This is a genomic window from Knoellia sp. Soil729 (genome assembly GCF_001427985.1).
GTDB lineage: Bacteria > Actinomycetota > Actinomycetes > Actinomycetales > Dermatophilaceae > Knoellia.
Genome location: NZ_LMSA01000003.1, coordinates 1 through 114776, shown reverse-complemented (window position 1 = coordinate 114776; position 114776 = coordinate 1). Strand labels below are relative to the sequence as shown.

Sequence of the window (114776 nt, the reverse complement as noted above, 5' to 3'; positions counted from 1 at the left end):
CCTGCTGACGAAGAAGCCGTGTCCCGTCCCGGGCGTCCAGCAGGTCAGCCCCTGCTCCTCACTGAGGCACCGAACTCCACCCTTCAGCTGGTTCACGGTTCCGTACTCGAACGTCGGGGCATCGGGGTGCAGGGCGGCGGGTGGCGGGTCTCCCCGACATGAACCGAGCGTTGTCCTCGGCGGGGAGAACGAGATCTCGCCTTCGGCCCAGTCCTCGGCGCAGTCCCGGGGCCTTTCCGGGGTCGGGAAGTCGGTCTTGTCCACCAGGCAGGAGAGGAGGCCACCCACCTCATCGGTGCACCGGATGTTCCCGCTGGGGGTGACGAAGCTGTGCAGCGTGACCGTCTTCGCCTTCGAGGGCGGCTTCGGTGGGAACTGGTGTGTGGTCGGAGCGGCACTCGAGCTGGCGGTTGCGGTTGCGGTCACCGTCGTCGTCACCGTGGTGGGAGGTCGCGGTGGCGGGTCGGGACTACATCCTGTGAGCGCCGTCAGAGCACCCAGGACCAGGCATGTCGAGATGCTGGACCGGACCATCCTCGGAAACTACGCCTCTCCGGCGAGGCCGATGCCGGAATGGGAGTTCCGAGGAGGTCCTGAACGCAGTGGCGACCGGTATGCCGGGTGCGCCGGTCAACTGCTGAGCTCCGCCTTCGCGTCGCGACGCGACTTCCACAGGCTCGCCACCGTGGTGACGCCGAGGATGACGACGATCGCACCGAGGGAGACGGCGATCGGGATGTCCCAGACCTTGAAGTGCTCGCCACCGTTGATGAAGGGCAGCTCGTTCTCGTGGAGGGCGTGGAGGATGAGCTTGACGCCGATGAAGGCGAGCAGCACGGCCAGGCCCAGGCTGAGGTAGACGAGCTTCTGCAGCAGTCCGCCGAGCAGGAAGTAGAGCTGTCGCAGGCCCATGAGGGCGAACAGGTTGGCCGTGAGGACGAGGTAGGGCTCCTTGGTGAGCCCGTAGATCGCCGGGATGGAGTCCAGGGCGAAGAGCAGGTCGGTGGTGCCCAGGGCGAGGACCACGATGAACAACGGGGTGACGACCCGCTTGGCGTTCTCCTTGGCGAAGAGCCTGCCGCTCCACTCCGTGGTGGACGGCAGCGTCCGCTCGACCCACTTCATGAAGCGGTTTTCCTCGAACTCCTCGTCGTCGCTCTCACCCTCGGTCGCGAGCTTGACCGCGGTGTAGATGAGGAACGCGCCGAAGATGTAGAACACCCACGAGAAGTTGTTGATCGCGGCGGCGCCCAGCCAGATGAAGATGCCGCGCAGCACGATCGCGATGATGATGCCCCACATGAGGGCCACCTGCTGGAACTTCTCGGGCACGGCGAACTTCGCCATGATCAGCAGGAAGATGAAGAGGTTGTCGACCGAGAGTGAGTACTCGGTCAGCCAGCCGGCATAGAACTCACCCGCGAGCTGGCTCCCGTGGCTGAGCCACACCCAGATCCCGAAGAGGACTGCGGCACCGACATAGAAGGACAGCGTGACGCTGAGCTCCTTGGTCGAGGGCCGGTGTGGGTTCCGGGCGATCATCACGACGTCGAAAATGAGGACAGCGGCAGCGATGCCGAGGGTGAGGAACCACTGCCAGGTGGCGACGTTCATCGACTCGGTCGCAGTGGACAGGCTGGTCAGGGTGGAGGCGGAATGCACGCGGGCAACCTTCCGAGGTTGGGGACATGGCCCGGAGGTCTCTCCCGCCCGAGTGGGACGGACCGACTCCCCGGGCGATGTGCCGCCGTGATGACGAGGTAGCCGCGCTGGGGATACTCCCCTCCGCTGGTCCGAATTCTCTCACGGCTTCGCACGTGAGGTGAATTCTGACCATCGGAGTGGGCCCGCCCTCCGCCCCGGAGTCGCTCACGGCTTCGCACGTGAGGTGAATTCTGACCATCGCAGTGGGCCCGCCCTCCGCCCCSGAGTCGCTCACGGCTTCGCACGTGAGGTGAATTCTGACCATCGGAGTGGGCCCGCCCTCCGCCCCCGAGTCGCTCACGGCTTCGCACGTGAGGTGAATCGAGACAACTCGAGCGCCCGTATGCCGTCCGCTCACCTTTGCGTTGTCGCACGTAAGTGTCGGTTCGCCGCAGTCCCATCCGCGCTCCGCGCGCTGAGCGCACTTTGCGCTCCCGCCAGGCCCAGCCAGCGGCGAACAGACACTTACGCGCTCCTGCTGGGCCGCGCTCCGCTTACGCTTCGGGCGTGCCTACTCGGAGGTTGGTGATCGCGGCGGCTGCTGCTCTCCCCCTCGCGGCGTGTGAGGTACCAGCGCCCGATGCGACGACTGATGGAGATGGCCCGGTGCGGATCACGTATGGCGACGACGAGAGCCAGTTCGGCGAGCTCAGCCGACCGGACGGGGCCAGCAAGGGGGTCGTCGTCGTCATCCACGGCGGCTTCTGGAAGGCGGAGTACGACCTGGAGCTGGGTCGACCCCTGGCGCGTTCCCTCGTGGAACGCGGGTGGACGGCGTGGAACATCGAGTACCGCCGGGTCGGCAACGGTGGCGGCACCCCGCAGACCTGTGACGACGTCAGTGCGGCGATCGACCGCCTCAGCACCGTCGACGGGCTGGACACCACCACGGTGCTCGCACTCGGCCATTCGGCCGGTGGCCACCTCGCCGTCTGGGCTGCAGGCAGGCAGCACCAGGAGAGATGGCACGACGCCACGGTCCGCGTCACCGGCGCCCTCTCGCAGGCCGGGGTCCTCGACCTGCGCGCCGCCCATCAGGCAGGGCTCGGTGACGGAGCGGTCGAGAGGTTCCTGGGCCATGCGCCCACGGCCTCGGACAGCGCCTACGACCCGATGCAGCAGCTCCCGCTGGACGTCCCCGTGCGCTGCATCCACGGCCGGAGCGACGACATCGTCCCGCCGAGCCAGTCGGCGGACTACGTCGCGGCAGCCACGCGTGCGGGTGCCGACGCGTCAGCCGTCGAGGTGGACGGCGACCACTTCACCGTCATCGACGTGGACTCCAGCGTGTGGACGCGTCAGCTCGAGCTGCTCGACGAGCTCGCCGGCCGCTGAGCCCGGGGCAGCTTGGCGACGACGAGGTCGTAGGACGTGTCGACCGCCTCGCGGATGGCCTCGTCGGGGATCGCACCACTCAGGCGAAGGGTGTTCCAGCCATGGCGACCGATGTAGGCCATGACCGAGGCGTCTCCGGGGAACTCGGCGATCCACTCGTCGGCCTCGGACCGCGACCCGAGCTTGACGCCGACTCCCGCCCCACCGAGGAAGGCGAAGATCTTGTCACCGACCTTGGCGACGTCGTCACCCTCCCACGGCTGATCGGCCCACGCCCCCGGCTTGGCGAGGGCGTGGGCCGCGACCTCGTCGTGCGTCAGGCGGGTCGTCATCGCGTGGCTTCGTGGAGCTGGCGCAGCTCCTTCTTGAGGTCACCCAGCTCGTCGCGCAGGCGTGCGGCCAGCTCGAAGTGGAGGTCCGCCGCCGCCTGGTGCATCTGGGTCGTGAGCTCCTGGATGAGGTTGGCGAGGTCACCGGCCGCCATGTCGGAGTGCCGGTTCGTGCCCGCCGTGGCTTGGTCGGCCACCAGGGCACCACGCCCGCCCCGACCACCGTCGCTCTTGCCCCGTGAGCGCGCGCGTCCGGAACCGAGCAGCTCCTCGGTGTCGGCGTCCTCGCGCTCGAGCAGGTCGGTGATGTCGGCGATCTTCTTGCGGAGGGGCTGGGGGTCGACACCCTTCTCGAGGTTGTAGGCGATCTGCTTCTCGCGCCGCCGGCTCGTCTCGTCGACGGCCTCCTGCATCGACGGCGTGACCTTGTCGGCATACATGTGCACCTGGCCCGAGACGTTGCGGGCTGCTCGGCCGATGGTCTGGATGAGCGAGCGGGCCGACCGAAGGAAGCCCTCCTTGTCGGCGTCGAGGATCGACACCAGCGAGACCTCGGGCAGGTCGAGGCCCTCGCGCAGGAGGTTGATCCCGACGAGGACGTCGTACTCGCCCATGCGCAGCTCGCGCAGCAGCTCCACGCGGCGCAGGGTGTCGATGTCGGAGTGGAGGTAGCGCACGCGCACCCCCTTGTCGAGGAGGTAGTCGGTGAGGTCCTCGGCCATCTTCTTGGTGAGGGTCGTGACGAGCACGCGCTCGTTGCGCTGCGCCCGCACGTTGATCTCGTGGAGGAGGTCGTCGATCTGGCCCTTGGTCGGCTTGAGGACGATCTCGGGGTCGATGAGCCCGGTCGGCCGGATGATCTGCTCCACGACGCCGTCGGCCTGCGCCATCTCGTAGTTGCCCGGCGTCGCCGACAGGTAGACGGTCTGGCCGATGCGCTCGAGGAACTCCTCCCACTTGAGTGGGCGGTTGTCCATCGCCGACGGCAGCCGGAAGCCGTGGTCCACGAGGGTGCGCTTGCGGGAGGCGTCGCCTTCGTACATCGCGCCGATCTGCGGCACCGTCACGTGCGACTCGTCGAGGACGAGCAGGAAGTCCTCGGGGAAGTAGTCGAGCAGGCAGTTGGGCGCGGAGCCGGCGGTGCGACCGTCGAGGTGCATCGAGTAGTTCTCGATGCCCGAGCAGGAGCCCACCTGGCGCATCATCTCGATGTCGTAGGTCGTGCGCATGCGCAGCCGCTGGGCCTCGAGCATCTTGCCCTGGCTCTCGAACGTCCGCAGCTGCTCCTCGAGCTCGTGCTCGATCCCCGCGATGGCGCGCTCCATGCGGTCCGGGCCGGCGATGTAGTGGGAGGCCGGGAAGACGTACATCTCGGTCTCCTCACGCACGATCTCGCCGGTGAGGGGGTGCAGGGTGTAGATCTTGTCGACCTCGTCGCCGAAGAACTCGATGCGCACCGCGAGCTCTTCGTACATCGGGATGATCTCGACGGTGTCGCCGCGCACGCGGAAGGTCCCGCGCGTGAACGCCAGGTCGTTGCGGGTGTACTGCATCTGCACGAACCGCCGCAGCAGGTCGTCGCGGTCGAGCTCGTCGCCGACCCGCAGCTGCACCATCTTGTCGACGTACTCCTGCGGGGTGCCGAGACCGTAGATGCACGACACGGACGCCACGACGATGACGTCGCGGCGGGTGAGCAGCGAGTTGGTCGCCGAGTGCCGCAGCCGCTCGACCTCGTCGTTGATCGAGCTGTCCTTCTCGATGTAGGTGTCGGTCTGCGGCACGTAGGCCTCGGGCTGGAAGTAGTCGTAGTAGCTCACGAAGTACTCGACCGCGTTGTTGGGCAGCAGCTCCCGGAACTCGTTGGCCAGCTGGGCGGCGAGGGTCTTGTTGGGGGCCATGACCAGGGTCGGCCGCTGCACCTGCTCCACGAGCCATGCCGTCGTCGCCGACTTGCCGGTGCCGGTGGCGCCGAGGAGCACGACGTTCTGCTGGCCCGCGTTGATCCGCTCGGTCAGGTCCTTAATCGCCGTCGGCTGGTCACCGGCGGGCTGGAACTCGGACACGACCTGGAACGGGGCGACGGTGCGCTTCAAGTCAGTGGTGGGACGCATACGACCACGGTATGCCGTGCCACTGACAGTGCGAGGATGGACCGGTGACCGTCACGCTCCCCGCACCTCGCACCCCTGACCCGCGCACCGCTCCCACCCTGCGCTGGGGCGTCCTCGGCCCCGGCTACATCGCCCGGGAGAGCGCCACGGCGCTACGCGCCGAGACCGACCAGGTCATCCAAGCCGTGGCGTCGCGGGACCTGGGTCGAGCGCAGGGTTTCGCTGACGACTTCGGCGTGCACACCGCATACGGGTCCTATGAGGAGCTCGTGAACGACCCCGAGGTCGACATCGTCTACGTCGCCACCCCCCACTCCGAGCACCACGCGCAGGCGCTGCTGGCCCTCGAAGCCGGCAAGCACGTCCTCGTCGAGAAGGCGTTCGCGCGCAACGCGAGCGAGACCCGCGAGATCCTCGACACCGCGAAGGACAAGGGCCTGCTCGCCATGGAGGCCATGTGGACCCGCTTCCTGCCCGGCATCGACGTCGTGCGCCAGTGCCTCGAGGACGGTCTGCTCGGGAAGGTCGAGAACGTCTTCGCCGACCACGGTCAGCCCCTCTACCCCAACGGTCCGCAGCGCCTGTCCGACCCTGCCCTCGCCGGCGGCGCGCTGCTCGACCTCGGGATCTACCCGACCTCGTTCGCCTCGTTCGCGCTGGGCGGCATCGAGTCCGTCACGGCCACCGGCCGCCTCGCCGCCGAGGGCGTGGACGCCGAGGAGACGATCCTCGTGACCGGCGCGACGGGTGGCCGCGGCCTGCTGCACGCCACGATGACCTCGCGCACGCCGACCACCGCGAGCATCAACGGCACCGCCGGCCGCCTCGAGCTCGGCGACCCCGACGACCCGCACAGCAGCTGGTACGCCCCCTCGCGCGTGCGCTTCGTCTCCCGGGACGCCGGGACCGACATCTCCTGGGAGCCCGAGGACCGCACCCACGGACTGCACTTCGAGTTCTGCGAGGCGGCACGCTGCGTCGATGCCGGGCTCACCGAGAGCGCCCTCCTCCCGGCCGCCGAGACCCTGCGCATCATGGAGGTCCTCGACGAGGTCCGCGCGCAGGTGGGGGTGCGCTACCCCGGCGAGTGAGCGTCGCCGAACTCCATGACCCTGTCGTGCACGGAGTCGAACCACGGCTCCTTGGCGTCCGCATAGTCGTGCGTCGAGAGCCCCTTCGCGAGCAGGTCCAGCTTGAGCGCCGCGTACTCGTCCCGCGCACCACTGTCTGCCTGCAGCCAGTCGCGGAAGGTGAGCGCCCAGCGGTAGCCCGGGCCGTCGACCTCCCGCACGTGGACATGGGTGACACGGCAGGGGTCGGCACTGCCGTGGAACCTCTTGTGCCACGCCGTGCCGTCCTTGCCGTGGTCCGCGGCGGGACCGTCCACCCGCGGGAAGCCGCTGTGCTGCAACGCTTCCACGAACGCTGGCGCATCAGCCTCCTCGAGGGAGCCCACCCCCACCTGGATGTCGATGACGTCCTTGGCAACGAGCCCCGGCACCGACGTGGAGCCGATGTGGTCGACCGCGAGCGCCCTGTCTCCCAACGCCTTCGCGATGCGCGCCACAAGCCGGGCGCCCTCGGCCGGCCACTCCTCCTTGGGCTCACTGAGCGTGAGTGCGTCGGGACGACGAGCCCGTATGCCGTGAATCAGGTTCTCGTTGAACGGTTGCAGCCGCTCGGCCCAGAGTCTGCGAACCTCCACCTCGAGCTGCGCGGGGGTGCCGTTGTTGTCGAGCCACACGTCCGCCGCTGCCCGACGGGCGCTGTCGTCGGCCTGCGCGTCGATGCGGGCCTGCGCGTCCTCGGGCGTCATGCCGCGGTCGCGGACGAGCCGGTCGAGCCGCTCCCCTGCCTCCACCCCGACGACGACCACCAGGTGGTAGTCGGCCCCCATCGCCTTCTCGACGATGAGGGGCATGTCGTGCACGAGGATCGTCTCGGCGGGCACGGCCTCGCGGAGCTCGGCGGTGCGCCTCCAGATCGCGGGGTGGGTGATGCCCTCGAGGTCGGCCAGGGCACCCGGGTCAGCGAAGACGACCCGACCCAGGGCCGGACGGTCGAGCGCTCCGTCCGAGCCGAACACAGCGTTCCCGAAACGCTTCCGGATGGCCGTGAGGGCCGGCATACCCGGTTCGACGACCTCTCGGGCAACAGCGTCAGCGTCGACGACCACGGCACCGAGATCGGCAAGGAGGCGGGCGACCGTCGACTTGCCGGAACCGATTCCGCCGGTGAGGCCCACACGCAACATGGGGCCAAGGTACCGGGGAGTTGCGTAGGGTCGGCCCCATGACTCCGGCCCTGTCGGTGGGGCTCCTCGTGATGGCGCTCGTGATCGCGCTCCTCGCGTGGTGGGTGCGCCGTCTGCGCCGCCGGCTGCGGACCAGCTCGCGCGAGATCGCGCGGCTGCAGGAGCTCGCGCTGCGCCGCGCGGACCAGGTCTCCGTGCTCAGCCACGAGGTGCGCACTCCCCTGGCCCTCATCAAGGGCTCCGCCGACCTCCTCGCCGAGGAGAGCCCCGGACCCCTGACGACGACCCAGGCGAAGTTCGTCGACACGATCTCCGGCAGTGCCGAGCACGTCATCGCCCTCGCGGAGGACCTGCTCACCCATGCGCGGATCGAGGCCGGGCTCTTCGAGGTCCAGCTGCGCGAGGTGGAGCTGCGCGCCTACCTGCGCTCGATCGTGCGTGAGCTGCGGCAGGTGCACCACCACCGGGCGATCGCCCTCGACGCTCCGGGCCCACCCACCCGGGTGCACCTCGACCCGCAGCTCATCCAGCAGCTGGTGAGCAACCTCGTGGCCAACGCCCTGCGTCACGACGACTCGCCCGAGAACGAGGTGGTGGTGCGCGGCCACACGGCCGAGGGCAACGTCATCATCTCCATCAGCGACCAGGGTCGAGGGATGAACGAGGAGGAGCGGTCCCGTCTGTTCGCCCGGTTCTCGAGCAGCGCACCGGTCGGTGAGGGGACGGGTCTCGGCCTCTACATCTCGGCGCACATCGCCGAGCTCCACGGCGGCCGGATCCTCGTCGACACCATCGCCCAGCACGGCACCACGATGCTCGTGACCTTCCCCGCTCGAGAGGGCAGGGTGGACGCATGAGTGGCGACCAGTGGCGGGTGCTCGTCGTCGAGGACGAGCCCGCCATGCGCGAGATCATCACCTTCGCGCTCGAGACCCAGGGCTTCACGGCCCTGTCCGCCGGCTCGGCCGAGCAGGCCTGGCCCCTCGTCAGGGACCAGCAGCTCGACCTCGTCGTCCTGGACGTCATGCTCCCGGGCATGTCGGGCATCGAGCTCTGCCGACGGATCACCTCGACCAGGCCGATGCCGGTCATCCTGCTCACCGCCCTCGGTGAGACGTCGCAGCGGATCGCTGGTCTCGAGGCCGGCGCCTCCGACTACGTCGCGAAGCCCTTCCACCCCCGCGAGCTGGCGCTGCGCGCGGCGGGCCTGGTCCGTCGATCGCCCCTGAGCCGCGGGGCCCTCGCCGAGGCCGGGCCGGTGACCCTCGACCTGCAGGCGGCCACGGCCTACGTCAGGGGCAAGCGGGTCGACCTGACGTCGCAGGAGTACCGGCTGCTGGCTGCCCTCGTCACCCACCCCGACGAGGACCTGCCCTTCCGGCAGCTGCTGCTCCTCGCGTGGGGGGACGCGCAGCCGCTGGGCGGTCGGGAGCTGCTCAAGACCGCGGTCTACCGGCTGCGGCTCAAGCTCGAGGCGGTGGACCCGGTGGCCAGGGGCTGCATCCAGAGCGTGCGCGGGGTCGGCTACCGCTACGTGCCACCCACGAGGTCCGACGGACCGACGGTCACAGGACCGTGACCGACTGAGACCCGTTTCGTGACCTGCCCACCGTCGCCGCGCCCTAGTGTCGGGCGCGCAGCAGGCCGTAAGCGTCACGGTCGGCCATTGACAAAGGAGTCAACCGCCATGCGTCGTTCTCGCACCTCCGCCATCCTCCTCGCGGTGCCCCTCGGGCTCACCACACTCCTCGCAGCGTGCGCCGTCGAGGACCCCGACACCTCCACGCCCGCAGCCAGCAGCTCCGACGGCGGGTCGACCAAGGGCACCGGTGAGGTGGTCGTCGCCTGCACGCCCCAGGAGGAGCAGTGCCAGGCGATGGCGGCCGCCTTCACCAAGGCCTCCGGCATCAAGACCTCCTACGTCCGGATGAGCTCCGGAGAGGGCGTCGCCCGTCTCGACGCCGCGAAGTCGAAGCCCGAGTTCGACGTGCTCTACGGCGGTCCGTCGGACGGGCACGTCGCCGCCTTCGACGCCGGGCTGATCGAGCCCTACGTGTCCCCCAACGCCGCCGCCATCCCGGACAAGTACAAGGACAAGGACGGCAAGTGGACCGGCACCTACGTCGGTGTCCTCGGCTTCTGCTCCAACAAGGACCAGCTCGACAAGGTCGGCGCCAGCACACCGAAGTCCTGGGCGGACCTGCTCGACGCCAAGCTCAAGAAGCAGGTCGCGATCGCGCACCCGTCGACGTCGGGCACGTCCTACACCGCCGTCTGGACCCAGATGGTCCTCAATGACATGGACGTGGACAAGACCTTCGACTACCTCGGCAAGCTGCACAACAACGTGCTCCAGTACTCCAAGAGCGGCTCCGCGCCGGGGCAGATGGCAGGGCGGGGTGAGGTCGCGGTCGGCGTGATCTTCAGCCACGACTGCGTGAAGTACCAGAAGGAGGGCTTCGACATGCTCGAGAACACCTTCCCCAGTGAGGGCACGGGCTACGAGATCGGCGCCGTCTCCCTCGTCAAGGGCGGACCGAACGCGGAGAACGCCAAGAAGTTCCTGGACTGGACCCTGACCCCCGACCACCAGAACATCGGCCCGACGGTCGGCAGCTTCCAGATCCCGACCAACCCCGACGCCAAGGTCACCGACGACATGGTCAAGCTCGACCAGGTCAAGCTCGTCGACTACGACTCGATCGAGGCCGGGCAGAAGAAGAAGGAACTGACCGCGAAGTTCGACGCCGAGGTCGCGCCTGCTCCCAAGGAGTGAGGCAACCCGTCACCCATGACAGCCACGCTGCTTCCCGCAGCCGCTGACCCGGTCGGGGCGAGCGAACCCTCGCCCCGACCGCGTCGCCGCTCCGGACGCGACCTCACCCTCGTCGTGATGGTGACCGTCGTCGCCCTCATCCTCGCCGTCATCGTGGGGCTCCCCCTCGTGAGGATCCTCACCGTCGCCTTCTCGGCGGAGGGCTGGGACATCGTCAGCTCGATGCTGAGCAACCCGGTCAACCGCCGCATCCTCTGGAACACCATCCAGCTCGGTGTCATCGTCTCCCTGCTCGGGACCGCGGTGGGCTTCGTCATGGCCTACGCGCAGGTGCGTCTGGGCTTCCGCGGCAAGAAGATGCTGCACCTCGTCTCGCTCATGCCGATCGTGTCCCCACCCTTTGCGGTGGCCACGGCAGCCATCACGCTCTTCGGCCGCAACGGGATGATTAGCAACGGTGTTTTCGGCCTCGACGTCAACATCTACGGGCTCAAGGGGCTCGTCTTCGTCCTCACGCTCTCGTTCTTCCCCGTGGCCTACATGAACCTCAAGGGCATGCTGGAGAGCCTGGACCCCAGCCTCGACGAGGCGGCCGCCAACCTCGGGGCCAACAAGCTCAAGATCTTCACGTCCGTCACGCTGCCGATGCTCATCCCCGGCATCGCCGGATCGGTGCTGCTCCTCTTCGTCGAGTCCATCGCCGACCTCGCCAACCCCCTCGTCCTCGGTGGCGACTACACCGTGCTCGCATCGAGGGCCTACCTCGCGGTGGTGGGCGAGTACAACGTCGCGGGCGGGGCGGCATACTCGCTCGTCCTGCTCCTTCCCGCCCTCAGCGTCTTCCTCGTCCAGCGCTACTGGGTGAACCGCAAGAACGTCGTCAGCGTCACCGGCAAGCCGGCTGGGAGTCCCGAGCTCATCACCGCACCGGTCCTGCGCATCCCGATCCTCACCGTGGCAGTGGCCGTGGCCGGGCTCGTGATCCTCATGTACGGAACGGTCGTCTTCGGCGGGTTCGTCAAGATCTTCGGGGTCAACAACGAGTTCACCCTGGACCACTACCGCTTCGTGCTGGCCGGCATCGGGTCCGACGCGATGTTCACCACGACGATCCTCGCCCTCATCGCCACCCCCATCGCAGGGCTGCTCGGCATGGTCATCGCGTGGCTCGTGGTGCGCAAGCTCAAGCGCACGTCCGGCCTCATGGACTTCGTGGGCATGCTCGGCCTGTCCGTCCCCGGGACCGTCATCGGCATCGGCTACGCCATCGCCTTCAACACCCCGACGATCCTCGGCGGGCGGCAGTGGTTCCCGGCGGTCGCGGGAGGTTCTGCGGCCTTCGGTGGTGCGATGGCGATCGTCATGGTGTTCGTCGCCAGGTCACTTCCCACGGGACAACGGGCCGGCATCTCGGCCCTGCAGCAGATCAACCCCGCCATCGACGAGGCTGCGACCAGCCTCGGGGCCAGCAGCCTGACCACCTTCAGGACGGTGACGCTGCCGCTCATCCGGCCGGCGCTGCTCGCCGGCCTCACCTACGCGTTCGCGCGCTCGATGACCACGCTCTCGCCGATCGTGTTCATCACCACGCCGCAGACCAAGATCATGACGAGCCAGATCCTGTCCGAGGTCGACTCCGGGCGCTTCGGCAACGCCTTCGCGTACTGCGCCATCCTCATCGTCATCGTGCTCAGCTTCATCGGACTGCTCAACCTCGCCATGCTCCACCCCTCGATCCGCGGCATCCAACGCCGATGACCGCCACCTCGGAGAGTGCAATGACAACGCAGTCGGACACCTCGACGCACCTGGCCGCCGGCAACATCGCCACGGCCACTCCCGGCCGGGTCACCCTGCGCTCCCTGCGCAAGGTCTACGGAGACGACAAGAGCGCCAGCCCAGCGGTCAAGGACGTGGACCTCGACATCGAGCCGGGCGAGTTCATCACCCTCCTCGGCCCGTCGGGGTGCGGCAAGACCACGACCCTGCGGATGATCGCCGGCTTCGAGACCCCCACCGAGGGAGAGATCCGGCTCGACGACGACCTCATCAACAAGGTCGCGCCCAACAAGCGGCCCATGGCGATGGTCTTCCAGTCCTACGCCCTCTTCCCCCACCTCAGCGTCTTCAACAACGTCGCCTACGGGCTCAAGCTGCGCAAGCTCCCGTCGGCACGGGTGACCGAGGAGGTCGAGACGGCACTGACCTCGATGAACCTCGGGCCCTACCGCGACCGGGCGCCCCACCAGATGTCGGGTGGCCAGCAGCAGCGCGTGGCCCTGGCTCGCGCGCTCGTCATGCGTCCCAAGGTCCTGCTCTTCGACGAGCCGCTGTCCAACCTCGACGCCAAGCTGCGGGTGCAGATGCGCGGGGAGATCCGTCGGCTGCAGCGGCGGCTCGGCATCACCACGATCTTCGTCACGCACGACCAGGACGAGGCCATGACGATGTCCGACCGGATCGTCGTCATGAACGTCGGCGTCATCGAGCAGGTCGACACACCCGAGGAGATCTATCGCCACCCGGCATCGGTGTTCGTGGCCGACTTCATCGGTCGTGCCAACTTCCTCGACGTCGACGTCCACGACGTCACCGCAACCGGTGCGGACGTGAGCGTCCTCGGCCAGCGGTGGACCGTGCCCAGGCACGCCGCGGTGGACGCCCGCAGCTCCGTGACGCTCATGGTGCGTCCGGAGTCCGTGCGCCTCACGCCGACGCGGGGACGTGCCGTGGGGGGAGCCGTGGGACGGGTCCTGTCGTCGATGTTCTACGGCCAGTCGATCGAGTACGACATCGAGACCGAGGCCGGCAACCTCGTGGTGTCCGTCGCCGACCCGCACGCCCACGAGACGTTCTCCCCCGGCGACTTCCTCGACGTCGGCTTCGAGGCGGGACGTGCCTGGCTCATGCCCGTGGAGGGCGACCAGCCGTGACGAGCCGGCCCTGCTCGGTCGAGGAGTCCGTGCAGCTGCGGACGGTGGCGGAGCAGGTCGCCGAGGGCAGCTCGGCCTACCTCATGGACGCGTTCCGGCGGCCGATGTCCGTCGAGCACAAGGGCGGACCCCATGACCTCGTCACCGAGCACGACCTGGCCTCCGAGCGCCTCATCCGCGAGGGTCTCACCCAGGCCGTCCCGGACAGCGTCATCATCGGCGAGGAGGGCGGACACTCCGGGAGCGGGCGGGTCGTCTGGCACGTCGACCCCATCGACGGGACGGTGAACTTCAGCCACGGGCTGGCCTTCTGGTGCGTCTCCATCGCCGCCACCGTCGACGGCGAGGTCGTTGCCGGCGTCATTGCCGCACCGGCCCTGGGTGAGGTGTTCGCCGCCGACCTCACCGGTGTGACGGTCAACGGCACGGCAGCCGGCCCTCGGCGCGTGGAGCGCGAGATCGACAGCCTGGTCGTCTCCACCTTCCCGCGGGACCTCGACCTCGAAGCCAACGCCGACGATGCCCTGACGGCGAGTGGGGCCCTGGTGCGGGCCTACGGAGCCGTGCGCACCCTCGGCAGTGGGGCGCTGGGCCTGGCCCACGTGGCGACCGGACGGGCCGACGCGACGTTCGACCTGCACACCAACTCCTGGGACGTGGCCGCCGGTGCCTTCATGGTGCGCCTTGGCGGTGGCCGCTACTGGGGCTGCGAGGACGGCGTCGTGAACGGGGACGCGGGCAGCTCCTACCTGCGCCCGGCCTACTGGGCGACCGGCGCGGAGATCGAGCACCCGACGCTGCGCACGCTCGTCACCGCCCTGTCCCGGCGCTAGGCCAACCGCGCCGGGAAGCCGCCGGTGGCGATCGGCCCCCAGTGCGTCGGCGTGATGCGGAGCAGTGACTTGCCCTGCTCACGCATGGCCTGCCGGTACTCGTCCCAGTCGGGGTGCTCCCCCGAGATGCAGCGGTAGTAGTCCACCAGCGCCTCGGCAGCCTCGGGCATGTCGATCACCTCGCACTCCCCGTCGACCTGCACCCAGGGCCCGTCGAAGTCGTCGGACAGTGCCAGGACGCTGACCTGCGGGTCGCGACGAGCGTTCGCCACCTTGGCCCGCTCCGGATAGGTCGAGATGACGATGCGGCCCTGCTCGTCCACCCCACCGGTCACCGGCGAGGTCTGTGGCCGGCCGTCTCGCCGGCTCGTCGTGAGCACCAGGTGGTGTCGGGGGCGCAGGAAGTCGAGCAGGGTCTCGAGGTCGACAGTGGTGTTCGTCGCGACGGTGCGTGCCATGCCCCCACTGTGGCACGGCGGGGGCGGACAGGCCGAAGGCCCGGCTCCCCGCAAGGGGAACCGGGCCTTCGGACGTGCGTCACGGCATACGGGCGTATGCCGTCCCGCTCAGTTTCCGGTGAGCTTCTCGCGCAGTGCGGCGAGGGCCTCGTCGGAGGCGAGGGTGCCCTCGGCGGCGGCGGGAGCGGCCGGACGCGAGTCCGTGCTCTCGTCGTCGTCGGAGGCGGACGACGCGGTGGACGAGTCGCTGCTGTAGGACGTGGCGGTGTCGCCACCGGCAGCGGCCTCGGCGTCGGCCTTGGCGGCCTCCTCGACCTGCGCGCGGTGCGCCTCCCAGCGGGCGTGTGCCTCGGCGTACTGCTTCTCCCAGACCTCACGCTGCTTCTCGAAGCCCTCGAGCCACTCGTTGGTCTCGGAGTCGAAGCCCTCGGGGTACTTGTAGGCACCGGCCTCGTCGTACTCCGCAGCCATGCCGTAGAGGGTCGGGTCGAACTCGACCTGGCCCGCGCCGTCCTCGTTCGCCTGCTTGAGGGAGAGCGAGATGCGGCGACGCTCGAGGTCGATGTCGATGACCTTGACGAAGATGTCGGCGCCGACGGTGACGACCTGCTCCGGGAGCTCCACGTGGCGCTCGGCCAGCTCGGAGATGTGGACCAGGCCCTCGATGCCGTCCTCGACGCGCACGAACGAGCCGAACGGGACGAGCTTGGTGACCTTGCCGGGCACGACCTGACCGATGGCGTGCGTGCGGGCGAAGTGCTGCCACGGGTCCTCCTGCGTCGCCTTCAGCGACAGGGAGACACGCTCGCGGTCCATGTCGACGTCGAGCACCTCGACGGTGACCTCGTCGCCGACCTCGACGACCTCGGACGGGTGGTCGATGTGCTTCCAGGACAGCTCGGAGACGTGGACGAGACCGTCGACGCCGCCGAGGTCCACGAACGCGCCGAAGTTGACGATGGAGGACACGACGCCCGAACGGACCTGGCCCTTCTGGAGCTCCTTGAGGAACGTCGTGCGCACCTCGGACTGCGTCTGCTCGAGCCAGGCACGGCGCGACAGGACCACGTTGTTGCGGTTCTTGTCGAGCTCGATGATCTTGGCCTCGATCTCCTTGCCGACGTAGGGCTGGAGGTCGCGGACACGACGCATCTCGACGAGGGAGGCGGGGAGGAAGCCGCGCAGGCCGATGTCGAGGATGAGCCCACCCTTGACGACCTCGATGACGGTGCCGGTGACGACGCCGTCCTCTTCCTTGACCTTCTCGATGGTGCCCCAGGCGCGCTCGTACTGAGCCCGCTTCTTGGACAGGATGAGACGGCCTTCCTTGTCCTCCTTCTGGAGGACGAGGGCCTCGACCTCGTCGCCGACCTTGACGACCTCGTTGGGGTCGATGTCGTGCTTGATGGACAGCTCGCGCGAGGGGATGACACCCTCGGTCTTGTAGCCGATGTCGAGCAGGACCTCGTCGCGGTCCACCTTGACGATGATGCCTTCGACGATGTCGCCATCGTTGAAGTGCTTGATCGTCGCGTCGATGGCGGCGAGAAGTTCTTCCTCAGAGCCGATGTCGTTGATGGCAATCTGAGGGGCGGTCGTGTCGACCGTGCTGGCAGTCATGTAGTAGGAACTCCGATGTGGACAGATGGATGAAGTGGGTTGGTGCTGAGTGCACCCGACGTGCTCGCAGGCCCCGCGGGGCATGCGTCGACACACGCGTTTGCACGATCACCTTACCGAGGTCGTCCGTGCAGGGTCAAAGCGGGGTATGCCGGTGAGCGGCGACGTCGGTCGGCGCCCCTCCGAGGGTGGCGAGACCGCCGCCGCGAACCGCTCCTGGTGGGACGGCGAGGCCGCGGAGTACTACGCCGAGCACGGGTCCTTCCTGGGTGACGAGGAGTTCGTCTGGGGACCGGAGGGGTGGACCGAGGAGACGCTCGGGCTGCTGGGGGCGGGTGCTGGTCAGCGCATCCTCGAGATCGGTGCGGGGGCCGGCCAGTGTGCCCGCTGGCTGGTCCGGCACACCGGTGCCACGGTCGTGGCCACGGACCTGTCGGCGGGGATGCTGCGCGTCGGGTCGCAGGTCAGCTCGCGCACCGGCATCGCTCCCCCGCTGGTCCAGTGCGACGGCCTCGCGCTCCCCTTTGGTGACGCGTCGTTCGACACGGTCTTCACGGCATACGGCGTCGTGCCGTTCGTCGCCGACAGCGCTGCCGTCATGGTGGAGATGGCCCGGGTGCTGCGCCCCGGTGGGCGCTTCGTCTTCTCGACGACCCACCCGATCCGATGGGCCTTCCCCGACGACCCCAGCGAGGCCGGGCTCACGGCGCGGCTCAGCTACTTCGACCGCACGCCGTATGTCGAGTCCGACGAGTCGGGGCGGGCCACCTACGTGGAGCACCACCGGACGATGGGCGACCGGATCCGCGAGATCGTCGCGGCCGGACTCGTCGTGGAGGACGTGGTCGAGCCTGAGTGGCCGCTGGACAACACCGCGACCTGGGGAGGCTGGTCGCCGACGCGCGGCGCGATCATCCCGGGGACGGCGATCTTCGTCTGCCGCCGACCGTCAGGCGGGTGACCAGGGATGCACCTCGCGGAACCACGCGATGGTGCGGGCCAGTCCCTCGTCGATCTCGACCTTGGGCTCCCAGCCCAGCACCTGTCGGGCCAGCGTGGTGTCCGGCTGGCGCACGGTGGGGTCGTCCACGGGTCGCTCGATGTGTGCGACACGTGAGGCTGACCCCGTCAGATCGATGACCTTGCGTGCGAGGTCGAGCATCGAGATCTCGTGGGGGTTGCCGATGTTGATCGGACCCTGGTGCTCTCCGTCGGCCATGCTGAGGATCGCGTCGACGAGGTCGTCGACGTAGCAGATGGACCGGGTCTGGGACCCGTCCCCCGCCACCGTCACCGGCTCGCCGGCCAGGGACTGACGGATGAAGTTGGGGATGGCGCGCCCGTCGTTGGGTCGCATCCTCGGACCGAACGTGTTGAAGATGCGCACGATCCCCGTGTCGACCGCGTGGGTGTTGCGGTAGGCCAGCGTCAGCGCCTCGGCAAAGCGCTTGGCCTCGTCGTAGACGCCGCGAGGACCGACCGGGTTCACGTGACCCCAGTAGGTCTCCGGCTGAGGGTGGACGTGAGGATCGCCGTACACCTCGGACGTCGAGGCCAGGACGATCCGAGCACTCTTGTCGCGGGCCAGGCCCAGGGCATGAAGGGTCCCGATCGATCCCACTTTGAGCGTCTCGATCGGCAGCTTGAGGTAGTCGATCGGCGACGCCGGGCTGGCGAAGTGGAGGACGAGGTCCACCTTGCCGCCGACATGGACGAAGTCCGTCACGTCGGAGCGGATCAGCTTGAAGCCCGGCTCCTCGACGAGATGGGACACGTTGGCGGGCGCGCCGGTGAGGAAGTTGTCGAGGCACACGACCTCGTCACCCCGTCCGACCAACGCCTCGCAGAGGTGCGATCCCAGGAAGCCCGCGCCGCCGGTGACGACGACGCGCACGTCAGGACTTTCGCAGGTCGATGTTGCTGCGCGTGGCCCCGTCATCCACGCGCTCGCGGTCGCCGAAGACGTCGAGGTTGGAGTTGGCGCGGTCAAAGTCGCCGTCGCCGTTGCCGTCGTAGGCGTCGCGCCTCGCGTCATCCTCACCGTCACGACGGGCGCTGTTCCACAGGAAGAAGCCGGCGACAGCGCTCAGGAGCCCAAGCAGTCCAGCGATGAGTGGCAGCTTGTCGACGAGTCCGAGCTTGGAGTCGTTGGCCTTGGCGTCCTTGATGTTTGCCGCGATGGTCTCGTCGGTGAAGCCGAAGTCCAGGTCCAGGACCGTGGTGCCGTTGTCGGTCTTGCGCACCTGCTGCTCCGTCTGCTTCTGGATGGCACCGGTGCGCGGGTCGATGTACATCGTCTTGGTCGAGGAGTACGTGCCCTGGATGCCTGAAGCGATCTCCGCGGGCTCGTCGGTCACCGTGGTGACGAACTTGTAGGTGTTCCAGCCGTTGACCTTCTCCTCCCCTTGGAACTCCGCGTCATTCGCGCGACCGATGACCCCGTCCCAGAAGGGGTAGGTCTTCTTCTCGACACCGAACGGGAACTTGTTGACGAGGCCCTCATGCGGCTTCGCGTCCCCGATGTACTTCTCGTCGTTGACCGCGAGCGCGGTCTTGCGATCGGTCGCGAAGCGGTCGGTGGACGCAGTGACGAGCCTGGTTCCCTCACCGGTGTTGGAGTCGTCGACGCAGTCGGGCGCGTTCCCGTTGGGGTCCGTGATCAGGCAGGTGAAGGTGTCGAACACGACGACCTTGCCGTCCGACTTCTTGCCGTCGGCGACGGTGTGGCTCAATGCCTTCACGGGAGCGCTGCCACCCGTCGGGAGAACCGCGGCAGTCCCCGAGAGTCGCGTGTTCGAGTCCGTATCCAGCGGGGTCTTCTTCACCTGGCCCGGAACGTAGACCAGGGCCAGCACTGCGGCGGTGACGAGGAAGCCGGCGAGGCCCATGAGGACCAGACCGATGATTCTGCGCATGTGCGGGACACCTTTGTCTCAAGTGGAGCACGGATCGAGTTGACGAGACCCTACCAGTCGGTACAGCGGGGCTTCGGGTTCTGGGAACGGTGGGCGCGGTCCTCTCCCATAGGGTGCGCACATGAGCATGACGACGGGGTTGCGGAACCACGCAGTTCCCCTGACCCTCAACCCGGCTCTGGACGGTCTTCGCGCTGTCGCCGCGGGACTCGTGGTGCTCACCCACGCTGCTTTCCTCACCGGGTTCGGTGCCACGGGCGGCTTGATCGGGCGTCTCTGGGCCCGGGGTGACTTCGGGGTCGGGATCTTCTTCGCGCTGTCGGGTTTCCTCCTGCATCGTGGCCTGGTGTCCAAGGACGCGAAGGGGAGCCTTGATGTCCTGGGCTACGGCTTGCGCCGAGCCGCCAGGGTCCTTCCTGCCTACTGGGTGGCGCTGGCTGCCGTCGTCGTCTTCGCCAACCCGCCATGGCGCGACTGGGTGCTCCACGCAGCACTGCTCCAGATCTACGTCTCCGATGCGTGGATCTCCGCGTTCGGCCAGTCGTGGAGCCTGGCCACCGAGATCTCCTTCTATGCGGTGCTACCGCTCGTCGTCATCGCGCTTCGACCGCTTCGCCGACGACACCCCGCGCTCCCGCTCGTTGTTCTGGTCGTCACCGCACTCGTCACGACCCTGTTTGCGGGTCTGGGGGCAGGGGAGGTCTTCGGTGAGGACCTCCAGTTCCACATGTGGCTCCATGCCCGCGCGCCCCAGTTCCTCGCCGGCATGATCTGTGCCGAGGCCCTCTCTGTCCCCACGTCCTCGGTTTCACGACGGCTCGAGGCCTGGGGGGCAGATTCCGTCATGTGCCTCGCCGTCGCGGGGGCTGCCTACCTGCTGGGCACCACCACCATCGCGGGAGCACTGACGGTCGACACCGCGTCCGCCAGCGAGCTCATCGGCAGAACGGCGCTGTGCACCCTGGTGTCCTTTGCCCTCTTGCTCCCGCTGACCCACGGCGGTGCGAGCGCCTATCGCGCCGCACTGTCCCATGCAACAGTGCGGTGGCTGGGACGGGTGAGCTACGGGGTCTTCCTGTGGCACTTGCCGGTCTTCACGGCTCTGTATGCCGTCACCGGCGTCGCCTTGTTCTCTGGAGGTGTGGTGCCCCTCTTGGCCGTGGGCCTGCCGACGACCCTGCTCCTCGCGGTCATGAGCCACCAGTGGCTCGAAGTTCCAGCGTCAGCGCTCGTCGGGCGCTTCCTGGGTCGCCAGCGCGATCGCGAGCGCCGCCAGCACCAACAGCCTGACCGACGCCTCGACCGCTGAGCTCCCGACGCGGCCGGGCGCTACCCAGGACTGGATGACCGCGGCTGCAAGGGTGAGACTCAGCACTGAGGAGACGAGCCACAGTCGTCGGTGGCGTCCCAAGTGGCTGACGATGACCATCGCCACCCCGACGGCAACTCCGGCTGGCCCAGCGATCAGGGCACACCACACGACCGTGGCCGTGGCCGTGGCCGTGGCCGTGAGCACCGGTACGGCGCCGTACCTCTTGGCACCGCGAGCCACTCGGCGCCGCGTGGCCCGGTCAGGCCACACGGCGAGCAGCACGACCAGTGCCGCCATAACGCTCCCGGCTCCCAGCCCCCATCGATACGCACGATCGGGAGCGAACTCGATGGTGAGCCGACCGGCGGCGCCAGTGGGCACGACGAAACCCTGCCTCCGCCCATCGACCACCTGCGCCGCGAGGCGCGAGCCCCCCAGGGTCGCCTGCCACCCAGGGTTGGCGTTCTCACCCATGACGAGGACGCGCAGGGCTCCGGAGGACAGATCTGCGGTGAGCCGGGTCGGGGTGGGTCGCCGGTGCGACACCACCTGAGAGTGAGCGGCGGTGGCGTCGCGCTCCGGTGCCAGCACGGCGCTGCGGGGTGCGAGACCGCGCCACGAGTCGACGGTCAGCGTGTGCGAGCTGGCAGCGGCCACCCTGACCGGCTCGCAGGTGCGCCAGGTGAACGCGCCGATGCCGAACAGCGCGTCACGCCGACCCTCTGCGGCGGTCGGCACGAACTGGCCGTCCACCGTGACTCGCGGACCTTCACCGCAGCCACTGCTGACCGTGTCCACGGGCGGCGCGAAGGGGTGACCGACGATCTCGAGCTCCTCGAGCTCGAGCGCTCCCACGCCAGGCCGACCCCGTCCGGGAACCGAGACGAACGTGATCGATATGTGCCGTCCGGTCCTCGGTGGAAGGCTGAGGACCCCGTGCTCCGGCAGCCTTCGAGTCAGCTCGGACCCGTCGATGTCCACCACGACGGCGGGCGCTTCCTTCTTGGCCCAGTCTCCTCGCGTCTGCAGACGTAGACCCTGGATCGCTGTGGGCTGATCGAGTCTTATCGTGACCGAGGGTGAGGAGTCGTCCGGAGCGGGGCTCCACGCAGTCCGGGGATCCGAGTCGATGATCGACTGTGGAAGTGCTGAGGGGGCGTACCCGCGCAGGCTGCTGGTCGTCACCTCCACCCCTGGAACAGTCAGGAGCTCTTGGGGCACGGCGAGGGGGTCAACCGCCAGGGTCCCGGTGATGACCCGGTCGCCGGTCGCCAGTCCTTCTATCGTGCGCACCATCGCACCCGTGGACTCGGGATCCACGAGGAGACCCGAGTAGCAGGTGAAGTGCCGCGCGAACAGGGCACACCCATCCGTTCCGGGCAGCCCTGCCCCCAGCACGGCAGTCTGGGCTGATCCCGACACCGTGCTCGGCGTCCTCACCGCCTCGACCGGACTGATCCCGGGCAGGCGGACCTCGGCCAGCCCCGTGACCACGGTGGCGGGCTTGCCAGCAGTCGTGCGGCGGATGTGGATGGTGACCTGGCTCGTCAGGCCAGCGGGAAGCTCGATGGTCGTCGGCCGTTCGGTCGTCGAGAGCCGCACGTCCAGTGAGCCGGCATCCGTCGACACGGTGAGCTCGGTCGGGATGCCAAGTCCCTTGCCGAACCGCACCCTGTCGACGTAGGCCTGAACGCTCATGCGCCGCAGCTCGGTGGGTTTCTCCAGCTCGATGGTCAAGGTGGGGTCATCGTCGAATGCCGCTGCCCACGAGGTACGGGGATTGCCGTCCAGTGCCGCGAACGCCCGGTGGGCCGGCTGGAGTCCCGCGACTCCAAAGTCCTGGGCGATTGACGACGACGCACGCACATCCCGTATGCCGGTGTACGTCACCACGGACCGGTGCTCGACCCCGGGCCAGGGCAGGTAGTCCGCCGAGGTCAGCGCGTCGTGCTCGTCGAGGGTGTTCGTCACGTCCTGTCCTCGTGGAGCACCGAACCAGCGGTCCCTGGCCCGGAAGCCATCCGTGACGACATCCGAACCGGGCTCGAGGTTGAGGGTGCGGTCTCCGTCGAAGATCACCGGACGACCACCCATGCCGGCGTCCGCGAGACGGGCCAAGTCCTCTGAAGCTCCGGAGGCACCGACCAGGTCGTCGGCCGCCCACATCTCCAGATCGGTAGCCACGTGGCCCTTGAGTGCATACACCTCCAGGGGAAACACCCGCTCCCCCGAGGAGTCCACCCAGGTCTTACCGAACCCCTTGACGAAAGAGGCCCCCGCGGTGTTGACCACGGCAGAACGGCCAATGGCCACTGGTGGCTGCCCTGCTTCCCAGGCGGCGAGGTCATTGCGGACGACTAGGTATCGAACGCCCGCGGCCCGCAGCATGGAGTCCGCCCCGCCGAGAGGCCGGCCGGTCTGCAGCCGCGTCTCGACCTCGTCGAGCAGCCGAACCGTCCCGGCGGGCGCGAGCGGCACGGCATCCCGCACGGCATACGGGGTTGATGTCAGCGCTCGCAAGGGTTCGTCCATCGGCCGCCCCCAGAGGTACTCACCGAAGCTCGAGGCGGGCACGATGAGAGCTTGACCGTCCGTGCGGCCGTCGAGCCAGCGCCCGAGGTCCCGCCAGGGCTCGGCCACCTCGACGAAGGACCCGCGTGGGGCGATGGCCCCGCTGAACCCTGGTGCCGCGGCCCCGATCACCGTCAGAGTGGCTGCAGTGAGCGCAGCCCCCCCGAGCCACGCCCGGCGAGGTCGCCAGACGGCGAGCCTCCTGAGCAGGTGGGCCAGCCCCACCGCGAGCGGCAGCCGGATGAGCAGATCAGCCTTGTGAACGTTGCGAAGCGGTGCAAGGGGCCCATCGAGGGCCTGCTGTACCGGATGCGCCAGCGGGGAGTCGAACGGTCCTTGGTGGGGCAACGAGATGAACAGCACCCCAAGGGCGAGACAGGTCAGCAGGAAGGCTCGGTGCGGAAGGCCGCGAACCAGGAAACCCGCCAGACCCAGGGCCATCACGCAGGTCGTGGCCACGATGCTTGCCCGACTCGACACCAGCTCGAAACCTGCTGGCCACCAGACACCGCCCGACGTGACCAGATGGCCGAGCCAGTGAGTCGTTCCGCGGAAGACATCGAGCAGGGTGATCTGGGCCGTCACCGTCTGTGCGTTCTCGATCCATTCGAGGAAGGGAGGCGAGTAGCGACCCATGACGACCAGTGGCACGAGCCACCAGCTCGTGGCGGCCAGGACACACGCTCCCCACACCCAGGTCACCGGTCGTCTCCACCAGGAGCGACGGGTCACCAACCAGATCGCGGCGGGGAGGACCGCGAACGCGGTGGCGGTGGCGTTCACTCCCCCACAGCAGAGGAGGGCGACCCCGCTGAGAGCGGCACCCTTGCGTGCTCCCACCCTGCCCCGCTCGACGAGGACGAGGGGAAGGAGAATCGCCGGCGCGAGCAGCTGAGGCTGCGCCTCCGATGAAAGTCCGCCAATGGTGCTGATCACGCGCGGCGCGAGGACGTAGGCCAGCGAGGCGATGACGCGCACCCCAGAGCCAGCAACGCCGAACGCTCGCAGGAGTGCCATCATCGCCGCGAAGCCAGCGGTGAGCAGGGCCATCCACCACAGGCGCTGCACGACCCACATCGGCAGCACCTCCGAGCCGATCCCGAAGAAGGGGCCCATGGGGAACAGGTAGCCGAACGCCTGGTTCTGCAAGCCGCCCCAGGTCACCTGGGGGTCCCACAGGTGCAGCGCGCGCCCGAGGAAACCCCACGGGTCGACGTAGAGGTCGTTCTTCGTGTCCTCCGAGATCCGGCCGGGAGTCACCGACCATGCCACGCTCCACACCACGAGAAGACCGGCGAACGCCTGAATCCAGCTGCGGTCGCGAACTGGCGAGGTCACCAAGAACCATCTCTGCGGTGGAGCACCGGCAGCCTCCCCCGACGAAGGCCGGTGAGGTACCTTCGCCCTTGCTCGGAACGCACTCGGGAATGGTAACCATGCGGCACCGAACGCCTCCGTCACCCAGCCCTTCGAGGACGAATGTCTCTGCGAGTCCTGCTGCTCAACTGGCGCGACCTCAACCACCCGGAAGCCGGCGGTGCCGAGAAGTACCTTGTCACGGTGGCCGAGGGCCTGGCGGCCCGGGGCCACGGGGTGACGTTTCGCACGGCCGCCTACCCCGGCGCCTTGCCCGACGAGACGATCGCCGGAGTCCGGTACGTGCGCCGGGGCGGGCACTACTCGATCTATCCGATCGCCGTCCTCGGGCGCAGTCAGACCCAACACGATGTCGTTGTCGACGTCCAGAACGGCGTGCCGTATCTCTCACCCCTTGTCACCAGTACCCCTGTCGTGAACCTCGTGCACCACGTGCACCGCGAACAGTGGCCCCTCGTCTTCGGGCCCCGCACGGCGCGCCTCGGATGGTGGCTGGAGTCCTCGGTGGCCCCAGCCGCCTACCGGCGCTCGAACTATGTGGCGGTCAGCCATTCGACCCGGCGCGAACTGGTCCAGCTCGGCGTGGACCCCGAGCGGATCACACTGATCCACAACGGCACTGACGCTGTGGCCGACGAGGGGCTGGAGAGATCGCACTCGCCGCGTGTCATCGTGCTGGGCCGTCTGGTCCCCCAGAAGCGCGTCGAGATCGCCTTGGACACCGTGGCCAGCCTGCGGCACCGCATCCCGGGAATCCACCTGGACGTGGTCGGGTCGGGGTGGTGGGAACCCACCCTTCGCGCGCATGCATCCAGGCTCGGGATCGATGAGCTGGTGACGTTCCACGGGCATGTCTCCGAGGCAGAGAAGCATCGACTCCTCGCACGCGCCTGGGTGCACGCGATGCCGAGCCTCAAGGAAGGGTGGGGGCTCGTTGTCGTCGAAGCAGGTGTTCACGGCACTCCCACAGTTGCGTTTCGCGAAGCAGGTGGCCCAGCCGACTCCATCAGGCATGAGGAGACCGGTCTGCTGGTCAACGGCGCCTCGAGCTCCGGGGCGCACAGTTTTGCCGACACCGTGGCTCGGGTGCTGACCCAGCACGACGAGCGCAGGGCGATGTCGGATCGCGTGCGGACCTGGGTCTCCCGGTTCCACTGGGACGACTGCGTACAGTCGTGGGAGGACTTGCTGCTGCGTCAGGTCAGACGGTGAGGCCCGAGCCGCTCACGGAGCGTCGTAGCGCACGACCTGCTCGGAAGCCGCGGCCGGGTTCGCGCCCGGGTTGATGGCGCTCACACCCCCGATGATGGCAATCAGGGCGAGGACCACACCGGCGGCGATGGACGCGAAGGGCCCAACAGCAGAAGTCATGGGCCAGACCCTACCAGCCGGTCACGAAGGCTCCGGGTCACATCGCGAGCGAGACACGCCGCCGCAACGAGCCACGTGAGGCACGTCATTATCCACCCCAGGCGACCCGCCATGCTCATGCTTCCCGGCACCGTGCTTGCGCCGGGAAACTCGAGCACTCTGACGCGCGGCTCATCGGACACCACAACGGCGCCCTTCGGCATCGTCGTGAGCGCTGGCGCCACGTCGCCGCCTCCGTCCTTCTCGATGACCACCCAACGCACCCCTTCGCGCGCGAGCGCCTCCACCGCTGGGACGCCCGCTGTGATCCGCTCCGTGACACGTCGAGCTGCCGGGTTCTCTCCCGGCACGTCGCCCGAGGAGAGTGGCAGCGAGTCGTCGAAGATGACGGGATGATCGAGCATTCTGGGGACGAGCGTGAGCGACACGCGGTCCCCATTCCACTGGTAGCGGCGGTACTGCGACCAGGGCAGAAGGCCCACGGAGCCGCCCGCAGTGCGCGACAAGCCCTCGGAGATGGCCCGGAGGTCGGCCGGGACCTCGATCGCCCTCACCCGCCCTCCCACTCCCCAGGCCAGGGATGGGAGGAGCGCCACCGGCAGAGTGGCCACCAGAACCACCAGTGCTGGACCGACACGCCGCGACCGCACCACCTCTGCCGCGAGGACACCGGTTCCGGCCGCGACCACGGCGACCCACGGCGCCAGGAGCTTCTGCGCGTCTCGTAGGACACCTCCGCCCGGAAGATGGACCACGACGGCGGTCCACGCACCGAGCGGGTCGAGCGCACTTGCCCAGGCGATCGCCAAGCCGGCGACCCCCGGGAGGGCGATCGCCAGGGCGCGCTGGGCCAGAGCGCCTCGAAGGGCGGCCACCCACGAGAGCAGCGCCACCAGCAGGGAGACGAGCGCCACGACCACCACTGATCGTTCGGATGGATGGCTCGCCGGGTTCCAGAAGCCACCACCGCTGGCCAAGGACGCGAGCACTCCCAGCGGCGTGTCCGCCTTCGCGGCGAAAGCGCCCACTCCTTGCGGTGCCGAGGCGACACCAGAGGCCAGGGCCGGCAGTGCCCACACCATCGACGCGCCCGCGGCGGACGCAACGGACCATGCCAGCGCCCGCCACTGGGTGTCGGGCACGGCGAGCACGAGGACGACTGCCAGGACGACGATCACGAGGCCATTGGCCCCGCCGACTCCGCAGGCTGCAATTCCCACGGCCGGTGACCATGCGGGTCTGGTTCCCCGCCGCACCGCCATGCCCGCGACCAGAAGGTGCGGCAGGGCGGCATACGCAAGGAGGACCGTCCAGTGACCGATGACCAACCGCTCGAGGACGAAGGGGTTCCAGATGGCAGCGATGACCGCCACCACGCGACCGACCATCAGGAGGTTCGGGGCAAGGACGGTCGCGAGGCGTGCCGCGCCCACTCCCGCCAGCACCAGCGTGCCGAACAGCAGCGCGGACTGAGCCACACCCGCTCCGAGCAGCTGGCCCAGCATGATCGCCACGGCATCACTGGGGACGGCGCGCGGTGCTGCTCCAGCGGTTCCGAGGGCGAACGGCGTGAGGCGGGCATCCGGGGACCAGGCCAGGTCATAGGCGAGCACCACCCCCGGACGCAGCGCAGGCCCCAGCACCACGAAGGCGACCACAGCTGCCACGAGCAGTGGCACCAGAGTGGTCCGGTCCGGCTTGGTGACGCTCATTCGCCGGACGGAGCAGGAGGAGCGAGCAGGTCCTCGACGGCCTCGTGCAGGCTGGGCGCATCTTCGCCCAGGAGGATGGCACGCATCCCCAGGGCGCGTGCCGGGACCACATCGCTCGTCATGTCCCCGACCATGGCGCAGCGATGAGGACGCGCCCATGGTGCTGCCTCCAGCGCGCCCATGAACAGCCCTGGCTGCGGCTTGCGACACGTGCACTCGCCTCGTTGGTGCGGGCACAGCTCGACACTGTCGATGTGGGCACCTTCAGCGGCCAGAAGCTCGTCGAGACGCGACATCACCCTCGCCCACTGGCTCCATGACAGCGACCCGGTGGCAAGGCCTCGTTGGTTGGTGACCAGCACGACGCGACACCCGCTGCGGTTGAGACGAGCCACTGCCTTCGCCGCACCAGGCAGGAGGTTCAGGTCGAGGGGGCTGGTGACGTACCCGTCGACCCTGACGTTGATCGTGCCGTCGCGATCGAGGAAGACGATGTCCCAGGGCGCCTCGGGCTGGGCCTGCGACGTCAGCTCTGCGCCGCCCAAGCGGAGTCCACCGCCTCGCACCAGGAGTGCGACCACATCAGGTGGATCTCCTGGATCCTCGGGGTGTAGCTCGATGGTGCTCGGAGCACGTGGTCGGCCAGGTGTGCGTCTGTCCCCGACTCCCCGGTGAGCAGGATGGTCGTGATGTGCCGAGCCCTGGCTGCCTCGAGCGCCGCAAGCACGTTGGGCGAGGACCCGCTGGTGGACATCGCGAGCAGGACGTCTCCGCGTCGCCCGTGGGCGCGCACGCCTCGAACGAAGACCTGGTCGAAGCCGAAGTCGTTGCCCACCGCAGTGATCACGGTGGAGGACTCAGCCAGGCTGATGGCCGGCAGTGGCTCGCGGTCGAGCACGCACTTGCCCGCAAACTCCGCAGCCACATGGCTGGCCATGGCCGCACTTCCACCATTGCCGAGAATGAGGAGCTGGTGTCCCTGCGCGAGGGCCGCGAATATCTCGCGGCCAGCGGCGTCGACGGCCTGCACCAGGTCCGGCTCCCCGAGTCGGGCAACGATCTCTGACCAGGACTTGCGTGCTTGGGAGTGCAGCTCGTCCACGAACGCCGAGTCGGGTGAGGTCGTCACGTCGGCACCCGCCACGTGGTGACACCCTGCCGACTGAAGGTGAACTCGGACACCGTCATACCCAAACCGATGAGGGCCTGGGCCACAAGGTGTTTGCGTTCGAACTCACAGACCAGCACCATGTGGCCGCCACCGCCGGCGCCTGTCACCTTGGCGCCCAGCGCACCGGAGGACAGTGCAGCCTCGACGGCCTCGTCGATGTGTGGGTTCGAGATCCGGCTCGACATGCGCTGCTTCTGCTTCCAGGCCTGGCCGAGGAGGTCGCCGAAGCTGGACACCTCGCCACGAAGGAGTGCCTCCTTCATCGCGTGCGCGATCTGCTTCTGGGCCCGCATGCCGGCGACTGTCTCGGCGTCGTGGCCCGTGAAGCGCGCGATCTGGTCCTGGATGATGTGATCGCTCACCCGGGAGTGACCTGTGTAGGCCAGGAGCATGTTGTGCTCGAGCTCGTGCAGGGTGGACTCGGCCACCCGGAGGGGATAGACGACGACCCTCTCGGCGTGGAACTCCATGAAGTTGAAGCCGCCGAAGGCAGCCGCGTACTGGTCCTGCAGACCACCGGGAATCCCCAGGTCCTCACGCTCCAGGCGGCAGGCAACCTCCGCGAGCTCATGGGGCGTGAGGTCGATCCCGCAGTGCCTGGCCACCAACGCGAGCACGTTGACCACGACTGCGCTCGACGAACCCAACCCGGAGCCCGGTGGCGCGTTCGTGTGGAGGAACAAGTCGAAGCCGGGCGTCGGCAGGGCATCGTCGAGCTGGCGCACTCGCGAGATGGCCGCCTTGGGCAGGTCGAGACGCCCATCGAGGACCACCGGATCGTCGACTCCGAAGTCGACCGACTCGCCATAGTCCAGGGAACGCACCGTGACGTTGCCGTCGTCACGTGGGCGCAAGGTCGCGTAGGCGTAGCGGTTGATCGTCGAGGAGAGGACGACACCACCTTCGGTCTCGGGGAACGGCGGGACGTCCGTCCCCCCACCCGCGAAGCTGACCCGAAGGGGCGCGCGTGCCCGTAGCACTGCCCGTCGTGTCATCGGGTTCCTCCCGTGGCAGGAGCGGTGGTCAGTGAGTCGTCCCTGCGCCGCAGGATGAGCAACAGGTTCCAGGTCACCAGCTCGCGCAGACCGGGGACGGCCAGGACATGACGGGCGGCGTCAGGCAGGTATCGCGGTCTTGCGCCGAGGATGTCGACATCCTGCCGGTTGCGGGCCCAGGCCAACCCCTCCGCCACGCTGACGCGGTAGAGGCTCTCACCGAGGCGGTTCTTGGGCGGATGACCGTGACGCCGCTCATAGCGCCGGGCGGCGTATCCCGCACCGAGCCAGTGCCAGGGCGACGCCTCATGGGCTCCCCACGGTGACCACCAGTTCGTGTAGCTGAGGTACAGCACACCACCGGGGCGGGTGACGCGCAGGAGCTCGTCGGCCACAGGAGCAAAGTGCGGCACGTGCTCGAGCAGGTTGCTCGAGAAGACCACGTCAGCGGCCCCGTCGGCGACGGGGAGCGCCAGTGCTGAGCCAGTGAGACCTCCGTCGGCCACGGACGAGACGGTGGGGTCATGGTCTATGGCGACGTAGCGAGCACCGCGCGCACGGAAGGTGTCAGCGAACTGGTGCGGTCCTGCCCCGACGTCGAGCACGATCCGGCCGTCGAGGGACATGTGGTCCGCCACGGTGTCCACCGAGTCCTCCGCGAGGTCACCATAGAACCTGTCGGGCTCTGTCTGCTCGACGAGGAAGCTGCGGAAGAGGTGGACGGACCGGCCCAGGCCGCGCTGCTGGCTCATCGAGGTGGGCGCCTGGCAGTGAGGCGCAGAGTCGGGCGCGTACGGGGGGCGACGAGCCGCATTCCACCGACCACGGGCGCCGTGAGCAGGGCGGCACCACGAACAGCACCGCTGGCCAACGCCCCGGCAGGTCCCGGTGGGCGCCACGCGCGCACGGCTGAGGCAAGGTCGACGCTGATGCTGTCGAGCACGAGACGGTCGACGCGCACGTCGACGAGGCCGGCGTCACGCGCAAGGCGTCGCAGTGACTCCTGCGTGAAGAAGCGGACGTGGGTGGGGTCCTCGAGCATCCACCATGCGGAGCCGAAGGTTGACAGGCCCCACGAGTCACCCGCAGGTGTGAGCAGGACGAGGCCACCGGTACGGCTCAACAGGGAGGCGGCCTTGCGCATCGTCACGACTGGGTCCGCAACGTGCTCGATCACGTGGACGCCGACGACCAGGTCAGCACCCACGGCTCCGTCGGGCACTTCCTCCACGGCACAGTTCCAGAGTCGACCATGCTGCGTGACGACCGGGTCGACATCGACGGCGAGCTGGTCGGGATCGACACCCGAGATGGCCGCTCCGTCGTCGTGGAACCGTCTCAGGAGCGCACCGCTCCCATAGCCGATCTCGAACACGGAGGCCGGCCTGCCCGCGGCTCGCAGCCAGCGGTAGGTCAGGCGAGTGCGGACTGCGTCGAGTGCCGGATCACCGCCGTACGCGGCGTCGCGGTGGTTGGCCGGAGCGTCCTCGAGAGACCGGTGGAGATGGCCACAGCTCAGGCACCGGTCGAGCTGGCCACCTCCCCTCAGCCGCAAGCGTCGGGTGTCCCTGCCACATATCTCACACTGGCGAGGGAGCGCTTCACCTCGTGCTCGGCTTGCCACGCGGGTACCCTAACCCAGTCCACCGGGCTCCCCCGCTGGATCACGAGGAGGGCACCCATTGGGAACGGACACCGCGCAACGGCCGCTCCGTGTCCTCGTGATGACCTGGCGCGACGGTGACCATCCGGAGGCCGGCGGCGCCGAGGTCTACGTCGAGCGCACCGCACAGCTCCTGACCGCCCGAGGTCATTCGGTCACCATGTTCTCCGCGGCCTTCCCCGGTGCTGCGCCTCACGTTGACCGTGGCGACGTGCGCATCATCCGGCGAGGCGGTCGGCTGACGTGCTACCTGCGGGGCCTCCAGTTCCTTCGCACGATTCGCCGCGACGTGGACGTCGTAATCGACGTCCACAACGGGGTTCCCTTCTGGGCGCCGCTCGTCAGCCCTGCACCCGTGGTGAGTCTGGTGCACCACGTCCACCGAGACCAGTGGCCCATCATCTTCGGTTCGGTCCTCGGCCGTCTGGGCTGGCTCATCGAGTCCCGACTTGCACCGCTTGTGTACCGCAGGTGTCAGTACGTCACCGTGTCGCAGGCCACTCGGGACGACTTGATGGCGCTGGGTGTGGACCGGGACCGCGTCGCCATCACGTATTCGGGCAATGACATCCCCGGAGACCTCGACTCGTACAGCCAGGTGAGTCGCTCGGCACACCCGAGCCTCATGGTTCTCGGGCGGCTCGTGCCGCACAAGCACTTCGAGACCGCGATCGACATCCTCGCCGACCTCGGGTCTCGCTTTCCCCAACTGACCCTCGACGTGGTGGGCGGGGGCTACTGGGATGACGAGCTTCGTGCCCACGCAGTGTTCCGCAAGGTGTCGGACCGGGTTCACTTCCATGGCTTCGTCGACGAGCACACCAAGCGCACCCTGCTCTCGCGTGCTTGGGTCGTGCTCCTCCCGTCCCACAAGGAGGGCTGGGGACTCACCATCGTCGAAGCGGGCCTGCACGGCACCCCGTCCGTCGCCTTCTCCTTCGCCGGTGGTGTCACCGAGTCGATCGTCGACGACGAGACCGGTCTGCTCGCCGACGACGTCAGCCAGATGGCGGTCCATGTCGAACGCCTCCTCGGCGACGCGCCTCTGAGAGAGAAGTACGGCGACAACGCCCGACGCCATGCCCAGTCGTTTTCGTGGGAGAGCACCACCCTTCAGCTCGAAGGGGCACTCAACCGAGCGGTGGAGCACCACCAGCGCTGAGGACTCAGCCGCGCGACGAGCAGCGCGGTCGACTCAGGCGCGTCGGTCGCGACGACCGCGGCGTGCACCCCACAGGTAGGCCCCGGCCTCGAGGGCGCGCAGGCCGAGCATGCCGACCGCATGGCCGGGATCCTGCGCCAGGCGGCGCCAGTTGCGGCGAAAGGACCGTAGAACCGCACGACCCTGCTGACCCACGGCCCCATCGTGGCTCTCGGCGAACGCCGGCAGCGACCGGCCGTAGTAGTACCGCTTCTCCATGACCGTGCGGATCGTCAACTGACCCTCGTCGTGGTCGACGAGCACCGGCGCGAGCTCGATGAGTGCGCCCTCGGCACGCATCCTCAGGCGCAGGTCGGCGTCCTCGGGGCCCGACATCGACAGGGCGAATCCGCCATCACCCATGAGCAGGTCGCGCCGGACCAGTCGGGGGTTGTGGAGGAGCGGGTCGTCGAGGTAGCACTCGCGCTCGAGCGCACGGCACGCGGTCCAGAAGCCGCTGCCGATCGTGCGTTCGGGCAGCGCCACGCCGACGGCCCCGGTGGAGATTGCCGTCTCGAGCGCGCGCATGATCGTCTCGGGCGGCAGGACCATGTCGCTGTCGAGCCACAGCACCCACGTCCCCGTCGCGAGCTCGATGCCGAGGTTGCGCTGCGCGCTGCGCTCCGGACCCCCCGCGACGACCCGGTCAGCAAACCGCTCGGCGATGGCCCAGGTCGCGTCCTCGCTGCCGTTGTCGACGACGACGAGCTCGACGGCGGGGTGCGTTTGCGCACGCACCGACGCCAGGCAGGCCTCAATCGTCCGCTCGTTGTTGCGCGTGGGTACGACGACGCTCACCACCACGTCGCTCTGGGCCTGTGGCACCCGGGGCTCCTTCTGTGCGATCGACCGCGGCTCCCGGGCCAGGTCTCTGCCGGTTGCGCTGTGCCTACCCTGCCGCATCCTCGCTCGGGCGTGGTGGTCGGGCCGCCGCGGCGCGGCCCTGAAGATCGTGGGTGACGGGCGAGTAACCTTTCTCCCTGACCATCCCGGATCGAGGCGCAGTGCGACGTCACCCCCGAGCACGTTCCCTGGGCAAGGCGGCCACTGGCGACGCCCTGCTCGGCCTCGGCATGGGCACGGCCAGCGCGTTGGGATATCTCTTCGTCGTCATCCTCTCGCGCGCCCTCGGACCGGCGGACTTCGGCGGGTTCTCGTCCTTCAACAGCATCGGGCTGGTCCTGGCGATCCCAGCGGGGGCGTTCCAGGTGGTCTTCGCGAGCCGGGTGGCTCGTCGCGGGCCGGCGGCCTTCGACCTGCGACTGCCCCTGCTCGTCGGGGCGGTCGGGTGCCTGGCAACGGTGGTCCTCTCCCCTGCGCTCGCACACATCACTCGAGTGGACTCGGTCCTCGCGCCGATCGTCGTCGGGCTGGGTCTGCCCTCGCTCATCCTCAACGGTGCGCTCATGGGTGGGCTGCTCGGGATGAGGCGCGTCGGCGCGTTGTCCCTCGTCTACCTCGCGACGGGTCTGAGCCGGGTCCTCGCCGCGACGCTGACCTCCGTGCTGGGCCTCGGCCTCACCGGCGCCCTCGTCCTCGTGGCCCTCGCCGGCACCGTCGGGACCGGTCTGCTGTGGTGGCTCTGCCGCGGCGAGGCCCACCTGCCCTGGGCCGCGCCGCGGGGCTCACGCGGCGTCGTCGTCCGGACGCTGTACCGGTCGAACTCCTCGATGGGTGTCCTCATGGCGTTGACGACGGTCGACGTCGTCCTGGCGCGCTACGTGCTCCCGCGGGTGGAGTCGGGCGAGTACGCCCTCGTGTCGACCCTCGGTCGGTCACCGATCTGGGTGACGCAGTTCCTCGCGCTGGCGCTCATCCCGACCTTGGCCACCTCCGGGTCGCGGCGCTCGATCCTGCGTGCCGGAGGCCTGGTGCTCGGTGTCTGCGCCCTCGGGACGGCGGTCGCCGCCGCCGCTCCTGACCTCTGGGTCGGTCTCCTCGGCGGCGACGCCTACCACGCGGCGAGCGACCTCCTCCTCCCGTACCTGGCCCTGGGCACCCTGCTGGCGCTCGCCCAGGTGCTCGTCATGGCCGAGATGGCCCAAGGCCGCCACCTCCTGGCGAAGGTCGCCTGGCTGGCCGTGCTGCTCGAGGTCGTGGTGTGCCTGACCTACGCCCGCGACAACGCGCTCCACGTGCTCGCCACCGCGATTCTGGCCACCAGCCTCGTCGTCGTGGTTGGTGTCGCCGAGCTTCTCCTCGGTCTTCACCGGGAGCCACGGACGATGGGCACCGGCAGCACGGAGGGCACCGGTGGCCCCGGCGGCACCGAGGCGGCGTCCGCGACCTCATCTGACCAGTCCGTCAGTCGCCCCGCCCCCGTCGCGCCGTCACGGCACGGTTCCGACCGGCCGTGAGCGTGCCTGCCTCGACGACCGGGCGCTCCCGACCCGCGGCGATCGTGCTCGCCGGCGGGCTGGGGACCCGCATGGGCAGCTTGGCCACGACCCGTCCCAAGCACCTGCTCGAGGTCGCCGGCGAGCCGTTCATCGTCCACCAGCTGCGCTGGCTGGCCTCCCACGGCATCACCGACGTCGTGCTGGCGACATCCCACCTGGCCGACCAGTTCGAACCGACCCTCGGCGACGGCAGCCGTTGGGGCGTCAGGCTCCGCTACTCCACCGAACCCGAGCCGGCGGGCACCGCTGGTGGGCTGCGGCTCGCCGCCTCGGTGCTCGATTTCCTCCCCGAGTGCGTCGTCGTCGTCAACGGTGACCTTCTCACCGACCACGACCTCACGCGCCAGCTGTCGGTGGGCCGGGACAACTCTGCCCCCGGTGCCGTCATCCACATCCGTGCGGTCCCGGATGCCCGTGCATTCGGTTGCGTCGTCGCCGACGCCTCAGGTCTCGTGTCGGCCTTCATCGAGAAGAGCCCCGACCCACCGAGCCGCGAGGTGAATGCCGGGACCTACGTCCTCACGCGGGAGGTGGTCGAGTCCCTTGCCCGCGGGACCGCGTCGCTCGAGCGGGACGTCATCCCCTCTCTCGTCGCACGGGGACAGGTCCTGGCCTACCGCGAGGAGGCGCTCTGGGAGGACGTCGGAACGCCGGCCGCGCTGGTGCGCGCGTCGGCCGCCCTGGTGCTGCGTTCGGGCCGCGAGGCGCACATCGACCCCCGCGCGTCCGTGGACCCCAGCGCGCGCGTGGCCGGTGGCTCCGCAGTGGGCCGGTCGGCCGAGGTCGGGGCCGGGGCGGTCGTCCTCGGGTCGGTGGTCATGTCAGGCTCGGTGGTCGAGGCGCACGCCGTGGTGGCAGAGAGCGTCGTCGCGCCCGGGATGAGGGTGCCTCGCGGAGGAGTGCTCCGCGGAGGCGTGGCCCCGGGAGCTCAGGCCTAGTTCCCGGTGCTCCTCGGCGTCGGCGTCGGCGCGTCGTCCTCGTCACGCCACGAGCCCACCACGAGCAGGACGAGGGAAGCGACGACGAGCACCGAGGGAGCCGGGTTGGCCAGGACGAGCTGTGGGCTGGCGGCCCCCCAGCGAGCGAGGTTGCCTACGACCCAGGCCACGGGTGCGAGCGCCATCGCAACCCCCGAGGCACGCAGCAGGGTCTTTGGCGGAGGTGTTCGGAGCAGGCACCAGGCCGCCACCGCGAGACCCATGACGAGCCCGGGCAGGGCTGCGAACACCGCGCACGCGACGACGAACAGCAGCCAGCCGCCTCGCGAACGTCGACGATGGGCGGCCGAGACGTGCGTGCGCAGCTCGGACCTGGGCACCCGGAGCGGCGCCTCGGGGCGAGGTGCAGGGGATGCCCCCGAGCCGGACGGGAGCAGGAGCAGACCCGCCGCAACCACCGCGGCGCCGCTGGAGGTCTTCATGGCCACGTCGGAGACAGCCTGCGGGCCGTACTCGATGTCGAAGGTGTGCGGCCCTGGGTCACGGACCCACCAGCCCATGGCATAGCCGTCGACGACGACCGGAGGGCCGAGGCGGGTACCGTCCATCGTCGCGTGCCACCCCGGGTAGATGTTCTGGCCCACGACGAGCAGGTAGGGCTCGTCGGCCTTCTCGGTCGTGACCCGGTAGGACGAGGAGGACCGGCGGTCCACCCTGGTCGCTGGTCCGGCCGAGCCGGGCACCGCGAGCTCACCCCGGGTGTCACGCAGCACGAGCGTGTCGGTCGTCCATCCGGGCTGGCTGCGCAGCTCGTGGGCGCCGCCATCCAGCGAGAGCGGGTCGCAGCCGGCGACGAGACGAGAACCTTCTCCGTTGACACCGCCGATGACCCGCACGCGCACCGGGGCTCCATCGATGGTTCCAAGGCTCACGCATCGCTGCGCCGCAGTCGCCGGGTCGCTCGCGACCCGGGCGCCGTCGACGTCGACCTCGCTCACGATCGGGAAGCCGGTGCCCTCGAACGCCCTGGCCCGCAGGCGCACCGAGGAGGCGCGGGTCTCGGGCAGCGGGATCTCGACCCGTCCGCGGGACACCTGCGCGCTCGTCACCGCTCGCCCGTCGACGATGACGTCGACCGCCGAGATCCACGCGGACGCCTGTGCCGGTTGCTCGATGGCCACACTGTCGAGCGTTCGCGGCTCGTCGAAGGTCGCCTCCAGCCACTCACCCGTGATGCCCCGGCCCGGGGCCCACCCGGTGCCGGGGTCGCCGTCGAAGGCACGCGAGCCACGGACGGTCACGTCACCGAACGCCCGCGACGACGAGGTGACGGTGACGTCCCCGGTGACCCCGTGCAGTGCGTCGATGACGTCATCCGGTGCCGCACGGTCCGGCCGGACGAGGCCGTAGACACGGAAGTCGCGGGCGTCGGGAAGCGTGAAGTCGCGGTCGAGCCGCGTCTCCTCGTCGTCCCCGGCGACGGGCCTGCCGAGCACCCGGGTGAGGACGACGTCAGTCGGTGTCGCCGTGAGCCGGTCCCGTGCCGCACCCCTGAGGTCCTGCGCAGCCGCGGCCGTCGCCACGGGCAGACGTGCCACCCGACGGACCTGGAGGCCGGGGACGGCGACCTCGGCGAGCGACACCGGGTTGTCGCCCTCGCCCGCCACAGCCACCACGGTGACGGTGAGGCGTCCGGCCGTCCGTCCCGGGAAGCCGGCCGAGACGCGCCCGTCGGAGGGAACGTCCACCTCGCTCGCGGCGTCATCAGCCTGGATACGGATCCGGGTGATCCGCTGCCCCGCCGTCGGTGGGACATCGAGGTCGATGCGGTCGACGCTGATCGGCCGCGCCAGCTGGACGGAGACCGACTGCCCGCGGGCACGCCCGAAGTCACCGAAGGTCCAGGCTGTGGTGGGATCGCCGTCGAACGCGTTCTCGGCGGTCGTCGCCGGGTTGACGCCGAAGCGGGGTCCTTCGAGGCTTGCCGAGACCTCGCCACCGACGACCCGGAGCACTGTCTGGTCGGACGGGCCCTCGAGTGCGATCGTGGGCCCCGGGTCCTCGTCGGCCCCCAAGAGGGGACCGTAGGCCCCCGTGAGCCTGTTGGGTACGACCTGCCGCCGGCGGTTCGTGTCCGTGAGGACGAGGCGGGACGTGGGTCCCAGCGCCTGGGCGAGCGCGGACCGCGTCGTGGCGCCGGTGAGCAGGAACGGCGGCTGGGCCGGCAGCAGACCAACCAGCACCAAGGGGGCCAGCGCCCAACCGTCCCCATCGACGAGGACCAGACCCTTCGTGCTCTCGGTGCGCACGAGGTCGCGCGCGTCGCGCACCTCGTAGCGCTGCAGTGGCGGCAGCTGCAGCTCGAGCTCGGGTTGGGCCGGCGTGCGGACGAGATCCTGCCCAGGCGACCCATTGGCCCCGCGGAAGAGCAGTCCGGGGTCCGAGCCGACGCGGGTGGCCACCTCGATCGGCCGGGCTCCACCGTCCTTGTCCCACCGGACGTCGTTGCGGACTAGCACGTCACCGACACCGAGGTAGCGGGCGGCAGCGGAGAGCGCGTCGCTCGGCAGCGACCCCTCCTGTAGCCCTGTGTCGACGGCTGCCAGCAGGCTGGCGCCGTACGGCGACGACTCGGGCAGGGTGATCCGGACGAAGGAGGGACGGGCCAGCAGCGCGTTGTTGAGGTCGTCGGGCCGGTCCTCGCTCCACGTGTACTGGGGCTGCGCAACACCGGGGACGAACCACACCCTGCGGTCCATGGGTCCCTTGTCCAGCGCACGCGTCGCGTCGTACCAGTGGTCCGGCACGGGCAGGGGGAGGCTGTAGAGGCCACCGGACCAGGCCGGCCACGTGGCGAGCACGACGCAGCCCGCCGCGACCGGCGCGATGACCAGCCGCGGTACGACCCGGCGGGCACGGCCAAGCAGCGCCGGAGCAGCCAGCCCGACCAGCAGGGCGACGCCGAGCACGAGGACCGCACCCACCTTGTTGGTCGTGCGGAATGCCGCGGCGCCCGGAACGTGCTCGAAGGACCAGAGCAGGAGGTGGCCGAAGGGAGAAGGGGCGTCTGCCGGGTGGACACCGACCATGAGCACAGCGGCGGGTACCACGAGGAACAGGGCGAGACGTCGCGCCGAGCCACGCACCACTTGGGCGGACGCGACGAGGAGCACCGGGACAAGGAAGCTCGCGGCCACGATGAGCGGGTTCGTCAGGTAGGGGACGAAGCCGGGCTGCCATGGCCCGTCGACGTCCCTCCCGTACAACGGCCAGAGGCCCATGCCGCGCAGAACCTCGGCGAAGGACGAGGGCGCCGCGATACCCTCCAGCGACTCGCTGAACTGAGTCACGTGGCTCCCCGCGCCGAGGGCGGCCAGCGAGGGTACGAGCCAGTAGGCCGAGAGCAGACCGGCGAGCAGTCCCCACTTGGCCGTCGCTACCACCACCGCTCGCCAGCTCGCTCCCAGACCGCTGTGGGCGTACCAGAGCAGTGCCGGCAGGCACAGGAGCTGGATGATCGGAATGACCGCGACGTTCATGCCGCTCATGGCGGCGAAGGCGAGGGCCGCCGCGGCCGGGTCGCGCCAGCCTCCGCGCACGGTGGCTCGGAGCAGGAACAGCGCCATCCAAGGCAGCATCGCTGCCGGGAGCACAATGGCGAGGAAGTCACCCGCCGTGACCATGTACGGGTTCGCGACGTAGATCACCGCGGCGACCACCGCACCGACCCGCCCGGCCCGAGATCCCGCCACGAGCATATAGAGGCGGCTCGCGCCCCACCCGCCGAGCAGCAGCAGGACCCAGCGCAGCAGGCGCATCGACAGATCGGCCCCGATGCCGAGCTCCTGGATGGCCCCCACGAGCCAGGCGACGGGAAACAGTCCCACGTTGAAGTTGGGCTCCCCGAGCTTGGGGCTCTCGCGCCACGCCCGGCTCAGCGCCTCGGCCTCGCGCCACGGCGCCATGTAGATTTCGGGCTTGATGTCCGGTGCGAGCACACCGACTCCGTTGAGCAGAAGGACGAGCAGCAGGATGGTTGCGAGCACCACGGGCACGCCGGCTCGCCTCAGCACAATGCACCCTTCCCCGCCGGTTCGTGACGCATCATTGTGCCTCACGGGGCGGCACCCGCCAGGACGCCCGCTGGTCGACGGGACATGTCACCGACGACGCAGCGCGGGGCGGTCCTTGACGGACCACCCCAAGGCGTCGAAGCCGGTCGCCCGATGACCCGAAACGCGCGTGGCCCCGTCACCGAGACCTCTGACCGGGGCGCGCAACTGGGATATCGGCCGGCGCTCGACGGTCTTCGAGCCGTTGCCGTCGTCGCCGTGATGCTCTACCACGGCGGCGTCGGCTGGGCAGCTGGTGGCTTCCTCGGGGTGGACGTCTTCTTCGTCCTGTCCGGCTTCCTCATCACCTCGCTGCTCGCCCAGGAGTGGAGGCGGCACGGCCGGATCAACCTTCGCGCCTTCTGGCTGCGCCGGGCCCGCCGGCTGCTGCCGGCAATGCTCGTCGTGCTGTTGGCGGTGGCCGGCTACTCGTTCGCCACGGACCAGCAGTCAGCCCAGCTGCGAGGTGACTCGCTGGCCACGCTCGGATACGTCTCCAACTGGTGGTTCATGGTGAGCGGGCAGTCCTACTTCGCCCAGTTCGTCGAGCCCTCTCCGCTGCGCCACACGTGGTCCCTCGCCATCGAGGAGCAGTACTACATCGTCTTTCCTCTGCTCCTCGTCGTGCTGCTGGGTCGAATGCGGCTGCGACTCACAGGAGTGCGGGCCCTCCTCATCGCCGGTACGCTCGCCTCTGCGGCACTCATGGCGTTCCTGTACCAGCCGTTCACCGACCCCTCACGCGTGTACTACGGCAGTGACACGCGCATGCAGGCCCTTCTGTTGGGGGGTGTCCTGGCGTTGTCCCCCTCGTTGGTCGCGGCAGCGCGGCCGGTCTACACCCGTCTCCACGGACGTCTGGTGCCGTTGCCCGGTGCGACCGTGGTCGGGTGGCTGGCCTTCGTGGGTCTGCTGCTCATGTTCACCGCTGCCCGCGAGCTGGCTCCATGGATGTACCGCGGGGGCTTCCTTCTCGCCGCCCTGCTTTCGGCGGCCCTCATCGCGTCCGTGTCACAGGTACCTCGCTCGAGTCTGGCGCGGCTGCTGTCGCTCCGCCCCGTCGTCGCCACCGGGGTGATGTCCTACGGCCTGTACCTGTGGCACTGGCCCGTCTACGTCATCGTGGGTCACGGCCGCACGGGTCTCGACGGCCCGCTGCTCCTCGCGGTCCGGATGGGTATCACCGCGCTCCTGGCCTACGCCTCGTTCAGGCTCGTCGAGGAGCCCCTCCGCAAGCAGCGACTGCAGCGTCGTTTCACACCCACCCAGTGGGCGAGGGTTGTATCTGTCTCCCTGGTGGGCGTCCTGTCGGTGATGCTCTTCGCGACCGCCTCCGCGCAGGCACCTGCGCTGGCGCCGACCACCACCTTGGCGGGGCGGCCCGCCCCCGTCCCCGACGCCCAGGGCCGGCTCGTCAAGGCATTCCTGCTCGGCGACTCGCAGTCCTACGGGATGCGCAACTACTACGGCAACAGGATCGACGGCCTCGCCGTCAACGGCAGCACCCAGCTCGGCTGCGGCACGCTGCTGGCCGAGCGTCACCTCGACGGCCAGACCTTCCCCAACCTGCCGGCCTGTGCCGAGTGGGAGCCACGCTGGACCCAGGAGGTCGCCCGGGAGAAGCCGGACATCGTGGTCCTCATGCTCGGGCTCGGCGAGCTGTACGACCGACGCGTCGACGGCCGCGTCGTGAAGTTCGGCACTCCGCAGTATCGCGACTGGCTCTACCGCGAGGTCGACCGCCGACGTGAGCTGGTCAAGGGTCACGCGGGCAGGTTCGCCCTGACGACGGCCCTGTGCATGAAGATCAGTGCCGACGCCGCGAACCCGACGACCGCAGTGGCCAACGACCCCGACCGGCTCGCGTGGCTCAACGAGACGATCCGGGCCTATGGCTCAACCCATCCCGACGTCCCGATCCTCGATCTGCACGCCACGGTGTGCTCGAACGGCTTCACCGAGGAGGAGAACGGCATACGGCTGCGCGACGACGGGCTGCACCTCAGCGAACTAGGCGCCGCCCTGGTGTGGGACCGCATCGGCCCGGCGATGATCCAGGCCGGCAAGTAGTCAGTCCTCGCGGCCGGCGTCAGCGGCGACGGGCTCCCTGCCGATGAGCGCCTCCGTACGCCGGTTGACGCCGAAGGCATAGATCGCACCGCCCAACACGACGAGGGCGGCGACAGCGAGAGCGCCCGCCTGCCACTGGCGGATCTGGTTGATCTGGCCGCATGCTGCTGTCCCCAGCTCATCGGTCGGTGGACTGGCACCGGTGCCACACATGATCGGGAACCCGTCACTGGGGTACAGCTGGATCGGTGACCACAGGAGGTAGGCCGCAGCGAGGAGCAGGAGCAGGGCGAGCGTCGCTGCGACCTTGGCGCCCACGGACAGGGTCACGACGGAACGTGTGCCCTCTTCGGGTTCAGACATGATCCTCCGCAGGTCGGTGGGCGCCTGCGGACGGTGGACGGCTGTCCTTCCTGCGTGGCGGCTGGAAGTCCGGAAGCCGTTGAGCGGACTCCGCCACGACGAGGAGGTCGGAGGCGATCGACGGGAACCTAGCACAGAGGCGGTCGACCCGATCGACGGGAAAAGGGAACTCCCCCGGCATACCCGAGGTCCGCAGGACAGCGAAACCGGTGCGTTCCAAGATCTCCCGCAGCGCGCGGTGCGAGAACACCTTGAGGTGTCCCTGGACCTGGTTGCCCTGACCCAGCACGCGCCACCGTCGCCCGAGGTGCACCTCGCTCGACGTCTCGGTGAACAGCGGCTGGATGCCCAGCGGAACGAGGACCCGGTTGGCCCAGCCGACGATGTTGGGAGTGGACAGCACGAGCCGTCCGGACGGCGCCAGCAGGCGTCGGATCTCGGACAGCAGGCGGTCGGGGTGCGGGACGTGCTCGATGATCTCGCCGGCGATGACGACGTCGAAGGAGTCGTCGGCGAAGGGCAGCCGGCTCGCGATGTCACCCGTCACGCCGTGCCACCGCGCGCCGCCCGGTGGGGGCACGACGTCCATCCCCACGAGGACTGACTCCGCGGGCAGGCGCGAGGCGAGGGCTTCCAGCAGGACGCCCTCACCGCACCCGAGGTCCAGGGTCCGTGCGGGGCGACGTGCCACGACCTCGTCGGCGATCGCGGAGAGCCGTCGGTCGAGCGAGCCGACCCACGTGACGTTCTCGCGGTAGTAGTCGGAGACGCTGGTCATCGGGTGCCGGGGAGTGCGGCCGAGCGCGCTGCGTGGGGTGGCATTGGGGCAGTATGGCAGAGCCGAGGGCCGCTACTCGATGAGCAGGATGCCCCCAGGGAGGCGGCGCAGCGTTCTCACATCCGGTCACCGTCCTCAGGTCCGAGGTCGACGCCAGGACCGGCTGCGGCGCCCAGTACGACCCCCACGACGACGGCGAGCAGCAGCCCGTAGGCCGGTCGTTGATCGGAAGGTACGAGGTCCCACGTCGCGACGGTCGTGACGATGAGGAGCACAAGCCAGACGATCCCACCGCTCATCGGCGCCGTCCCCGCTGCGGGTGGTCGACGCCACGCGATGGCGAGGGTGACGGCGACAAAGCCGAAGACCGCAGAGGTGAGCAGCAGGGCCGGTCCGAACGCGTGGTCGTGGTCATAGCGCCACAGCGACGCCACGAGGCTGACGACGAGCGTCAGGACGCCGATCCCGGCGTTGACCAGTCGCGTGACCGTCATGGTCGCTCCGTCCTTCGGACGGCGTCGGCGGCTCACAAGTCACCGAGGCCGTGCTCTCCAGACTACGACCGTGCAGCCGGTCCCGAAGGCCGAACGGCGATCCCGCGCGGGGAGCGTGCTCAGTGTGCCGCGTCGTGCCAGCTCCGGCCGAGCCCGACGCTGACATCGAGCGGGACGTCCAGCTCGATCGCGCGGCCCATCTCGGTGCGCACCAGCGCCTCGACGTCCTCGCGCTCCCCCGGCGCCACCTCGAGCACGAGCTCGTCGTGGACCTGGAGCAGCATGCGTGACTTCGCACCGGACTCACGCAGGCCCGAGTCGACGCCCTTCATCGCGAGCTTGATGATGTCGGCGGCAGAGCCCTGGATGGGTGCGTTGAGCGCCATCCGCTCGGCCCCCTCGCGACGCTGGCGGTTGTCGCTCAACAGGTCGGGCAGGTAGCGGCGGCGCCCGAGCATCGTCGCGGTGTAGCCGGTCGCGCGCGCCTCGGCCACGATCTCGCGCAGGTAGTCGCGCACTCCGCCGAAGCGGGCGAAGTACTCGTTCATGAGCCCCTGCGCCTCCCCCGTCGAGATCGACAGCTGCTTGGACAGCCCGAACGCGGACAGGCCGTAGGCCAGGCCGTAGCTCATCGCCTTGACCTTGCTGCGCATCTCGGCGGTGACGTCCTCGGGCTCGACCCCGAAGACGCGCGCGCCGACGAACCGGTGGAGGTCCTCGCCGGTGCGAAACGCCTCGATGAGGCCCTCGTCACCGGACAGGTGGGCCATGATCCGCATCTCGATCTGGCTGTAGTCGGCCGACATCAGCGACTCGAACCCGTCCCCCACGACGAAGACGTCGCGGATGCGGCGACCCTCCTCTGTGCGGATCGGCACGTTCTGCAGGTTCGGGTCCGTCGAGGACAACCGGCCCGTCGCGGCGATCGTCTGGATATAGGTCGTGTGGATCCGCTGGTCCTCCGCGACCGCCTTGATCAGGCCCTCGACCGTGACCCGTAGGCGCATCGCGTCGCGGTGGCGCAGCATCGCCTCGAGGAACGGGTGCTCGGTCTTGGCATAGAGGTCGGTGAGGGCGTCGGCGTCGGTCGTGTAGCCGGTCTTGGTGCGGCGCGTCTTGGGCAGGCCGAGCGTCTCGAACAGGACCGTCTGGAGCTGCTTGGGTGAGCCGAGGTTGATCGTCTCGCCACCGATGGCGTCGTAGGCGTCCTGCTTGGCCTCGCGCACCTTGGCGTCGAAGTCGGCCTCGAGCGCGCTCAGGCCCTCGGTGTCGACGGCGATCCCGGTGCGCTCCATCGTGCCGAGGATGTCGACCAGCGGCAGCTCGATGTCGCGCAGCAGCTCGGTGCCGCCGGTGGTCTCGAGCTGCTCGCCGAGCGGCACGGACAGGTCGAGGACCGCCCGCGCACGCACCATGGCGTCCTGCCCGACCATGTCCTCGGTGCCGATGGCGAGCATGCCCTGACCACCAGGGTGCTCCTCGGCCTTGAGCTCGCGACCGAGGTGACGGACGACGAGGTCGGCGAGGTCGAAGCTGCGCTGGTCGGGTTTGACGAGATAGGCCGCCAGGGCGGTGTCGACCGTGACCCCGCGCAACGGCATACCCCTCGCCTGCAAAGCATGCATCGGGCCCTTGGCGTCGTGGAGGATCTTGGGACGCGTCTCGTCGGCGAGCCAGTCGGCGAGCGCGCGCTCACCCTCTTCGTCGAGCTCGACGACATCGATGTATGCCGCCGCGTCACCTGTCGTGGCCAGCGCCACGGCGCTGACGTCACCGGTGCCACGACCCCAGGTCCCGACGACGTGCACGCCGGTCGGGTCGGTCGTCGCGTGCTTGTCGAGCCATGGCCCGACCTCGGCGGACGACAGGACCGAGCCGTCGAGCTCGAACCCTCCCTCGGCCTCGTCGGGGGCGGCCTGGAAGGTCTCGAACAGGCGCTCACGCAGAACCCTGAACTCGAGGCCGTCGAAGACCCGGTGGACCTCCTCGCGGTCCCAGGTCGCGCGCTCGAGGTCGGCGATCGTCACCGGCAGCGTGAGGTCGCGCACGAGCTGGTTGAGCCGGCGGTTGCGCAGGACGTCGTTGAGGTGCTCACGCAGCGACTCCCCCGCCTTGCCCTTGATCTCGTCGGCGTGCGCGACGACGCCCTGGAGGTCGCCGTAGAGGCCGAGCCACTTGGCGGCCGTCTTGGGCCCGACCCCGGGCACACCCGGCAGGTTGTCGCTCGTCTCGCCGACGAGCGCGGCCAGGTCGCTGTAGCGCTCGGGCGCCACGAGGTACTTGTCCTCGATCGCCTTGGGGTCCAGGCGCCAGACGTCGGAGACGCCACGCACCGGGTAGATCATGGACACCTTGTCGGTCACCAGCTGGAACGCGTCACGGTCGCCGGTGCAGATGACGACATCCATGCCCTCGGCCTCGGCCATCGACGTCAGCGTCGCGATGACGTCGTCGGCCTCGAAACCATCCACCTGGACGTGCTTGATGCGCAGCGCGTCGAGCACCTCTCGCACCAGCGCCACCTGCCCCTGGAACTCGCTCGGAGTCGCCGAGCGGGTGGCCTTGTAGTCGGAGTACTCCTCCGAGCGGAACGTCTGCCGCGAGACGTCGAACGCGACCGCGACATGGGTGGGCGCCTCGTCCCGCAGGACGTTGATGAGCATCGACGTGAACCCGTAGACCCCGTTGGTGTGCTGACCGGTGCTCGTCGAGAAGTTCTCCACCGGGAGGGCGAAGAAGGCGCGATAGGCAAGGGAATGACCGTCGAGGAGAAGGAGGCGACTCACGCATGGCAGCCTATGGCCAGCCCCCGACACCAGTGAAGGCGACCAAGACATGACCACCGACGCACCGCAGGACCTCATGCCCTTCGTGGCGCAGATGACGGCCCTCAACCCCCACTCCCTGCTCCAGCGCATGGGTATCGAGATCACCGAGGCCACACCGGAGCGCCTCGTCGCGACGATGCCGGTCGAGGGCAACACCCAGCCCTACGGCCTGCTCCACGGCGGCGCCTCGGTGGTGCTCGCCGAGACGCTGGGCTCGGTCGGCTCGGCCATCCACGCCGGACCGGAGCGCATCGTCGTCGGCACCGACATCAACGCGACCCACCACCGCGCCGCCCGCTCCGGGGTGGTGACCGGCGTGGCCACGCCCATCTCCCTGGGGAAGACGTTGTGCTCATGGGAGGTCGTCGTCTCCGACGACCGGGGCAAGCGCGTGTGCACGTCGCGCATCACCTGCCTGGTGCGCGAGGCTCCGCCGGGCAGCTGAGCGCACCCGCGTCCAGCCGGTCAGTGCGCCAGCCCGCCGCGCCGGCCCCCCGCTCAGCTGACGCGCGAGGCGACCGAGCGCAGTGACCGGCGACGGCGGATGAGGTGCTCGACAGCGGCCTGGCCGGCGTGCCCGACATGGCTCACGTGGCCCGCGGGGGCGAGGCGTCGACGCAGCTGTGACGTCCCCACGACACGTCGTACGAGGACGGACGAGAACCCCAGCCGGGCAAAGAAGCGGTGCGCCTCACGGCTCTGGGTCGGCACGTTGCTGACCACGACCTCGGACCCGGCCTTCTCGGCCAGGGTCGCGACGGCGGCCAGGAGCGCTCGGGCGACCCCATGACGTCGCGATGCCGGGTCGACGAAGAGGAGCTCGATGGCGATCTCGGGCTCGGGCTGCAGGCCGAACGGGTTCTCGGTCGTCACGATGTAGCCCACCGGCCGGCCGTCGATGCGCGCCACATGGGCGTAGACGTCGGGTCGGCCCAGCGCCAGCTGCAGCCGTCCGTCGTTCGCGAAGCGCGTGGCCACCTCGAGCGGCACGCCGGCATCGATCTTCGATGCCAGCCACAGCCCGACGAACTCGCTCAGCTCGTCCCTGGGGACGGCTTCGACCTCGACCATGCTGCGCGCCACGGGCGGCCTCCTGAACCTCACAGCCCCCTGCGCGGTTGACATCCCGACCCTACGGGTCAGAACGGCTCCACGGTAGCCCTTCGCAAAGTTCGTTGTGAGGTCGCCGTTAGAGTCGCGCCGTGGATCTCTCCCTGCCCGGTCTCGGGACCGTCATCAACGTCATCACCGTCACGGTGGGCGCGCTGCTCGGCATGGCTGTGGGACACCGCTTCCCGGACCGCACGCGCTCCGTGGTCACCGACTGCCTCGGGCTCACGACGCTGCTCATGGCCGGGCTCTCCGCCGTGAGCGTCACCGACCGCGTGCTCTCCGACGCGACCGGCCGCGGGGCACCCGTGCTCATCGTCCTCGGCTCGCTGCTCATCGGCTCGATCGCGGGCTCGCTCCTGCGCATCGGCGACCGGCTCGAGTCGCTCGCCGGTCGCATCGAGTCATGGTTCGCGCGACGTTCTCCCGCCCTCGCCGACAGCGACGACACCGGGGGCGCCGCAGGCGCCGACGCCGACGCGGTGGCCCGGGGCACGACGGCCCGTGAGAAGTTCATCGAGGGCTGGCTCGGCGCGTCGCTGCTCTTCTGCGTCGGTCCGCTGACGATCCTGGGCTCACTCTCGGACGGCCTCGGCCGCGGCATCGACCAGCTGCTGCTCAAGTCCGTGCTCGATGGCTTCGCGGCCCTTGCCTTCGCGTCGAGCTTCGGCGTCGGCGTCCTGCTCTCGGCCGTGTCGGTCGCCGTCGTCCAGGGCGCCCTGACCCTGGTCGGCGTCCTGCTCGGCTCGGTCCTGCCCGAGGCGCACATCCTCGCGCTCACTGCCACGGGCGGGTTGATGCTCGCGGGCATCGGCCTGCGCCTGCTGCGCATCAAGGACGTCCCCGTGGCCGACATGCTGCCGGCCCTGGTGGTTGCGCCACTGCTCACGCAGCTCGTCATCGTCCTGCGGTGAGGAACCCCGGTATGCCGGCCGGCCGGCATACCGGATCGGTGGTCTAGGCCTTCTCCATCCCGGCGACCACGGCGTCGGAAACCTCTTTCATGCCCATGCGGCGGTCCATCGCGGTCTTCTGGATCCAGCGAAAGGCCTCGGACTCGGTGATCTTGAGCTTGGTCATGAGCACGCCCTTGGCGCGGTCGACCGACTTGCGGGTCTCGAGCCGCTCACCGAGGTCGGCGACCTCGGACTCGAGGGTCTTGAGCTCACCCCAGCGCGAGAGCGCGATGTTGATGGCGGGCACGACGTCGGTCGCCGTGAACGGCTTGACGATGTAGGCCATGACGCCGGCGTCACGCGCCCGCTCGACGAGCTCGGTCTGGCTGAAGGCCGTCAGCATGACGACCGGGCACAGCCGCTCCTTGCCGATCTGCTCGGCCGCGGAGATCCCGTCGAGGACGGGCATCTTCACGTCCATGATGACGAGGTCGGGACGCATCGAGGTGGCCATCTCGACCGCCTGCTCGCCATTGCTCGCCTGGCCCACGACCTCGTAGCCGGCCTCCCCGAGCATCTCGGCCAGGTCGAGCCTGATGATGGCCTCGTCCTCGGCGACGAGGATCCGCTTGGCGACGGGAGCGTCGGTCGGCGCAGGGGTTTCGGGGGTCGCAGTGCTCACGGGGTCAGCCTAGGGGACTTCTGGGGCCGACCGCGCACGGCCGACCCCACAGCGGTGCCGAGGGCGGGACTTGAACCCGCACGCCCTTGCGAGCAAAGCATTTTGAGTGCTCCGTGTCTGCCATTCCACCACCCCGGCGGGCGTGCGCACCCATCCTAACGGCGCTGGTGGGACTGCGTGTGCAGCCCCTGGCCCGTCACTGGGCAGACGTGCCCGCGAGGTCGCCGTATGCCGGCGCGACCCTGTTCTTGGCGTCACCGATGCGGTGCACCCGCAGGGCGTTCGTCGAGCCGGGGATGCCGGGCGGGGAGCCGGCGACGATGACGACGAGGTCGCCCTCCTGCGCCCTGCCGCAGGCCAGCAGCTCCTCATCGACCTGGAGGGCGAACTGGTCGGTGTGGCGGGCCGGGGCGGTCATGAAGGTCTCGACTCCCCAGGTGAGAGCCAGCTGGGAACGGGTCCACTGGTGCGGGGTGAAGGCGAGCATCGGGATGCGGGGACGGACCCGGGCGAGCCGGCGTGGTGAGTCACCGCTGACGGTGAAGGTGATGAGGTACTTGCAGCCCAGGAGCTCGCCGATCTCGGCGGCTGCGGCCGTCACCGCACCGCCCTTGGTGCGCGGCTTGGTGTCGAGCGGCCGGATGCGGCCGAGGCCGTGCTCCTCGGTGTTCTCGATGATGCGGGCCATCGTCGTGACGGCCTCGATGGGGTGGGCACCGACGCTCGTCTCGCCGGAGAGCATGAGCGCGTCCGCGCCGTCGAGGACGGCGTTGGCGGCGTCGGACGCCTCGGCGCGGGTGGGCCGGCTGTTGGTGATCATCGACTCGAGCACCTGGGTGGCGACGATCACCGGCTTGGCGTTGCGCCGGCCCAGCTCGCAGGCGCGCTTCTGGACCAGCGGCACGGTCTCGAGCGGCATCTCGACCCCGAGGTCACCGCGAGCCACCATGAGACCGTCGAAGACCCGCATGATCTCGTCGAGGTTGTCGACGGCCTGGGGCTTCTCGATCTTGGCGATGACGGGGATCCGCACGCCCTTCTCGTCCATGATCCGGTGCACCGGCTCGATGTCGGCCGCGCTGCGCACGAACGACAGGGCGATCATGTCGACCCTGGTGTCCAGGGCCCAGCGCAGGTCCTCCTCGTCCTTCTCGGACAGGGCTGGGACGCTCATCGCCGCGCCGGGGACGTTGATGCCCTTGTTGTTGCTCAGCACCCCTCCCTCGACGACCTCGCAGACGATGTCGGTCTCACCCGACTCGACCACGCGCAGGGCGAGCTTGCCGTCGTCGATGAGGATCATGTCGCCGGCCGTGACGTCACCCGGCAGGCCGGCGTAGGTCGTGCCGACCTCGTCCTTGGTGCCCTCGACGTCACGGTTGGTGATGGTGAACCGGGCGCCGTTCTCGAGCATGACCGAGCCGCCCTTGAAGCGGCCCGTGCGGATCTTGGGACCCTGGAGGTCGGCGAGGATGCCCACCGCGTGGCCGAGCTCGTCACTGGCCCGGCGCACGTCCAGGTAGACCTTGGCGTGGTCCTCGAGGTCACCGTGCGAGAGGTTGAACCTCGCCACATCCATCCCGGCACGCACGAGCTCGCGAAGCCGTTCGGGGGTGGAGGTGGCGGGGCCGAGGGTGCAGACGATCTTGGCGCGACGCATGCCGGCAATCGTATCGATGCAAACGGTTACGCGGTGACGCGGGTCACACCGTGAGAGGGCGGTCGGTCGGGTTGACCGGTCGGGGCAGGCGGGAGGGCTTGCCCGAGAGCCAGGCGTCGACGTGGTGGGCCGCGGCGCGACCCTCCGCGATGGCCCACACGATGAGTGACTGGCCACGACCGGCGTCGCCGGCGACGAAGACGCCGGGGACCGACGACATGTAGTCGGCGCCACGGCGGACGTTGGACCGCTCGTCGAGCTCGACGCCCAGCTGGGCCACGAGGGTCTCGGTCTGAGGGCCGAGGAAGCCCATGGCCAGCAGCACCAGCTGGGCGGGGATGACCTTCTCGGTCGCCTCGACCGGCTCGAAGCCGTTCTCGACACGACGGACCTCGTGGACCCGCAGGCCGCTCACCCGGCCCTCGGCGTCGGTGACGACCTCCTGGGTGCTCACGGCATACAGGCGGTCGCCGCCCTCCTCGTGGGCGGAGGCGACCCGGAAGGTCATCGGGTAGGTCGGCCAGGGCTGGCCCGGGGCACGCTCCTCCCCCGGCTGGGGCAGAATCTCGAGGCTCGTGACGGACCTGGCGCCCTGTCGGTGCGAGGTGCCGATGCAGTCCGCCCCGGTGTCGCCACCGCCGATGACGATGACGTCCTTGCCCTGGGCCGTGACCTGCCCGTCGACGGTCTCGCCGAGCGCAGCCCGGTTGGCGGGCGGGAGGAAGTCCATGGCCTGGAGCACGCCCGAGGCGTCGCGCCGCCCGGGTACGTCGAGGTCACGGGCCACCGTGGCGCCCATGGCGATGACCACGGCGTCGTAGCGGGCGCGCAGCTGCTCCCAGGTGACGTCCGCGCCGACGTCGACCGAGCTGCGGAAGCGCGTGCCCTCGGCCTGCATCTGCTGGAGGCGACGGTCCACGACCGACTTCTCCATCTTGAACTCGGGGATGCCGTAGCGCAGCAGGCCACCGGGGCGGTCCGCACGCTCGTAGACCGCGACCGTGTGGCCGGCGCGGGTCAGCTGCTGCGCCGCAGCGAGGCCAGCCGGTCCGGAGCCCACGACGGCGACCGTCTTGCCGGAGAGGCGCTCCGGCGGGCGGGGCGTGACACCACCGTCGGCGAAGGCCTTCTCGATGGTGGTCACCTCGACCTGCTTGATCGTCACGGCGGGCTGGTTGATGCCCAGGACGCACGCCGTCTCACAGGGAGCCGGGCACAGGCGGCCGGTGAACTCCGGGAAGTTGTTGGTCGCGTGCAGGCGCTCGATCGCGGACTTCCAGTCGCCCTTCCAGGCGAGGTCGTTCCACTCGGGGATGAGGTTGCCCAGCGGGCAGCCGCTGTGGCAGAACGGGATGCCGCAGTCCATGCACCGGCCGGCCTGGCGCTGCAGCTGTCCGAGCTCCTGCTCCTCGTAGACCTCGCGCCAGTCCTTGATGCGGACCGGCACGGGGCGGCGGGCAGGGAGCTCACGCTCGCGGGTCTTGAGAAAGCCTTGGGGGTCAGCCACGGGAAGCCTCCATGATCCGGTCCCAGACCTCTGCGCCCTCGAGGTCGAGGCCCTCGGCCTCGGCGGTGGCGCGGACGTCGAGGACTCGCTGGTAGTCGCGGGGAAGGACGAGGGAGAAGCGCCCACGGGCGGACTCCCAGCTCTCGAGCAGGCGGGAGGCGACAGCCGATCCCGTGTGGGCCAGGTGGCGCTGAAGCAGGTCGCGCACGACGTCGTTGTCGCTGTCGCGCAGTGGCGACACGTCAACCAGCTCCCCGTTGACCCTCGAGGCGTCGAGGTCGAGGACGTAGGCCACGCCACCGGACATGCCGGCGGCGACGTTGCGCCCGGTCGACCCGAGGATGAGGACGGTGCCGCCGGTCATGTACTCGAGGCCGTGGTCACCCACACCCTCGACGACGGCGGTGATGCCCGAGTTGCGCACGCAGAAGCGTTCGCCGACCCGGCCCCTGAGGAAGATCTCGCCCGAGGTCGCGCCGTAGCCGATGACGTTGCCGGCGATGACGTTGTCCTCGGCGGCGAGCGGTGCATCAGGTGCGGGCGCCACGATGATGCGTCCGCCCGACAGGCCCTTGCCGACGTAGTCGTTGGCGTCGCCGACGAGCCGCAGGGTCACTCCCCTGGGCACGAAGGCGCCGAAGCTCTGGCCGGCCGACCCACGCAGGGTGAGGTCGATCGTGTCGTCGGGCAGCCCGGCGGCGTGCGCCCGGGTCACCTCGTGCCCGAGCATCGTGCCGACGGTCCGGTTGACGTTGCGGATGGCCACCGTCCCGGTCACGGGGATGCCGTCGTCGATGGCCTCTCGGGCGATGGCGATGAGCTGGTGGTCCAGGGCCTTCTCGAGTCCGTGGTCCTGGCTGACCGTGTGGCGGCGGGCGGACCCGTCCGGGCTGTCGACCTCGGTGAGGATCGGCGAGAGGTCGAGCCCCGACGCCTTCCAGTGGCTGATCGCCTTGGTCGTGTCGAGGGCGCCGATCTGGCCGATCGCCTCCTCGATGCTGCGGTAGCCCAGCGACGCGAGGTGTTCGCGGACCTCCTCGGCGATGTACTCGAAGAACGTCTCGACGAACTCCGGCTTGCCGGAGTAGCGCGCACGCAGCTCGGGGTTCTGGGTCGCGATGCCGACGGGGCAGGTGTCGAGGTGGCAGACGCGCATGAGGATGCAGCCGCTCACCACGAGCGGCGCCGTGGCGAAGCCGAACTCCTCGGCTCCGAGCAGCGCCGCGACGACGACGTCCCGGCCGGTCTTGATCTGGCCGTCGACCTGCACGACGATGCGGTCGCGCAGTCCGTTGAGGACGAGCGTCTGCTGGGTCTCGGCGAGCCCAAGCTCCCATGGCCCGCCGGCGTGCTTGAGCGAGGTGAGCGGCGAGGCGCCGGTCCCACCGTCGTGACCCGAGATGAGGACGACGTCGGCGTGCGCCTTGGACACGCCCGCCGCCACGGTCCCGACACCGACCTCGGACACCAGCTTGACGTGGATCCGGGCCTGGGGGTTGGCGTTCTTGAGGTCGTGGATCAGCTGGGCGAGGTCCTCGATCGAGTAGATGTCGTGGTGCGGTGGCGGGCTGATGAGGCCGACGCCGGGGGTGCTGTGGCGCGTGCGCGCCACCCACGGGTAGACCTTGGGGCCGGGCAGCTGGCCGCCCTCACCGGGCTTGGCGCCCTGGGCCATCTTGATCTGGATGTCGTCGGCGTGGGTGAGGTAGGCCGAGGTCACCCCGAACCGGCCCGAGGCCACCTGCTTGATCGCCGAGCGTCGCTCGGGGTCGAGCAGGCGGTCCACGTCCTCGCCGCCCTCGCCCGTGTTGGATCGGCCACCCAGGCGGTTCATCGCGACCGCCATGGTCTCGTGGGCCTCCTGGCTGATCGAGCCATAGCTCATCGCACCGGTGCTGAAGCGCTTGACGATCTCGCTCACGGGCTCGACCTCGTCGAGCGGGATCGGCTCGCGCCGGGCGGGGCCGCCGAGCTCGAAGAGCCCACGCAGGGTCATGAGGCGTTCGGCCTGGTTGTCGATGCGCGCGGTGTACTGCTTGAAGATGTCGTAACGGCGCTCACGCGTCGCGTGCTGCAGCCGGAAGACCGTGTCGGGGTCGAAGAGGTGGGGCTCACCCTCGCGCCGCCACTGGTACTCGCCACCGATCTTGAGCTTGCGGTGGGACAGGATCACGCCGTCGGTGGGGTAGGCCGAGTCGTGGCGGGCCGCCGTCTCGGCGGCGAGGACGTCGAGCCCGATGCCGCCGAGCTGGGAGACCGTGCCCGTGAAGTACTCGTCGACGAGCTCCTGCGAGAGCCCGAGCGCCTCGAAGACCTGGGCGCCGCGGTAGGAGGCCACCGTTGAGATGCCCATCTTGGACATCACCTTGAGAATGCCCTTGCCCAGGGCCTTGATGAGGTTCTTGACGGCCTGCTCCGCGGTGACGCCGGTGATGGCCCCGGTGCGGACCATGTCCTCGACCGTCTCCATGGCGAGGTAGGGGTTGATCGCCGCGGCGCCGTAGCCGACGAGCAGGGCGACGTGGTGCACCTCCCGCACGTCACCGGCCTCGACGAGGAGGCCCACCATGTTGCGGGTCTTCTCTCGGATGAGGTGGTGGTGCACCGCGGACGTGAGCAGCAGCGACGGGATCGGTGCGTGGTCACGGTCGGAGTCCCGGTCGGACAGGACCACGAACCGCGCGCCTGCGGCGATCGCCTCGCTGACCTCGGTGCAGATGTCGCGCAGGCGGCTGCGCAGCGCCTCCTCGCCGTCCGCGACGAGGTAGGTGCCGCGCACCACGTGCGTGGCGTAGCCGGGCAGGTCGCCGTCGGCGTTGATGTGCACGATCTTGGCGAGCTCGTCGTTGTCGATGACCGGGAAGGGCAGGACGACCTGGCGGGCGTGCACCGGGGTCGCCTCGAGCATGTTGCCCTCGGGCCCGATGCTCGTGCCGAGCGAGGTGACCAGCTCCTCGCGAATCGCGTCGAGCGGCGGGTTCGTCACCTGCGCGAAGAGCTGGGTGAAGTAGTCGAAGAGCAGGCGCGGCTTGTCGGACAGCACGGCCACCGGCGTGTCGGTGCCCATCGACCCGAGCGCCTCTCCCCCGGTGCGGGCCATCGGCGCGAGCAGGATCTTGAGCTCCTCCTCGGTGTAGCCGAAGGTGCGCTGCCGGCGCGCCACCGACGATGAGGTGTGGATGATGTGCTCCCGCTCCGGCAGGTCCTTGAGGCTGAGCAGGCCGGCGTGCAGCCACTCCTCGTAGGGGTTCTCGGCGGCGAGCTGCGTCTTGACCTCGTCGTCGCTGACGATGCGACCGGCAGCGGTGTCGATGAGGAACATGCGGCCCGGCTGCAGCCGACCGCGCTTGACGACCTTCTCGGAGGGGATGTCGAGCACGCCCGCCTCGGAGGCGAGGACGACGAGCCCGTCCTCGGTGACCCAGTAGCGGCCTGGACGCAGGCCGTTGCGGTCCAGGACCGCACCGATGAGGGTGCCGTCGGTGAAGGCGACGCAGGCCGGTCCGTCCCACGGCTCCATGAAGGTGGAGTGGAACTCGTAGAACGCGCGGCGGGCCGGGTCCATCTCCGCGTGGTTCTCCCACGCCTCGGGGATCATCATGAGGACCGCGTGCGGCAGCGACCGGCCACCGAGGTGGATGAGCTCGAGGACCTCGTCGAAGCTCGCCGAGTCGGACGCGTCGGGGGTGCAGACCGGGAAGAGCCGCTCGAGGTCGCCGCCGAAGACGTCGGAGACCAGCTGGCTCTCGCGGGCGCGCATCCAGTTGCGGTTGCCCTTGACGGTGTTGATCTCACCGTTGTGCGCCATGAGCCGGTAGGGGTGGGCCAGCGGCCAGCTCGGGAAGGTGTTGGTCGAGAAGCGCGAGTGCACGAGGGCGAGCTCGCTCGCGAACCGCTCGTCCGACAGGTCGGGGAAGAACGGCTCGAGCTGTCCGGTCGTGAGCATGCCCTTGTAGACGATGGTGCGAGCCGACAGCGACGGGAAGTAGACCTCGGCCTGCCGCTCCGCACGCTTGCGCAGGCAGAACGCGAGCCGGTCGAGCTCGATCCCCGAGACGGAGCGGTCGGTCGCGGAGACGAAGAGCTGGCGGAAGAACGGCATACAGGCTCGCGCAGCGTCACCGACGAGGTCGGGGGCCACGGGGACGTCGCGCCAGGCGAGGATCTCCAGACCCTCCTCGGAGGCGATCTGCGCGATCCGCTCCTGTGCCGCGGCGCGCTCGGACTCGTCCTGGGGCAGGTAGGCCATGCCCGCCGCATACGAGCCCGCGACGGGCAGCTGCACGTCGAGCACGCCCCGGAAGAACGCGTCGGGGAGCTGCGTCAGGATGCCCGCGCCGTCACCGACGAGCGGGTCCGCGCCGGTGGCGCCCCGGTGGTCGAGGTTGCGCAGTGCCGTGAGGGCGTGGTCGACGATGTCGTGCCCCGGCGTGCCGCGCATGGTCGCGACCATGGCCACGCCACAGGCATCGTGCTCGTGGTCGCGCCGGTAGAGACCGGTGTCGGCCGGATGGGCGGAGAAGCGCGTCAGGGACACGTCGGGTCACCGTCCTCAGGGGTCGGGGCCGGACACGTGGTGGCACGTCAGTCCGGGCGCGGAATGGTCATCGGACGCGGACAGCGCTGGCCACGTGTGGACGGATGTTATCCCACGGGTGTCTTGCAATGCGAGCGCACGAATCTCACATCGTGGACGACGATGTGGACGCGCCCGAGTCGGTCGGCGCGGCGGGGTCGTCGGCGGGGGCCACGTCCGTCGGCGTCGCCCGGGCGCGGTGTCCGGTGTAGAGCACGATCGCCACCCCGATGAGGAACACCACGATGCTGGTCCACACGTTGAGGCGCTGCCCGAGGATGAGCTCTGCCTCGTCGGTGCGCATCTTCTCGATGAGGATCCGCCCGATCGGGTAGCCCGCGACGTAGAGGCCGAACAGCTGCCCCCGTGCCAGTGACCTCTGCCGCTCGATGAGGAGCAGCACGACCGCCAGGAGCATGACGAACAGCGACTCGTAGAGGAAGGTCGGGTGATAGATCCCCTGCACGATCGCGTCACCGTTGGCATCGGTCACGGCGCGCCCCGCAGACGCGTCCCACGTGTGGATCTCCAGCCCCCACGGCAGGTCGGTCGGTCCGCCGTAGAGCTCGTTGTTGAACCAGTTCCCCCATCGGCCGATGCCCTGCGCCACCGCGATGCCGGGGGCCGCGGCATCGGCGAAGTCGAGATATCTCACACCGGCCCGCCGGCACCCGACCCACGCACCGAGCGCGCCGAGCGCGACAGCACCCCAGATCCCGAGCCCGCCCTCCCAGATCTTCAGGGCGTTGAGCGGGTGCCCGTCCTTGCCCCAGTAGGGCTCCGGGGTGGTGATGACGTGGTAGAGCCGCCCGCCGATGATCCCGGAGACGACGGCGTATGCCGCGACGTCCAGGACCTGCCCCGGCTCACCTCCACGGTCGCGCAGCCGGCGGTCGGCGATCCAGACGGCGACGACGATCCCGAGCAGGATGCACAGGGCGTACCCACGGATGGGCAGGGGCCCCAGGTGGAGCACCCCCGCGGTGGGGCTCGGGATCGTCGCCGGGAACATCACTTGGTGGCTGCCTCGACGGCTGCCTTGAGCGCCTCCGCGGTCGAGACCTGGTTGAAGTCGACCTTCGTGCCACCGAGCATGACGGTCGGCGTCCCGGTGATCCCGGCCTTGTTGGACGCGTCCTCGGTGGACTCGACGTACTTGGCGTACTTGCGGTCGTCGACACAGGTCTGCCACGAGTCGAGGGCCGTGCCGGTGATGCCGGCCTTCTCGGCAAAACCCTTGGTCTGGGCCGCAGTCCAGCCCTGACCCTCCTGCGCCGGCATGTTCGCGTAGACCGTGTCGTGGAAGGGCTGGAACGCGCCCGCGTCAGCGGCACACATGGAGGCGTTGCCCATGCTCAGCGAGTGGTCGACGCCGAAGTTTGCGTCGATGATCGTCTTGAGGTGGTAGACGAGCTTGATCTTGCCCTGCTTGGCCAGCTCGTCGACGGTCGGACCCATGATGCGTTCGAACTGGGCGCAGGCCGGGCACTGGAAGTCCTCGTAGATGTCCAGGGTCGGGGCCCCGTCGACGAGCGTGACGTCCTTGTTGGCGACGAAGCCGGAACCCATCCCGGCCGCCGCGGCCGGCACGGCGGTGCTCGTGCCGACGCGGTCCTGCTTCTTCTGGGAGGCGATGACCACCCCCGCGACGACGGCGATGATCGCGACGACGGCCACGACCGCGCCGACGATGATCTTGTTCGTCGCGCCGCCGGTGTCCTTGCGAACGGCCTGGATCTTGGCCTGGCGCGCAGTGTGCGGGCCAGTCGTCTTCTTCGCCATGCTGGTCGAGCTCCTTGTCGTGCGGATGGGTCGAGCGTCAGTCGGCGGTGCCGAAGAGCAGCCGCTCGAGGGAGAGCAGGGATCGGGGACGCCACGAGAGCCAGAGCCCGCAGGCGAGCATCCCCAGGTCCTCGAGGATGCGCGGGAGGTAGGAGGTCTCGTCGGCCGCGACCGTGCCGCCACCACCGAAGCAGCCGCAGTCGATGGTCAGCCCGCGTGCCCAGGCCTGGGCGATCCCGACGATGAAGGCCACGAGCATGACGGAGGTGAGCACCGCCGACACCCGGGTGAAGAGGCCCAGGACGAGGAGCAACCCGAGGATGACCTCGATGATCGGCAGGGCGTACCCGACGTAGGCCGCGAGGTCGTGCGGGAGCAGCTGGTAGGCCTGGGTCGCCTTGGCAAGGGCTTCGGGCGTGGTGATCTTGAGCCCGCCGGCGACGAGGAACACCGCGCCGAGGACGAGACGGGCGACCAGCCCGAGGCCGTCCGCGACTCGAGTGCTCACCTCGCGCCTTCCCTCACTCCTCTGGCCAGTTCGGTCGTGAGCTCCCGCAACGCGTCGAGACGCGCTCCGAGCTCCCCCTCGCCGCTGAGCGTGCGCACGAACGCCGTGCCGACGATGACGCCATCGGCGTACTGGGCGAGCTCGGCCGCCTGGTCGCCGTTGCTGACCCCCAGGCCCACGCACACCGGCAGGTCCGTGAGCGCCTTGGTGCGGTCGACCAGGTCGCGGGCAGCGGAGCCCACGCTCGTGCGCTCCCCCGTGACGCCCATCGTCGAGGCGGCGTAGACGAAGCCGCGGCAGGAGTCCGTGACCCGGGACAGCCGTTCGGGGGTCGAGCTGGGTGCGACGAGGAAGACGCGGTCGAGCCCCTCGCGCTCGCTGGCAGCGATCCACTCGTCGGCCTCGTCGGGGATGAGGTCGGGCGTGATGAGCCCGGCCCCGCCGGCAGCGGCCAGCTCCGCGGCGTAGCGGTCGACGCCGCGACGCAGGATGAGGTTCCAGTAGCTCATGACCAGGGCCGGCGCACCGGCGTCGCGGACCGCCCGGGTCGCCCGGAAGCCGTCGACGACGTGCGCGCCACCCTGGAGCGCCACCTCGACGGCGTTCTGGATGACCGGACCGTCCATGAGGGGGTCGGAGTAGGGCAGTCCGACCTCGACGATGTCGACGCCGCACTCGACCATCGCGACCATGGCGCGGATCGAGCCCTCGACGTCGGGGAAGCCGACCGGCAGGTAGCCGATGAGGGCGGCGCGACCCTCGGCCCCGCACCGGGCGAGGACGTCCGCGACACCGAGGTCGGTGCTCACAGCTGGGTCCGTCCGTCGCCGGTGGCGCCCGGGTCGTCGGACTCCCCCGACGGCACGGTCCCGGCGTCGTCGCCCACGAGGTTGAACCACTCGGCGGCGGTGTGCATGTCCTTGTCGCCGCGGCCGGACAGGTTCACCAGGATGGTGCCGTCGGGACCGAGCTCACGGCCCAGGACGAGCGCACCGGCCAAGGCGTGCGCCGACTCGATGGCCGGGATGATGCCCTCCGTGCGGCAGAGCAGCGCGAAGGCCTCCATGGCCTGCTCGTCGGTGGCATGGACGTACTCGGCCCGCCCGGTGTCGCGCAGGTGGGCGTGCTCGGGGCCCACGCTCGGGTAGTCGAGCCCGGCCGAGACCGAGTGCGAGTCGACCGTCTGCCCGTCCTCGTCCTGCATGAGATAGCTCATGGCCCCGTGCAGCACGCCGGGGACGGCTGTGGCGAACCGTGCGGCGTGACGTCCGTCGAGGCCCTCACCACCGGCCTCGACGCCGATCAGTCGCACACCCTCGTCCTCGAGGAAGCGGTGGAAGATGCCCATCGCGTTGGACCCGCCACCGACGCAGGCCACGACGGCGTCGGGCAGTCGCCCGGTGAGCCCCAAGACCTGCTCGCGCGCCTCGACCCCGATGATGCGGTGGAAGTCGCGCACCATCTCGGGGAACGGGTGCGGTCCGGTGACCGTGCCGATGAGATAGTGCGTCTGCTCGACGTTGGCGACCCAGTCGCGCAGCGCCTCGTTGATCGCGTCCTTCAGCGTGGCGCTGCCGTGCTCGACGGCCACGACCTCGGCTCCGAGCATGCGCATGCGCGCCACGTTGAGGGCCTGGCGCTCGGTGTCGACCTTGCCCATGTAGACGCGGCACTCGAGGCCCATGAGCGCGGCGGCCGTCGCGGTGGCGACTCCGTGCTGACCGGCGCCCGTCTCGGCGATGACGCGCGTCTTGCCCATGCGCTTGGTGAGCAGTGCCTGCGCGATGACGTTGTTGATCTTGTGCGAGCCGGTGTGGTTGAGGTCCTCGCGCTTGAGGATGATGCGGGCCCCTCCCGCATGCGCGGCGAACCGCGGGACCTCGGTGATGATGCTCGGCCGGCCGGTGTAGGTGCGGTGCAGCTCGGCGAGCTCGGCCTGGAAGGTGGGGTCCTCCATGGCCGACAGGCGAGCCTCGTCGAGCTGCTCGAGCGCCGGGATGAGCGCCTCGGGGACGTAGCGTCCACCGAACTCGCCGAAACGTCCGGACGTCATGCCCGGCCCACCGTGGAGGTGGAGCCGGCGGCGATGAGCTCGCGCACCGTCGCCGTGCGATCGGCTCCGCGCACGAGGGTCTCGCCGACGAGGAGGGCATCGGCTCCCTGGGCGGCATACATGGCTGCGTCCTCCGCGCCGCGGATGCCGGACTCGGCCACCGTGACCACACCCGGGGGGATGAGGGGTACCAGGCGCGAGAACGTGTCGGGGTGGATCTCCAGGGTCTTGAGGTTGCGGGCGTTCACACCGATGACCCGGGCGCCGGCGTCGACGGCGCGCTGTGTCTCGCCCTCGTCGTGCACCTCGACGAGTGCGGTCATGCCCAGCTCGTGCGCCAGGGCGTGCATGCGGTGCAGCTCGGCGTCGGTGAGTGAGGCGACGATGAGCAGGATGATGTCGGCGCCATGGGCTCGCGCCTCCCACAGTTGGTAGTCGGTGACCATGAAGTCCTTGCGCAGCACCGGGACCGACACGGCCGCCCGCACGGCATCGAGGTCGTCGAGGCTGCCGCCGAAGCGACGCTGCTCGGTGAGGACGCTGATCGCGGTGGCACCCGCCTCGGCATAGGTCCGGGCCAGGGATGCCGGGTCGGGGATGTCGGCGAGGGCGCCCTTGCTGGGGCTGGCTCGCTTGACCTCCGCGATGAGCGAGAGACCGTCGCGGCGCAGCCGCTCCTCGGCGTCGATGGCGCTCGGAAGCTCGCTGACGCGACGCTCGAGGTCGGGCAGGGTGACCTGCTCGGCGCGCGTCGCGAGGTCCTCGCGCACACCGGCGACGATGGCGTCGAGCACCGTGGTCATGTCAGCCGGCTCAGGAGATGTTGGTGTCGCTGCGCGAGATGGCACCGTTGACGCCGTGACCGGCGAGGGCCAGCACCTTGCCGGCGATGAGGCCGATGACCATCACGACCGCACCCCCGATGATGACCGCCAGGCTGGGAATGACGAAGCCCACAGCCATGATCGCGGCCCCCAGCAGCACGATGCCCACCATGACCCACGCCGCCAGGCTGTTGCCGTGGTGGTCGTCGTCGTGCTCAGCCATGAGTGCCTCCCGGAAAAGATGTGCGTTCGGGCGCCATTGTGTCAGGTGTGCTGGGCGGGACCCACATCGGTGGGGTCCTCTCCGGCACTGAGCTGGTCCCAGTCGCTCTCGGGCGCCCGGCCCGGCGCGTCGTAACGCGAGGACAGGCCGGGGGCGACCCGTCGGGCCCTGGTGAGGCCCGCGAGCGCCAGGCCGGCGAGCACGAAGCCGAGCACCGCCACCCACGGCCAGGCGTTGACCGTGGAGTGCGACTCGAGGGACCCGGTGCGCCCGGCCGCGGCGGCGGCGATCGGCCCGATCACCGCGTCCGGGTCGAGGAGGACGCGGGCGATGCTCGCGACTCCCGCGAGCACGGCCAGGGCCGTGAGGACCAGTGCGACGACGCGAGCCCGGGGTCCGGCCGTGGCGGAGGCGATGGCGCCGGCGACGACCACCAGTGCGAGGGCCACGACGCCGCCGGCCGCCTGCGCACCGGTGGCGTCGACCGTCCGGGCACCGAGGACGACGTCGTCGACCGAACCCGTGAGCCAGGTGCGTGAAGCGGTCACCACGACGAGCAGGGCCCCGAGGACCACGAGGAGGACGAGGACGCCACGACGGCGCAGCACGCTCATCGCGCGGTACGCAGGGCGGCGGCGGTCGCGACGGCGCGCAGGGCAGCGGTGGCCTTGGCGATGCACTCGTCGTGCTCGCTGGCCGCGACGGAGTCCGCGACGATCCCGGCACCGGCCTGCACGTGAGCCAGGCCCCCGTCGATGAGGGCGGTGCGGATGGCGATCGCCATGTCGAGATCACCGTGGAAGTCGAGGTAGCCGACCACACCGCCGTAGACCCCACGACGTGACGGCTCATAGCCCTCGATGAGGGCCAGCGCCCGCGGCTTGGGCGCACCGGACAGCGTCCCCGCCGGGAACGTCGACACGAGCACGTCATAGGCACGCACCCCCTCACGCAGCTCCCCCACAACCGTGGACTCGAGGTGCATGACGTGGCTGTAGCGGCGGACGTCCATGAACTCGACGACGTCCACCGTGCCCGGCTGGCAGACGCGTCCGAGGTCGTTGCGGCCGAGGTCGACGAGCATCACGTGCTCGGACCGCTCCTTGGGGTCGGCCACGAGGTCCTCGGCGAGGCGCACGTCGTCCTCGGGAGACTTGCCGCGCGGTCGCGACCCGGCGATGGGGTGGGTGATGGCCTGCGTGCCCGTCACCTTGACGAGTGCCTCCGGTGAGCTGCCGACGACGTCGTATGCCGTGCCGTCCGGCCGCGTGAACCGGAAGAGGTACATGTAGGGGCTGGGGTTACCCACGCGCAGCGCCCGGTAGACGTCGAGTGCGTCCGCGGGGCAGGGCATCGAGAACCGCTGTGAGAGGACGACCTGGAACACCTCGCCGGCACGGATGTCCTCCTTGGCGCTCTCGACCATCGCCTCGTAGTCGTCGCGCGACAGGTTGCCGGTGACCGTCCGCATGGCCTGGTCGACGAGATCGCTGTCGACGACCGACACCGTGCTCTCGGCCGGGGCGGCGAGGTCACGGGTCATGGTGTCGAGGCGGGACACTGCGTCGGCCCACGTCTCCTCGACACGCTCGTCGGTGGCGTCGTAGTTCACCGCGTTGGCGATGAGCAGGACCGACCCGTCGGAGTGGTCGAGCACGGCGAGGTCGGTGGCGAGCATCATCGCGATCTCGGGCAGGTGCAGCACGTCGGGCGTCGTCGACGGAACCTTCTCCCACCGGCGCACGGCGTCGTAGGCGATCATGCCGACCATGCCGCCGGTGAGCGGCGGCAGACCCGGGATGGGGTCCGTCGCGAGCGCCGCGACGGTGTCGCGCAGGGCGTCGGTGGCGGGGCCGGAGGTCGGGACACCGACGGGTGGCTCGCCGATCCAGTGCGCCTCACCGTCCTTCTCGGTCAGCGTCGCCCGGCTGGAGACGCCGATGATCGAGTAGCGCGACCACACCCCACCGTGCTCGGCCGACTCCAGCAGGAAGGTGCCCGGCCGGTTCTGCGCGAGCTTGCGGTAGAGGCCGACCGGGGTCTCGGCATCGGCCATGAGCCGACGCGTGACGGGGATGACCCGGCGCCCCTCGGCCAGAACCGAGAAGAGCTGCAACGAGGGCCAGGTGGCGCCGAACGACAGGTCGGGTGACGGCTGCGGCTGGGCGCTCACCGGTCCCTCTCCCCCACGACGACGTCGAGCGCTCCCGCGTCGAAGCAGGTCCGGTCGCCGGTGTGGCAGGCCGCCCCCACCTGGTCGACGCGCACGAGGAGGGCGTCACCGTCGCAGTCCAGCGCCACGGACTTGACGTACTGCGCGTGCCCCGAGGTGTCGCCCTTGCGCCAGTACTCCTGACGGCTGCGCGACCAGAAGGTCACGCGACCCTCGGTGAGCGTACGGCGCACGGCCTCGACGTCCATCCAGCCGAGCATGAGGACCTCACCGGTGTCGTGCTGCTGGATGATCGCGGCGACGAGGCCGGCGTCGTCGAAGCGAAGGCGGTCGGAGACGGCAGGGTCGAGGTCGGGCACGCCCGCCATTGTGCCGCGAGAGGGTCCAGGCATGAGGATGGGCCCATGACGGCCACCTCTGACAACATTGCGCGCACCGAGCGTCTCGACCTCTGCGCGACCTTCGAGCGCGTCGGACCGGATGCCCCCACGCTCTGCACGCCGTGGACCACGCGCGACCTCGCGGCACACCTCGTGATCCGCGAGGGACGTCCCGACCTGGCCTCCGGCATCTGGCTCCCGTTCCTGGCCGCCCGCACCGAGCGCGAGCAGTCCAGGGTCGCGGCCCAGCCCTGGCCGGACCTCGTCGAGGCCGTGCGCACTGGCCCGCCGCGCTGGCACCCCACCCGGCTCGCCGCCGTCGACGACGCCGTGAACCTTGCCGAGATGGTCGTCCACCACGAGGACGTGCTGCGTGGCGACGGCGTCCCCGGCCCCCGCCGCGAGCCCTCCCCTGCCCTCGAGGCCGCCACGTGGTCGCTGCTCTCCCGGATGGGGCGTCTGCTCTTCCGCAAGGCGCCCGACGGGGTCGAGCTGCACAGCACCGGGCGCGCCCCTCTCACGGTGCGCGGGGGCGACACCGTCGTCCACGTGTCGGGAGATCCGCTGGAACTGCTGCTCACGGCATACGGACGTCGTGGGGTGGCCCAGATCGAGGTGACGGGCGACGAGGACGCGATCGCAGGCTTCGAGACGGCACGTCTCGGGATCTGATCAGCGCACCGGGTGACCGTCGGCGCGCAGGGCGTCCTTGACCTGGCCGATGGTGAGCTCGCCGAAGTGGAAGACCGTGGCGGCAAGGACCGCGTCGGCTCCTGCCCGCACGGCCGGCGCGAAGTCCTCGACGGCCCCCGCGCCACCGCTGGCGATGACCGGGATGCTCACCTCACGCCGCACCCGGGCGATGAGGTCGAGGTCGAAGCCGGCCTTGGTGCCGTCGGCGTCCATGGAGTTGAGCAGGATCTCACCGGCGCCCAGCTCGGCCGCGCGCACGCACCACTCGACCGCGTCGAGACCGGTGCTGGTGCGGCCACCGTGCGTCGTGACCTCGACGTCGTCGCTGGGCGTCCCGTCGTCGTTGCGCCGTCGACGCACGTCGGCCGACAGCACGAGCACCTGGGAGCCGAACCGGTCGGCGGTCTCGGCGATGAGCTCGGGCCGGGCGATGGCCGCAGTGTTGACGCCCACCTTGTCGGCACCGCTGCGCAGCAGGCGGTCGACGTCGTCCACGGTGCGTACTCCACCACCGACCGTGAGCGGGATGAACACCTGCTCGGCGGTCCGGCGCACGACGCCGTAGGTCGTGGCGCGGTCGCCGCTGCTCGCGGTGACGTCGAGGAAGGTCAGCTCGTCGGCGCCCTGCTCGCCGTAGGACCGCGCCAGCTCGACGGGGTCGCCCGCGTCGCGCAGGTTCTCGAAGTTCACGCCCTTGACGACCCGGCCGGCGTCGACGTCGAGACACGGGATGACACGGATGGCGACACTCACGCAGGCAGGCTATCCGGCAGGGAATGATGCCCCGTATGCCGTCCGCCTCCGACCTGCCCGCACGGGTCGCCGCGCGCTCCCGGTCCGAGGCCCGGATCCGCACCGACCGCCTCGGCTCGCGCCTCGCCTTCATCGTCCAGTGCGGGTTCGGCGCGGCGCTCGCGTGGTGGGCGGCGCGCGACCTCTTCGCCCATGCGATGCCGTTCTTCGCCCCGGTCACTGCCATCATCACGCTGGGCATGTCCTACGGGCAGCGGGTGCGGCGGGCCGTCGAGGTGATGATCGGGGTGGCCCTCGGTGTCCTCATCGGTGACCTGTTCTCGCACGTGTTCGGCAGCGGCGTGCTGCAGCTCCTCTTCGTGGTCATGGTCGCCATGGCCATCGCCTCCCTCGTCGGGGCCGGACTCGTGCTGACGATCCAGGCCGGCGTCCAGGCAGCCATCATCACCACGCTCGTGGCTGCCCCCGGGCAGGCCTTCACGCGCTGGCTCGACGCGGTCATCGGCGGGAGCGTCGCGCTCGTCATCGGCGTCCTCGTCCCGGCCACCGGGCTGCAGCGCCCACGGCAACAGGCCGCCCGGGTCGTCGAGGAGATCTCGGCGATCCTGCGCGAGAGCGCCACAGTGATCCGCACGGGGGACACGGCGCTGGCGGCTCGCACCCTGGAGCGGGCGCGGGCGTCCGAGTCGATGCTCGACGAGCTGCGGAACCTCACCTCCGAGGGTGTCGCGGTCGTGCGGCTGTCACCCTTCAGGCGCCGTCACCTCCCCGGCGCCCAGGCCATCGCGGACCTGCTCGAGCCGCTGGACCGCACGATCCGCAACCTGCGGGTGCTCGTGCGCCGGGCCAGCGTCGGTGCTCGCCGCCATGAGGTGGTGCCTCCGGCCTACGTCGACCTCGTCCAGGACCTCGCGCAGTCGTGCGACGACATCGCCCGGGAGCTGCACGAGCGCCACCAGCCCGTGTCGGCCCGTGCCGGCCTGCAGCGGCTCGGCGAGCGCAGCGCGGCCATCGACCCCAGCTCCGGCCTGTCCGGCGAGGTCATGCGCGCCCAGGTCCGGTCGATGGTCGTCGACCTCCTCGTCCTGACGGGGCTTCCGCTCGATGAGGCGGGCAGCTATGTGCCGGCCTCGGTGCGCGATGGGGACGGCGACGAGCTGGGACCCGCCGACCCGTCCTAGTGTTCTCCGTGTGCCGAACGACGCAGTGACCGACCTGGACGACCTGACGCCCGTGGTCCGCCGTCTCCTCGCGGACCGCGGCCCGAGGGCGGGGGCCGTCACGGTCATCGCCGTCGACGGCCCGAGCGGGTCGGGCAAGACCACCCTCGCAGCCGACCTCGGCGGTGACCTGGACGCCCTCGTCCTGCACGTCGACGACATGCACCAGGGATGGACCGGCCTGCTCGAGACCGTCGCGCTGGCCCGGCACTCGCTGGTGGACGCCTGGACCCGGGGCGAGGCCGCGAGCCACCCCACGTGGGACTGGGAGGACTCCGTGCGCGGCTCCGACCGGGCCGTGCCACAGGCAGACCTGGTCGTCCTCGAAGGTGTGGGTGCCTTTGCCATCGCCGGGGACGCGGCCACGGCGAGGGTGTGGCTCGACGCCCCGGCCGAGGTCCGGCACGACCGGTCGCTCTCCCGCGACGGCGAGGTCTTCGCGACGCACTGGGACGTGTGGGCCGACCAGGAACGCCAGCTCTATGCCGCCTCCCCCGTCGCGGAGGACGCTGACGTCCGCGTCGACACCGACGTTCGCGTCGACACCGGCGAGGCCGCTGCTCCGGGTCACGACGCTGCGGGAGGGCCGTCCCTCACCCTGCTCGTCGCCGGGGTGGTCGCGGTGGCCCTGAGCATGCGCACCCTCATGACCTCGGTTCCGCCGCTGCTCCCCCAGATCCGTGAGGACCTGGGGCTGAGCTCGGTGTGGCTCGGCGTCCTCACCACGCTGCCCGTGCTCTGCATGGGGCTGCTGGCACCGGCCTCCGCCCGGCTCGGCCTGCGGCTCGGGGTCGCGCGGTGCATCTCCATCGCCATGGTCGCCGTCGCCGTGGGCAACCTCGTCCGCGGTTTCGGGCACGAGGTCTTCGCGCTCTACCTCGGCACCTTCTGTGCCGGAGCGGGCATCGCCCTGGCGGGGACGCTCCTGCCCGGCGTCGTGAAGTCGTCCTTCCCGGCCGGACGCGCGGGCCTGGCCACGGGTCTGCAGATGCTGGCCATGATGGGCGGTGCGGCCCTCGCCGCAGCCGTCACCGTGCCGTTGGCCGCTGCCCTCGGCGACTGGAACCTCTCCCTCGGGTTCTGGGGACTCGTGGCGGTCGCCGGCCTCCTCGTGTGGGCGCCCGTCGACCTCGCGGTCCACCGCGGCGGCGACCATGACCAGCACCCGCCGGACCTCAGCCACCGCCTGCCGTGGCGCAGCACCACGGCGTGGCTCGTCGCGGCCTACCTCGCCATCCAGTCGTGGCAGTTCTACTCGAGCCTGGCCTGGCTCTCCCCCACCTACGTCAGCCATGGCTGGTCGGCCCAGGACGCCGGCTTGCTCCTGTCCGTCTTCACCGGAGCACAGTTCGTGTCCGGGCTCGTCGGGCCGGCGCTCACCGACCGCGTGGGCGACTGGCGTATCCCGCTCGTCGGCGCCGGCCTGTGCGGGGTGGTCGGGCAGGCCGGTATCTGGGCCGCACCCGAGGCGGCGCCATGGGTGTGGGCGGTCCTGCTCGGGGCCGCCCAGGGCAGCGCCTTCGCCATCGGGCTGGTCCTGCTCGTGCGGTATGCCGTGTCCCCGGCCGCCGCGGCGCGCTTCACCGCGATGGCCTTCCTCGTCTCCTACACGATCGCGTCGATGGGTCCGACGACGATGGGTGCCGTGCGGGACCTCACCGGCTCCTACTCGGTGATCTGGCTGGTGCTCGCCTTCCTGATGGTGGCCCAGGTGGGCGCGGCGCTGACACTGAAGCCGGGCCGAGCCCCCGTCCGCTGACCGGCTGCGCCTCCAGATGTGCGCCGGTCGCGCGACCCGCGCTCACGCTGGTGACCGGCACTCGCATGCGGACGCCGGTGGTCAGCCTCTGCGCCGGTCGCGCGACGGGCGCCGACATGCGAGCGTCCCGAGCCAGTCGTCGGTCGTCAGCGGCGGGTGCGGGAGGCGCCGACGAGGTCGGCGAGGCGTTGCGCCTCGGCCCGGGACGAGGCACCGTCTGCGCGCTGGATCGCCATGACCGCAACGGTCTCGGTGTCCCTGAGGTGCAGGCTCGCCCACGGGTCACCGTCGTCGAAGGTCACGTCGGTGATCTCGGCCCACGCGATGTGCCGGTGCCCGACGAGGTTCTGCACGGTGATGCCGGACTCGTCGGGGACGGCCTTGATGGCGGCCCAGCGCCACAGCACGAGGGCCAGGCTCACCCCCAGCAAGGCCATCATGACGCGGTCCGCGACGACCCAGCCACCCTCGTCGACACCCGCGACGAGCAGGGCGAGCACGGTGAACAGCACCACCGACACCACCGCCATGACGCTCGCCATGATGCGGCCGCGCCGCGAGCGGAACGGCTCGAGCGACCCGTGGGTCGTCCCCTGACCCGTCACAGGCGGCACGCGGCGATGTCGGTGACGAGGATGGCTCGAGCGCCCATCTCGTAGAGCTGGTCCATGACACGGTTGGTGACCGCACGCGGCACCATGGCGCGCACAGCCTTCCAGTCCTTGTTCTGCAGGCTCGACACCGTGGGCGACTCCAGGCCGGGCGTGATCGCACAGGCCTCGTCGACCAGGGCCGCGGGCACGTCGTAGTCGAGCATGACGTAGTGGCGTGCCGTGACGACACCGAGCATGCGGCGCCGCAGCACCTCGATCCCGGCGTCCTGGTCGCTCCCCTCCCGGCGGATGAGCACGGCCTCGCTGCGCAGGATCGGGTCCCCGAACACCTCGAGCCCCTGGCTGCGCAGGGTGGCGCCCGTCTCGACCACATCGGCGATGACGTCGGCGACGCCGAGGGTGATCGCCGTCTCGACGGCGCCGTCCAGGCGCACGACCTCGGCCTGCACGCCGTGGTCGGCCAGGTGCTTCTCGACGAGGCCCTGGTAGCTCGTGGCCACACGGCGACCGGCAATGTCCGCGACCGCGGACACGGTTCCCGGCCGGCCGGCATACCGGAAGGTCGAGCCCCCGAAGCCGAGCGTCATCGCCTCGGTGGCAGCACTGCCGGAGTCGAGGAGCAGGTCACGACCGGTGATGCCGCAGTCGACGGTGCCCGACCCGACATAGACGGCGATGTCACGTGGTCGGAGGTAGAACAGCTCGACCCCGTTGGCCTCGTCGTTGACGACGAGCTCCTTGGCGTCGCGGCGCGTGCGGTAGCCCGCCTCGCGCAGCATCTCGGCGGCGGGCTCGGCGAGGGATCCCTTGTTGGGGACGGCAATGCGCAGCATGGGGAGTCTCTGTCTCAGAGGTGGGTGTAGACGTCGTCGAGGGTGAGGCCCTTGGCGACCATGAGGACCTGCAGGTGGTAGAGCAGCTGGGAGATCTCCTCGGCTGCACGCTCGTCGCTCTCGTGCTCGGCGGCCATCCAGACCTCGGCGGCCTCCTCGACGATCTTCTTGCCGATGGCATGCACGCCGGCGTCGAGCTCGGCCACCGTGCCGGACCCCTCGGGGCGGGTGGCGGCCTTGTCGGTGAGCTCGGCGAACAGGGCGTCGAAGGTCTTCACGGCGCCAATCCTACGAGGGGCCGGGTCATGCCTCCGCACGCGTACGCGGAGCGAGGTGCCGCAACGCCACCGCCGTGGCGACGGCAGCCAGGGCCGCCTCGGCTCCCTTGTCCTCGCTGGAGCCGGGCAGACCGGCTCGGGCGAGGGCCTGCTCGGCCGTGTCACAGGTGAGCACCCCGAAGCCGATGGGGACACCGGTGCGAGTACTCACGTCGGTGAGGCCGTGGGTCACGCCGCTGCACACGTAGTCGAAGTGGGGCGTTCCGCCCCTGATGACGACACCCAGCGCGACCAGCGCGTCGTGGGTGGGCGCGAGCCGCGCGCAGGCGACCGAGAGCTCGACCGTTCCCGGGACCCGCACGAGGGTCACGTCGGGCAGCCCGGCACCGGCAAGGGCCGCCACAGCGCCGTCGACGAGCCCGTCCATCACCGCCTTGTGCCAGGACGCAGCGACGATGGCGACCCGCAGGCCCTGTCCATCCGCCTGCACCTCGGGTGCTCCTGCCTTCATGCGCTTGCCTCCGTGGAGTCGTGGGAGCCGAGGACGAGGTCATGACCGAGGCGGTCACGCTTGGTGCGCAGGTAGGCGGCGTTCGTCGCCACCGGGGCGACCTGCAGCCGCTCGACCGTGGCGACGTCGATGCCCGCAGCGCGGACCGCCTCGACCTTGTCGGGGTTGTTCGTGAGCAGCCGGACGGCGGCGATGCCGAGGTCGTGCAGGATCGCCGTCGCGGAGGCATAGTCGCGCGCGTCCACCGGCAGACCTAGCTCCTCCTGGGCCGCGACGGTGTCGACACCCCTGTCCTGCACGGCATACGCCGCGATCTTGTCGGCCAGGCCGACCCCGCGACCCTCGTGCCCGCGGACGTAGACCACGACGCCGCCCTCGCGCGCGACGCGGCCGCGGGCCCGGTTCAGCTGTGGACCGCAGTCGCACCGAGCGGACCCGAAGACGTCACCGGTGAGGCACTCGCTGTGCAGACGGGTGAGCACCGGGCCATCCCCCAGGCCGCGTGGGCTGACCAGCGCGAGGTGCTCGTCGCCCGTGAGGGTGTCCCGGTAGGCGTGCACCGTGAACGTCCCGTCGGGCGTCGGCAGGGTCGTCGTGGCGTGCCGGGTGACCCGGTCATGGCGCTGGCGGTGGGTCACGAGCTGCTCGATGGTCACCACCGGCAGGTCGTGCTCGGCACCCAGCTGCAGGACGGCAGGCAGCCGCATCATGGTGCCGTCGTCGTGGGTGAGCTCGGCGATGGCGCCGACGGGCTCGAGGCCGGCGAGACGGCAGAGGTCGACCGCCGCCTCGGTGTGCCCGCGGCGCACCAGCACCCCGCCCTCGCGCGCACGCAGCGGCACCACGTGCCCCGGGCGGACGAAGGAGTCCGCGGTGGCCGACGGTGACGCGAGCAGGCGCACCGTGCGGGCGCGGTCGGCGGCACTGATCCCCGTTGTCCCGCCTTCGGCGGCGTCGACGGTGACCGTGTATGCCGTCCGCAACCGGTCTGCGTTCTCGCTCACCATGAGCGGCAGGCCCAGGCGGTCGGCGACGGCATCGGTGGTGGGGGCACAGACATAACCGGACGAGTGCCTGATGGTCCACGCCATCCACGCGTCGGTGAGGGTCTGCGCGGCCATGATGACGTCGCCCTCGTTCTCGCGGTGCTCGTCGTCGGTGACCAGCACCGGCCGGCCCCGGCGCAGGGCCTCGAGGGCCTGCTCGATGGTGGAGAGGGTGGTCATGACATCACCTCGGTCAGCTCCCGGTCGGGGTCCCTCTCCTCGCGGGAGGCCTTGAGCCACACCGTGAAGCCGTAGAGCACGAGGGCGCCGTAGACGGCATACAGGACCGCGGACGGGTAGAACTTCGAGTGCCACAACAGGGGCACGCCGACGAGGTCCACCGCGATCCACATGAGCCAGAAGTCGTTCCACCCGCGGGCCATCGCATAGGTCGCGAGCATCGAGCCCACGAAGATCCACGCGTCGCACCAGAAGTACCAGCGCGGTGCGGGCCACCCGGCACCGATGGTCGCGAAGACCCACTGGCCGACGACGAGGCCTGCGGCCCAGACACCGACGTAGGCCGCCCGCTCACGCACCGTCGCCCAGCGCGGCGTGATCGCCGGTGAGTCGGCCCCGCGTGCCTTGCGGTGCTCCTGCCAGCGCCACCAGCCGTAGATGCTCGTGAGGATGAAGAAGACCTGCCGCCCGGCCTGTCCGTAGAGGGTCTGGTGCTGCGGGTTGGCGAACGCGACCCCGAAGAACACCGTGAACAGCAGCGCGTTGCCGACGATGCCGACGGGCCAGGCCCACACGCGCCGCCGCATCCCACCGATGGCGGAGGCGAAGCCGAAGACGTTGCCGACGACCTCGCGCCAGAGGATGTGCTGGCTGCCGATGGTCAGCTGGGCCTCGAAGAGGCGCTCGAGCCAGTTCATTGCGGAACCTCCGTGGTGCTGGTGCGGGTGGAGAGCATGCGTTCGACGTACTTCGCGAGGACGTCGACCTCGAGGTTGACGGTGTCGCCCACTGCGCGCTGGCCGAGGGTCGTCTGCTCCAGCGTGGTCGGGATGAGGGAGACGCTGAAGGTGGTCGCAGCGACGGCGGAGACGGTGAGGCTCACCCCGTCGACCGTGATGGAGCCCTTCTCGACGACGTAGCGGGCGAGGGCCTGCGGGAGGCTGAAGGTCACGACCTCCCAGCGGTCGCCGGGGACTCGTTCGACGACGGTGGCGGTGCCATCGACGTGCCCCTGGACGATGTGGCCGCCGAAGCGACCGGCCGCAGCCATCGCACGTTCGAGGTTGACCGGTGCGCCGGGGAACAGCGCGCCGAGGCCGGTGCGCGACAGCGTCTCGGCCATGACGTCGACGGTGAAGGTGTCGCCCGTGACCTCGGGGTCGACGACTGTGAGGCAGACGCCGTTGACCGAGATCGAGGCGCCGTGCACGGCGTCGCTGGTCACGAGTGGCCCGCGCAGCGTGAGCCGGGCGGAGGTCTCGCCGAGGTCGAGGTGCTCGACCCGGCCGAGCTCCTCGACGATTCCGGTGAACATCAGGAGGACTCCTTGAGGGTTGCGGTGATGCGGATGTCGTGACCGAGAACCCGGATGTCGGTGGGTTCCAGGCGCAGGGCGTCATCGATGGTCGTGATGCCGAGGTCGCTGACCGAGGGCCGTCCACGCCCGAGCAGGACGGGCGCGATGTAGGCGACGATCTCGTCGACGAAGCCGTCGGCCATGAACGCCGCGGCCACCGTGGGCCCGCCCTCGAGCCAGACGTGGTGGATCTGGCGGTCGGCGAGGTGTGCGAGCACCTCGCGGGGGCTGCGGGTGCGCAGGTGGATTGTCTCGGCGGACTCGTCGAGGATGCGGGCGTCCGTGAGCAGGTCCCGCTGGCCCATGACCACGCGCAGGGGCTGGGAGTCGTGCAGGGTGCCGTCGCTGCGGCGGGCGGTCAGGCTGGGGTCGTCGATGAGCGCGGTCCCGGTCCCGACGAGGATGGCACCGCAGCGGGCGCGGTGCTCATGGACGTCCTGCCGGGCCAGGGGGCCGGTGATCCACCGGCTCGAGCCGTCCGCGGCAGCGCTGCGGCCGTCGAGGGTCGACGCGAGCTTCCAGGTGACCCAGGGCCGGCCGGTGCGCATGAGGTGCAGCCAGCTGCGGTTGAGGGTCTCCCCATCGTCCTCGAGGAGGCCGGACTCGACCGTGATTCCCTGCTCTGCCAGCCAGGCACCGCCACCCCCCGCCGACACGTTGGGGTCGGCCACGGCATACACCACACGGGCAACGCCCGACGCGGCCAGGGCACGAGAGCACGGGAGCGTGCGACCGGTGTGGTGGCAGGGCTCCAGGGTCACGTATGCCGTGCAGCCGGCGGCGCGTGCACCCGCGGCCTCGAGGGCGGCGGCCTCGGCGTGCGGCGTGCCCGCCCCGTTGTGCCATCCCTCGGCAACGAGGGTGCCTGCGGGGTCGACGATGACGCAACCGACGCGCGGGTTGGGATCGGCCTGTGGCCCGTTCGCGGCGACGGCCAGCGCGCGCAGCATCCACTGCGCGTCGGTCGTGCCGTGCTGCATGTGTCCTGCCCTCGTGCTCGAGACCTGTGGGTCGAGCTCCGGGAGGTGCAGCGGATGCCGTCGACGCATGACGTCGGACGGCGCGACCCCTCGGGGTCCCGCTGTCGCGTGCTGCCTACCATCCGGACTCTCACCGTCGGTCTGGGAGTTCCACCCAGTCAACCGGCCGCTGGCTGCGGTCGGGTCGCGGACTGTCACCGCCGGTTCGGAATTGCACCGACCCCGGAGCACGTCACCACCCAGTATGCCGCAGCGACCCCGCGAGCCGAAGGCCGTCTCACCGTGACGTCCCCCACCCCTCCAACCCCGCCTTGTGTGTCTGAGCGCGAGTCCCACCTCGCGCTCAGACACACAAGGCAAGGATTCAGGAGATCTGGATGCCGAAGACGTCGAGCAGGCCTGGTGCGGCGCCGAGGTCGAGGCGGGCGCCCTTGAGCCGGTTCTCGCGCGGGTCAAGCGCGAGGCCACGGGTGCCCCGCAGGTCGCAGTCGCGCAGGTCGCTTCCCACGAAGCGAGCACCCGAGAGCTCGGACCCGGCGAAGTCGACGCGCCGCAGGTCGGCCTCGGTGAAGTCCACGTCAGTGAGCTGGCAGTCGCGGAACACGAAGCCGGTGAGGTCGAGTCCGGCGAAGGTCGTCCCGTCGAGCCGGCAGCGCTCGAACCGGAGCGGCTGTGCGAGAAGGGATCCCGCAGCCGTCGTGGCCCAGTTGACTGCGAGCAGCTTGCAGCCGACGAAGGTGCACTCGACGAACCGGGTGTCGGTGAGGGCCGTCATCGAGAAGTTGCAGCTCGTGAAGGTGCACTCCTCGAAGGTGCAGCCGAGCAGCGTGGCACTCTCCCAGCTCAGCCCGCTGAGCTCCTCCCCCGTGACCTCGCGCCCCCGCAGCACCCCACCGGGTGGCAGGGACGTGACCGGCTGGTCGACCACGGTCAGTGCGCGTGCCTGGCCGCGAGCTCGCGCAGCTCGTCCACCGCGGACGTGGCGGACTCGGCCCCGTAGACCGCGGACCCGGCGACGAAGACGTCCGCCCCGGCCTCGGCGCACTGCTCGATGGTTGTGGCGGACACTCCCCCGTCGACCTGGATCCACACCTCGCCGCCGTGCTGCTTCACGGACTGGCGCACCTGCTCCACCTTGGGCATCTGGTCGGCCATGAAGGACTGCCCACCGAAGCCCGGCTCGACCGTCATGACAAGGACCATGTCGAGCTCGGGCAGCAGGTCGGCATGGGGAGCCCACGGGGTCCCGGGCTTGAGAGCCATGCCCGCGCGAGCCCCGGCGGCCCGCAGCGTGCGCGCCAGCGCCCTCGGGTCGCGGGCAGCCTCGACGTGGAAGGTCACCGACTGCGCGCCGGCCTCGGCGTAGCCCGGCGCCCAGCGGTCGGGGTCCTCGATCATGAGGTGGCAGTCCAGGGGGATCGGCGAGACCTTGAGGAGCGCCTCGACGATCGGCAGGCCGAGCGTGAGGTTGGGCACGAAGTGGTTGTCCATGACGTCGACGTGCGCCCAGTCCGCGTTCGAGATCGCGTCGAGCTCGGACTGGAGGTTGGCGAAGTCGGCGGAGAGGATCGACGGTGAGATCTGCACGCCGCCAGCCTACGGGTGGCCGGCGCCGAGCCCTCAGGCCTTCTTGCGCAGCAGCGTGAAGAACATCGCGTCGGTGCCGTGCACGTGCGGCCACAGCTGGACCTCGGGACCGTCACCGAGGTCGTGGAGCACCTCGCCCGAGGCGTCGCGGAAGAACTCGCGCGCATCGACGACCTCGATGTCGTCGCGCTTCTTGACCACGTCGCGCACGACGAACGTCGTCTCGGCCGGGTGTGGGCTGCACGTGGCGTAGCCGACCACTCCGCCGGGCGCCACGGCGTCGAGGGCGCTGCGGAGCAGGTCGCGCTGCAGGGGTGCGAGCTGCGCGAGGTCGCCGGGCTGGCGCCGCCACCTCGCCTCAGGTCGGCGCCGCAGGGCACCGAGCCCGGTGCACGGCGCGTCGACGAGAACGCGTCCGTAGGCCGCCGGCTCGGCCTCCCCGATGTCGCGCCCGTCCGTCGTGCGCACCTCGATGCGGCGCCCGGCTGCCCGGGCCATGGCGGTGACGGGCTCGAGCGTCGTCCGCACGAGCTCAGCCCGGTGGTCGCTGACCTCCACGGCGACGAGGTCGGCACCGTCCTGGACTGCGAGCGCGCCGAGGACGCCGCTCTTGCCCCCGGGTCCGGCGCACAGGTCGAGCCAGCGCTCGGGCGCGTCGTCGGCGACCGGGGCGAGGGCCAGTGCGGCTGCGAGCAGCTGCGACCCCTCGTCCTGCACTGCCGCCCGGCGGTCGCGGATGGCCGCGATGTTGCCCGGGTCGCCGTGGTCGAGGACGGCACCGAAGGGTGAGGTCTCGCTCGCCGTGGCACCCGCCTCGACGAGCTCGCCGACCGTCGCCAGCCCGGGGCGGGCGACGAGACTGACCTTGGCAGGGGTGTTGTCGCTCTCGAGGAGGGCGCGCAGCTCGCCGTCGATGGTCTCGGCGGTGGCCCGGCCCTGCGTCAGGAGCGCGCCGCGCAGCGCACTGACGACCCACTCGGGGTGGGAGTACTCGGTGGCGAGCGCCCCGGTCGAGCCGTCCCCGGGGACGACCTCGCGCACCCACTCCTCGCGCGTCCGCTCGCTCACGCGGCGCATCACCGCGTTGACGAAGCCGCTGGCACCGGCACCGCTCACGGTGCGCGCGAGACCGACCGTCTGGTCGGCGGCGGCGTGGGCCGGCACGCGCATGCCGAGCAGCTGGTGCGCGCCGAGCCGCAGGACGTCGAGGACGCCGGCGTCGATCTTGGCGAGGGGACGACCGGCTGCACGCTGGATGACGGCGTCGTAGAAGCCCTGCATCCGCAGCGTGCCGAAGGCCAGCTCGGTCGCGAACGCCGCGTCCCGCGAGTCGAGCCGGTGGCGCCGAAGAATCGCCGGGAACTCCAGGTTGGCGTAGGCGCCCTCCTCCACCGCCCTCAGCAGCGTGTATGCCGCGAAGCGTGCCGGTTCGGCGTGCTTGGCCCGTTCGCTCGGCTTCTGCAACGAACGCTGGCTGCCACGGGGGCCCGAACGACCCTGCGGGCGTCGGGGCTGTCGGGCGGAGTCTGGGGCGGGCATCAGGTCAGCGTAGTGGCGCGCGCGAAGGCCTCACCGGCGCCGAGGCGCACGCCTCTGGCCCAGTCGGCGGCCGCCATCGGCTTCTTGCCCTGCGGCCGCACCTCGCCCAGCGTCACCGCGCCGGACGCCGTGCCGACGAGGACCGACCGCTTCGTCGCGTGGATCTCGCCCGGCGCCAGTGCAGGCGCGTCGCCGAGGAGGGCAAGGTCCTCCTCGGCGGCCAGGCGCACGGGGGCGACGCCGAGACGTTCTCCACGCAGAGTCGTCCAGGCTCCCGGCGCGGGGGTGCAGCCGCGCACGTGGCGGCTCACGGCATACGCCGGGGTGTTCCAGGGAATCTCGGCGTCGGCGGTGGTCAGCTTGGCGGCGTGCGAGACGCCCTGGCTGGGCTGTGGGACCGGTTGGAGATCCCCGCTCTCGAGGCCGTCCATCGTGGCGAGGAGCAGGCCGGCCCCCGCGTGGGCGAGGCGGTCCAGCAGGACTCCTGAGGTGTCGTCGGGACGGATCGTCTCGGTCATGACGCCCAGCACGGGACCGGTGTCGAGCCCCTCCTCGATGACGAAGGTCGTGGCTCCCGTGGCTTCGTCACCGGCCATGATCGCGCGCTGCACGGGAGCCGCCCCGCGCCACGCGGGCAGGACCGAGAAGTGCAGGTTGACCCAGCCGTGGGCCGGGATGTCGAGGACCTCACGAGGCAGCAGCGCGCCGTAGGCCACGACCGGGCAGGCGTCCGGCGCGATCTCACGCAGCCGTGCCTGGAACTGCGGGTCACGCGGCGAGGCGGGTGTGAGCACCTCGATGCCATGCTCCACCGCGACCGCCTTGACCGGCGAGGGGTGCAGGGTTCGACCGCGGCCTGACCGCGCGTCGGGACGGGTGAGGACGGCGACGACCTGGTGCGGTGAGTCCAGGAGGGCCTCGAGGGCGGGCACCGCGGTGTCGGGGGTGCCGGCGAAGACCAGCCTCATCGGGCGCACCGCACGTTGCTCATCACGCTGGGCAGTCTACGAACCGCACGGGCGGCTCAGCTCGTGGGATCTCGGGGGTCCAGTCGTGCCGCGACCGGTGAGGTCTCCTTGCGGGCGGAGTGCCGGGCACGCATCGCGGCCACCTCGACCGCCAGCGCAGGACCCTGCGGCAGTGGCGCACTGAGCACCAGGCGCTCCGTCTCGGCCGCGACGGGTAGTGGCCCGAGCACCCGCACGGACGCTCCGAGCCGCATCTCGCCCACAGCGGCCTGCAGTGCCTGTCGGGGGCCGGTCAGCGTGGCCACGCGGGCCGTCGGCGGAAGCGACAGGTCGGCGCGCTCGGACAGCTCACGTGCGGCGAACCACGCCGGGTCCCAGCGCACCAGCGCCTCGATCGCCGGCACCGTGGTGTGGGTCGGGCCGCCCGCGAGCACCGCCACTCCCCCGTCTCCGGCACCCCTGGTCAGCGCCACGGCGTTGGTCCAGCGTCGCAGGCACTCCTCGCCCGCGTCGAGGGATGGCCGGTCGAGCAGCGCCCACGCGTCGAGCAGGAGGCAGGCGGCGAAGCCACCCTCCGCCACGGGCTCGGCCCCCGGCGTCGAGATGACGAGCCGCGGCCGGGAGTCCACGTGGTCGACGACGGCACCGGCGCCGGACGTCGTGACCGGCACGCCCGGGAAGGCGCGGCCGAGCTCCTCGGCGGTGCGCCGGGCGCCCACCACCGACGAGCGCAGCCGCAGAGAACCGCAGTGCGGGCACTCGAAGTGGGTCTCGACCGCGCCGCACCAGCGGCAGGTCGGGGGCTGGCCGGGGCCCTTGAGCCCGAGCGGCCCAGAACACACGCGGCACCGCGCCGGCCGGCGGCACTCCTGGCACGACAGCGAGGGAAGGTAGCCGCGCCGAGGCACCTGCACGAGCACCGGCCCGCGGGTGAGCGCCTCCTTGGCCACCTGCCACGCCGACGACGGCAGGTGCGCGCGCGCCGCCGCCGGGTCCCGGGCGAGGTCCGAGCCCTCGCCGGCGATGCGCACCCGCGCCACCGTGCGGCGCAGCAGCGACCGGTCGGCCTCGAGGGGGACGGCCACACCCTCGGCGCACCACTGGGCCAGGGCCGCGGTGCGGGTGAAGCCGGCGGACAGCAGCGCCGCACCGTGCAGCGAGGCACGGATACGCGCCACCTCGCGAACCTGCGGATAGGGGGCGCGAGGCTCGTCGTGCAGGTCGTCGCCGTCGTCCCACCAGGCGATGAGACCCAGGTCGTGCACCGGGGCGAACCCGGCGGCCCGGGTGCCAACGACGACCTTCACGTGTCCGCGCAGAACCTTGAGGTATGCCGTGTAGCGAGCCTGCGGCCCCTGGTCCGCGGTCAGCCGGACGTGGTGCCCCTTGCCCAGGCGCGCGGTCAGGGCCGCTTCGACCCGGGCCACGTCACGGGCATCGGGCACGAGCAGGATGCTCCCCCGGCCTCCCGCGAGCGCTGCCGCCGCGGCATCGGCGAGCAGTCCGGGCCAATCGTCCTCCGCGTCCACCGACGGCGCCGCCAGGAGGGAGGCGGCAGGAGCGTCGCCGGAGGTGACGCGTGCGAGGAAGGCCGGCCCACCGGCATACCGGCTCCAGGCTGGGGACTCGAGGTCGGGCACGTCGCCGACCTCGGGGCACTCGACTGGCAGGGCCTTCTCGGCCGCCGCATGACGAGGTGGCACGGCCAGGCGCAGGACGTCGCCGACGACACCGCCGTAGTGCTGCGCGACCTGTCGCGCTGCCGCGAGGACCTCGGGGGTGAGCACCGGCTCGGGCGACACGACCCTGCGGATGGTGGCGAGGCGGCCCTCGTGCTCGGCCTGGGCCGAGCGGGAGATGACGAAGCCGTCGAGGTCCTGCCCGGCAAAACGCACCTTGATGCGCGCTCCGGCGACGACGTCGTCGGACATGGCGGCGGGCACGAGGTACTCGAACGGCCGGTCGAGGTGGGCCAGCCCGGTGTCGACGAGGACAGCCGCGACCGGGTCCACCTCTGCGACCGGCTCGCCGCCGGACACCGGCCGTGGCCGGGGACGTCGCGTGGGCTGGATGAGCTCCAGCTGCGTTCCCTCACCCGACTCGGTCATGTCCCCGAAACTAGCCGGTCGGACGGACACCCTCGCGGTCCAGGTGCTCGAGCACGAGCGCGGCCGTCTCGTCGGGGCGCTCGACCGAGGGCAGGTGGCCGGCCCAGTCCAGCTCGACCAGCTCGGCGCCGTCGATCTCGCGAGCGAGGAGGGTGGCGATGTCGCGGTGGTGGGCCACGTCGAGCGCGCCGGACACCACGAGCGTCGGCACGTGGATGGAGCCCGGCTCGACCTCGACCCGCTCGGGCTGTGGCGGCGGGTCGAGCGCATCGGCGGCGAGCTGGACCTCGAAGGCGCGGCGCTGCATCCGCGCGACGTCGGCACGAGCCTGCTCGCTCGCCTGCGGCCCGACCCACGTGGCCACGTTGAGGGCGACTGCGCCGTCGACGTCACCGGCCTCGATCAGCTCCTCCTCGCGCTCGCCGAAGGCCTGGACCACTGGGTCGGTGACCTCGAGCCCGCGGTAGGCGGTGCACAGCAGGACCAGGGAGCTCACCCGGTCCGGGTGCCTGGCAGCCACCTCGAGCGCGACCCGGCCCCCGAAGGAGGCACCGACGAACGCGGCGCGCCCGACACCGAGCGCATCGAGCAGGTGGACCACGTCGTCGGCGTCGGCGTAGGGCCCGCCGGGCACGGGCGTCTCGCCGAACCCCCGCAGGTCCGGCGCGATGACGCGGCGGGCATTGCTGAGGGCCGGCATGACGGGAGTCCACATGCCGCGGTCGGTGACCCCGGAGTGCAGGAGCACGACGGCCGGGCCGCTCCCCCGGTCGTCGTGAGCCAGGAGAGGCGCGCGACCGCGGGAGCTCATCTCATCAGCCCTTGACTGCGCGCTGGAGGTCCTCGACGCGGTCGGTGCGCTCCCACGTGAAGGGGTTGTGGACGCCCTCGGCGGTGGTGCGACCGAAGTGGCCGTAGGCAGCCGTCGGCTTGTAGATCGGCCGGAGCAGGTCGAGCGCGTCGAGGATCGCTGCGGGCCGCAGGTCGAAGACCGTGAGGATCGCGTCCTGGATCTTGTCCGCGGGGACGGTCTCGGTGCCGAACGTCTCGACGTAGATGCCGACCGGCTGGGCCTTGCCGATCGCGTAGGCGACCTGCACCTCGCAGCGGCGGGCGAGGCCGGCGGCGACGACGTTCTTGGCGACCCAGCGAGTGGCGTAGGCGGCCGAGCGGTCCACCTTGCTCGGGTCCTTGCCCGAGAAGGCGCCGCCGCCGTGGCGCGCCATGCCGCCGTAGGTGTCGACGATGATCTTGCGGCCGGTCAGTCCGGCGTCTCCCATGGGTCCGCCGATGACGAACGTGCCGGTGGGGTTGATGAGCGAGCGGTAGCTCGAGGTGTCGAGGTCGGTCCCCTCCTCGGCCAGACCGGCCAGGACGGGCGCGATGACGTGCTTCTCGATGTCGGGGCTGAGCAGGCCCTCGAGGGAGATGCCGTCGGCGTGCTGCGTCGACAGGACCACGGTGTCGAGCCTGACGGCCTTGTCACCCTCGTAGCCGATGGTCACCTGGGTCTTGCCGTCGGGCCGCAGGTAGGGCAGGGCCTCGCTCTTGCGCACCGCCGTGAGCTGCTCGGCGAGGCGGTGTGCGAGGTAGATCGGCAGCGGCATGAGCTCGGCCGTGTCGTCGCAGGCGTAGCCGAACATGAGGCCCTGGTCGCCGGCGCCCTGCTTGTCGAGGGGGTCGACGCCGCCGGTGCGGCTCTCGTATGCCGTGTCGACACCTTGGGCGATGTCGGGACTCTGCTGGCCGATGGAGACCTCGACGCCGCAGGAGGTGCCGTCGAAGCCCTTGGTGGAGGAGTCGTAGCCAATGCCGAGGACGGTGTCGCGCACGATCTTGGGGATCTCGACGTAGGCCTCGGTCGTCACCTCGCCGGCGACGTGGACGAGCCCGGTGGTCACCATCGTCTCGACCGCGACCCGGGCGCGTGGGTCCTGGTCGAGCATGGCGTCGAGGATCGAGTCGGAGATCTGGTCACAGATCTTGTCGGGGTGCCCCTCGGTGACGGACTCGGACGTGAACAGGCGTGCAGCCACCCGGGGTACTCCTTCGTGCGGGAACGGTTCCCCGCGCCGCGCGGCGCGAGACGGTCAAATCTAACGTGTCCGGCTCAGCCGCGTGGACGCGACCACGAGGCGGCAGGGCCGGGCCTCAGAGCAGGGGTGCGACAACGTCCCAGACGGCGTCGGAGACCGCTGCCTTGCTCGCCGGTCCGACCTCGATGCCCTCGTCGGAGACGCGGCGCAGGATCGTCACGGTGTTGTCGTCGGCGCCGAAGGTCCTGTCCTCGCCCACCTCGTTGACGACGAGCACGTCACAGCCCTTGCGCTCAAGCTTGGCGCGGGCGTGCTCGAGCACTGAGCCCTCGGCGTCGCCGGTCTCGGCGGCGAACCCGACGATGACCGGGCTGCTGGCGCCGCCACGGGTCGCGACGAGCTCGGCGAGGATGTCGGGGTTGCGCACCAGCGTGATCGTCGGCGCGGAGTCGTCCTCGCCGCCGTCCGCCTGCACGTCATGCGTCTTCTTGATCTTCGACGGGGCATAGGTCGCCGGCCGGAAGTCGGCGACCGCGGCCGCCATGACGACCACGTCGCTGCGTGCGGCGGCCTCGAGGACGGCCTCACGCATCTGCAGGGCGGTCTCGACCGGGACGATGTCGATGCCTGGCACGTCAGTGGGCGCGGAGGTCACGAGCGTCACCAGTGCACCGCGTGCCGCCGCGGCGACAGCCAGGGCGTGGCCCTGCTTGCCGGAGCTGCGGTTGCCCAGGAAGCGCACCGGGTCGAGCGGCTCGCGCGTGCCACCGGCGCTCACGACGACCCGACGGCCGGTGAGGTCGCCCCCACCCCTCGCAGCGTCTGCGGATGGGGTTGCTGGAGCCGCCGCACCCGCAGGCGCAACGGAGGCCGACGCGGAAGCGGAGCGGGCGAGCTCGCGCTCGCACACGGCATACAGCTCTTCGGGGTCGGGAAGCCGTCCCGGTCCCGTGTCCTTGCCGGTGAGGCGCCCGCTGGCGGGGGGTACGACGTGCACGCCGCGCTCGGAGAGGGTGGCGACGTTGGCCTGGGTGGCAGGGTGGTCCCACATCTCGGTGTGCATGGCCGGGGCCATGACGACCGGGCAGCGCGCGGTGAGCAGGACGTTGGTGAGCAGGTCGTCGGCCTGGCCGGTCGCGGCCCGGGCCAGCAGGTCGGCGGTCGCCGGGGCCACGACGACGAGGTCGGCCTCCTGGCCGAGGCGCACGTGCGGCACCTCGTGCACGTCGCTCCACACGTCGGTGCTGACCGGCTTGCCCGACAACGCCGCCCAGGTAGGGGCTCCGACGAACCTCAGCGCAGCGGCGGTCGGCACGACCGTGACGTCATGACCCGCCTCGGCGAGCAGGCGCAGGAGCGAACATGCCTTGTAGGCCGCGATGCCGCCCGCCACACCGAGGACGACGCGCACGTGGAGCTCAGTCCTCGATCTTCTCTGAGGTCAGCAGGTTGTTGTTGATCTCGCGCAGCGCGATGGACAGGGGCTTCTCGTGGACCTCGGAGTCGACCAGCGGGCCGACGTACTCGAGGAGGCCGTCCTGGAGCTGCGCGTAGTAGGCGTTGATCTGACGGGCGCGCTTGGCCGAGTAGAGGACCAGGGAGTACTTGGAGTCGGCGTGCGTGAGGAGCTCGTCGATCGGCGGGTTGGTGATGCCGATGGGGTTGGCCTTGGTGCCTGACACGGAATCAGTCTCGTTTCGTCTGTTGGGGGGTGCGCATCAATGATACGAGTTCGTCGGCCACGCGACGAACGTCGTCGTTGACGAGGGTCACGTCGAACTCCTCGGCGGCCGCGAGCTCCGCCCTGGCCGTCGTGAGGCGCACCTCGCGCTCCTCCGGCGACTCGGTGCCCCGGCCGACGAGCCGGCGCACCAGCTCGTCCCAGCTCGGGGGCGCCAGGAAGACGAACAACGCGTCCGGCATGGTCTCGCGGACCTGGCGGGCACCCTGCAGGTCGATCTCGAGCAGGGCCGGACGACCCTGTGCCAGCGCCGCCTCGACGGGCCCGCGTGGCGTGCCGTACTGGGCGCGACCGTGCACGGTGGCCCACTCGAGGAAGTCGCCCTGGTCGACCATGCGGCCGAACTCCTCGTTGGACACGAAGTGGTAGTGGCGTCCGTCGACCTCGGTGGGCCGCGGCCGGCGCGTGGTCGCAGACACGGACAGCCAGACGTCGGGATGGTGCTCGCGCACGAAGGCTGCCACCGTGCCCTTGCCGACCGCGGTCGGACCGGCGAGCACCGTGAGACGGGAGGGGCCGCTCACGCCTTGTCGAACCGCGCCAGCAGGGCAGTGATCTGGTTCTGCCCCAGACCGCGGACACGACGGCTCTGGCTGATGCCGATGTCCTCCATGAGGGCCTTGGCCTTGACGCGACCGACGCCGGGGAGGGACTCGAGGAGGGCCGAGACCCTCATCTTGCCGATCACGTCGTTCTTCTTCCCCTGGTCGATGACCTCACCGAGGTCACCCTGTGCGTACTTGAGGCGGTTCTTGACCTCGGCCCGCTCGCGGCGGGCCTCGGCTGCCTTGCCCAGTGCAGCGGCGCGTTGATCCGGTGTGAGTGGCGGGAGTGCCATGGCGGAAGTCCTCCGTGGAAATCTCGGGCGGCGCTGCTTCTCAACGCCTCCGGCGATTTAACCATGCTGAGCTGGACGGATCCCACTGGCACGAGGGTGCGATCACCGCCACGCACGAGGACCTCAGGCCAGCAGGGCTGCGACCGCCTCGTTGGACCGGGCAGCACGGGCTCGCAGCGCCCTGACGTCGGGCCCTGCCGACAGCACCTCACGGCTGCTCGCGGGCAGGACGTGGGGCAGGGCGTTCCCGAAGACCCGCTTGAGGTCGTCTGCCGTGCCGCCTTGCGCACCCACCCCCGGCGCGAGAATCGGGCCACCCATGGCAGCGAGGTCGAGGCCCAGGTCCTGGACCGCAGTGCCGACGGTGGCACCCACGACCAGGCCGACATGGCCGAGCTCTCCACGGGCCCGCGCCGCCGCGTTGTCCGCCGCTGCCCCGTCGACGACCGAGCCGGCCACCGAGCGGTGCTCGTGGACCGCGTGCTGGACCTGCGCGCCCTCCGGGTTCGAGGTCAGCGCCAGGACGAAGACACCTCGCCCGTTCTGCTCGGCGAGGTCGATCGCCGGCCGCAGCGAGCCGTAGCCGAGGTAGGGGCTCAGGGTCATCGCGTCCGGCGGGTCGACCGCGTCCTTGCCCAGGAAGGCCTGCCCATAGGCGTCCATGGTCGTGCCGATGTCTCCGCGCTTGGCATCAAGCAGGACGACGGTGCCACGCTCGCGCAGCTCCGTGATCGCGCCCTCGAGCACAGCGACACCGGGCGAGCCGAAGACCTCGAAGAAGGCGGACTGGGGCTTGACCACGGCCACGTGGCCGCCGAAGGCCTCGACGCAGGCGGACGTGAAGGCGCGCAGCCCGTCGAGGTCGTGGCCCAGCCCCCAGGACGCGAGCAGGGCCCGGTGCGGGTCGATGCCCGCACAGAGGGGCCCGTGCTGAGCGGTCGCCGCACGCAGTCGTTGACCGAAGGTCGGCGTGGTGGGTGGAGTCACGGGATCACCATCCTGTCGTGCGCGACCGCGACGAGCTCGCTGATGCGGGCCACGCCGTGGGACTCGGCGAGCGCCTCGAGCTCGGTGAGGACGCGCTGGGGAGCGGTCGGGTCGTTGAAGGTTGCGGTGCCCACCTGGACGGCGGTCGCCCCGGCGGCGATGAGCTCGAGCGCGTCGCGACCGGTGCGCACTCCCCCGACCCCGATGAGGGGGACGGTCAGGAAGCGGCCCTCGCGCATGGCGGCGGTGACCTGCCACAGCGCCCGCACGGCGACGGGCCGGATCGACGGTCCCGAGAGCCCACCCGTGATCCCACCGAGCTGGGGACGCAGCCGGTCGGTGTCGATGACCATGCCGAGCAGGGTGTTGATCATCGTCAGCCCGGTCGCGCCCGACTTCACTGCCGCATCGGCGATCGAGACGATGTCGGTGACGTCCGGGGTGAGCTTGGCGAACATCGGCACGTCGCGCGGCAGCTGCTCGCGCACGAGGGCGATGACCTTGCCCGACGCCAGCGGGTCGCAGGCGAAGACCAGCCCACGGTTGGCGACATTGGGGCAGGAGATGTTGACCTCGACGCCGACGACGCAGTCGAACGCGTCGCTGTCGACCAGCACCTTGGCCACGTCGGCGAACTCACCGGCCGTGTTGCCGGCGATGGAGACGAGGACGCGCGCCCCGACCGACTTCAGCCACGGCAGGTCCTTGGCGACGAAGGCGTGGATGCCCGGACCCTGGAGCCCGATGGAGTTGAGCATCCCCGAGCTCGTCTCCGCCATGCGGGGCGTGCCCCGACCGGAGCGCGGGTCCATCATCACCGTCTTGGTGACGAAGGCCCCGAGCGTGGACACGTCGAAGAAGCGGTGCAGCTCGCGGCCGTTGGCGGCGCACCCGGACGCCGTCATGACGGGGTTGGGGAGGGTGCGGCCGGACAGGGTCACCGACAGGTCGACGGCCATCAGTGACCTCCGACCTTCGGGGCACCCACGGCGTCCTCGGGCACGCCACACACCCCGTCGTGGAAGGCCTCCCAACGGATGCGGTCACCGCGGAAGACCGGACCCTCGACGCAGGAGCGCACCATGGCGGTGACCCCGTCCTTGCCCCGCACCGGCATGACGCAGGTCATGCAGACGCCGACGCCACAGGCCATCGACTCCTCCACGGCGACCTGGGCCACCGCACCGTGCTCGGCAGCGACGCGGGTGACGGACTGCAGCATGCCCATGGGCCCACAGGCGTAGGCCACCGGGGCCCCCGTGCGCCGGAACACCTCGGGCAGCACGTCGCTCACCCAGCCACGCTGGCCTGCGGACCCGTCGTCAGTGGTCACGGTGACCCGGTCGGCGGCCCGTCGTGCCTCGACGACGCCGAAGAGCCGGTCCTCGGAGGCAGCGCCGAGCACCATCTCCACGGTGCACCCGCGCTCGCGCAGGACGTCGGCCAGCCAGAACAGCGGCGCGGAGCCGTAGCCGCCACCGACGAGGACGGTCGGCACGGCCTCGGTCGGGAGCGGGAACGGCCGGCCGAGCGGTGCGACGACGTCGACCGTGTCGTGGGCCCGCAGCGCGGTGAGCCACTCGGTGCCGGCGCCCTTGGCAGCGATGACGAGGTCGAGCGTGCCGCCGTAGGTGCCCGACGGGCTGACCTTGTGGATCGAGAAGGAGCGGCGCAGCAGGTTGCCGGTCGTCGGCCCGCCCACGGCCAGGGCCGCGAACTGCCCCGGACGCGCCAGCTCGGCGACGCCCGGCGCCACGATCGTCAGGTGGTGGTAGGCACCGGCCCGCCGGATGGCGATGACCTCACCCCGGACCTGGACGACGCCGCTGTCTCGCGTGGCGGTGCTCATCGACCGGCCACCTGCATGAGGTCGAGGTGGCGCGCGTGCTCCTGGAGCGAGGTGACGGTGAGGTCGCCCCGGCGCAGGGCCTCGATGGCCTGCACCGCTGCCGCGAACTCCTGGACGGTGGTGATGAGCGGGACATCGGCGGTGTTGGCGGCGGCCCGGATCGCGTAGCCGTCGGCGCGGGCACTCTGGCCGGTGGGCGTGTTGATCACCATGGCGATCTCACCCTCGAGGATGAGCTCACCGATGGAGCGGGAGTCGCTGGACTCGGCGTCGCCCTCGCGCTCGGTGATCTTGCGGATGACCTTGGCGGGAATGCCATTGCGCCGCAACACATCCGTGGTCCCGGACGTCGCCACGATGTCGAAGCCGAGGTCGACGAGCCGGTTGACCGGGAACAGCATGGCGCGCTTGTCGCGGTTGGCGACGGAGACGAAGACCGTGCCGCTCTGCGGCAGTCCCCCGTATGCCGCGAGCTGGCTCTTGCCGAAGGCGCGGCCGAACGTCGTGTCGATGCCCATGACCTCGCCGGTGGAGCGCATCTCGGGTCCGAGCAGGCTGTCGACCATCGAGCCGTCCGCCCGGCGGAACCGGGAGAACGGCAGCACGGCCTCCTTGACGGAGATGGGCGCGTGCGGCGGCAGGTTGCCACCGTCGCCACTCGGCGGCAGGACTCCCTCGGCGCGCAGCTCGGCGATGCTCGCGCCGAGCATGATCCGGCTCGCCGCACCCGCCAGGGCGACCCCGGTCGCCTTGGCGACGAACGGCACCGTGCGGGAGGCACGCGGGTTGGCCTCGAGGACGTAGAGGATGTCCTGCGCCAGGGCGAACTGCACGTTCATCAGGCCGACGACACCGATCCCCCGGGCCAGCTTGAGCGTGCTCTCGCGCACCAGCTCGATCTCGGCGTTGCCCAGCGTCGCGGGGGGCAGGGTGCAGGCACTGTCGCCGGAGTGGATCCCCGCCTCCTCGATGTGCTCCATCACTCCCCCGAGGTACATCTCGGTGCCGTCGTAGAGCACGTCGACGTCGATCTCGATGGCGTCGTCGAGGAAGCGGTCGACGAGCACCGGGTGCTCGGGCGAGGCGTGCGTGGCGCGCTCGACGTAGGTCACCAGGGTCTCGTCGTCGTAGACGATCTCCATGCCGCGTCCACCGAGGACGTAGGAGGGACGCACCAGGACCGGGTAGCCGATGTGGCGGGCGACCTCCAGTGCTTCCGAAGCGCTGTATGCCGTGCCGTGCTTCGGGGCGGGCAGCTTCGCCTCCGCGAGAACTCGCCCGAAGGCCCCGCGGTCCTCCGCGAGGTCGATCGCCTCCGGAGAGGTCCCGACGATGGGCACGCCCGAGTCCTTGAGGGCTCGCGCCAGCCCGAGAGGAGTCTGTCCGCCGAGCTGCACGATGACGCCGGCGATGGGCCCGGCCTGCTGCTCCGCGTGGAAGACCTCGAGCACGTCCTCGAGGGTCAGCGGCTCGAAGTAAAGGCGGCTGCTCGTGTCGTAGTCGGTCGAGACCGTCTCGGGGTTGCAGTTGACCATGATGGTGTCGTAGCCGGCCTTGCGCAGGGCGAAGCTGGCGTGCACGCACGAGTAGTCGAACTCGACGCCCTGACCGATGCGGTTGGGACCCGAGCCCAGGATGATGACTGCCTCGCGCTCGCGGGGCGCGACCTCGCTCTCCTCGTCGTAGGAGCTGTAGTAGTACGGGGTCTGCGCGTCGAACTCCGCGGCGCACGTGTCCACGGTCTTGAAGACGGGGCGCACCCCCAAGGCGTGACGGACCCCGCGAACGACACTCTCCGGCATACGCCGCAGCTCGCTCAGCTGGGCATCGCTGAAGCCGTGGCGCTTGGCCAGCCGGAGCAGCTCCGGCGTCAGCTCGGGTGCCTCGGCGACCTCGCGGGCGACGTCGTTGAGCAGCTCGAACTGGTCGAGGAACCAGGGGTCGATGCCCGTGGCCTCGTGGGTCTCCTCGACGCTCGCGCCGCCACGCATCGCCTGCTGGACGGTGACGATGCGGCCGTCGGTGGGACGCGCCGCGACCTCGAGCAGCTCGAGCGCCTCCTCACGCGTCGGGGTGTCGCCGCGCCAGTGGAAGGACGAGCCCTTGCTCTCGACCGAGCGCAGCGCCTTCTGCATCGCCTCGGTGAAGTTGCGGCCGATCGACATGGCCTCGCCGACCGACTTCATCGTCGTCGTGAGGGTGTCGTCGGCGGAGGGGAACTTCTCGAACGCGAAGCGGGGCACCTTGACGACGACGTAGTCCAGGCTCGGCTCGAAGCTCGCCGGCGTCTCGCGGGTGATGTCGTTGGGGACCTCGTCCAGGGTGTAGCCGATGGCCATCTTGGCGGCGATCTTGGCGATCGGGAAGCCGGTCGCCTTCGACGCCAGGGCCGAGCTGCGCGAGACCCGCGGGTTCATCTCGATGACGATGATGCGCCCGTCGCGCGGGTTGACCGCGAACTGGATGTTGCAACCGCCGGTGTCCACACCCACCTCGCGGATGATCGCGATGCCGACGTCACGCAGCCGCTGGTACTCGCGGTCGGTGAGGGTGAGCGCGGGTGCGACGGTGATCGAGTCGCCGGTGTGCACGCCCATGGGGTCGAGGTTCTCGATGGAGCAGACGACCACCACGTTGTCCTTGTGGTCGCGCATCACCTCGAGCTCGTACTCCTTCCAGCCGGTGATCGACTCCTCGAGCAGGACTTCGGTCGTCGGGCTGGCCTGCAGCCCCGCCCCGGCCATGCGACGCAGCTCGGCCTCGTCGTGGGCGAAGCCGGAGCCCAGGCCCCCCATGGTGAAGGACGGGCGCACGACCATCGGGTAGCCGAGCTCGTCGGCGGCCGCGAGGCAGTCGTCCATGGTGTGGGCGATGACCGAGCGCGCGCTCTCGGCGCCGCAGCGCTCGACGACCCCCTTGAAGAGCTGGCGGTCCTCGCCGAGCTGGATGGCTTCGACGTTGGCGCCGATGAGCGGGCAGTTGTACTTCTCCAGGACTCCGTTCTCGTGCAACGCGATCGCGCAGTTGAGAGCCGTCTGGCCACCGAGGGTCGCGAGCACCGCGTCCGGGCGCTCCTTCTCGATGATCTTCTCGACGACCTCGGCGGTGATCGGCTCGACGTAGGTCGCGTCCGCGAACTCGGGGTCCGTCATGATCGTCGCCGGGTTGGAGTTCACGAGGATGACGCGCACGCCCTCCTCACGCAGGACACGGCAGGCCTGGGTGCCGGAGTAGTCGAACTCGCAGGCCTGGCCGATGACGATCGGGCCGGACCCGATGACGAGGACGCTGGTGATGTCGTCACGCTTCGGCATCAGGCGTTCGCCCCTTCGCTGGTGGTCTGCTGTTGGAGGAGATCGACGAAACGGTCGAACAGGTAGGCCGCGTCGTGCGGGCCCGCTGCGGCTTCCGGGTGGTACTGCACCGAGAAGGCGGTGAGTTCGCCTGAGGCAGAACGCAGCTCGAGACCCTCGACGACGTCGTCGTTGAGACAGACGTGCGAGACACTGGCGGTCCCGAACTCGGTCTCGGTGTCCTTGTCGAGTGGAGCGTCGACCGCGAACCCGTGGTTGTGCGCGGTGACCTCGACCTTGCGGGTCCTGCGGTCCATGACCGGCTGGTTGATGCCTCGGTGGCCGTACTTGAGCTTGAACGTGCCGAAGCCGAGCGCGCGTCCGAGCAGCTGGTTGCCGAAGCAGATGCCGAAGAACGGTATGCCGGCCGCCAACGTCTCGCGCAGGACGCCGACCTCGTGGTCGGCGGCCGAGGGATCACCGGGACCGTTGCTGAAGAAGACACCATCCAGGCCGTCGATGGCATTGATGTCCTCGAACGTCGAGGTCGCCGGGAGAACATGGACCTCGATGCCGCGCTGCGCCATCTGGTGCGGCGTCATCGCCTTGATCCCGAGGTCGATCGCGGCCACGGTGAAGCGCCTCTCCCCCACCGCCTCCACGACGTAGGCCTCGTCGGTGCTGACCTCCTGTGCGAGCGAGGCACCCGCCATCGCGGGCGCGGCGGTGACGCGCTCGAGGAGGTGGGCGGACGGCATACGGGCGTCCTCGCCGGAGAAGATGCCGACCCGCATCGCGCCGCGCTCGCGCAGGTGGCGCGTGAGGGCGCGCGTGTCGATGTCGCAGATGCCGACGACGCCCTGGGTGACGAGCTCGTCCTCGAGGGAGCGCTGGGAACGCCAGCTGGAGGGGCGCAGTGCGGGGTCGCGCACGACGTAGCCGGACACCCAGATGCGAGAGGACTCGTCGTCCTCGTCGTTCCAGCCGGTGTTGCCGACGTGAGGGGCCGTCATGACCACGACCTGGCGGTGGTAGCTCGGGTCGGTGAGCGTCTCCTGGTAGCCGGTCATGGCCGTGCAGAAGACGGCCTCCCCGACGGTCTCGCCGCGGCTGCCGTAGGACCGTCCGGTGAAGGTGCGGCCGTCCTCGAGGACGAGCACTGCCGGTTCCCGCAGGTGGAGTGCAGCTGTCATTCGGTTACTCCCTGGCGAGCCGTGACCCTGCCGCGCAGGATCGTCGTGTGGACGGCACCGGTGAAGCTCATGCCGTGCCATGGATTGTTGCGGGACAACGACTTCGATGCCGAGGCGTCCACCGTCTGGGTGGACTCGGTGTCGACGAGGACGAGGTTGGCCGGGGCACCGACCGCCAGGGGCTGACCGTGGTCGGCCAGCCCGGCGATGCGGGCGGGTGCGACCGACATGCGGTCGGCGAGGCCGGCGAGGTCGAGCTGCCCACCGCGCACCAGAGTGTCGTGGACGACGGCGAAGGCGGTCTCGAGCCCGAGCATGCCGAAGGCCGCGTCGACGAAGGCGTGCTCCTTGTCGTGCCGGGCGTGGGGCGCGTGGTCGGTCGCGACGGCGTCGATCGTGCCGTCGACGAGGGCGGCGCGCAGTGCCTCGACGTCCTCGGTCGGGCGCAACGGCGGGTTGACCTTGAAGGTCGGGTCGTAGCTGCTCACGAGGTCCTGGGTGAGCAGCAGGTGGTGGGGTGTCACCTCGGCGGTGAGGTCGATGCCCTGCGCCTTTGCCCAGCGGAGCACCTCGACCCCTTCGGCGGTGCTCACGTGCGCGACGTGGACCCGCGAACCCGTGTGGCGGGCGAGCTGGGCGTCGCGGGCGATGATCGTCGACTCCGCGACGGAGGGCCAGCCGGGCAGGCCCAGCCGGCCGCTGAGCTCGCCCTCGTGGCAGCACGCGCTGGAGCCGGCGAGGTCGGGGTCCTGGCTGTGCTGGCTCACCACGCCGCCGAAGGCGCGGACGTACTCGAGGGCCCGGCGCATGACGCGTGCGTCGTGGACGCAGTGGCCGTCGTCGGAGAAGACGCGGACGACGGCCCGCGAGCGGTGCATGAGCGCCAGCTCGGCGAGCTCCGCACCCTCCAGGCCCTTGGTCACGGCGCCGATGGGCTGCACGTCGGCCAGGCCCGTGGCACGGCCGAGGTCGAGGATGCGCTCGGCGGCCTCGGCGGTGTCGGTCACCGGGCTCGTGTTGGCCATGGCGAGCACCGCCGTGAAACCACCCACTGCGGCGGCAGCCGCTCCGGTGGCGATGGTCTCGGCGTCCTCACGACCCGGCTCACGCAGGTGCGTGTGGAGGTCGACGAGTCCGGGCAGCAGCGCGAGGCCTTCGGCCTGGACGGTCTCCACGTCGCGCGGGGCGTCGAGGGCGGCACCGATCTCGGCGATCGTGCCCCCGAGAACGAGGACGTCCTTGGCCTCGCCCCCGAGGAGCCTGGCCCCTGTGATGAGCAGGTCGCTCATGCGGCGCTCCCTTCGTTCGTGGCCACCGCTCCGATGGGGTCGTCGGCCCCGGCGAGCAGGTGGTAGAGCACCGACATCCGCACTGCCACACCGGCGCTCACCTGGTCCAGGACCAGGCTCTGGGCCGCGTCCGCGGCGTCGGCGCTGATCTCGAGGCCACGGTTCATCGGGCCGGGGTGGCAGATGACGAGGTGGGGGTTGGCGTCCGTCAGCCGCATGAGCCGGTCCCTGGTGAGGCCGTAGCCGACGGTGTACTCGCGCGCGGTCGGGAAGTAGCCGCCGCTCATGCGCTCCTTCTGCACCCGCAGCATCATGAGCGCGTCGACCGGGCGCCCCGGCCCCTGCGCCTGCAGCACCTCGTCGAGGTCGTGGCTGAGGGCGAAGCCCTCGCGCTGCGCCCAGGTCCCGATGCCGCTGGGCATGAGGGTGGGAGGCGCGACCACGGTGACGTCGGCACCGAGGCGGCGCAGCGAGATGAGGTTGGAGCGCACGACCCGTGAGTGGGTGAGGTCTCCGACGATGGCGACGTGCCTGCCCTCGAGCGAGCCGAGCCGGCGCTCCATCGTGTAGGCGTCGAGCAGCGCCTGGGTGGGGTGCTCGTGCGTGCCGTCACCCGCGTTGATGACGTGGGCCTGCACCCAGCTCGCGACCTGGTGCGCCGCCCCCGAGGCGCCGTGCCGCATGACGATGGCGTCGACCCCCATCGCGTCGATGGTCCTCACGGTGTCGCGCAGGGACTCACCCTTGGAGGCGGACGAGCCCTTGCCGGTGATGTTGATCGTGTCGGCGCTCATCCACTTGCCCGCGATCTCGAAGGAGCTGCGGGTGCGCGTGGAGTCCTCGAAGAAGAGGTTGATGATCGTGCGGCCCCGCAGGGTCGGGATCTTCTTGACCTCACGCTTCTGCACGTCGTGCATCTGGGTGGCCGTGTCAAGGATGGTGCGGATGCCCTCGGCGTCCAGGTCGGCCATCGACAGGAGGTGGCGCGGCATGGTGATCGTCATCGCGCACCCCCCGTGATGGTCACGCTGTCGGCGTCGTCGAAGTCGGCGAGGCGCACGCGGACCTTCTCGGTCTGGGCCGTCGGGAGGTTCTTGCCGACGTGGTCGGCCCGGATCGGGAGCTCCCGGTGACCGCGGTCGACGAGGACCGCGAGCCGCACCGCTCCGGGGCGTCCGTGGTCCGCGAGCGCGTCGAGCGCGGCCCGCACCGTGCGACCGCTGTAGAGGACGTCGTCGACGAGGACGACCGTCTTGCCGTCGACGCCACCCTCGGGGATCTCGGTGGGCAGCGGCGCCCTCGTGGGCTGGCGCCGCAGGTCGTCGCGGTACATCGTCACGTCGAGGCTGCCGACGGGGATGTCGCTGCCCTCGAACTCGGCGATGACCGCCGCGAGGCGGCGGGCGAGGGGCACACCTCGCGAGGGGATGCCGAGCAGGACGAGGCCGTCGGCGCCCTTGTTGGCCTCGAGGATCTCGTGGGCGATGCGGCGCAACGCCCGAGAGATGTCGGCGGCTCCGAGGACCGTCCTCCCGTCGTCGTTCGCGGGGTCGGTCACACTCGAGGAGCGGTCGGGCACAGCTGCGTCAGGACACATCGGTGTCGTGACCTCCTTCCCTGCCTCACTGGACAGGTCGTTAAAGGATGTCGGTCGCCTCACTGTAGCGACTGGGTCCGCGCTCGCCCAACCCGGCCTGCCCGGACCGTCCAGCACTCGGGATCCATAAGCACTCACTATGCCTGACCAAACAACATGTGATGCAATGGCTCGACCCGCAGACCGCCGAAGGAGGCACCGTGCACGCTCCCGCCCTGACTCCGCCCCCATCCGTCGACAGGTGCGCCACCGGCACGGATGGGGCACCAGCGCTCTTCCCGCCCAAGGACGCGGACGCCGACACCTACCGCGCCTGGTTGGCCCGTGCCGCGTGGCCCGAGGTGGTCTTCGGCGCGCAGCTGCCGACCGCGACCACCGCGATCACTGCGACAGCCGCGACGGCCGGCGTCAGGACCTGACCGCTCGGCGCGGCTTCTTGGACGGCCGCACGACGAGCACCGGGCAGGGAGCGTACTGCTGCACGCGCTGAGCCGTGCTGCCCAGCAGCACCGTCTCGCTGATGCCGCGCGACCCGCTGGCGACGACGATGAGGCCGGCGCGGAGCTGGGTCGCGGCCTTGATGATCTCGTTGGCCGGCGAGCCGCTGCGGGTGCGTTTGTGCACCTTGGGACCCCAGTCGGCGAAGACCTGCGCCACGACCTCGATCGCGGCCTCGGCGTCCGCGCGGAAGGACGCGCCCTCGCCCGCTGCCCGCCCCGCCGAGGACGGGCCGAGCTCGTTGGAGAAGGACACAGCGGCCAGGGGCCGCACCACCGCGAGCACCGAGACGTCGGTGACCTTCGTGGCGTCGAGCACGGTCGTGGCGTAGCGGGCCGCCGTGAGCGACTGCTTGGAGCCGTCGGTGGCGATGATCACGTGCATGTCGTCAGGCCTCCTGCGTGGGGTCGGGTTCTGAGGGCTCGCCCGAGTTCTTGCTGCGTGCGCCCGAGCGCCCGAAGAGCAGCTCGGCCACGAACAGCATGCCGCCGAGGGCGAGCAGGCCGGCACACCAGATGAGGGACCCGGGGTCGTCGATGACGACGTAGCCGAGCAGCAGAATGTTGCCGAGGATGCCGACCCACAGCAGCACGGTCGGCGCGTGGTAGACGTCCTCCCGCTCCTCCTCACCTCGCAGCTTGAGGGCCGAGACGATGACGAGGGCATAGATGAACAACGTGAAGACGACGGTGACCAGCGCCAGCCGCTCGACCACGTCGACCCCGACCCCGGCACGGTTGAGGGCTGCGCCGACGACGAGCAGGCCGCACACCACGGCGGCGGCAAAGCTCAGCGCCACCCACGGACTGCGCCGGTTGGCGTGGATGCGGCCGAAGACGCCGGGCACGACGTCCTCACGGGACATGCCGTAGAGGATGCGCGACTGGGTGACGACGGCCACGAGCGTGGTGTTGGTGATGGCCGTCATCGCAATGACGGCGAAGAGGATGGTCATGACGCCGACGGGGACGGGCAGGACCCCCGCCTTGACGACCTCGAGCAGGGCGGCGTCGGACTTGGCGAGCGTACCCACCGGCACGACGAGGGCGGCCGTGGCCGCCACGACGACGTAGATGAGGCCGGCGGTGACCATGCCGCCGATGAGGGCTCTGGGGAAGGTCCGGGACGGCTCGACCGTCTCCTCGGCGACGTTGGCGGCGTTCTCGAAGCCCGTCATGGCGAAGAACGCGAGTGCCACGCCGGCGATGATGGCAAAGACCGGGCTCTGGTCACCCGTGTCCAGCTGGGCCAGGGTGCCGAAGTCCGCCTTGCCCTGCGCGACGTAGACGATGCCAATGATGACCACGATGACCAGGCCGGCGATCTCGACGAAGGTCATGACCATGTTGGCCACCACCGACTCCGTGATGCCGATGAAGTTCACGACGGCGAGGATGAGGATGAACACGAGCGTGACCAGCAGCGCCGGCGGGAGGTCCCAGACCTCACTGAAGTAGTGGGAGAACCCGGTCGCGAGTGAGCCTGCGGCCGCGAAGCTCGCCGAGAGCATGCAGACGGTGATGAGGAACGTGAGCGCCCGGTTGCCGAAGGCCTTGTTGACGTAGAGGGCTGCCCCGGCCGCCTGGGGGAACTTCGTCACCAGCTCGGCGTAGGCCAGCCCGGTGATCGTCGCGATGGTGATGCCGACCGCGAACGCGATCCAGAAGGCGCCCCCCACGGCCGCCGCGACGAGCCCGATGAGGACGTAGATCCCCGATCCGAGGACGTCACCCAGGACGTAGAAGTAGAGGAGCCGCCCGGTGATGGACCTCTTGAGGCCGTCGTCCTCATCGCCCACCAGGGCTGGCGCATCGCTCTCGTCAAGCACGGGGTCCCCCTCTTCCTGCCCGCGTGGCGGGCTCGCCCAGTCGACCCTAACAACGCACCGGCACGGGCGCGCGGCGAGCGACGGGGGCAGTCGCGGACCAGGAGTCGCTGTCAGACCAGCGGGGCCGACGTCCGCACCATGGCGATGCGACGCCCCAGTCGCGTCAGCCCGATCCGCTCCTCGGCTGCGCGCAGCGGCGCCATCCAGTCCGGCTCCGCCTCCAGCTCGACGAACCCCTGACGCTCATAGAACGGCGCGTTCCAGGGCACGTCCGCAAACGTGCGCAACGTGACCTCCCGGCCACCACGCAGAGTGACCTCCCGGCATACGCCATCGACGAGACTGGTGCCCAGACCACGCCGACCGTGGGCAGGGTCGACCACGAGCTGTTCGAGATGCCACCCACCACCCAGCTCGAGGACGTGAGCGAACCCCACCACGGGCTCGCCGGTCACGAGCAGGAACCCGGGCTCGGCCGCTCGCTCCTTGCCGGAGGGCGGCGGTGGCCAGTGGACCTCGTCGAAGACCGTCTCGAACAACGTGTCCCCCGATGCCTCGACGGCCGCCAACCCGGGCAGGTCGGCGGCCGTGGCGAGCCGGACGTCGGTCATCAGACCAGGGTGGGCTTGACCTCGGCCAGGCGGGCGAGCAGCCCGTTGACGAACTTGGGTGAGTCGTCGGTCGAGAGCTCCTTCGCGAGCGCGACGGCCTCGCTGATCGCCACCGCCTCCGGCACCTCGGAGAAGAGCACCTCGTAGGCGCCGAGCCGCAGGATCGCGCGGTCGACCGCCGGCATGCGCTCGAGCGACCAACCCTGCGAGTAGGTCGTGAGCAGGTCGTTGATCTGCGTCCAGTGCCCCACGACCCCCGTGACCAGGTCGGCGGTGAACTCGTTGAGCGGGACCTCGGTCACCGGCGTGGCCAAGCGCTCCCTGAGCAGCTCACTGGCGTTGAGCTGACGCTGCTCCGCCTCGAAGAGCAGGTCGATGGCGCGTCTGCGCGCCTTGGTCCGGGCACCCATGTGGAGAGCAGCCGCCGATCAGTTGACGCGGCCGAGGTAGGACCCGTCGCGGGTGTCCACCTTGACCTTGTCGCCGGTGTTGAGGAAGAGCGGGACACCGATCTCGGCGCCGGTCTCGAGGGTGGCGGGCTTGGTGCCACCGGTGGAGCGGTCGCCCTGCAGGCCCGGCTCGGTGTACTGGATCTCGAGGACGACCGACGCGGGCAGCTCGATGAAGAGCACGTTGCCCTCATGGCGGGCGACGATGGCGTCCTGGTTCTCGAGCATGAACTTGGCCGCGTCACCGACGATGGCCGGCGTCACGGTGATCTGGTCGTAGGTGTCACCGTCCATGAACACGTAGTCGGTGCCGTCGTTGTAGAGGTACTGCATGTTGCGCTTGTCGACGTTGGCGGTCTCGACCTTGGTGCCGGCGTTGAACGTCTTGTCGACGACCTTGCCCGAGAGGACGTGCTTGAGCTTGGTGCGCACGAAGGCCGGGCCCTTGCCGGGCTTGACGTGCTGGAACTCCACCACGGTCCAGAGCTGGCCCTCGAGGTTGAGGACGAGGCCGTTCTTGAGGTCGTTCGTCGATGCCACGTGTCATCACTTTCAAGGAGAAATTTTCAAGGATCCGGTATGCCGCCTGCGCACGGAGCGCGGACAGTCACGGACGTCTGGTGCAAAAGATTCGTCGGGAGTCTATCCGCGAAGGCGCGCCCGCCCGAATCCACCGGCTCCCACCCCTCCCCCACACCTCCCCTTTTCCGGCTGGTCCCGTCAAGGGAGCGTTCGGCCGGGAACCGTTCCGGGCCGAACCCTCCGTATCCGTGATGCGCCGGAAAAGGTGTGGCGGGGTGGGGTTCGGTCGCTCAGAGGAACTGCGAGGGGTCGAACTCGTCGATCGGGATGACCCGGATGCGCGGCAGCGGCGAGGTGAAGGCCCTGACGTCGTACTCGAGGTCGAAGCTCTCGAGCCCGTCGGCCTCGAGCGCCGTGAAGCCGCTGTTGCGGAACTCGCGGAACGCCATGACCCCCACGCGGCGCTCGTCGTCGAGCAGGGCCTCGAGCTCCTCGAGGAAGTCGCCGTCGTGGCTGACGAGCATGACGTCGGCGTCACGGTCGCGGATGGCGCGCAGCGTCTTCTGGATGGCGACGTCGACGACCTTGACGTCGGCCGACCCGGACAGCGGCACCGGAGTGAACCCGAGCGCGTTGAGCGCCTGGATGAACGACATCGGCATGCTCGTCGACGCGTTGAGGAAGAACAGGCCGCGCACGTCCTGCTCCCACTTCTCACGGGCGAAGGACAGGAGCCGGTCCCAGCGCGGGCGCTCGTCGGGCTGCGGGCGCCGGCCGAGGATCGAGGTGCCGAGGGTGGCGTCGATGTTCTCGCCGTCGACGAGGACGTAGGTCAGCACTTCGGTGTCGGACATGCTCGGAGTCTAGGTCTCGACCCGGTCGAGGCGAGGTGGCGCACGCTCTCCCGTCACGGCATACCGGGTTTCCACCGAACGAGAGCCGGGCACGGCAGACTGCGTGGCATGAGAGCGAAGTCGATCCTTGGTGCCACCGTGGCCGGGCTGGCCGGTGTCGCGGTGCGCGACCTCACCCAGAAGAAGCACTCGCTGACACGCAACTTCCCCGTCATCGCGCACCTGCGTTTCACGCTCGAGAAGATCGGCCCCGAGCTGCGGCAGTACATCATCACGAGCAACGACGAGGACCGGCCGTTCTCGCGGGACCAGCGGTCGTGGGTCTATGCCAGCAGCAAGAACGAGAACAACTACACGGGCTTCGGCACCGACAACGACGTCGAGCACCTGCACAACTACCCCATCGTCAAGCACCGCACCTTCTCGGTGTCGGCCCCGTCGACGGCCGTGGCGCACGGGCACCACGACGAGAAGATCGAGCTGCCTGCGGCCAAGGTCCTGGGTGGTCCTCGGGGCCGCACCCACGCCTTCCGCCCGACCTCCGTCGTCAACGTCTCGGCCATGAGCTTCGGCTCGCTGTCGGGCAACGCGATCGAGGCGCTCAACCGGGGGGTCGCGCTGGCCGGGGCCCTGCACAACACGGGCGAGGGCGGGCTGTCCGAGCACCACCGCAACGGTGGCGACCTCATCTTCCAGGTCGGCACGGCCTACTTCGGGTGCCGTGACGAGCAGGGCCGGTTCGACCTCGCCCGCCTCAAGGACCTCGTCCAGAGCGCGCCGGTCAAGGCGATCGAGGTCAAGCTCAGCCAGGGCGCCAAGCCAGGGCTCGGCGGACTGCTCCCCGCCGCGAAGATCACGCCGGAGATCAGCCGGATTCGCGGAATACCGATGGGTGTGGACTGTGCCAGCCCGTCACGGCACGCCGAGTTCGACAGCGTCGACTCGATGCTCGACTGGGTCGAGCGCATCGCCGACGAGACCGGACTGCCGGTCGGCATCAAGTCGGCCGTCGGCGAGCAGGACTTCTGGGACCAGCTGGCCGAGCAGATGTCCGGGCGAACCCGCGGCGTCGACTTCATCACGGTCGACGGCGGCGAGGGCGGGACCGGCGCGGCTCCGCTCGTGTTCACCGACACCGTCGCGCTGCCCTTCCGGGTGGGGTTCGCCCGGGTCTACTCGACATTTGCGCGCGCCGGTCTCACCGACGACGTGGCCTTCATCGGCAGTGGCAAGCTCGGCCTGCCGGACAACGCCCTCGTCGCGTTCGCCCTCGGGGCGGACATGGTCAACGTGGCCCGTGAGTCGATGCTCGCGCTGGGCTGCATCCAGGCCCAGAAGTGCCACACCGACCGCTGCCCGACGGGCGTCGCAACCCAGGACACGTGGCTGGCCCACGGCCTCGACCCCGCCCTGAAGTCCGTGCGGCTCGCGAACTACATCCAGACCCTGCGCCGTGACCTGCTCAAGGTCTCGGAGGCCTGCGGTGTCGCGCACCCCGGGCTCATCGACGCCGACTCCATCGAGATCCTCGACGGCAACCGCAGCGGGGTGCCGCTTCGCGAGGTCTACGGCTACCAGCCCGGCTGGGGCGCGCTCGGCCCAGAGCTCGAGCGTGAGATCACCTCGATCATGTGGCCCGAGCGTGACCACGACACGGAGGCACCTGAGTCCGCCACCGCCACCGACTGACCCGACGTGCCCACGGCGGGCGGGTCACCATTTCTGTGTCAGGCCGCCCGAGGCCACCTTCTCAGCCCGGCCGCGGGGCTTCGCGCCACGACTAGACGTGGGTCGCGGCAAGACGCCCGCGCAGGGAGCGTCCGAGCGACGATCCCACGAGCAGTCCCAGCGAGATCGCGATGGCGACGCCGAGGACGCCCAGTGCCATCTCGGTGCCCGACTCGTGGCCCGCTGCCAGCTCGGTGACGCCCACCAGCCCCAGGCTTCCCGGGACGAGGAGCCAGAAGGCGGGCAGGAAGAGGACGAGGCGGGCGAGCTCGGGTCGCCGCAGCTCCACGACGCTGGCCCCGAGGCTCGCCGAGATCGCTCCCAGGAAGCCACCGAGTCCGATGGAGCCGAGCTGTTGTCCGGCGACCTGCGCGCCGAAGGCCAGCGACAGCACGAGCAGCACCCAGCCCTGCATGGCCAGCGGAACCCCTTCCATCAGCCCGATGGACAACCCGATCAGGAGCAGGCCCACCGGCGCTGCGGCCCACCCGATCTCGTCGACCCGGAGGTTGGCGAGCAGGGCGGACGGGACACGCAGCAGGGTCGTGGCCATGAGCAGCCCCAGGGCGAAGAGCCCGAGCTGCACCAGTCCGTAGCTGAGCCGGGCCGACCCCGCCTGCATGTGCCCGGCCGCGAGCTCGGACAGGCCGTTGACGACGAGGGCGCCCGGGAGGAGGACGGCCAGCGGCGGCAGCACGGTGCGCAGCGGACCCTCCAGGAGCCCGGCGTTGGCTGCGCCGAAGACGACCAGGGAGACCAGGAAGGCAGCCAGGGTCGGGAGCAGGGTCTTCACCACCTCGTGGTGCTCGGCCAGCCTCACCAGGGCGTGGACGACGCCAGCACCCACCACGGCCGCTGCGACGTTGGCCCATCCCGGTTGCAGGATGAGGGAGATGCCCGCGGCCAGCACGGGCCACGCCAGGGCGATGAGCCACTGCGGGTTCCCGACCGGACGCTGGGCGACGACCGCAAGCTGTTCCCGGGCGTCGTCGGCTGCGAGCTCACCGCGCGCCAGCTGGTGACGGATACGGCGCACGCTCGCCGACTGGTGCAGGCGCAGGCCAGGAGGTGCGGAGCGATGCGTCGTGGGGCCGCCGTCGGTCAGGGTGACGAACAGTCCGGTGGGTCCGACGGCTGACTCGGCCTCGGGGTAGCCGAGGCGAACGGCCACCTCGGCCAGCTCCTCCTCGATCTCGTGGGCCGGCTGACCGGCCGCGATCAGCGAGGTGCCGAGATGGGCCAGCAGGGCCCGGATCTCGGCCGCGTCGTCAGGGGTGGCAGGGAGTGGGCTCACAGTCTCAGGATGCTCTCACGGGTGGTGCGGGGCCTGCGGCCGATGGTCAGGGCGACAGCGCCGCGCCCGGGCGGCGCTACCCCGAAGCGTCGTCGTTAAACGTCTCAGACGCACCAAAAAAATGCCCTGACCTGCACTGATCGTTTCTCCACTTCTGCTCGCATCACCGCTATGGTGCGAAGGGAGGCCATCAGGGTGGTGGCGGTGAGGAGACTGTGCTATGGGGACCACGCGGAACCGAACCAGGATCGCTCTCACTGCGGCTGGACTGAGCGCCGCGGTGGCACTCAGCGGCTGCGCCGGCGTCGGAGGCAAGGGTGAGGAGGCCTCCGGCAGCGGCTCGTCCGGAGGCGACGGCGGCAACAGCTTCGCCGGCGACCCGAGCGGCAACCTGACCATCATGGGCTTCGGCGGCGAGGACGAGGTGGCGCAGGCTCGCGTCGACGCCTTCACCAAGGCCCACCCGTCGGTGAAGGTCTCGCACCCCAAGGGCGAGTTCGACGCCCAGCAGTTCCTCACCGCTCTCGCTGCGGGGAACCCACCCGACCTCGTCTACGTCGACCGGGCCATCATCGGGACGTATGCCGCCCAGGGTGCCGTCGTGCCGCTCACCGACTGCGTCAAGGCACGCAAGGTCGACACGAGCGCCTACCGGGAGGCGGCGATCAACTCGCTCACCCTCGACGGCAAGCTCTACGGCATCCCGGAGTTCTACGTCGTCCAGGTCAACCTCATCGACGCCAAGACGCTGAAGTCCAAGGGGATCGATCCCTCGAAGATCCAGACCAAGGACTGGCCCGCCCTCAAGTCCACCGCCACCTCGCTCTACGAGAGCAACGGCTCGAAGATCAAGCGGGTCGGCTTCGACCCCAAGCTCCCCGACTCGTTCCCCCTGTGGGCATTGATCAACGGCGCGCAGATCGTCAAGGACGGTGGCGCCCCGAACCTCAACGACCCCAAGGCGGTCGAGGCGCTGGACTACGCGATCACGCTGGTCGAGGCCCAGGGCGGCTGGACGAGCTTCAAGGCCTTCCGCGACTCCTTCGACATCTTCGGCGACAAGAACCCGCTGACCACGGGCACGATCACCGCCTTCCCGATGGAGAACTGGTACGTCAACGTGCTGCGCGACTCGATCCCTGCCGGCTTGCAGCTCGCGGCGCAGCCGATCACCGACCGGCAGGGCAACCCGGTGAGCACCCTGGGCGGTTCGGCCTGGGCCATCCCCAAGGGCGCCAAGAACCCGACGGCTGCCTGCGCCTGGGCCGCCGAGATGACGGCGACGGACACGTGGATGAAGGCCGCCGAAGCCCGCATCGCGAAGACCAAGGCGGACAAGAGCTTCTTCACCGGGCTCTTCACCGCCAACAAGGTGGCTGACGAGAAGATCCGCGAGACCTACAAGGAGCCGGCGCCGAAGCCGGGCTTCGAGCAGGCCATCCAGGCCTTCTACGACACCCTCGACACGGCGAAGGCGATGCCTGCATCGGCTGCCGGCGCACAGATCGACGCAGCCTGGAAGGCGGCCGTGGGGCGGGCCCTGGGTGGACAGTCAGCCCAGGCAGCGCTCGACCAGGCCCAGAAGGAGGCCCAGGCAGCCTTTGACAAGGCCAAGAAGTGAGCCGCGCCCGCAGGGGCGGGGGTGGCGCGGCCGGCGAGAACCGGGCCGGATGGCTGTTCATCAGCCCATGGATCCTCGGCTTCGTGATCTTCACCGCCGGCCCCATGGTCGCGAGTCTGGTGCTGTCGTTCACCGACTACTCGCTCGTCGGTGAGACCCACGGAGTGGGCACGGCAAACTACGCCCGGCTCGTCGAGGACCCCCGCGTCGCCAAGTCACTCACCAACACGTTCGTCTACGCCCTGATGTTCGTGCCGCTGGGCACCGTCGTGGCGCTGGCGCTGGCGATGCTCCTGGCTCGGGTCGGACGAGCGGCCGGGTTCTTCCGCACCGCGTTCTACCTGCCTGAGATGACGCCCGCCGTGGCTGCTGGAGCGCTGTTCCTGCTCCTCCTCAACGGCCAGACCGGGCTGGTCAACACGGTGCTCGGCTGGTTCGGCATCACCGGCCCGAACTGGACCACCGACCCGGCTTGGCTCAAACCCTCGCTGGCCGTCGTCAGCCTGTGGTCGATGGGTGGCACCGTCGTCATCCTGCTGGCAGCCCTGGCCAACGTCCCCCGACAGCTGCAGGAAGCGGCCCTGCTCGACGGAGCCGGACCCTGGCGGCGCTTCACCAACGTGACCCTGCCGATGATCTCCGGTGCGGTCTTCTTCGCCGTCATCACCAACACGATCGCGGCCCTGCAGATGTTCGACCAGGCCTACACGATGTTCTACGGGCCCCAGCAGTCCAGCTCTGCGTCCGAGGAGTCCCTCGTCTACATGGTCTACCTGTTCCAGAACGCCTTCGAGTTCTTCGACATGGGCTTCGCGTCGGCCATGGCCTGGCTGCTCTTCGGAATCATCATGATCATCACGGCCATCCAGCTCAAGCTCGGCAACCGCTGGGTCTACTACGAGGGGGACAGGGCATGAGCACCGACGTCACGACCCCGCCGGTACCGGCGGGCCCACCACCGGCAACCGACCTGCGCCCGGCCCAACCCCAGGAGTCCCCGGGCCGCCGACCGAGCATCGGCGAGCGCCTCACCCAGGCGGCCTACCTGCTCATCCTGCTCGCGGCGACGGCCATGTTCGTCTACCCGCTCGTCTGGCTCGTCTCGGCCTCGCTCAAGCCGAAGTCCCAGGTCTTCGACAACCGGCTCATCCCCAGGCAGGTGCAGTGGTCGAACTTCGTGGAGGTGTGGAACGCCGGGCCGGTCCTGCGCTGGCTGTTCAACTCGACGACGGTCGGCCTCATGGCGGCCACCGCCGTCACCCTCTCGAGCGCCCTCGTCGCGTTCGGCTTCGCCTACTTCAGGTTCCGTGGCAAGAACGTGCTCTTCGGGCTGGTCCTGTCGACGATGATGCTGCCCGGCGCGGTGACGATGGTCCCCGTCTACCTCATCTGGAACAAGCTCGGTTTCGTCGACACCCAGATCCCCCTCTGGGCGCCGAACCTCTTCGGGACCGCGTTCTACATCTTCCTGCTGAGGCAGTTCTTCCTCGGCATCCCCCGGGAGCTGTTCGAGGCCGCGCGCGTCGACGGGTGCGGCTACCTGCGCATGTTCTGGCGGATCGCGCTGCCGCTGTGCCGGCCGGCGCTGATCATCGTCTTCGTCTTCGAGCTCAAGGCGAGCTGGTCGGACCTCATGAAGCCACTGATCTACCTGCAGACGCCGGACTACTTCACGATGCCCCGGGGCCTCAAGCAGATCGTCGACGGCTATGCGCTCAGCGGCGAGTACCACTGGGAGATCGCGATGGCGGCGACCCTCCTCGCGACCCTGCCCATGGTCCTGGTCTTCGCCTTCGCCCAGCGCTACATCCTCGACGGCATCGCCACGACGGCGAAGCAGGGCTGAGCACTCACGGGCCCCATCTGGCGGGCCCACCACAGCAATCGCAACCGGTACGGCAATGGACAAGGAGCGGATGGCATGGGACGAACAGACCGGATCGCCGAGCCCTGGGGCACGCGTACGCCGTACGGACCCGGGGAGGAGTGGCCCGTGCGCGTCGACTCCTTCCTCGCCGACGGGCTGACGCCGCAGGACGTCGACCGGTGGGTGCAGTCGGCGACGATCCTGCACTCCAACGGCGACGGCCTCGACATCGCCGTCAAGGACGAGCAGATCGTCGGTGTCCGGGGCCGGGCAGTGGACCGGGTCAACCACGGACGACTCGGGCCCAAGGACCTCTACGGCTGGCAGGCGAACTCCTCCCCGGACCGGCTCACCAAGCCCCTCATCCGTCGCAACGGAGAACTGGTGGAGACCGACTGGGAGACCGCCATGTCGGCCGTCGCCAACCGCACCAAGGAGCTCCTGGCAGAGCGCGGACCCAGCTCGATCGCGTTCTACACCACCGGCCAGCTGTTCCTGGAGGAGTACTACACCCTGGGCCTCATCGCGCACGGCGGCATCGGCACCAGCCACGTCGACGGCAACACGCGCCTGTGCACGGCGACGGCCGCCGCGGCGTTGAAGGAGTCGTTCGCCTCCGACGGCCAGCCCGGCTCCTACACCGACATCGACCACGCCGACGTCATCTGCCTCTACGGCCACAACATGGCCGAGACCCAGACCGTGCTGTGGAGCCGCATCCTGGACCGCCTCTCGGGACCGAACCCGCCGAAGGTCATCTGTGTCGACCCACGGCAGACGCCCGTCGCGGACTCGGCCACGATCCACCTGGCACCTCGACCGGGCACCAACGTGATGCTCATGAACGCGCTCCTGCACGAGATCCTGGAGCAGGACTGGGTGGACCACGACTACATCGACGCCCATGCCGTCGGCTTCGACGAGCTCGAGAAGATGCTCAAGGACTACTCCACCGAACGGGCGGCCGAGGTCTGCGGCGTCCCGGCAGAGCAGCTGCGTGAAGCGGCCCGGCTGATCGGCACCTCCGAGCGGCTGATGTCCACCGTGCTCCAGGGCTTCTACCAGTCGCACCAGGCCACAGCGGCCGCCGTCCAGGTCAACAACATCCACATCGTGCGCGGCATGCTCGGGAAGCCCGGGTGCGGGGTCCTGCAGATGAACGGCCAGCCGACTGCCCAGAACACCCGCGAGGCCGGCGCTGACGGTGACCTCGCCGGCTTCCGCAACTGGTCCAACGACTCCCACGTCAAGGACCTCGCCAAGGTGTGGAACATCGACCCGATGGACATCCCGCACTACACCGCCCCCACGCACGCGATGCAGATCATGCGTTATGTCGAGGACGGCTCCGTGCGCTTCCTCTACGTGAGCGCGACCAACCCGGCGGTGTCCATGCCGGAGCTGGCGAGGATGCGCAGCATCCTCTCCCAGGACCGACTCTTCCTCGTGGTCCAGGACATCTTCCTGTCCGAGACCGCCCAGCTCGCCGACGTCGTTCTGCCCGCCGCGACGTGGGGCGAGAAGACCGGCACGTTCACCAACGTCGACCGCACGGTCCACCTCTCGGAGAAGGCTGTCGACCCACCCGGGGAGGCACGCAGCGACCTCGACATCTTCGTGGACTACGCCCGCAGGCTCGACCTGCGCGACAAGGACGGCGAGCCACTGGTCAAGTGGACGACGCCCGAGCAGGCCTTCGAGGGATGGAAGGAGTGCAGCCGTGGCCGGCCCTGCGACTACACCGGCATCACCTACGACAAGCTGCGGGGCGGCAGCGGCATCCAGTGGCCCTGCAACGACGAGCACCCGGACGGCACCGAACGCATCTACGTCGACGGGAAGTTCTGGTCGGACCCGGAGTACTGCGAGAGCTATGGCCGCGACCTCGTCACCGGTGCACCGGTGTCACCCACCGAGTACAAGGCGCTGAACCCGCAGGGCAAGGCGGTGCTCAAGGCCGCCGAGTACCTTCCTCCCCACGAGCTGCCCTCAGAGGACTACCCGTTCCAGCTCATCACCGGGCGCACGCTCTACCACTTCCACACCCGGACCAAGACAGGCCGGGCGCCGCAGCTGCAGGCCGCTGCCCCGGACGTCTGGGTCGAGGCCTCGGCCGTCGACGCGGCGGAGCACGGCTGGCAGGAGGGCGACGTCCTGCGCGTGACGACGCCACGCGGCGAGGTCACGGCCCGGCTGCGGATCAGTGGGATTCGAGAGGGGTCGCTCTTCCTGCCCTTCCACTACGGCTACTGGGACACCAGCGGCGGCGACCACCCCACGGACTCGGGACGCGCCGCCAACGAGCTCACCCTCACGGACTGGGACCCCGCGTCGAAGCAGCCCATCTTCAAGACCGCTGCTGCAGCGGCGACCCGCGTGGAGGCCTCGCAGGGACGTGCGGCGCCGGCGCCGACCACCACCGCATCGAGGCCGGTCGACCCTGCCAGCGTGCCCCCGACCACAGGCGGCGACGCTGCGCTGGCCGAAGAGCAGATCCAGACAGAGGAGGTGGCACGATGAGCGGCTCGAGCGCGCCCCGGCGGCCCTCGCGCGGGACCAGGATCGGCATGGCCATCGAGGAGCTGCACCGGAGCGAGAACGACCTGGCCGGTGCACTGCTCAACCTCTCGGACCAGCAGAAGGCCAACCACGAGATCTTCTACGTTGCCCGCGACGTCGCGCGCTGGTCGCAGGAGCATGTCCGCCGGCTGGCCGAGATCGGTCGCGACCACGACCTCGAGCTCGACCCGGAACCCGAGGACGAGACGGCGCTGCTGTCCCGGCTCAAGCAGAAGACCTCCGAGCTCACCGGTCGGTTCCACGAGCCGGGCCTTCTGCTCCTCGCAGATCTGCGGCACCTGCACCGCGTCGCGGCTGGCGTGTCCCTGGACTGGGAGGTTCTCGCGCAGACGGCCCAGGCGATGCGCGACGTCGAGCTGCTCGAGCTGGCGGAGGACTGCCATCCGCAGACGCTGCGACAGATGCGGTGGGCCAACGCCCAGGTCAAGGAGACTGCTGCCCAGATCATGGTCACCGGCTGAGGACGGAGCGCCACGTGGACGTGCGCGTCGGGCTGTGCGGCTGGACGGTCGCCCAAGCCGCCTATGTGCGCCGCTTCCCGGTGCTCGAGGTGCAGCACACCTTCTACGACCCACCGTCGGACGCCGTGCTCTTGCGCTGGAGGACCCAGGTACCGGCCGGGTTCGAGTTCACGATGAAGGCCTGGCAGGTCGTCACCCACGAGTCCAGCAGTCCCACCTACCGGCGCCTCAAGCGTCCCCTGCCGCAGGACGCCATGGGACAGGTGGGAGGGTTCCGCACGACACCGCCCGTCCTCGCGGCCTGGCAGCGCACCCTCGAGTGCGCGCGCATCCTGCACGCCACGGCGGTGCTGCTGCAGTGCCCGAGGAGCTTTCGCCCCACGGGCGAGAACGTGGCCCGGCTGCGCAGCTTCCTGACACAGGTGGAGCGTCCCACCGGGAGGCTGCTGTGGGAGCCACGTGGTGACTGGCCCACGCAGCTGGTCGGGAACCTGTGTGCGGAGCTGGACCTCGTCCACGTCGTCGACCCCATGCATGCCGAGACGGTGACCCCCGACCGGACCTACTACCGGCTGCACGGCACCTCGGGGTCGCGGCACGTGCACACGGATGTCGAGCTGCGCAGGCTGCGCGACCTCGTCGCCGACCGGCCCTCGCCCTACGTCATGTTCAACAACCTGCCGCGCACCGGTGACGCGGAGCGGTTCCAGGCCCTGCTCACCCCCGCAGAGAGCGCGCGCCGAGGTCGTTGACCCGTCTGGCCGCTTGACGGAGCACCCGGTGGTTCAGCGGCTCACTGCGACGTATGCCGTGTGCAGCTGCTCGTCCGTGGGGCCTTCCAGCCGCACGGGTCGGGCGAGGTCCTCGAGGACGACGAAGCGCAGCAGCGAGCCGCGGGTCTTCTTGTCGCGGCGCATCGCCGTCTCGAGCTCCTGCCACCGGCCGGGCTCGTAGGACGTGGGAAGGCCCACGGACTGCAACACGGATCGGTGGAGGTCGACGCCTTCGCGTGCGAGTATGCCTGCCGCACAGGCCAGCTCGGCTGCGAAGACCATGCCGATCGCGACCGCCTCACCGTGGCGGCGCTGGTAGTGCTCCACGTGCTCGATGGCGTGGGCGAACGTGTGCCCGTAGTTGAGGATCTCGCGCAGCGAGGACTCCTTGAGGTCCTGGCTCACCACGTCGGCCTTGACGACGATCGCGCGCTCGATGAGCTCGAGGGTGTGCGGGCCATCGGGTCGGGTGGCTGCCTCGGGGTCCGCCGCGACGAGGTCGAGGATGACGGGGTCGACGATGAAGCCGGCCTTGACGATCTCGGCCATGCCGGCGACATAGTCCGCCCGCGGCAGGGTCGCCAGCACGTCGACATCGCACAGTACGGCGCGCGGCGGGTGGAACGAGCCAACGAGGTTCTTGCCCTCGGCGGTGTTGATGCCGGTCTTGCCGCCAACGGCAGCGTCGACCATGCCGAGCAGCGTGGTGGGCACCTGGATCACCGGGACCCCGCGCAGCCAGGTGGCGGCGACGAAGCCCGCGAGGTCGGTCACGGTCCCTCCCCCGACCCCGACGACGACATCGGTGCGGGTGAAGCCGTGCTGGCCGAGCAGGGCCCACAGGTCGGCCGCGACGGCCGCGGTCTTGGCGTTCTCGGCGTCAGGAACGCACACGGCATACGCCTCGATGTCCCTGTCCCGCAGGGAGGTTGCGACCTGCTCTCCCAGGGCGCGCATCGACTCGGGATGGACGACGAGCGCACGCTGCACGCCCTCACCGACGAGGCCGGCGACCCGTGACGAGCACCCAGCCTCGATGACGACGTCGTAGTCGCCACCGACGGAGACCACGCTCATCGGGAAGCCTGCAGGCGTCCGACGATCTCCTCGACGATGTCGGCGACGGCGCGCCCCGCCGTGTCGACGCGGTGCGTCGCGACGGACTCGTAGGTCGGCCGGCGTTCGTTCATGAGCTTGGTCCAGGAGGCGCGTGGGTTGATGGCGAGCAGCGGCCGGCTCCCGTCGAAGCCCACGCGCTTGGCTGAGTCCGCGATGGCGACGTCGAGGAACACGACGACGTGGTCCTCGAGGACTCCCCGGGTCTCGGGATCCATCGGGGCGCCGCCGCCGAGGGCGACGACGCCACGTTCGGCACTGAGGGCACGAGCCACCTCGGCCCGCTCGAGGGCGCGGAAGGCCGGCTCCCCCTGGAGGACGAAGATGTCCGAGATCGAGCACCCCTGGTCTGCCTCGATCGCCGTGTCGGTGTCGTGGAAGTCCACCCCCAGCGCCGCGGCGAGGGCCTGCCCGATGGTCGTCTTGCCTGCCCCGGGCGGGCCGACGAGGACGACGGCCGGGCGCGCCTGCTCCGTGGTCACCATGAGCGCATCGTCCCGGGGATGGCGGCAAGGTATGCCGCGTGGTTGCGTCGCGTCTCCTCGACCGAGTCGCCGCCGAACTTCTCCAGGCAGGCCTCGGCCAGGACGAGGGCGACCATGGCCTCGGCGACGACCCCGGCTGCGGGCACGGCGGTCACGTCCGAGCGCTGGTGGATGGCCTTGGCCTCCGCCTCACCCGTCGTGTCAATGGTGTCGAGGGCACGCGGGACGGTGGAGATGGGCTTCATCGCGGCGCGCACGCGCAGCACGTCGCCGTTGGACATGCCGCCCTCGGTGCCGCCGGCGCGTCCGGTCCGGCGTCGGATGGTGCCCGAGTCGTCGCGCTCCATCTCGTCGTGCGCCGCCGACCCCCGGCGGGCTGCCGTGCGGAAGCCGTCCCCGACCTCGACCCCCTTGATGGCCTGGATGCCCATGAGGGCTCCGGCGAGCCGCGCGTCCAGGCGACGGTCCCAGTGCACGTGCGAGCCCAGGCCAGGCGGCAGTCCGTAGGCGACGACCTCGACGACCCCGCCGAGGGTGTCGCCGTCCTTCTTGGCGGCCTCGACCTCGGCCACCATCGCGGCCGCGCCGTCCGCATCGAGGGTCCGGACCGGGTTGGCGTCGATCTCGGCGACCTGGTCGGGGGTCGGCAACGGCGCGTCGTCGGCGACACCGGCCCCGCCCATCGACACGGTGTGCGACACCAGCCGGATCCCGTAGGCCTGCTCGAGGAAGCGCGAGGCGACCTCACCGAGCGCCACCCGGGCGGCGGTCTCGCGGGCGGAGGCGCGTTCGAGCACCGGGCGCGCATCGTCGAAGCCGTACTTCTGCATCCCGACGAGGTCCGCGTGCCCCGGACGGGGGCGAGTCAGCGGTCGGTTGCGGGCGATCTCCTTGTCGGCGTTGACGTCGTTGGACGCGGCGTAGGCCTCGTCCGAGACGGGGTCGGCCGACATGACGGTCTGCCACTTGGGCCACTCCGTGTTGCCGATGCGGATCGCGACGGGCGACCCCATCGTCAGCCCGTGCCGGACGCCGCCGAGGAACTCGACCTCATCCTGCTCGAACTTCATCCGAGCGCCTCGCCCATAGCCCAACCGGCGACGGGCCAGTGCCTCGGCGACATCCGCGCGAGTCACCTCGACGCCGGCTGGAAGGCCGTCGATCGTGGCCAGGAGGGCAGGGCCGTGCGACTCACCTGCGGTCAACCAACGAAGCATGGCCAGATCCTCCCACGGTGAGTCGCAGTGCCCGTGTGGTGCTCAGACAATGGGCGCGTGGCGAGCGTCCACACCACACGAAGCGTCGCTGGTCTCCCCGGCGTGGCTGGTGCTCGCGCAGCTCGCCGGGGGTGTCGTCCACCTCATCGTCGAAGCCATTGGCTACCGAGTTCCGGCACTCGACTCGACGATGAGCGACGCAGAGGCCGAGACACGGGTGCAGCAGCGCTGGCAGAGCTCCATGATGCTCCACCTCGCTCTGATCGAGGCCATCGCCATCGGGTCGCTCGTCGTTCCCTGTGCCCTTGAGGGCGGACTCCTGACCTACGCGGTCGGCGCCGCCGTGCCCCTGACAATCATGGCAATGCACGTGTGGCCCTGGTCCCGGCCGGTTAGCACGGTCGCCCAGGCCCTGGAGGCAGAGGGCCGTGCGTCGCACCTGCCCGAGATGTTCGGGCTCACTCCCAGAGAGCCATCCAGCAGTACTGAGGCACAGTGCCACGTACGGCCTATTCAAGAATGAACCCTTCCTGTCAACCTGAGTGTGAGTCACTTGGGAGGTTGGAATGCGGCGGAACTGGTCGTCGGTGGAGAAGGCGTCGATGGTGGCGGAGTACTTGGTG

The 114776-nt window shown here is 70.1% G+C and carries 105 protein-coding genes, 1 tRNA gene and 1 riboswitch (1 of these 107 running past the window's edge); of the genes, 29 read left to right on the top strand and 77 right to left on the bottom strand.

Annotated features, from left to right (window positions below; translation table 11 throughout):
• Window positions 1–426: the 5' portion of a DUF6636 domain-containing protein gene (locus ASG74_RS12265; protein WP_156465394.1), read on the bottom strand. It extends 21 nt beyond the left edge of the window; 426 of the gene's 447 nt are visible here — the first part of the coding sequence; it begins with the start codon at window positions 424–426; the stop codon falls past the left edge of the window.
• A 204-nt stretch (window positions 427–630) separates the two neighbouring features.
• Window positions 631–1614, bottom strand: coding sequence for a TerC family protein (locus tag ASG74_RS12260; RefSeq protein ID WP_056144715.1), 984 nt, complete (start codon window positions 1612–1614; stop codon window positions 631–633).
• Between the two features lie 696 nt (window positions 1615–2310).
• On the opposite strand from ASG74_RS12260, the gene ASG74_RS12255 reads away from it, so the two are divergent.
• Window positions 2311–3039 (top strand): alpha/beta hydrolase family protein, encoded by a 729-nt coding sequence (locus ASG74_RS12255; RefSeq protein ID WP_235498937.1) that lies wholly within the window; start codon window positions 2311–2313, stop codon window positions 3037–3039.
• Here ASG74_RS12255 and ASG74_RS12250 read toward each other — a convergent pair.
• Together ASG74_RS12250 and uvrB are read right to left on the bottom strand one after the other, a co-directional pair.
• Window positions 3003–3371 carry an MmcQ/YjbR family DNA-binding protein gene (locus ASG74_RS12250; protein WP_200942604.1) on the bottom strand — a complete coding sequence of 123 codons (369 nt, stop codon included), beginning with the start codon at window positions 3369–3371 and terminating at the stop codon, window positions 3003–3005. The two genes, ASG74_RS12255 and ASG74_RS12250, sit on opposite strands and share 37 nt — an antisense overlap.
• Window positions 3368–5482 (bottom strand): excinuclease ABC subunit UvrB, encoded by a 2115-nt coding sequence (gene uvrB, locus ASG74_RS12245; RefSeq protein WP_056143833.1) that lies wholly within the window; start codon window positions 5480–5482, stop codon window positions 3368–3370. Before uvrB ends, ASG74_RS12250 begins: the two co-directional genes overlap by 4 nt.
• A gap of 44 nt (window positions 5483–5526) precedes the next feature.
• On the opposite strand from uvrB, the gene ASG74_RS12240 reads away from it, so the two are divergent.
• Complete coding sequence (locus tag ASG74_RS12240) at window positions 5527–6573, top strand: Gfo/Idh/MocA family protein (RefSeq protein ID WP_056143831.1); 1047 nt, start codon at window positions 5527–5529, stop codon at window positions 6571–6573.
• Here the strand turns inward: ASG74_RS12240 and coaE are convergent.
• Complete coding sequence (coaE, locus tag ASG74_RS12235) at window positions 6558–7736, bottom strand: dephospho-CoA kinase (protein WP_056143829.1); 1179 nt, start codon at window positions 7734–7736, stop codon at window positions 6558–6560. The genes ASG74_RS12240 and coaE overlap by 16 nt on opposite strands.
• A gap of 38 nt (window positions 7737–7774) precedes the next feature.
• Between coaE and ASG74_RS12230 the strand changes: the two genes are divergently transcribed.
• From ASG74_RS12230 to ASG74_RS12205, 6 genes are all read left to right on the top strand, one after another.
• Window positions 7775–8593, top strand: a complete 819-nt coding sequence (locus ASG74_RS12230) for a sensor histidine kinase (protein WP_056143826.1) — start codon at window positions 7775–7777, stop codon at window positions 8591–8593.
• Window positions 8590–9315, top strand: coding sequence for a response regulator transcription factor (locus ASG74_RS12225; protein WP_056143818.1), 726 nt, complete (start codon window positions 8590–8592; stop codon window positions 9313–9315). The genes ASG74_RS12230 and ASG74_RS12225 overlap by 4 nt, the downstream gene beginning before the upstream one ends.
• A gap of 108 nt (window positions 9316–9423) precedes the next feature.
• Entirely contained in the window at window positions 9424–10512 is a 1089-nt protein-coding gene (locus tag ASG74_RS12220) for an ABC transporter substrate-binding protein (RefSeq protein ID WP_056143815.1), read from the top strand.
• Window positions 10513–10527: 15 nt separating this feature from the next.
• On the top strand, window positions 10528–12270 hold the full coding sequence (locus ASG74_RS12215; protein WP_056143814.1) for an ABC transporter permease: 1743 nt from the start codon (window positions 10528–10530) through the stop codon (window positions 12268–12270).
• A 20-nt stretch (window positions 12271–12290) separates the two neighbouring features.
• Complete coding sequence (locus ASG74_RS12210) at window positions 12291–13445, top strand: ABC transporter ATP-binding protein (RefSeq protein ID WP_056143811.1); 1155 nt, start codon at window positions 12291–12293, stop codon at window positions 13443–13445.
• Window positions 13442–14278: an inositol monophosphatase family protein gene (locus ASG74_RS12205; RefSeq protein ID WP_056143808.1), complete on the top strand. Its 837-nt coding sequence runs from the start codon at window positions 13442–13444 to the stop codon at window positions 14276–14278. Before ASG74_RS12210 ends, ASG74_RS12205 begins: the two co-directional genes overlap by 4 nt.
• On the opposite strand, the gene ASG74_RS12200 is transcribed toward ASG74_RS12205, so the two are convergent.
• Window positions 14275–14736: a PPOX class F420-dependent oxidoreductase gene (locus tag ASG74_RS12200; protein WP_056143804.1), complete on the bottom strand. Its 462-nt coding sequence runs from the start codon at window positions 14734–14736 to the stop codon at window positions 14275–14277. The two genes, ASG74_RS12205 and ASG74_RS12200, sit on opposite strands and share 4 nt — an antisense overlap.
• Before the next feature lie 108 nt (window positions 14737–14844).
• Window positions 14845–16356 (bottom strand): 30S ribosomal protein S1, encoded by a 1512-nt coding sequence (gene rpsA / locus ASG74_RS12195; protein ID WP_056143803.1) that lies wholly within the window; start codon window positions 16354–16356, stop codon window positions 14845–14847.
• A 148-nt stretch (window positions 16357–16504) separates the two neighbouring features.
• Between rpsA and ASG74_RS12190 the strand changes: the two genes are divergently transcribed.
• Window positions 16505–17317, top strand: a complete 813-nt coding sequence (locus ASG74_RS12190) for a class I SAM-dependent methyltransferase (protein WP_056143800.1) — start codon at window positions 16505–16507, stop codon at window positions 17315–17317.
• Here ASG74_RS12190 and ASG74_RS12185 read toward each other — a convergent pair.
• Window positions 17306–18250, bottom strand: coding sequence for a UDP-glucuronic acid decarboxylase family protein (locus ASG74_RS12185; RefSeq protein WP_200942602.1), 945 nt, complete (start codon window positions 18248–18250; stop codon window positions 17306–17308). The genes ASG74_RS12190 and ASG74_RS12185 overlap by 12 nt on opposite strands.
• 1 nt (window position 18251) lies before the next feature.
• Window positions 18252–19271 (bottom strand): DUF3068 domain-containing protein, encoded by a 1020-nt coding sequence (locus ASG74_RS12180; RefSeq protein WP_056143794.1) that lies wholly within the window; start codon window positions 19269–19271, stop codon window positions 18252–18254.
• Window positions 19272–19392: 121 nt separating this feature from the next.
• Between ASG74_RS12180 and ASG74_RS12175 the strand changes: the two genes are divergently transcribed.
• Window positions 19393–20580: an acyltransferase family protein gene (locus tag ASG74_RS12175; protein WP_056143792.1), complete on the top strand. Its 1188-nt coding sequence runs from the start codon at window positions 19393–19395 to the stop codon at window positions 20578–20580.
• Here the strand turns inward: ASG74_RS12175 and ASG74_RS12170 are convergent.
• Complete coding sequence (locus ASG74_RS12170) at window positions 20494–24492, bottom strand: alpha-(1->3)-arabinofuranosyltransferase domain-containing protein (protein WP_056143788.1); 3999 nt, start codon at window positions 24490–24492, stop codon at window positions 20494–20496. The genes ASG74_RS12175 and ASG74_RS12170 overlap by 87 nt on opposite strands.
• Before the next feature lie 141 nt (window positions 24493–24633).
• Here ASG74_RS12170 and ASG74_RS12165 point away from each other — a divergent pair, with 141 nt between their 5' ends.
• Window positions 24634–25743: a glycosyltransferase family 4 protein gene (locus ASG74_RS12165; protein WP_235498935.1), complete on the top strand. Its 1110-nt coding sequence runs from the start codon at window positions 24634–24636 to the stop codon at window positions 25741–25743.
• A 12-nt stretch (window positions 25744–25755) separates the two neighbouring features.
• On the opposite strand, the gene ASG74_RS17235 is transcribed toward ASG74_RS12165, so the two are convergent.
• From ASG74_RS17235 to ASG74_RS12135, 7 genes are read right to left on the bottom strand one after another with little or no spacing between them, the layout of a single operon-like run.
• Window positions 25756–25902, bottom strand: a complete 147-nt coding sequence (locus ASG74_RS17235; protein WP_156465393.1) for a hypothetical protein — start codon at window positions 25900–25902, stop codon at window positions 25756–25758.
• Window positions 25899–27614, bottom strand: a complete 1716-nt coding sequence (locus tag ASG74_RS12160; protein WP_056143786.1) for a hypothetical protein — start codon at window positions 27612–27614, stop codon at window positions 25899–25901. Before ASG74_RS12160 ends, ASG74_RS17235 begins: the two co-directional genes overlap by 4 nt.
• Entirely contained in the window at window positions 27611–28159 is a 549-nt protein-coding gene (locus ASG74_RS12155; protein ID WP_162252803.1) for a D-glycero-alpha-D-manno-heptose-1,7-bisphosphate 7-phosphatase, read from the bottom strand. The genes ASG74_RS12160 and ASG74_RS12155 overlap by 4 nt, the downstream gene beginning before the upstream one ends.
• Window positions 28141–28743, bottom strand: coding sequence for a D-sedoheptulose-7-phosphate isomerase (locus tag ASG74_RS12150; RefSeq protein ID WP_056144707.1), 603 nt, complete (start codon window positions 28741–28743; stop codon window positions 28141–28143). Before ASG74_RS12150 ends, ASG74_RS12155 begins: the two co-directional genes overlap by 19 nt.
• On the bottom strand, window positions 28740–29780 hold the full coding sequence (locus tag ASG74_RS12145) for a GHMP family kinase ATP-binding protein (protein ID WP_056143780.1): 1041 nt from the start codon (window positions 29778–29780) through the stop codon (window positions 28740–28742). Before ASG74_RS12145 ends, ASG74_RS12150 begins: the two co-directional genes overlap by 4 nt.
• On the bottom strand, window positions 29777–30532 hold the full coding sequence (locus tag ASG74_RS12140; protein ID WP_056143776.1) for a class I SAM-dependent methyltransferase: 756 nt from the start codon (window positions 30530–30532) through the stop codon (window positions 29777–29779). The genes ASG74_RS12145 and ASG74_RS12140 overlap by 4 nt, the downstream gene beginning before the upstream one ends.
• Window positions 30529–31335 carry a class I SAM-dependent methyltransferase gene (locus tag ASG74_RS12135; RefSeq protein ID WP_235498933.1) on the bottom strand — a complete coding sequence of 269 codons (807 nt, stop codon included), beginning with the start codon at window positions 31333–31335 and terminating at the stop codon, window positions 30529–30531. The genes ASG74_RS12140 and ASG74_RS12135 overlap by 4 nt, the downstream gene beginning before the upstream one ends.
• A 169-nt stretch (window positions 31336–31504) precedes the next feature.
• On the opposite strand from ASG74_RS12135, the gene ASG74_RS12130 reads away from it, so the two are divergent.
• Window positions 31505–32605, top strand: a complete 1101-nt coding sequence (locus ASG74_RS12130) for a glycosyltransferase family 4 protein (protein ID WP_056143772.1) — start codon at window positions 31505–31507, stop codon at window positions 32603–32605.
• A gap of 33 nt (window positions 32606–32638) precedes the next feature.
• On the opposite strand, the gene ASG74_RS12125 is transcribed toward ASG74_RS12130, so the two are convergent.
• Complete coding sequence (locus tag ASG74_RS12125; RefSeq protein ID WP_235498931.1) at window positions 32639–33469, bottom strand: glycosyltransferase family 2 protein; 831 nt, start codon at window positions 33467–33469, stop codon at window positions 32639–32641.
• A gap of 179 nt (window positions 33470–33648) precedes the next feature.
• Between ASG74_RS12125 and ASG74_RS12120 the strand changes: the two genes are divergently transcribed.
• Together ASG74_RS12120 and ASG74_RS12115 are read left to right on the top strand one after the other, a co-directional pair.
• Window positions 33649–35001 (top strand): lipopolysaccharide biosynthesis protein, encoded by a 1353-nt coding sequence (locus tag ASG74_RS12120; protein WP_056143769.1) that lies wholly within the window; start codon window positions 33649–33651, stop codon window positions 34999–35001.
• Window positions 34998–35981 carry a sugar phosphate nucleotidyltransferase gene (locus ASG74_RS12115; RefSeq protein ID WP_056143766.1) on the top strand — a complete coding sequence of 328 codons (984 nt, stop codon included), beginning with the start codon at window positions 34998–35000 and terminating at the stop codon, window positions 35979–35981. The genes ASG74_RS12120 and ASG74_RS12115 overlap by 4 nt, the downstream gene beginning before the upstream one ends.
• Here the strand turns inward: ASG74_RS12115 and ASG74_RS12110 are convergent.
• Window positions 35978–40036, bottom strand: coding sequence for an alpha-(1->3)-arabinofuranosyltransferase domain-containing protein (locus tag ASG74_RS12110; protein ID WP_162252802.1), 4059 nt, complete (start codon window positions 40034–40036; stop codon window positions 35978–35980). The two genes, ASG74_RS12115 and ASG74_RS12110, sit on opposite strands and share 4 nt — an antisense overlap.
• A 171-nt stretch (window positions 40037–40207) precedes the next feature.
• Between ASG74_RS12110 and ASG74_RS12105 the strand changes: the two genes are divergently transcribed.
• Window positions 40208–42163: an acyltransferase family protein gene (locus ASG74_RS12105; protein ID WP_162252801.1), complete on the top strand. Its 1956-nt coding sequence runs from the start codon at window positions 40208–40210 to the stop codon at window positions 42161–42163.
• On the opposite strand, the gene ASG74_RS12100 is transcribed toward ASG74_RS12105, so the two are convergent.
• From ASG74_RS12100 to polA, 4 genes are all read right to left on the bottom strand, one after another.
• The gene (locus tag ASG74_RS12100; RefSeq protein WP_156465392.1) at window positions 42164–42526 is read right to left on the bottom strand and encodes a hypothetical protein; all 363 of its coding nucleotides are present in this window, start codon (window positions 42524–42526) and stop codon (window positions 42164–42166) included.
• Window positions 42519–43304 carry a class I SAM-dependent methyltransferase gene (locus tag ASG74_RS12095; RefSeq protein WP_056143754.1) on the bottom strand — a complete coding sequence of 262 codons (786 nt, stop codon included), beginning with the start codon at window positions 43302–43304 and terminating at the stop codon, window positions 42519–42521. Before ASG74_RS12095 ends, ASG74_RS12100 begins: the two co-directional genes overlap by 8 nt.
• 116 nt (window positions 43305–43420) lie before the next feature.
• The gene (locus tag ASG74_RS12090; protein ID WP_056143751.1) at window positions 43421–43798 is read right to left on the bottom strand and encodes a hypothetical protein; all 378 of its coding nucleotides are present in this window, start codon (window positions 43796–43798) and stop codon (window positions 43421–43423) included.
• Window positions 43799–43917: 119 nt separating this feature from the next.
• Window positions 43918–46584, bottom strand: coding sequence for a DNA polymerase I (gene polA, locus ASG74_RS12085; protein WP_056143748.1), 2667 nt, complete (start codon window positions 46582–46584; stop codon window positions 43918–43920).
• A gap of 49 nt (window positions 46585–46633) precedes the next feature.
• Here polA and ASG74_RS12080 point away from each other — a divergent pair, with 49 nt between their 5' ends.
• On the top strand, window positions 46634–47071 hold the full coding sequence (locus ASG74_RS12080) for a hotdog fold thioesterase (protein ID WP_082569718.1): 438 nt from the start codon (window positions 46634–46636) through the stop codon (window positions 47069–47071).
• Window positions 47072–47124: 53 nt separating this feature from the next.
• Here ASG74_RS12080 and ASG74_RS12075 read toward each other — a convergent pair whose 3' ends face one another.
• Window positions 47125–47709 carry a GNAT family N-acetyltransferase gene (locus ASG74_RS12075; RefSeq protein WP_056143745.1) on the bottom strand — a complete coding sequence of 195 codons (585 nt, stop codon included), beginning with the start codon at window positions 47707–47709 and terminating at the stop codon, window positions 47125–47127.
• 119 nt (window positions 47710–47828) lie between these two features.
• On the opposite strand from ASG74_RS12075, the gene ASG74_RS12070 reads away from it, so the two are divergent.
• The gene (locus ASG74_RS12070; RefSeq protein WP_200942601.1) at window positions 47829–48650 is read left to right on the top strand and encodes a DUF554 domain-containing protein; all 822 of its coding nucleotides are present in this window, start codon (window positions 47829–47831) and stop codon (window positions 48648–48650) included.
• Between the two features lie 43 nt (window positions 48651–48693).
• On the opposite strand, the gene ASG74_RS12065 is transcribed toward ASG74_RS12070, so the two are convergent.
• The 15 genes from ASG74_RS12065 to hisI form a co-directional block, all read right to left on the bottom strand.
• Complete coding sequence (locus ASG74_RS12065) at window positions 48694–49314, bottom strand: ANTAR domain-containing response regulator (protein WP_056143742.1); 621 nt, start codon at window positions 49312–49314, stop codon at window positions 48694–48696.
• Window positions 49315–49369: 55 nt separating this feature from the next.
• A tRNA-Leu gene (locus ASG74_RS12060) sits at window positions 49370–49452 on the bottom strand.
• Between the two features lie 58 nt (window positions 49453–49510).
• A complete protein-coding gene (gene pyk, locus ASG74_RS12055; RefSeq protein ID WP_056143737.1) occupies window positions 49511–50974 on the bottom strand; it encodes a pyruvate kinase in 1464 nt (487 codons plus the stop codon).
• A 43-nt stretch (window positions 50975–51017) separates the two neighbouring features.
• Entirely contained in the window at window positions 51018–52481 is a 1464-nt protein-coding gene (locus ASG74_RS12050) for a glutamate synthase subunit beta (protein WP_056143734.1), read from the bottom strand.
• Complete coding sequence (gene gltB / locus ASG74_RS12045) at window positions 52474–57018, bottom strand: glutamate synthase large subunit (RefSeq protein ID WP_056143732.1); 4545 nt, start codon at window positions 57016–57018, stop codon at window positions 52474–52476. Before gltB ends, ASG74_RS12050 begins: the two co-directional genes overlap by 8 nt.
• 145 nt (window positions 57019–57163) lie before the next feature.
• Window positions 57164–58069 (bottom strand): prolipoprotein diacylglyceryl transferase, encoded by a 906-nt coding sequence (gene lgt, locus ASG74_RS12040; protein ID WP_082569716.1) that lies wholly within the window; start codon window positions 58067–58069, stop codon window positions 57164–57166.
• Window positions 58069–58839, bottom strand: a complete 771-nt coding sequence (locus ASG74_RS12035) for a DsbA family protein (RefSeq protein ID WP_056143729.1) — start codon at window positions 58837–58839, stop codon at window positions 58069–58071. Before ASG74_RS12035 ends, lgt begins: the two co-directional genes overlap by 1 nt.
• Before the next feature lie 37 nt (window positions 58840–58876).
• A complete protein-coding gene (locus tag ASG74_RS12030; protein WP_056143726.1) occupies window positions 58877–59347 on the bottom strand; it encodes a MauE/DoxX family redox-associated membrane protein in 471 nt (156 codons plus the stop codon).
• The gene (gene trpA / locus ASG74_RS12025) at window positions 59344–60156 is read right to left on the bottom strand and encodes a tryptophan synthase subunit alpha (RefSeq protein ID WP_056143722.1); all 813 of its coding nucleotides are present in this window, start codon (window positions 60154–60156) and stop codon (window positions 59344–59346) included. The genes ASG74_RS12030 and trpA overlap by 4 nt, the downstream gene beginning before the upstream one ends.
• Window positions 60153–61400 (bottom strand): tryptophan synthase subunit beta, encoded by a 1248-nt coding sequence (gene trpB / locus ASG74_RS12020; protein ID WP_056143719.1) that lies wholly within the window; start codon window positions 61398–61400, stop codon window positions 60153–60155. Before trpB ends, trpA begins: the two co-directional genes overlap by 4 nt.
• Window positions 61397–62203, bottom strand: a complete 807-nt coding sequence (gene trpC / locus ASG74_RS12015; RefSeq protein ID WP_056143717.1) for an indole-3-glycerol phosphate synthase TrpC — start codon at window positions 62201–62203, stop codon at window positions 61397–61399. Before trpC ends, trpB begins: the two co-directional genes overlap by 4 nt.
• Window positions 62204–62213: 10 nt before the next feature.
• Complete coding sequence (locus tag ASG74_RS12010; RefSeq protein ID WP_056143714.1) at window positions 62214–62447, bottom strand: HGxxPAAW family protein; 234 nt, start codon at window positions 62445–62447, stop codon at window positions 62214–62216.
• A gap of 41 nt (window positions 62448–62488) precedes the next feature.
• Entirely contained in the window at window positions 62489–63061 is a 573-nt protein-coding gene (locus ASG74_RS12005) for a Trp biosynthesis-associated membrane protein (protein ID WP_082569715.1), read from the bottom strand.
• Window positions 63058–64620, bottom strand: a complete 1563-nt coding sequence (locus tag ASG74_RS12000) for an anthranilate synthase component I (protein ID WP_082569714.1) — start codon at window positions 64618–64620, stop codon at window positions 63058–63060. Before ASG74_RS12000 ends, ASG74_RS12005 begins: the two co-directional genes overlap by 4 nt.
• Window positions 64617–64988 (bottom strand): phosphoribosyl-AMP cyclohydrolase, encoded by a 372-nt coding sequence (gene hisI / locus ASG74_RS11995; RefSeq protein ID WP_056143709.1) that lies wholly within the window; start codon window positions 64986–64988, stop codon window positions 64617–64619. Before hisI ends, ASG74_RS12000 begins: the two co-directional genes overlap by 4 nt.
• 36 nt (window positions 64989–65024) lie before the next feature.
• Here hisI and ASG74_RS11990 point away from each other — a divergent pair, with 36 nt between their 5' ends.
• Complete coding sequence (locus tag ASG74_RS11990; protein ID WP_056143706.1) at window positions 65025–65672, top strand: TIGR03085 family metal-binding protein; 648 nt, start codon at window positions 65025–65027, stop codon at window positions 65670–65672.
• Here the strand turns inward: ASG74_RS11990 and hisF are convergent, their stop codons facing one another.
• Window positions 65673–66446 carry an imidazole glycerol phosphate synthase subunit HisF gene (gene hisF / locus ASG74_RS11985; RefSeq protein ID WP_056143703.1) on the bottom strand — a complete coding sequence of 258 codons (774 nt, stop codon included), beginning with the start codon at window positions 66444–66446 and terminating at the stop codon, window positions 65673–65675.
• A 35-nt stretch (window positions 66447–66481) separates the two neighbouring features.
• On the opposite strand from hisF, the gene ASG74_RS11980 reads away from it, so the two are divergent.
• Together ASG74_RS11980 and ASG74_RS17730 are read left to right on the top strand one after the other, a co-directional pair.
• Window positions 66482–67627 carry an FUSC family protein gene (locus ASG74_RS11980; protein ID WP_056143700.1) on the top strand — a complete coding sequence of 382 codons (1146 nt, stop codon included), beginning with the start codon at window positions 66482–66484 and terminating at the stop codon, window positions 67625–67627.
• Window positions 67628–67637: 10 nt separating this feature from the next.
• Window positions 67638–69425 (top strand): MFS transporter, encoded by a 1788-nt coding sequence (locus ASG74_RS17730; RefSeq protein WP_235498929.1) that lies wholly within the window; start codon window positions 67638–67640, stop codon window positions 69423–69425.
• 146 nt (window positions 69426–69571) lie between these two features.
• Here the strand turns inward: ASG74_RS17730 and ASG74_RS11970 are convergent, their stop codons facing one another.
• From ASG74_RS11970 to pyrR, 27 genes are all read right to left on the bottom strand, one after another.
• Complete coding sequence (locus ASG74_RS11970; protein WP_235498928.1) at window positions 69572–70039, bottom strand: PH domain-containing protein; 468 nt, start codon at window positions 70037–70039, stop codon at window positions 69572–69574.
• A complete protein-coding gene (gene hisG / locus ASG74_RS11965) occupies window positions 70027–70872 on the bottom strand; it encodes an ATP phosphoribosyltransferase (protein ID WP_056143697.1) in 846 nt (281 codons plus the stop codon). The genes ASG74_RS11970 and hisG overlap by 13 nt, the downstream gene beginning before the upstream one ends.
• A gap of 14 nt (window positions 70873–70886) precedes the next feature.
• A complete protein-coding gene (locus tag ASG74_RS11960) occupies window positions 70887–71150 on the bottom strand; it encodes a phosphoribosyl-ATP diphosphatase (protein ID WP_009775091.1) in 264 nt (87 codons plus the stop codon).
• A 25-nt stretch (window positions 71151–71175) separates the two neighbouring features.
• A complete protein-coding gene (ribH, locus tag ASG74_RS11955; RefSeq protein WP_056143695.1) occupies window positions 71176–71661 on the bottom strand; it encodes a 6,7-dimethyl-8-ribityllumazine synthase in 486 nt (161 codons plus the stop codon).
• A complete protein-coding gene (locus tag ASG74_RS11950; RefSeq protein ID WP_056143692.1) occupies window positions 71658–72887 on the bottom strand; it encodes a bifunctional 3,4-dihydroxy-2-butanone-4-phosphate synthase/GTP cyclohydrolase II in 1230 nt (409 codons plus the stop codon). The genes ribH and ASG74_RS11950 overlap by 4 nt, the downstream gene beginning before the upstream one ends.
• Entirely contained in the window at window positions 72884–73585 is a 702-nt protein-coding gene (pnuC, locus tag ASG74_RS11945; RefSeq protein WP_056143690.1) for a nicotinamide riboside transporter PnuC, read from the bottom strand. The genes ASG74_RS11950 and pnuC overlap by 4 nt, the downstream gene beginning before the upstream one ends.
• The gene (locus tag ASG74_RS11940; RefSeq protein ID WP_056143687.1) at window positions 73582–74202 is read right to left on the bottom strand and encodes a riboflavin synthase; all 621 of its coding nucleotides are present in this window, start codon (window positions 74200–74202) and stop codon (window positions 73582–73584) included. Before ASG74_RS11940 ends, pnuC begins: the two co-directional genes overlap by 4 nt.
• On the bottom strand, window positions 74202–75224 hold the full coding sequence (ribD, locus tag ASG74_RS11935) for a bifunctional diaminohydroxyphosphoribosylaminopyrimidine deaminase/5-amino-6-(5-phosphoribosylamino)uracil reductase RibD (protein WP_056143685.1): 1023 nt from the start codon (window positions 75222–75224) through the stop codon (window positions 74202–74204). The genes ASG74_RS11940 and ribD overlap by 1 nt, the downstream gene beginning before the upstream one ends.
• A 104-nt stretch (window positions 75225–75328) precedes the next feature.
• A riboswitch (FMN riboswitch) is annotated at window positions 75329–75459 on the bottom strand.
• 129 nt (window positions 75460–75588) lie between these two features.
• Window positions 75589–76152, bottom strand: a complete 564-nt coding sequence (locus tag ASG74_RS11930; protein ID WP_056143682.1) for a pentapeptide repeat-containing protein — start codon at window positions 76150–76152, stop codon at window positions 75589–75591.
• 2 nt (window positions 76153–76154) lie between these two features.
• Window positions 76155–76811 (bottom strand): ribulose-phosphate 3-epimerase, encoded by a 657-nt coding sequence (rpe, locus tag ASG74_RS11925; protein ID WP_056143679.1) that lies wholly within the window; start codon window positions 76809–76811, stop codon window positions 76155–76157.
• Window positions 76812–76844: 33 nt separating this feature from the next.
• Window positions 76845–78350 carry an RsmB/NOP family class I SAM-dependent RNA methyltransferase gene (locus ASG74_RS11920; protein ID WP_056143677.1) on the bottom strand — a complete coding sequence of 502 codons (1506 nt, stop codon included), beginning with the start codon at window positions 78348–78350 and terminating at the stop codon, window positions 76845–76847.
• Window positions 78350–79318 (bottom strand): methionyl-tRNA formyltransferase, encoded by a 969-nt coding sequence (gene fmt, locus ASG74_RS11915; protein ID WP_056143674.1) that lies wholly within the window; start codon window positions 79316–79318, stop codon window positions 78350–78352. Before fmt ends, ASG74_RS11920 begins: the two co-directional genes overlap by 1 nt.
• Window positions 79319–79374: 56 nt before the next feature.
• Window positions 79375–81426 carry a primosomal protein N' gene (locus ASG74_RS11910; protein ID WP_056143671.1) on the bottom strand — a complete coding sequence of 684 codons (2052 nt, stop codon included), beginning with the start codon at window positions 81424–81426 and terminating at the stop codon, window positions 79375–79377.
• Between the two features lie 10 nt (window positions 81427–81436).
• On the bottom strand, window positions 81437–82237 hold the full coding sequence (locus tag ASG74_RS11905; RefSeq protein ID WP_056143668.1) for an alpha/beta fold hydrolase: 801 nt from the start codon (window positions 82235–82237) through the stop codon (window positions 81437–81439).
• 4 nt (window positions 82238–82241) lie between these two features.
• On the bottom strand, window positions 82242–83462 hold the full coding sequence (gene metK / locus ASG74_RS11900) for a methionine adenosyltransferase (RefSeq protein WP_056143665.1): 1221 nt from the start codon (window positions 83460–83462) through the stop codon (window positions 82242–82244).
• Between the two features lie 115 nt (window positions 83463–83577).
• On the bottom strand, window positions 83578–84873 hold the full coding sequence (locus ASG74_RS11895; RefSeq protein WP_056143661.1) for a bifunctional phosphopantothenoylcysteine decarboxylase/phosphopantothenate synthase: 1296 nt from the start codon (window positions 84871–84873) through the stop codon (window positions 83578–83580).
• Between the two features lie 7 nt (window positions 84874–84880).
• Window positions 84881–85144, bottom strand: a complete 264-nt coding sequence (gene rpoZ / locus ASG74_RS11890; RefSeq protein ID WP_056143659.1) for a DNA-directed RNA polymerase subunit omega — start codon at window positions 85142–85144, stop codon at window positions 84881–84883.
• Window positions 85145–85148: 4 nt separating this feature from the next.
• Window positions 85149–85727, bottom strand: coding sequence for a guanylate kinase (gene gmk, locus ASG74_RS11885; protein ID WP_056143655.1), 579 nt, complete (start codon window positions 85725–85727; stop codon window positions 85149–85151).
• Window positions 85724–86041 carry an integration host factor, actinobacterial type gene (mihF, locus tag ASG74_RS11880; RefSeq protein ID WP_056143653.1) on the bottom strand — a complete coding sequence of 106 codons (318 nt, stop codon included), beginning with the start codon at window positions 86039–86041 and terminating at the stop codon, window positions 85724–85726. The genes gmk and mihF overlap by 4 nt, the downstream gene beginning before the upstream one ends.
• Window positions 86042–86164: 123 nt before the next feature.
• Window positions 86165–87028, bottom strand: coding sequence for an orotidine-5'-phosphate decarboxylase (pyrF, locus tag ASG74_RS11875; RefSeq protein ID WP_056143650.1), 864 nt, complete (start codon window positions 87026–87028; stop codon window positions 86165–86167).
• Window positions 87025–87987, bottom strand: coding sequence for a dihydroorotate dehydrogenase (locus ASG74_RS11870; protein WP_056143647.1), 963 nt, complete (start codon window positions 87985–87987; stop codon window positions 87025–87027). Before ASG74_RS11870 ends, pyrF begins: the two co-directional genes overlap by 4 nt.
• A complete protein-coding gene (locus ASG74_RS11865; protein ID WP_056143645.1) occupies window positions 87987–88877 on the bottom strand; it encodes a dihydroorotate dehydrogenase electron transfer subunit in 891 nt (296 codons plus the stop codon). Before ASG74_RS11865 ends, ASG74_RS11870 begins: the two co-directional genes overlap by 1 nt.
• On the bottom strand, window positions 88874–92191 hold the full coding sequence (carB, locus tag ASG74_RS11860) for a carbamoyl-phosphate synthase large subunit (RefSeq protein WP_056143643.1): 3318 nt from the start codon (window positions 92189–92191) through the stop codon (window positions 88874–88876). Before carB ends, ASG74_RS11865 begins: the two co-directional genes overlap by 4 nt.
• On the bottom strand, window positions 92191–93363 hold the full coding sequence (gene carA, locus ASG74_RS11855; RefSeq protein WP_056143638.1) for a glutamine-hydrolyzing carbamoyl-phosphate synthase small subunit: 1173 nt from the start codon (window positions 93361–93363) through the stop codon (window positions 92191–92193). The genes carB and carA overlap by 1 nt, the downstream gene beginning before the upstream one ends.
• Entirely contained in the window at window positions 93360–94652 is a 1293-nt protein-coding gene (locus tag ASG74_RS11850; protein ID WP_056143635.1) for a dihydroorotase, read from the bottom strand. The genes carA and ASG74_RS11850 overlap by 4 nt, the downstream gene beginning before the upstream one ends.
• The gene (locus ASG74_RS11845; RefSeq protein WP_056144684.1) at window positions 94649–95644 is read right to left on the bottom strand and encodes an aspartate carbamoyltransferase catalytic subunit; all 996 of its coding nucleotides are present in this window, start codon (window positions 95642–95644) and stop codon (window positions 94649–94651) included. The genes ASG74_RS11850 and ASG74_RS11845 overlap by 4 nt, the downstream gene beginning before the upstream one ends.
• An 8-nt stretch (window positions 95645–95652) precedes the next feature.
• Window positions 95653–96249, bottom strand: a complete 597-nt coding sequence (gene pyrR / locus ASG74_RS11840; protein WP_056143633.1) for a bifunctional pyr operon transcriptional regulator/uracil phosphoribosyltransferase PyrR — start codon at window positions 96247–96249, stop codon at window positions 95653–95655.
• Between the two features lie 200 nt (window positions 96250–96449).
• On the opposite strand from pyrR, the gene ASG74_RS11835 reads away from it, so the two are divergent.
• The gene (locus ASG74_RS11835; RefSeq protein WP_156465389.1) at window positions 96450–96668 is read left to right on the top strand and encodes a hypothetical protein; all 219 of its coding nucleotides are present in this window, start codon (window positions 96450–96452) and stop codon (window positions 96666–96668) included.
• On the opposite strand, the gene ASG74_RS11830 is transcribed toward ASG74_RS11835, so the two are convergent.
• The 6 genes from ASG74_RS11830 to ASG74_RS11805 all read right to left on the bottom strand — a co-directional run bounded on the left by ASG74_RS11830 (window position 96658) and on the right by ASG74_RS11805 (window position 101011).
• Complete coding sequence (locus ASG74_RS11830; protein WP_056143627.1) at window positions 96658–97131, bottom strand: universal stress protein; 474 nt, start codon at window positions 97129–97131, stop codon at window positions 96658–96660. The genes ASG74_RS11835 and ASG74_RS11830 overlap by 11 nt on opposite strands.
• Window positions 97132–97135: 4 nt before the next feature.
• A complete protein-coding gene (locus ASG74_RS11825; RefSeq protein WP_056143624.1) occupies window positions 97136–98575 on the bottom strand; it encodes an APC family permease in 1440 nt (479 codons plus the stop codon).
• Between the two features lie 110 nt (window positions 98576–98685).
• Window positions 98686–99186, bottom strand: a complete 501-nt coding sequence (locus ASG74_RS11820) for a GNAT family N-acetyltransferase (protein ID WP_156465388.1) — start codon at window positions 99184–99186, stop codon at window positions 98686–98688.
• Entirely contained in the window at window positions 99186–99596 is a 411-nt protein-coding gene (gene nusB, locus ASG74_RS11815; RefSeq protein WP_056143622.1) for a transcription antitermination factor NusB, read from the bottom strand. Before nusB ends, ASG74_RS11820 begins: the two co-directional genes overlap by 1 nt.
• Window positions 99597–99614: 18 nt before the next feature.
• Window positions 99615–100175, bottom strand: a complete 561-nt coding sequence (gene efp, locus ASG74_RS11810; protein WP_056143619.1) for an elongation factor P — start codon at window positions 100173–100175, stop codon at window positions 99615–99617.
• Between the two features lie 272 nt (window positions 100176–100447).
• Window positions 100448–101011 (bottom strand): NYN domain-containing protein, encoded by a 564-nt coding sequence (locus ASG74_RS11805; RefSeq protein ID WP_056143615.1) that lies wholly within the window; start codon window positions 101009–101011, stop codon window positions 100448–100450.
• A 108-nt stretch (window positions 101012–101119) separates the two neighbouring features.
• Between ASG74_RS11805 and ASG74_RS11800 the strand changes: the two genes are divergently transcribed.
• Entirely contained in the window at window positions 101120–102700 is a 1581-nt protein-coding gene (locus tag ASG74_RS11800) for an FMN-binding glutamate synthase family protein (protein WP_056143612.1), read from the top strand.
• Window positions 102701–102791: 91 nt separating this feature from the next.
• Here ASG74_RS11800 and ASG74_RS11795 read toward each other — a convergent pair whose 3' ends face one another.
• Entirely contained in the window at window positions 102792–104033 is a 1242-nt protein-coding gene (locus ASG74_RS11795) for a threonine/serine ThrE exporter family protein (protein WP_056143608.1), read from the bottom strand.
• Between the two features lie 280 nt (window positions 104034–104313).
• Here ASG74_RS11795 and ASG74_RS11790 point away from each other — a divergent pair, with 280 nt between their 5' ends.
• From ASG74_RS11790 to ASG74_RS11765, 6 genes are all read left to right on the top strand, one after another.
• Window positions 104314–105654: an extracellular solute-binding protein gene (locus ASG74_RS11790; RefSeq protein WP_056143606.1), complete on the top strand. Its 1341-nt coding sequence runs from the start codon at window positions 104314–104316 to the stop codon at window positions 105652–105654.
• On the top strand, window positions 105651–106571 hold the full coding sequence (locus ASG74_RS11785; protein ID WP_056143604.1) for a carbohydrate ABC transporter permease: 921 nt from the start codon (window positions 105651–105653) through the stop codon (window positions 106569–106571). The genes ASG74_RS11790 and ASG74_RS11785 overlap by 4 nt, the downstream gene beginning before the upstream one ends.
• Entirely contained in the window at window positions 106568–107500 is a 933-nt protein-coding gene (locus ASG74_RS11780) for a carbohydrate ABC transporter permease (RefSeq protein ID WP_082569712.1), read from the top strand. Before ASG74_RS11785 ends, ASG74_RS11780 begins: the two co-directional genes overlap by 4 nt.
• A 75-nt stretch (window positions 107501–107575) precedes the next feature.
• The gene (locus ASG74_RS11775) at window positions 107576–110041 is read left to right on the top strand and encodes a molybdopterin oxidoreductase family protein (RefSeq protein WP_056143601.1); all 2466 of its coding nucleotides are present in this window, start codon (window positions 107576–107578) and stop codon (window positions 110039–110041) included.
• Complete coding sequence (locus ASG74_RS11770) at window positions 110038–110562, top strand: hypothetical protein (protein ID WP_056143600.1); 525 nt, start codon at window positions 110038–110040, stop codon at window positions 110560–110562. The genes ASG74_RS11775 and ASG74_RS11770 overlap by 4 nt, the downstream gene beginning before the upstream one ends.
• 14 nt (window positions 110563–110576) lie before the next feature.
• On the top strand, window positions 110577–111314 hold the full coding sequence (locus ASG74_RS11765; protein WP_235498927.1) for a DUF72 domain-containing protein: 738 nt from the start codon (window positions 110577–110579) through the stop codon (window positions 111312–111314).
• 33 nt (window positions 111315–111347) lie between these two features.
• Here ASG74_RS11765 and aroB read toward each other — a convergent pair whose 3' ends face one another.
• Genes aroB through aroC form a run of 3 tightly spaced genes read right to left on the bottom strand, consistent with a single transcriptional unit; the run spans window position 111348 to window position 114153 of the window.
• On the bottom strand, window positions 111348–112412 hold the full coding sequence (aroB, locus tag ASG74_RS11760; RefSeq protein WP_056143597.1) for a 3-dehydroquinate synthase: 1065 nt from the start codon (window positions 112410–112412) through the stop codon (window positions 111348–111350).
• On the bottom strand, window positions 112409–112936 hold the full coding sequence (locus tag ASG74_RS11755) for a shikimate kinase (protein WP_056143595.1): 528 nt from the start codon (window positions 112934–112936) through the stop codon (window positions 112409–112411). Before ASG74_RS11755 ends, aroB begins: the two co-directional genes overlap by 4 nt.
• Entirely contained in the window at window positions 112930–114153 is a 1224-nt protein-coding gene (gene aroC / locus ASG74_RS11750) for a chorismate synthase (protein ID WP_056143593.1), read from the bottom strand. Before aroC ends, ASG74_RS11755 begins: the two co-directional genes overlap by 7 nt.
• Window positions 114154–114262: 109 nt before the next feature.
• On the opposite strand from aroC, the gene ASG74_RS11745 reads away from it, so the two are divergent.
• Window positions 114263–114676: a hypothetical protein gene (locus ASG74_RS11745; protein ID WP_056143590.1), complete on the top strand. Its 414-nt coding sequence runs from the start codon at window positions 114263–114265 to the stop codon at window positions 114674–114676.
• Window positions 114677–114776 lie beyond the last annotated feature (100 nt).

Excerpts from the sequence above, each read along its gene's own strand:
- ASG74_RS12260 (WP_056144715.1), bottom strand. The coding sequence starts at position 1,614 with ATGAACGTCGCCACCTGGCAGTGGTTCCTCACCCTCGGCATCGCTGCC.
- ASG74_RS12250 (WP_200942604.1), bottom strand. The coding sequence starts at position 3,371 with ATGACGACCCGCCTGACGCACGACGAGGTCGCGGCCCACGCCCTCGCC.
- uvrB (WP_056143833.1), bottom strand. The coding sequence starts at position 5,482 with ATGCGTCCCACCACTGACTTGAAGCGCACCGTCGCCCCGTTCCAGGTC.
- coaE (WP_056143829.1), bottom strand. The coding sequence starts at position 7,736 with ATGTTGCGTGTGGGCCTCACCGGCGGAATCGGTTCCGGCAAGTCGACG.
- ASG74_RS12230 (WP_056143826.1), top strand. The coding sequence starts at position 7,775 with ATGACTCCGGCCCTGTCGGTGGGGCTCCTCGTGATGGCGCTCGTGATC.
- ASG74_RS12225 (WP_056143818.1), top strand. The coding sequence starts at position 8,590 with ATGAGTGGCGACCAGTGGCGGGTGCTCGTCGTCGAGGACGAGCCCGCC.
- ASG74_RS12220 (WP_056143815.1), top strand. The coding sequence starts at position 9,424 with ATGCGTCGTTCTCGCACCTCCGCCATCCTCCTCGCGGTGCCCCTCGGG.
- ASG74_RS12215 (WP_056143814.1), top strand. The coding sequence starts at position 10,528 with ATGACAGCCACGCTGCTTCCCGCAGCCGCTGACCCGGTCGGGGCGAGC.
- ASG74_RS12210 (WP_056143811.1), top strand. The coding sequence starts at position 12,291 with ATGACAACGCAGTCGGACACCTCGACGCACCTGGCCGCCGGCAACATC.
- ASG74_RS12200 (WP_056143804.1), bottom strand. The coding sequence starts at position 14,736 with ATGGCACGCACCGTCGCGACGAACACCACTGTCGACCTCGAGACCCTG.
- rpsA (WP_056143803.1), bottom strand. The coding sequence starts at position 16,356 with ATGACTGCCAGCACGGTCGACACGACCGCCCCTCAGATTGCCATCAAC.
- ASG74_RS12190 (WP_056143800.1), top strand. The coding sequence starts at position 16,505 with ATGCCGGTGAGCGGCGACGTCGGTCGGCGCCCCTCCGAGGGTGGCGAG.
- ASG74_RS12180 (WP_056143794.1), bottom strand. The coding sequence starts at position 19,271 with ATGCGCAGAATCATCGGTCTGGTCCTCATGGGCCTCGCCGGCTTCCTC.
- ASG74_RS12175 (WP_056143792.1), top strand. The coding sequence starts at position 19,393 with ATGAGCATGACGACGGGGTTGCGGAACCACGCAGTTCCCCTGACCCTC.
- ASG74_RS12165 (WP_235498935.1), top strand. The coding sequence starts at position 24,634 with ATGTCTCTGCGAGTCCTGCTGCTCAACTGGCGCGACCTCAACCACCCG.
- ASG74_RS17235 (WP_156465393.1), bottom strand. The coding sequence starts at position 25,902 with ATGACTTCTGCTGTTGGGCCCTTCGCGTCCATCGCCGCCGGTGTGGTC.
- ASG74_RS12160 (WP_056143786.1), bottom strand. The coding sequence starts at position 27,614 with ATGAGCGTCACCAAGCCGGACCGGACCACTCTGGTGCCACTGCTCGTG.
- ASG74_RS12145 (WP_056143780.1), bottom strand. The coding sequence starts at position 29,780 with ATGACACGACGGGCAGTGCTACGGGCACGCGCGCCCCTTCGGGTCAGC.
- ASG74_RS12140 (WP_056143776.1), bottom strand. The coding sequence starts at position 30,532 with ATGAGCCAGCAGCGCGGCCTGGGCCGGTCCGTCCACCTCTTCCGCAGC.
- ASG74_RS12130 (WP_056143772.1), top strand. The coding sequence starts at position 31,505 with ATGACCTGGCGCGACGGTGACCATCCGGAGGCCGGCGGCGCCGAGGTC.
- ASG74_RS12105 (WP_162252801.1), top strand. The coding sequence starts at position 40,208 with ATGACCCGAAACGCGCGTGGCCCCGTCACCGAGACCTCTGACCGGGGC.
- ASG74_RS12100 (WP_156465392.1), bottom strand. The coding sequence starts at position 42,526 with ATGTCTGAACCCGAAGAGGGCACACGTTCCGTCGTGACCCTGTCCGTG.
- ASG74_RS12095 (WP_056143754.1), bottom strand. The coding sequence starts at position 43,304 with ATGACCAGCGTCTCCGACTACTACCGCGAGAACGTCACGTGGGTCGGC.
- ASG74_RS12090 (WP_056143751.1), bottom strand. The coding sequence starts at position 43,798 with ATGACGGTCACGCGACTGGTCAACGCCGGGATCGGCGTCCTGACGCTC.
- ASG74_RS12080 (WP_082569718.1), top strand. The coding sequence starts at position 46,634 with ATGACCACCGACGCACCGCAGGACCTCATGCCCTTCGTGGCGCAGATG.
- pyk (WP_056143737.1), bottom strand. The coding sequence starts at position 50,974 with ATGCGTCGCGCCAAGATCGTCTGCACCCTCGGCCCCGCCACCTCCACC.
- lgt (WP_082569716.1), bottom strand. The coding sequence starts at position 58,069 with ATGTTCCCGGCGACGATCCCGAGCCCCACCGCGGGGGTGCTCCACCTG.
- ASG74_RS12035 (WP_056143729.1), bottom strand. The coding sequence starts at position 58,839 with ATGGCGAAGAAGACGACTGGCCCGCACACTGCGCGCCAGGCCAAGATC.
- trpB (WP_056143719.1), bottom strand. The coding sequence starts at position 61,400 with ATGACGTCCGGACGTTTCGGCGAGTTCGGTGGACGCTACGTCCCCGAG.
- trpC (WP_056143717.1), bottom strand. The coding sequence starts at position 62,203 with ATGACCACGGTGCTCGACGCCATCGTCGCCGGTGTGCGCGAGGACCTC.
- ASG74_RS12010 (WP_056143714.1), bottom strand. The coding sequence starts at position 62,447 with ATGGCTGAGCACGACGACGACCACCACGGCAACAGCCTGGCGGCGTGG.
- ASG74_RS12005 (WP_082569715.1), bottom strand. The coding sequence starts at position 63,061 with ATGAGCGTGCTGCGCCGTCGTGGCGTCCTCGTCCTCCTCGTGGTCCTC.
- hisI (WP_056143709.1), bottom strand. The coding sequence starts at position 64,988 with ATGGCGGGCGTGCCCGACCTCGACCCTGCCGTCTCCGACCGCCTTCGC.
- ASG74_RS11990 (WP_056143706.1), top strand. The coding sequence starts at position 65,025 with ATGACGGCCACCTCTGACAACATTGCGCGCACCGAGCGTCTCGACCTC.
- ASG74_RS11980 (WP_056143700.1), top strand. The coding sequence starts at position 66,482 with ATGCCGTCCGCCTCCGACCTGCCCGCACGGGTCGCCGCGCGCTCCCGG.
- hisG (WP_056143697.1), bottom strand. The coding sequence starts at position 70,872 with ATGCTGCGCATTGCCGTCCCCAACAAGGGATCCCTCGCCGAGCCCGCC.
- ribH (WP_056143695.1), bottom strand. The coding sequence starts at position 71,661 with ATGAAGGCAGGAGCACCCGAGGTGCAGGCGGATGGACAGGGCCTGCGG.
- ASG74_RS11950 (WP_056143692.1), bottom strand. The coding sequence starts at position 72,887 with ATGACCACCCTCTCCACCATCGAGCAGGCCCTCGAGGCCCTGCGCCGG.
- pnuC (WP_056143690.1), bottom strand. The coding sequence starts at position 73,585 with ATGAACTGGCTCGAGCGCCTCTTCGAGGCCCAGCTGACCATCGGCAGC.
- ASG74_RS11940 (WP_056143687.1), bottom strand. The coding sequence starts at position 74,202 with ATGTTCACCGGAATCGTCGAGGAGCTCGGCCGGGTCGAGCACCTCGAC.
- ribD (WP_056143685.1), bottom strand. The coding sequence starts at position 75,224 with ATGCAGCACGGCACGACCGACGCGCAGTGGATGCTGCGCGCGCTGGCC.
- ASG74_RS11920 (WP_056143677.1), bottom strand. The coding sequence starts at position 78,350 with ATGCCCGCCCCAGACTCCGCCCGACAGCCCCGACGCCCGCAGGGTCGT.
- fmt (WP_056143674.1), bottom strand. The coding sequence starts at position 79,318 with ATGAGGCTGGTCTTCGCCGGCACCCCCGACACCGCGGTGCCCGCCCTC.
- ASG74_RS11910 (WP_056143671.1), bottom strand. The coding sequence starts at position 81,426 with ATGACCGAGTCGGGTGAGGGAACGCAGCTGGAGCTCATCCAGCCCACG.
- ASG74_RS11905 (WP_056143668.1), bottom strand. The coding sequence starts at position 82,237 with ATGAGCTCCCGCGGTCGCGCGCCTCTCCTGGCTCACGACGACCGGGGG.
- mihF (WP_056143653.1), bottom strand. The coding sequence starts at position 86,041 with ATGGCACTCCCGCCACTCACACCGGATCAACGCGCCGCTGCACTGGGC.
- ASG74_RS11870 (WP_056143647.1), bottom strand. The coding sequence starts at position 87,987 with ATGGCCGTCGACCTGTCGGTGACCCTGTCCGGCCGCACCCTCCCCAAC.
- ASG74_RS11865 (WP_056143645.1), bottom strand. The coding sequence starts at position 88,877 with ATGAGCACCGCCACGCGAGACAGCGGCGTCGTCCAGGTCCGGGGTGAG.
- carB (WP_056143643.1), bottom strand. The coding sequence starts at position 92,191 with ATGCCGAAGCGTGACGACATCACCAGCGTCCTCGTCATCGGGTCCGGC.
- carA (WP_056143638.1), bottom strand. The coding sequence starts at position 93,363 with ATGACAGCTGCACTCCACCTGCGGGAACCGGCAGTGCTCGTCCTCGAG.
- ASG74_RS11850 (WP_056143635.1), bottom strand. The coding sequence starts at position 94,652 with ATGAGCGACCTGCTCATCACAGGGGCCAGGCTCCTCGGGGGCGAGGCC.
- ASG74_RS11845 (WP_056144684.1), bottom strand. The coding sequence starts at position 95,644 with ATGCCGCGCCACCTCCTGTCGATGGCCGACCTGGACGCCGAGGGCATC.
- pyrR (WP_056143633.1), bottom strand. The coding sequence starts at position 96,249 with ATGTGTCCTGACGCAGCTGTGCCCGACCGCTCCTCGAGTGTGACCGAC.
- ASG74_RS11830 (WP_056143627.1), bottom strand. The coding sequence starts at position 97,131 with ATGCACGTGATCATCGCCACCGACGGCTCCAAGCAGTCGCTCACGGCG.
- ASG74_RS11820 (WP_156465388.1), bottom strand. The coding sequence starts at position 99,186 with ATGACCGACGTCCGGCTCGCCACGGCCGCCGACCTGCCCGGGTTGGCG.
- nusB (WP_056143622.1), bottom strand. The coding sequence starts at position 99,596 with ATGGGTGCCCGGACCAAGGCGCGCAGACGCGCCATCGACCTGCTCTTC.
- ASG74_RS11805 (WP_056143615.1), bottom strand. The coding sequence starts at position 101,011 with ATGTCCGACACCGAAGTGCTGACCTACGTCCTCGTCGACGGCGAGAAC.
- ASG74_RS11800 (WP_056143612.1), top strand. The coding sequence starts at position 101,120 with ATGAGAGCGAAGTCGATCCTTGGTGCCACCGTGGCCGGGCTGGCCGGT.
- ASG74_RS11780 (WP_082569712.1), top strand. The coding sequence starts at position 106,568 with ATGAGCACCGACGTCACGACCCCGCCGGTACCGGCGGGCCCACCACCG.
- ASG74_RS11775 (WP_056143601.1), top strand. The coding sequence starts at position 107,576 with ATGGGACGAACAGACCGGATCGCCGAGCCCTGGGGCACGCGTACGCCG.
- ASG74_RS11770 (WP_056143600.1), top strand. The coding sequence starts at position 110,038 with ATGAGCGGCTCGAGCGCGCCCCGGCGGCCCTCGCGCGGGACCAGGATC.
- aroB (WP_056143597.1), bottom strand. The coding sequence starts at position 112,412 with ATGAGCGTGGTCTCCGTCGGTGGCGACTACGACGTCGTCATCGAGGCT.
- ASG74_RS11755 (WP_056143595.1), bottom strand. The coding sequence starts at position 112,936 with ATGGTGACCACGGAGCAGGCGCGCCCGGCCGTCGTCCTCGTCGGCCCG.
- aroC (WP_056143593.1), bottom strand. The coding sequence starts at position 114,153 with ATGCTTCGTTGGTTGACCGCAGGTGAGTCGCACGGCCCTGCCCTCCTG.